This is a genomic window from Acidobacteriaceae bacterium (genome assembly GCA_035944135.1).
Classification (GTDB): domain Bacteria; phylum Acidobacteriota; class Terriglobia; order Terriglobales; family Acidobacteriaceae; genus Granulicella.
On record DASZBM010000002.1, the window covers coordinates 634,388 to 749,730 of the forward strand.

The 115,343-nt window shown below is 59.9% G+C and carries 88 protein-coding genes and 2 tRNA genes (2 of these 90 running past the window's edge); 41 read left to right on the forward strand and 49 right to left on the reverse strand.

Annotated elements, in window-relative coordinates; translation table 11 throughout:
* From carB to VGU25_05395, 3 genes are all read left to right on the forward strand, one after another.
* Positions 1-2,462 carry the 3' portion of a carbamoyl-phosphate synthase large subunit gene (gene carB, locus VGU25_05385; GenBank protein ID HEV2576624.1) on the forward strand. It extends 841 nt beyond the left edge of the window, so 2,462 of the gene's 3,303 nt are visible here — the last part of the coding sequence; its start codon lies off the left edge, out of view; the stop codon is at positions 2,460-2,462.
* Positions 2,463-2,644: 182 nt separating this feature from the next.
* On the forward strand, positions 2,645-3,043 hold the full coding sequence (locus tag VGU25_05390; GenBank protein HEV2576625.1) for a hypothetical protein: 399 nt from the start codon (positions 2,645-2,647) through the stop codon (positions 3,041-3,043).
* Between the two features lie 100 nt (positions 3,044-3,143).
* Positions 3,144-4,193 carry a dihydrodipicolinate synthase family protein gene (locus VGU25_05395; GenBank protein HEV2576626.1) on the forward strand — a complete coding sequence of 350 codons (1,050 nt, stop codon included), beginning with the start codon at positions 3,144-3,146 and terminating at the stop codon, positions 4,191-4,193.
* A 109-nt stretch (positions 4,194-4,302) separates the two neighbouring features.
* Here VGU25_05395 and VGU25_05400 read toward each other — a convergent pair whose 3' ends face one another.
* The 6 genes from VGU25_05400 to VGU25_05425 all read right to left on the reverse strand — a co-directional run bounded on the left by VGU25_05400 (position 4,303) and on the right by VGU25_05425 (position 9,749).
* On the reverse strand, positions 4,303-5,259 hold the full coding sequence (locus VGU25_05400; GenBank protein ID HEV2576627.1) for a tetratricopeptide repeat protein: 957 nt from the start codon (positions 5,257-5,259) through the stop codon (positions 4,303-4,305).
* Between the two features lie 123 nt (positions 5,260-5,382).
* Positions 5,383-6,153 carry an OmpA family protein gene (locus VGU25_05405; protein HEV2576628.1) on the reverse strand — a complete coding sequence of 257 codons (771 nt, stop codon included), beginning with the start codon at positions 6,151-6,153 and terminating at the stop codon, positions 5,383-5,385.
* A 148-nt stretch (positions 6,154-6,301) separates the two neighbouring features.
* Positions 6,302-7,696: a Tol-Pal system beta propeller repeat protein TolB gene (gene tolB, locus VGU25_05410; GenBank protein ID HEV2576629.1), complete on the reverse strand. Its 1,395-nt coding sequence runs from the start codon at positions 7,694-7,696 to the stop codon at positions 6,302-6,304.
* Positions 7,697-7,754: 58 nt separating this feature from the next.
* Positions 7,755-8,543 carry an energy transducer TonB gene (locus VGU25_05415; GenBank protein HEV2576630.1) on the reverse strand — a complete coding sequence of 263 codons (789 nt, stop codon included), beginning with the start codon at positions 8,541-8,543 and terminating at the stop codon, positions 7,755-7,757.
* Positions 8,544-8,550: 7 nt separating this feature from the next.
* Positions 8,551-8,970 carry a biopolymer transporter ExbD gene (locus tag VGU25_05420; GenBank protein ID HEV2576631.1) on the reverse strand — a complete coding sequence of 140 codons (420 nt, stop codon included), beginning with the start codon at positions 8,968-8,970 and terminating at the stop codon, positions 8,551-8,553.
* 2 nt (positions 8,971-8,972) lie between these two features.
* A complete protein-coding gene (locus VGU25_05425; GenBank protein HEV2576632.1) occupies positions 8,973-9,749 on the reverse strand; it encodes a MotA/TolQ/ExbB proton channel family protein in 777 nt (258 codons plus the stop codon).
* A gap of 302 nt (positions 9,750-10,051) precedes the next feature.
* On the opposite strand from VGU25_05425, the gene recN reads away from it, so the two are divergent.
* From recN to hpnA, 7 genes are all read left to right on the forward strand, one after another.
* Positions 10,052-11,740 carry a DNA repair protein RecN gene (gene recN, locus VGU25_05430; GenBank protein HEV2576633.1) on the forward strand — a complete coding sequence of 563 codons (1,689 nt, stop codon included), beginning with the start codon at positions 10,052-10,054 and terminating at the stop codon, positions 11,738-11,740.
* Positions 11,741-12,125: 385 nt separating this feature from the next.
* Positions 12,126-13,148: a 4-hydroxy-3-methylbut-2-enyl diphosphate reductase gene (locus tag VGU25_05435; protein HEV2576634.1), complete on the forward strand. Its 1,023-nt coding sequence runs from the start codon at positions 12,126-12,128 to the stop codon at positions 13,146-13,148.
* A gap of 93 nt (positions 13,149-13,241) precedes the next feature.
* Positions 13,242-15,269: a squalene--hopene cyclase gene (gene shc, locus VGU25_05440; GenBank protein HEV2576635.1), complete on the forward strand. Its 2,028-nt coding sequence runs from the start codon at positions 13,242-13,244 to the stop codon at positions 15,267-15,269.
* 35 nt (positions 15,270-15,304) lie between these two features.
* On the forward strand, positions 15,305-16,453 hold the full coding sequence (gene hpnH / locus VGU25_05445; protein ID HEV2576636.1) for an adenosyl-hopene transferase HpnH: 1,149 nt from the start codon (positions 15,305-15,307) through the stop codon (positions 16,451-16,453).
* A gap of 2 nt (positions 16,454-16,455) precedes the next feature.
* Positions 16,456-16,914, forward strand: coding sequence for a hypothetical protein (locus tag VGU25_05450; protein ID HEV2576637.1), 459 nt, complete (start codon positions 16,456-16,458; stop codon positions 16,912-16,914).
* A gap of 156 nt (positions 16,915-17,070) precedes the next feature.
* Entirely contained in the window at positions 17,071-17,976 is a 906-nt protein-coding gene (locus VGU25_05455) for an alpha/beta hydrolase (protein HEV2576638.1), read from the forward strand.
* A gap of 31 nt (positions 17,977-18,007) precedes the next feature.
* A complete protein-coding gene (hpnA, locus tag VGU25_05460; protein HEV2576639.1) occupies positions 18,008-19,018 on the forward strand; it encodes a hopanoid-associated sugar epimerase in 1,011 nt (336 codons plus the stop codon).
* Between the two features lie 125 nt (positions 19,019-19,143).
* On the opposite strand, the gene VGU25_05465 is transcribed toward hpnA, so the two are convergent.
* Positions 19,144-20,064, reverse strand: a complete 921-nt coding sequence (locus VGU25_05465) for a phosphatase PAP2 family protein (GenBank protein HEV2576640.1) — start codon at positions 20,062-20,064, stop codon at positions 19,144-19,146.
* Between the two features lie 180 nt (positions 20,065-20,244).
* Positions 20,245-23,838, reverse strand: coding sequence for a polysaccharide deacetylase family protein (locus tag VGU25_05470; protein HEV2576641.1), 3,594 nt, complete (start codon positions 23,836-23,838; stop codon positions 20,245-20,247).
* Between the two features lie 153 nt (positions 23,839-23,991).
* Here VGU25_05470 and VGU25_05475 point away from each other — a divergent pair, with 153 nt between their 5' ends.
* The gene (locus tag VGU25_05475) at positions 23,992-25,422 is read left to right on the forward strand and encodes a glycosyltransferase family 39 protein (protein HEV2576642.1); all 1,431 of its coding nucleotides are present in this window, start codon (positions 23,992-23,994) and stop codon (positions 25,420-25,422) included.
* A gap of 123 nt (positions 25,423-25,545) precedes the next feature.
* Here VGU25_05475 and VGU25_05480 read toward each other — a convergent pair whose 3' ends face one another.
* From VGU25_05480 to serS, 3 genes are all read right to left on the reverse strand, one after another.
* Positions 25,546-26,247 (reverse strand): outer membrane lipoprotein-sorting protein, encoded by a 702-nt coding sequence (locus VGU25_05480; GenBank protein ID HEV2576643.1) that lies wholly within the window; start codon positions 26,245-26,247, stop codon positions 25,546-25,548.
* A gap of 105 nt (positions 26,248-26,352) precedes the next feature.
* Positions 26,353-26,739, reverse strand: a complete 387-nt coding sequence (locus VGU25_05485; GenBank protein ID HEV2576644.1) for a hypothetical protein — start codon at positions 26,737-26,739, stop codon at positions 26,353-26,355.
* A complete protein-coding gene (serS, locus tag VGU25_05490; protein ID HEV2576645.1) occupies positions 26,736-28,079 on the reverse strand; it encodes a serine--tRNA ligase in 1,344 nt (447 codons plus the stop codon). Before serS ends, VGU25_05485 begins: the two co-directional genes overlap by 4 nt.
* A 190-nt stretch (positions 28,080-28,269) precedes the next feature.
* On the opposite strand from serS, the gene purH reads away from it, so the two are divergent.
* The 10 genes from purH to VGU25_05540 all read left to right on the forward strand — a co-directional run bounded on the left by purH (position 28,270) and on the right by VGU25_05540 (position 44,009).
* On the forward strand, positions 28,270-29,847 hold the full coding sequence (gene purH, locus VGU25_05495; protein ID HEV2576646.1) for a bifunctional phosphoribosylaminoimidazolecarboxamide formyltransferase/IMP cyclohydrolase: 1,578 nt from the start codon (positions 28,270-28,272) through the stop codon (positions 29,845-29,847).
* A gap of 102 nt (positions 29,848-29,949) precedes the next feature.
* Positions 29,950-32,013 (forward strand): tetratricopeptide repeat protein, encoded by a 2,064-nt coding sequence (locus tag VGU25_05500; GenBank protein HEV2576647.1) that lies wholly within the window; start codon positions 29,950-29,952, stop codon positions 32,011-32,013.
* Positions 32,014-32,055: 42 nt separating this feature from the next.
* Positions 32,056-33,222 carry a dNTP triphosphohydrolase gene (gene dgt / locus VGU25_05505; protein ID HEV2576648.1) on the forward strand — a complete coding sequence of 389 codons (1,167 nt, stop codon included), beginning with the start codon at positions 32,056-32,058 and terminating at the stop codon, positions 33,220-33,222.
* A gap of 54 nt (positions 33,223-33,276) precedes the next feature.
* A tRNA-Glu gene (locus VGU25_05510) sits at positions 33,277-33,352 on the forward strand.
* Positions 33,353-34,654: 1,302 nt separating this feature from the next.
* Positions 34,655-36,163, forward strand: a complete 1,509-nt coding sequence (locus VGU25_05515; protein ID HEV2576649.1) for a DNA polymerase Y family protein — start codon at positions 34,655-34,657, stop codon at positions 36,161-36,163.
* Positions 36,156-39,377: an error-prone DNA polymerase gene (locus VGU25_05520; protein ID HEV2576650.1), complete on the forward strand. Its 3,222-nt coding sequence runs from the start codon at positions 36,156-36,158 to the stop codon at positions 39,375-39,377. The genes VGU25_05515 and VGU25_05520 overlap by 8 nt, the downstream gene beginning before the upstream one ends.
* A 453-nt stretch (positions 39,378-39,830) precedes the next feature.
* Positions 39,831-40,886 (forward strand): hypothetical protein, encoded by a 1,056-nt coding sequence (locus VGU25_05525; protein ID HEV2576651.1) that lies wholly within the window; start codon positions 39,831-39,833, stop codon positions 40,884-40,886.
* A 42-nt stretch (positions 40,887-40,928) separates the two neighbouring features.
* Positions 40,929-41,876 carry a sugar phosphate isomerase/epimerase family protein gene (locus tag VGU25_05530; GenBank protein ID HEV2576652.1) on the forward strand — a complete coding sequence of 316 codons (948 nt, stop codon included), beginning with the start codon at positions 40,929-40,931 and terminating at the stop codon, positions 41,874-41,876.
* A 37-nt stretch (positions 41,877-41,913) separates the two neighbouring features.
* Positions 41,914-42,234, forward strand: coding sequence for an L-rhamnose mutarotase (locus tag VGU25_05535; GenBank protein ID HEV2576653.1), 321 nt, complete (start codon positions 41,914-41,916; stop codon positions 42,232-42,234).
* A gap of 56 nt (positions 42,235-42,290) precedes the next feature.
* Positions 42,291-44,009: a sodium:solute symporter family protein gene (locus VGU25_05540; protein HEV2576654.1), complete on the forward strand. Its 1,719-nt coding sequence runs from the start codon at positions 42,291-42,293 to the stop codon at positions 44,007-44,009.
* 303 nt (positions 44,010-44,312) lie between these two features.
* Here the strand turns inward: VGU25_05540 and VGU25_05545 are convergent, their stop codons facing one another.
* From VGU25_05545 to VGU25_05590, 10 genes are all read right to left on the reverse strand, one after another.
* Positions 44,313-45,296, reverse strand: coding sequence for a hydroxyacid dehydrogenase (locus VGU25_05545; protein HEV2576655.1), 984 nt, complete (start codon positions 45,294-45,296; stop codon positions 44,313-44,315).
* On the reverse strand, positions 45,289-46,356 hold the full coding sequence (locus VGU25_05550) for an Ldh family oxidoreductase (GenBank protein ID HEV2576656.1): 1,068 nt from the start codon (positions 46,354-46,356) through the stop codon (positions 45,289-45,291). Before VGU25_05550 ends, VGU25_05545 begins: the two co-directional genes overlap by 8 nt.
* Positions 46,357-46,377: 21 nt before the next feature.
* On the reverse strand, positions 46,378-47,541 hold the full coding sequence (locus tag VGU25_05555) for a UxaA family hydrolase (protein ID HEV2576657.1): 1,164 nt from the start codon (positions 47,539-47,541) through the stop codon (positions 46,378-46,380).
* Between the two features lie 2 nt (positions 47,542-47,543).
* Positions 47,544-47,825: a UxaA family hydrolase gene (locus tag VGU25_05560; GenBank protein ID HEV2576658.1), complete on the reverse strand. Its 282-nt coding sequence runs from the start codon at positions 47,823-47,825 to the stop codon at positions 47,544-47,546.
* A gap of 26 nt (positions 47,826-47,851) precedes the next feature.
* Positions 47,852-49,330: an NAD-dependent succinate-semialdehyde dehydrogenase gene (locus VGU25_05565; protein ID HEV2576659.1), complete on the reverse strand. Its 1,479-nt coding sequence runs from the start codon at positions 49,328-49,330 to the stop codon at positions 47,852-47,854.
* Entirely contained in the window at positions 49,331-49,996 is a 666-nt protein-coding gene (locus VGU25_05570; GenBank protein ID HEV2576660.1) for a GntR family transcriptional regulator, read from the reverse strand.
* A gap of 102 nt (positions 49,997-50,098) precedes the next feature.
* Positions 50,099-51,472 carry a hypothetical protein gene (locus VGU25_05575; protein HEV2576661.1) on the reverse strand — a complete coding sequence of 458 codons (1,374 nt, stop codon included), beginning with the start codon at positions 51,470-51,472 and terminating at the stop codon, positions 50,099-50,101.
* Between the two features lie 2 nt (positions 51,473-51,474).
* On the reverse strand, positions 51,475-52,671 hold the full coding sequence (locus tag VGU25_05580; protein ID HEV2576662.1) for a diphosphate--fructose-6-phosphate 1-phosphotransferase: 1,197 nt from the start codon (positions 52,669-52,671) through the stop codon (positions 51,475-51,477).
* Positions 52,672-52,729: 58 nt separating this feature from the next.
* A complete protein-coding gene (locus tag VGU25_05585; GenBank protein HEV2576663.1) occupies positions 52,730-54,079 on the reverse strand; it encodes an MFS transporter in 1,350 nt (449 codons plus the stop codon).
* On the reverse strand, positions 54,049-55,050 hold the full coding sequence (locus VGU25_05590) for a tagatose 1,6-diphosphate aldolase (protein HEV2576664.1): 1,002 nt from the start codon (positions 55,048-55,050) through the stop codon (positions 54,049-54,051). Before VGU25_05590 ends, VGU25_05585 begins: the two co-directional genes overlap by 31 nt.
* Positions 55,051-55,300: 250 nt before the next feature.
* On the opposite strand from VGU25_05590, the gene VGU25_05595 reads away from it, so the two are divergent.
* Positions 55,301-57,322 (forward strand): DUF5054 domain-containing protein, encoded by a 2,022-nt coding sequence (locus VGU25_05595; GenBank protein ID HEV2576665.1) that lies wholly within the window; start codon positions 55,301-55,303, stop codon positions 57,320-57,322.
* Positions 57,323-57,327: 5 nt separating this feature from the next.
* Here the strand turns inward: VGU25_05595 and VGU25_05600 are convergent, their stop codons facing one another.
* From VGU25_05600 to VGU25_05615, 4 genes are all read right to left on the reverse strand, one after another.
* Entirely contained in the window at positions 57,328-58,629 is a 1,302-nt protein-coding gene (locus VGU25_05600; GenBank protein ID HEV2576666.1) for a glucoamylase family protein, read from the reverse strand.
* 18 nt (positions 58,630-58,647) lie between these two features.
* Positions 58,648-60,246, reverse strand: a complete 1,599-nt coding sequence (locus tag VGU25_05605; GenBank protein ID HEV2576667.1) for a cellulase family glycosylhydrolase — start codon at positions 60,244-60,246, stop codon at positions 58,648-58,650.
* A complete protein-coding gene (locus VGU25_05610) occupies positions 60,239-61,825 on the reverse strand; it encodes a glycosyl hydrolase family 39 (protein HEV2576668.1) in 1,587 nt (528 codons plus the stop codon). The genes VGU25_05605 and VGU25_05610 overlap by 8 nt, the downstream gene beginning before the upstream one ends.
* Positions 61,826-62,040: 215 nt before the next feature.
* On the reverse strand, positions 62,041-65,616 hold the full coding sequence (locus tag VGU25_05615) for a TonB-dependent receptor (protein HEV2576669.1): 3,576 nt from the start codon (positions 65,614-65,616) through the stop codon (positions 62,041-62,043).
* Between the two features lie 171 nt (positions 65,617-65,787).
* Here VGU25_05615 and VGU25_05620 point away from each other — a divergent pair, with 171 nt between their 5' ends.
* The 3 genes from VGU25_05620 to VGU25_05630 are packed head-to-tail and all read left to right on the forward strand — an operon-like array spanning position 65,788 to position 68,662.
* Complete coding sequence (locus VGU25_05620) at positions 65,788-66,843, forward strand: LacI family DNA-binding transcriptional regulator (GenBank protein ID HEV2576670.1); 1,056 nt, start codon at positions 65,788-65,790, stop codon at positions 66,841-66,843.
* On the forward strand, positions 66,843-67,544 hold the full coding sequence (locus tag VGU25_05625) for a phosphorylase (GenBank protein ID HEV2576671.1): 702 nt from the start codon (positions 66,843-66,845) through the stop codon (positions 67,542-67,544). Before VGU25_05620 ends, VGU25_05625 begins: the two co-directional genes overlap by 1 nt.
* A 26-nt stretch (positions 67,545-67,570) precedes the next feature.
* On the forward strand, positions 67,571-68,662 hold the full coding sequence (locus VGU25_05630; GenBank protein ID HEV2576672.1) for an alcohol dehydrogenase catalytic domain-containing protein: 1,092 nt from the start codon (positions 67,571-67,573) through the stop codon (positions 68,660-68,662).
* 225 nt (positions 68,663-68,887) lie between these two features.
* Here the strand turns inward: VGU25_05630 and VGU25_05635 are convergent, their stop codons facing one another.
* The gene (locus tag VGU25_05635) at positions 68,888-71,428 is read right to left on the reverse strand and encodes a glycogen/starch/alpha-glucan phosphorylase (protein ID HEV2576673.1); all 2,541 of its coding nucleotides are present in this window, start codon (positions 71,426-71,428) and stop codon (positions 68,888-68,890) included.
* Positions 71,429-71,751: 323 nt separating this feature from the next.
* Between VGU25_05635 and VGU25_05640 the strand changes: the two genes are divergently transcribed.
* Positions 71,752-73,395: a cellulase family glycosylhydrolase gene (locus tag VGU25_05640; GenBank protein HEV2576674.1), complete on the forward strand. Its 1,644-nt coding sequence runs from the start codon at positions 71,752-71,754 to the stop codon at positions 73,393-73,395.
* 78 nt (positions 73,396-73,473) lie between these two features.
* On the opposite strand, the gene VGU25_05645 is transcribed toward VGU25_05640, so the two are convergent.
* Both VGU25_05645 and VGU25_05650 read right to left on the reverse strand, forming a co-directional pair.
* Positions 73,474-74,832 carry an Nramp family divalent metal transporter gene (locus tag VGU25_05645; GenBank protein HEV2576675.1) on the reverse strand — a complete coding sequence of 453 codons (1,359 nt, stop codon included), beginning with the start codon at positions 74,830-74,832 and terminating at the stop codon, positions 73,474-73,476.
* Positions 74,833-74,883: 51 nt separating this feature from the next.
* Positions 74,884-75,573, reverse strand: a complete 690-nt coding sequence (locus VGU25_05650; GenBank protein HEV2576676.1) for a metal-dependent transcriptional regulator — start codon at positions 75,571-75,573, stop codon at positions 74,884-74,886.
* A 296-nt stretch (positions 75,574-75,869) separates the two neighbouring features.
* On the opposite strand from VGU25_05650, the gene VGU25_05655 reads away from it, so the two are divergent.
* Complete coding sequence (locus VGU25_05655; GenBank protein HEV2576677.1) at positions 75,870-76,661, forward strand: Stp1/IreP family PP2C-type Ser/Thr phosphatase; 792 nt, start codon at positions 75,870-75,872, stop codon at positions 76,659-76,661.
* Positions 76,662-76,729: 68 nt separating this feature from the next.
* Here VGU25_05655 and VGU25_05660 read toward each other — a convergent pair whose 3' ends face one another.
* On the reverse strand, positions 76,730-76,969 hold the full coding sequence (locus VGU25_05660; protein ID HEV2576678.1) for a hypothetical protein: 240 nt from the start codon (positions 76,967-76,969) through the stop codon (positions 76,730-76,732).
* A 124-nt stretch (positions 76,970-77,093) separates the two neighbouring features.
* On the opposite strand from VGU25_05660, the gene VGU25_05665 reads away from it, so the two are divergent.
* Complete coding sequence (locus VGU25_05665; GenBank protein ID HEV2576679.1) at positions 77,094-77,828, forward strand: dienelactone hydrolase family protein; 735 nt, start codon at positions 77,094-77,096, stop codon at positions 77,826-77,828.
* A gap of 231 nt (positions 77,829-78,059) precedes the next feature.
* Here VGU25_05665 and VGU25_05670 read toward each other — a convergent pair whose 3' ends face one another.
* Positions 78,060-78,893, reverse strand: a complete 834-nt coding sequence (locus tag VGU25_05670; GenBank protein ID HEV2576680.1) for an ATP-binding cassette domain-containing protein — start codon at positions 78,891-78,893, stop codon at positions 78,060-78,062.
* Between the two features lie 5 nt (positions 78,894-78,898).
* Positions 78,899-79,678 (reverse strand): ABC transporter permease, encoded by a 780-nt coding sequence (locus tag VGU25_05675; GenBank protein HEV2576681.1) that lies wholly within the window; start codon positions 79,676-79,678, stop codon positions 78,899-78,901.
* 71 nt (positions 79,679-79,749) lie between these two features.
* Here VGU25_05675 and VGU25_05680 point away from each other — a divergent pair, with 71 nt between their 5' ends.
* From VGU25_05680 to hpnE, 4 genes are read left to right on the forward strand one after another with little or no spacing between them, the layout of a single operon-like run.
* Positions 79,750-80,868 (forward strand): alcohol dehydrogenase catalytic domain-containing protein, encoded by a 1,119-nt coding sequence (locus VGU25_05680; protein HEV2576682.1) that lies wholly within the window; start codon positions 79,750-79,752, stop codon positions 80,866-80,868.
* Positions 80,865-81,863: a squalene synthase HpnC gene (gene hpnC, locus VGU25_05685; GenBank protein HEV2576683.1), complete on the forward strand. Its 999-nt coding sequence runs from the start codon at positions 80,865-80,867 to the stop codon at positions 81,861-81,863. Before VGU25_05680 ends, hpnC begins: the two co-directional genes overlap by 4 nt.
* The gene (locus VGU25_05690; protein ID HEV2576684.1) at positions 81,860-82,852 is read left to right on the forward strand and encodes a phytoene/squalene synthase family protein; all 993 of its coding nucleotides are present in this window, start codon (positions 81,860-81,862) and stop codon (positions 82,850-82,852) included. Before hpnC ends, VGU25_05690 begins: the two co-directional genes overlap by 4 nt.
* The gene (gene hpnE, locus VGU25_05695) at positions 82,849-84,279 is read left to right on the forward strand and encodes a hydroxysqualene dehydroxylase HpnE (protein HEV2576685.1); all 1,431 of its coding nucleotides are present in this window, start codon (positions 82,849-82,851) and stop codon (positions 84,277-84,279) included. Before VGU25_05690 ends, hpnE begins: the two co-directional genes overlap by 4 nt.
* Positions 84,280-84,393: 114 nt before the next feature.
* Here hpnE and VGU25_05700 read toward each other — a convergent pair whose 3' ends face one another.
* Complete coding sequence (locus tag VGU25_05700; GenBank protein HEV2576686.1) at positions 84,394-84,795, reverse strand: EamA family transporter; 402 nt, start codon at positions 84,793-84,795, stop codon at positions 84,394-84,396.
* 114 nt (positions 84,796-84,909) lie between these two features.
* On the reverse strand, positions 84,910-85,338 hold the full coding sequence (locus VGU25_05705) for an EamA family transporter (protein ID HEV2576687.1): 429 nt from the start codon (positions 85,336-85,338) through the stop codon (positions 84,910-84,912).
* Positions 85,339-85,504: 166 nt separating this feature from the next.
* Here VGU25_05705 and VGU25_05710 point away from each other — a divergent pair, with 166 nt between their 5' ends.
* Positions 85,505-86,590, forward strand: coding sequence for a hypothetical protein (locus VGU25_05710; protein HEV2576688.1), 1,086 nt, complete (start codon positions 85,505-85,507; stop codon positions 86,588-86,590).
* Here the strand turns inward: VGU25_05710 and VGU25_05715 are convergent.
* Both VGU25_05715 and VGU25_05720 read right to left on the reverse strand, forming a co-directional pair.
* Complete coding sequence (locus tag VGU25_05715; protein HEV2576689.1) at positions 86,587-88,359, reverse strand: FecR domain-containing protein; 1,773 nt, start codon at positions 88,357-88,359, stop codon at positions 86,587-86,589. The genes VGU25_05710 and VGU25_05715 overlap by 4 nt on opposite strands.
* A 749-nt stretch (positions 88,360-89,108) precedes the next feature.
* Positions 89,109-90,146: a 6-phosphofructokinase gene (locus VGU25_05720; protein HEV2576690.1), complete on the reverse strand. Its 1,038-nt coding sequence runs from the start codon at positions 90,144-90,146 to the stop codon at positions 89,109-89,111.
* Positions 90,147-90,440: 294 nt separating this feature from the next.
* On the opposite strand from VGU25_05720, the gene VGU25_05725 reads away from it, so the two are divergent.
* Positions 90,441-91,025: a PEP-CTERM sorting domain-containing protein gene (locus tag VGU25_05725; GenBank protein ID HEV2576691.1), complete on the forward strand. Its 585-nt coding sequence runs from the start codon at positions 90,441-90,443 to the stop codon at positions 91,023-91,025.
* 49 nt (positions 91,026-91,074) lie between these two features.
* Here the strand turns inward: VGU25_05725 and VGU25_05730 are convergent, their stop codons facing one another.
* The 7 genes from VGU25_05730 to VGU25_05760 all read right to left on the reverse strand — a co-directional run bounded on the left by VGU25_05730 (position 91,075) and on the right by VGU25_05760 (position 100,913).
* Positions 91,075-93,024, reverse strand: coding sequence for a hypothetical protein (locus VGU25_05730; protein ID HEV2576692.1), 1,950 nt, complete (start codon positions 93,022-93,024; stop codon positions 91,075-91,077).
* Between the two features lie 176 nt (positions 93,025-93,200).
* Positions 93,201-94,685, reverse strand: coding sequence for a hopanoid biosynthesis associated radical SAM protein HpnJ (hpnJ, locus tag VGU25_05735; protein HEV2576693.1), 1,485 nt, complete (start codon positions 94,683-94,685; stop codon positions 93,201-93,203).
* Between the two features lie 115 nt (positions 94,686-94,800).
* A complete protein-coding gene (locus VGU25_05740; protein HEV2576694.1) occupies positions 94,801-96,183 on the reverse strand; it encodes a TolC family protein in 1,383 nt (460 codons plus the stop codon).
* A 32-nt stretch (positions 96,184-96,215) separates the two neighbouring features.
* A complete protein-coding gene (locus VGU25_05745; protein ID HEV2576695.1) occupies positions 96,216-97,232 on the reverse strand; it encodes a tetratricopeptide repeat protein in 1,017 nt (338 codons plus the stop codon).
* A 31-nt stretch (positions 97,233-97,263) separates the two neighbouring features.
* Positions 97,264-98,508, reverse strand: coding sequence for an efflux RND transporter periplasmic adaptor subunit (locus VGU25_05750; protein HEV2576696.1), 1,245 nt, complete (start codon positions 98,506-98,508; stop codon positions 97,264-97,266).
* Positions 98,509-98,620: 112 nt separating this feature from the next.
* Positions 98,621-100,468, reverse strand: a complete 1,848-nt coding sequence (gene recJ / locus VGU25_05755) for a single-stranded-DNA-specific exonuclease RecJ (GenBank protein ID HEV2576697.1) — start codon at positions 100,466-100,468, stop codon at positions 98,621-98,623.
* Complete coding sequence (locus VGU25_05760; GenBank protein HEV2576698.1) at positions 100,452-100,913, reverse strand: hypothetical protein; 462 nt, start codon at positions 100,911-100,913, stop codon at positions 100,452-100,454. The genes recJ and VGU25_05760 overlap by 17 nt, the downstream gene beginning before the upstream one ends.
* Positions 100,914-100,944: 31 nt before the next feature.
* Between VGU25_05760 and VGU25_05765 the strand changes: the two genes are divergently transcribed.
* From VGU25_05765 to VGU25_05780, 4 genes are all read left to right on the forward strand, one after another.
* The gene (locus tag VGU25_05765) at positions 100,945-101,331 is read left to right on the forward strand and encodes a ferredoxin (GenBank protein ID HEV2576699.1); all 387 of its coding nucleotides are present in this window, start codon (positions 100,945-100,947) and stop codon (positions 101,329-101,331) included.
* Between the two features lie 35 nt (positions 101,332-101,366).
* Positions 101,367-101,645 (forward strand): DUF507 family protein, encoded by a 279-nt coding sequence (locus VGU25_05770; GenBank protein HEV2576700.1) that lies wholly within the window; start codon positions 101,367-101,369, stop codon positions 101,643-101,645.
* Positions 101,642-101,917, forward strand: a complete 276-nt coding sequence (locus tag VGU25_05775; GenBank protein HEV2576701.1) for a DUF507 family protein — start codon at positions 101,642-101,644, stop codon at positions 101,915-101,917. Before VGU25_05770 ends, VGU25_05775 begins: the two co-directional genes overlap by 4 nt.
* Before the next feature lie 79 nt (positions 101,918-101,996).
* Positions 101,997-102,073 (forward strand) — tRNA-Glu (locus VGU25_05780).
* A 153-nt stretch (positions 102,074-102,226) separates the two neighbouring features.
* Here VGU25_05780 and VGU25_05785 read toward each other — a convergent pair.
* The 5 genes from VGU25_05785 to VGU25_05805 all read right to left on the reverse strand — a co-directional run bounded on the left by VGU25_05785 (position 102,227) and on the right by VGU25_05805 (position 110,252).
* Complete coding sequence (locus VGU25_05785) at positions 102,227-103,750, reverse strand: MFS transporter (protein ID HEV2576702.1); 1,524 nt, start codon at positions 103,748-103,750, stop codon at positions 102,227-102,229.
* Positions 103,751-103,914: 164 nt separating this feature from the next.
* On the reverse strand, positions 103,915-105,657 hold the full coding sequence (locus VGU25_05790) for an FAD-dependent oxidoreductase (GenBank protein HEV2576703.1): 1,743 nt from the start codon (positions 105,655-105,657) through the stop codon (positions 103,915-103,917).
* A gap of 263 nt (positions 105,658-105,920) precedes the next feature.
* Positions 105,921-108,701: a TonB-dependent receptor gene (locus tag VGU25_05795; GenBank protein ID HEV2576704.1), complete on the reverse strand. Its 2,781-nt coding sequence runs from the start codon at positions 108,699-108,701 to the stop codon at positions 105,921-105,923.
* A 194-nt stretch (positions 108,702-108,895) separates the two neighbouring features.
* Positions 108,896-109,486: a hypothetical protein gene (locus VGU25_05800; protein ID HEV2576705.1), complete on the reverse strand. Its 591-nt coding sequence runs from the start codon at positions 109,484-109,486 to the stop codon at positions 108,896-108,898.
* 154 nt (positions 109,487-109,640) lie between these two features.
* Complete coding sequence (locus VGU25_05805) at positions 109,641-110,252, reverse strand: PEP-CTERM sorting domain-containing protein (GenBank protein HEV2576706.1); 612 nt, start codon at positions 110,250-110,252, stop codon at positions 109,641-109,643.
* A 232-nt stretch (positions 110,253-110,484) separates the two neighbouring features.
* Between VGU25_05805 and miaB the strand changes: the two genes are divergently transcribed.
* Genes miaB through VGU25_05820 form a run of 3 tightly spaced genes read left to right on the forward strand, consistent with a single transcriptional unit; the run spans position 110,485 to position 113,633 of the window.
* Positions 110,485-111,858, forward strand: a complete 1,374-nt coding sequence (miaB, locus tag VGU25_05810) for a tRNA (N6-isopentenyl adenosine(37)-C2)-methylthiotransferase MiaB (GenBank protein ID HEV2576707.1) — start codon at positions 110,485-110,487, stop codon at positions 111,856-111,858.
* A gap of 22 nt (positions 111,859-111,880) precedes the next feature.
* Positions 111,881-112,417 carry a bifunctional nuclease family protein gene (locus VGU25_05815; protein HEV2576708.1) on the forward strand — a complete coding sequence of 179 codons (537 nt, stop codon included), beginning with the start codon at positions 111,881-111,883 and terminating at the stop codon, positions 112,415-112,417.
* Positions 112,418-112,469: 52 nt separating this feature from the next.
* Complete coding sequence (locus VGU25_05820) at positions 112,470-113,633, forward strand: glycosyltransferase family 9 protein (GenBank protein ID HEV2576709.1); 1,164 nt, start codon at positions 112,470-112,472, stop codon at positions 113,631-113,633.
* Here VGU25_05820 and aroA read toward each other — a convergent pair.
* Together aroA and VGU25_05830 are read right to left on the reverse strand one after the other, a co-directional pair.
* The gene (gene aroA / locus VGU25_05825; GenBank protein HEV2576710.1) at positions 113,630-114,937 is read right to left on the reverse strand and encodes a 3-phosphoshikimate 1-carboxyvinyltransferase; all 1,308 of its coding nucleotides are present in this window, start codon (positions 114,935-114,937) and stop codon (positions 113,630-113,632) included. The genes VGU25_05820 and aroA overlap by 4 nt on opposite strands.
* Before the next feature lie 35 nt (positions 114,938-114,972).
* On the reverse strand, positions 114,973-115,343 hold the 3' portion of the coding sequence (locus VGU25_05830) for a UdgX family uracil-DNA binding protein (protein ID HEV2576711.1). The gene runs 301 nt beyond the window's last position; only the last 371 of its 672 coding nucleotides appear in the window; its start codon lies beyond the right edge, outside the window; it ends in the stop codon at positions 114,973-114,975.

Below are 115,343 nucleotides of genomic sequence, written 5' to 3' on the forward strand. Positions count from 1 at the left end.
GCGAGATTGGTGTGGAGACGGGCGGAAGCAATGTGCAGTTCGCGGTGAATCCGCAGAACGGGCGCATGACAGTGATTGAGATGAATCCGCGCGTGTCGCGTAGCTCTGCGCTGGCGTCGAAGGCGACGGGGTTTCCGATTGCCAAGATTGCGGCGCGGCTGGCTGTCGGCTACACGCTGGATGAGTTGCAGAACGACATCACCAAGGCGACGCCGGCGTGCTTTGAGCCGACGATTGATTACGTGGTGGTGAAGATTCCGAAGTGGCAGTTTGAGAAGTTCCCCGGCGCAGACGAGACGCTGGGTCCGCAGATGAAGTCTGTGGGCGAGGTGATGGCGATTGGGCGCACGTTCAAAGAGGCGATGATGAAGGCCGTGCGCTCGCTGGAGACGGGGAAGAAGGCCGGCTCTGAGAACATTGATCCGCGCAGATTGCGGCAGCGTTTGGTGACGCCTTCGCCGGAGCGGCTGGCGTATCTGCGCTATGCGTTTGAGACGGGCATGAGCGTGCGCGAGGCGGCGCGGCTTACCGGAATGGATCCGTGGTTCCTTCACCAGATGAAGATGATCGCGGATGAGCTGCAGAAGGTGGAGTTTGCGGGCATCGATGGGCTCGAGGCGCACGATCTGCAGGCAGCGAAGCGCATGGGCCTATCGGACGAAAAGCTGGCTGCAGTGCTGGGGCGTGACGGACGCGACGGCGCAGCGCAGGTGCGTGCGTTGCGAGAGCGCCTCGGTGTGCGGCCAGTGTTCAAGCTCGTCGATACGTGCGCGGCGGAGTTTGAAAGCTTCACACCGTATCTGTACTCCTGCTACGACGAAGAGGATGAGGCGCAGCCGACAGATAGTAAGAAGATCATCATTCTTGGCTCCGGACCAAACCGGATTGGGCAGGGCATTGAGTTCGACTACTGCTGCTGTCATGCGGCGTTTGCGCTGCGTGAGGACGGCTACGAGACGATCATGGTGAACTGCAATCCGGAGACAGTGTCGACAGACTACGACACGAGCGACCGGTTGTACTTTGAGCCGCTGACGTTTGAGGATGTGATGGCGGTGTACGAGCACGAAGCTGGAATTCATAATGGCCGCGGCGCTGGCGGAGCTGAGATTGGAATGATTGTGCAGTTCGGCGGACAGACGCCGCTGAATCTCGCGCTGCCGCTGAAGGCTGCGGGCGTGCCGATCATCGGAACGTCGCCGGAGTCGATTGATCTTGCCGAAGATCGCAAGCGGTTTGGGAAGCTGATCGAAGAGTTGGGGATTCCGCAGCCGCCGGGAGCGATGGCAACCAGCGTCGATGAGGCGTTGGCGGGTGCGCGCAAGGTGGAGTATCCGGTGCTGGTGCGGCCGAGCTATGTGCTGGGCGGACGCGCGATGGTTATCGCGTACGACGATGCCGAGGTGGTGCGGTATATGACCACCGCAATCGAGTACTCGCAGGAGCGGCCGGTTCTGATCGATCACTTCCTGGAGGAAGCGCAGGAGGTTGATGTTGATGCGCTGTGCGATGGCAAGGATGTGGTGATTGCCGGGATCATGCAGCACATCGAAGAGGCAGGCGTACACTCGGGTGATTCTTCGTGTGTGTTGCCTGCGGTGGATTTATCTCCTGAGGTGATGGATACGCTGCGGGCGTATACGCGGAAGCTGGCGCTGGCGCTGAATGTGATCGGCCTGGTGAATCTGCAATTCGCCGTGCAGCGCGGTAAGGTGTTCGTGATTGAGGTGAACCCGAGGGCCTCGCGCACGGTCCCGTATGTGTCGAAGGCGACGGGCGTGCAGTTGGCGAAGGTGGCTTCGCGCTTGATGACGGGCAAGGCGCTGCGCGAGCTGCTGCCGGAGCAGGTAGCGAGTGGCGAAGATCTTGGAACGGGCGAGCACTTCTTTGTGAAGTCGCCCGTGTTTCCTTGGAACAAGTTCCAAGGTGTGGACCCAGTGCTCGGGCCGGAGATGCGATCGACCGGCGAGGTGATGGGTGTCGCGACGACGTTTGGCGAAGCGTTTGCCAAGGCACAGATGGCGGCAGGGCTGTATCTGCCGACCGTCGGCACGGTGTTCTTCAGCGTGAACGATCATGACAAACGCCAGGTGGGCGCGCTGGCGCGTCGGTTCGTCGATATGGGGTTCAAGCTGGTTGCGACGTACGGGACTGCGGCGGTGATTGAGGGCGCGGGCCTGCAGGTGGATCGCGTGTACGCCGTGAAGGAAGGACGGCCGAATGTGGTCGACCTGATCAAGGGCGAGGGGATTCAGCTCATCGTCAATACGCCGCAGGGACAGGATCGTGTGTTCGACGAGCAGGCGATTCGTCGCGCTGCTGTAGCGGCGCGTGTGCCAACGATTACCACGATGGCGGCTGCCAAGGCGGCGGCAGATGGGATCGAGGCGCTGCAGAGGGGTGAGTATCACGTAAGCTCGCTGCAGGAGTTGCATGCGGCGAGGGAAGCGGTGACAGCGTAATATTCGGCGGCTGAGGCGCTGTTTGTGCAGGCGCGCCTCGTTGCTGCCCATTTCACTCGTAATTGGATGGAAAGGCAATCTAGAGCGTAGGTGCTGTCCATGCGAATTAACTTATTTCCTATGCCCCCCTAACCGACTTTTTATCGATAAAAGATCGATATTAGAGGGTGAAGGATTGGGCCATGAACGCCACTAAATCAAAACTTATTTCAGGCACACTTGCTGTCGCGGCGATGTTGGTCATGCCTGGGTTGGCAGTACTGCCATTGAATGCTGCTGTGCGACCTGCCTCAGCGATTACTTCTTGCGACGACGGTAGTTTGAACAAACTTATACGCAATGCGCATACACCGGAGGAGTACCAGTTGCTCGCGTTTCACTTCAGGTGCGAAGAGGCGTTGTACCGAGATAAAGCGGCCGCAGTAGTTGTGGAGTGGAATCGCAACAACGCTGTCGCAGGCGGGCCTGGACGGAAGTTCCCGGTGCGGACTGATTCGGCGCGAGACCTCTACGATTACTACAGCCACAAGGCCGACGGGATGGCCATGCAAGCTGCCTCTTACGAGCAACGAGCACGATAGGTGTGCCGGCCTCGCAAAGCGTAGGAAGTCAGTCCGACCGAACTGCTTTCCCGGCGAGTAAGCAGGCACGCTCTAAAATGAAGAGATGCTTTTGGATGGAATGTTTATTCCGGTAACCACGCCGTTCTATGCGGACGGCGCGGGTTATTGGCGCAAGTTGGAGCATAATGTGGACCGCTATTCGCGGACGCCGGCGGCGGGGATACTCGTTTCGGGTCCGTGGAGCGAGGCGAGCGGATTGAGCGATGAGGAGCGGCGCGAGTCGCTGCGTGTGGCGAGCGAGGCGGCCGCGAAAGAGAAGGTGCTGCTCGCCGGCGTGGGTGCGGAGAGCGTTGCCGGCGCGGTGATGCAGGCTGAGTGGGCTGCAGAGTCGCGGTTCGATGCGGTGGTGCTGCGGGCGCCGCTGGAGTGGCGGCGGTTGCTGCGTGGCGAGTTGTCCTCGCAGGTGGAGTTGTTCTTCCGGGCTGTGGCCGACCGATCGCCGTTGCCGGTTGTGTTGTGGAGTGATGCGCGCGCGGGTGGGTTTGAGATCCCTGTGGAGATGGTCAGCGCGCTGGCGGCGCATCCGAATGTGATTGGGTTGATCGATGCGGGGCTGACGGTGAACAGGCTTGCGGCGGTGCGGGCGGCGACTCAGGACGTGACGCGCGAGGTGACGGTCACGACTGTATTCGCGGCGGTGACGGGGCGGATGCTCGAGGTTGCGCGTGAGGGCGAGGCGACGTTTGTGGCGGCAGCGGCGCTGAGTAGTGGCGGAGCGTCGGTTGCGGTGGCTCCAGCGAAGCCGGCGATCAAGACCAGGACAAAGACGGTTGGATTCCAGGTGATTGGTGCGGGCGCGGCGAGTGCAAGTGTCGATCTGCTGGAGGCAGGTGTGCAGGGTGTGATGCCGGAGTTGGCTGGCTGCGCTCCGCAGGGATGCCATGAGGTTTGGGCGGCATTCAAGGATGGTGATCCGAAGCTGGCGCGGTTGAAGGCGGAGAGACTGCGTGAGGCGGATGCGGTGGTTGAGGAGTTTGGTGTTGCAGGCGTGAAATATGCGTGCGATCTGAATGGGTATTACGGTGGCGCTCCGCGGCTGCCGAGGGTGGGGTTGACGGCGGAGGAGAAGCAGAAGGTCGAACGGGCGCTACGCGAGGTCAGGAACTAGACTGGACCTCCCCCCCCCCGCAAAATTGCGCAAAGTCTTCGGAACAAAGACTTTAGGCTTGGACTTGTGTCCAAACTGCAACATGGGTGTGGTGAATCGGCAACAGTCGTCAGCGTCGGGCGGCGAGGGAGATCTTCGCTTTGGCCTGAGCGGCTTCGGGAGAGTTGGGGAAGCGCTGGATGAGAGCGCGGTACTCGCGGATGCCGGCTTCGTTCTGGTGCATGGCGACGAGGGCGTCGCCCTTGTGCAGGTGGGCTGCAGGGATCTTGGAGTTATCGGGGTAGTGCTCGAGGACGTGGTCGTAGTCCTTGATGGCGGCGGAGTATTTGCCGGCGCGGAGATCCATTTCGCCGATGTAGTAATAGCCGTTGCCGGCGAGGTTGTCGTCGGGATAAGCCTTGATCAGGTCCTGGAACTCGGAGATGGAGAGCGAGTTCTTGCCGGACATGTAGTCGCTGTAGGCGGTGCGGTACATCTCGCCGGCGGGAGGGTTACCGGTGGCTGCGGGAGCGGTTGTGGGCACGGAGGTGGTTCCGTCGGCGATGGAGCTGAGGGGCGTGCCGGGCAGCGGTTTGCCGCTGCTGTCGGTAGGGTTTGCGGGGCCGGCCGGGACCGCAGCCGCGCCGCCTCCCGGAGGGACGTTGCCGGGCAGGTTGCCGAGGAGGGCGTTGGTGGACTGCTGTGAGGCCTGCACGTTGTTGACGACCTTCTCGATGCGATCGAGCCGGGCCTTCAGTTCGTCAAGAGAGTCGTTGAGAGACTGGACCTGGCCGGAGAGCTGATCGTTCTTCTGCCCGGCGGCATCCTGCACGTTCTGCATTTTGACCTGGAGGCCGTTGACGGCGACAGACATCTTGTTGACGGAGTCGGCGGTCTGCTGAACAAGGTCCTTGAGTACTCCCCAGCGCTCATCGCTCGACTGCTGGAGGCGTGCGACGGCGTCCTGAAGCTGCTGCACCTGCGTTTGGAGCTGGACCATGTCCTTGCTGACGGCGTGGGCTCGTGGGGCGGCGCCGATGAGGAGAAGTGCAGCGAGAGTGATGGGGACGAGGCGGGTGCGTGACATGGTCTTACTCCTGCGAGGCTTGCGTTGCAAGCAAGTCTACATTTCCAAGGCCGCGGCGCTAAGGTCAAAGGCCGCGTCGTCTGGTCCAAATGAGGACAAGACGGCGCGGCCTTTGAAGGGCGGTTAGCGGTCGACGTTGAACTGGGCGCGGCGGTTCTGCTGCCAGCAGGATTCGTTCTCTTCAGTGCAGAACTGGCGCTCTTTGCCGTAGCTGACGACGCGGATGCGGGCGGCGTTGACGCCGGCGGCAACGAGGGCCTGTTTGGCGGCGTTGGCGCGGTTTTCGCCGAGGGTGATGTTGTACTCAGCGGAGCCGCGGTCATCGCAGTAGCCCGCGATCAGAATCTTCAGATCAGGGTGTGCGTTGATGTAACTGGCTGCGGCGGTGACGGAGGCTTCGTCGGCCGACCGGATGTCGTAGCTGTCGTAGTCGAAGAAGAGATCTTTGACGTTCTGGTGGAAGACTGCGTCGGCGCCGGCGTCGTTCTCACTGATGTTGCCGGACTCGGGCACGGTGGGCACGCGGACGGTGACGCGGACGTTGGCCTCGGTGGTGCCGCCGTCACCCTTGGCGACGAGATGGAAGTTCGTCGAGCTGTCAGGCGTGACGGTCTGGGTGCCGTTGGTGGCGACGTTGCCGATGCCATCGATGGAGACGGACGTCGCGCCCGTGGTGCGCCAGTTGAGGACGACGGACTGGCCCTGATCGATCGCCATGGGGTCGGCGGAGATGGTGGCCGTGGGGGCGGAAACGCCGGCCTCCGGCGGAAGCGCGGATGGCGGGGGAAGAGTATTCGCCTTCTTATGGCAGCCGGTGGCGGCGAGGAGAGCGATCGATGCGCTGAAGAGAAGAGTTGTCAGCTTGCGGGAGGGGGAGGTTTGTCGAGAGATCATCTTGTCCTCTGTTTAGGGGGTCCTCGTTTGGGCTCGCGGCCCAGCCGGGCCAAATCGGGCAATTCAATGCAGTTCTACTTTGACGTTTTATCTTGCGTTAGTTTAGGGCCCGGACCGGAACTCGTGTGCGTTGAGGAACATTGGGAGATTACCGCCAGCTCCAGTTCGGCATATCGGCGCCGGAGCCGGTGAGTGATCGCTTCTGGGTGCCGTCGACGAGCATGGTCATGACGCGTGTATGGTCAGCACGGCCGTCAGGTGAGTTTGCGTAGACGAGATGCGTACCGTCAGGTGACCAGGAGGGGAAGTCGCAACGCCCTGAGTCGTGGGTGAGCTGAATCCAGCGCTTGGTGGCGATCTCCATGACGTAGATGTCCTGACCGCCCGGGGCGCCGGGACCATACTTGCGGTCCCAGGCAAAGGCGAGAAACTGGCCGTTGGGGGACCATGAGGGAGAGCTGGCGTAGCCGCCGTCGGTGAGGCGCTGCACGCCGGAGCCGTCGGCTTCCATGATGTAGATCTGGGGGAGACCGGTGCGGCCGGAGACCCAGGCGATCTGCGCGCCGGTCTTGGGGTTCCATGTGGGTGAGGCGTCGGGGCCGCGGAAGTCGGTGATGCGGTGCGCGGCGGTGCCTTGCGTGTCGGAGACCCAGATTTCGGGGTCGCCGGTGCGATCAGAGGAGAAGGCGAGCTGCTGGCCGTTGGGCGCCCAAGCGGGCGAGACGTTGGTGCCGCCGGCGTTGGCGAAGTTGACGGTGCGGTTCAGCAGCATGGAGTACATGCCGATCTGAAAGCCGCCGTGCCTGCTGATCTCGGCGAAGGCGATGCGGGAGTTGTCAGGCGAGATGCGCGGCGAGATAGCGTAACCGACGTGCGTGATCTGGTGTTGATTGGCTCCGTCGTAGTCCATCTCCCAAATCTCTTTGTTCTGGCCGCTCTGCTTGACGTAAAAGATCTTGGTTTCGGCAATGCCGGTGGTGCCGCCACCGAGGCGCGCAATGATTTCGTCGGCGAAGCGGTGGGCGATCTGGCGGGCACTGTTGTCGCTGGCGGTGTCGGAGTACTGGCGCGCGAAGATCTGCGGGTATTGGGGGTTCTTGGCGTCGTCGAGGAAGCCGTTGACGACGACGCGGCCGCCGGAGACAGAGAGATTGCCGAAGGCGACCATGGAGGCGCTGGCCGGTGCGGCGGACCACTGCGAGAGCTGAATCTCGGACTGGCCACCCGGGGTGGCCTGGGGCGCCATCTCTTTCGAGACGAGCACGAAGATGCCGGCGTTGGAGAGGTCGTTGTAGAGGGTCTGGTCGAAGACGGCCTTTTCAGGCTGCGTGCCGGGATCGGCGTTGGCGGCCTTGAAGCTGGCTACGGCGAGGCGGAGCTTATTGGCGCCGGTGGATCTTGTGATAACGATGGGGCCTTCCTGCGCGTGGAGGACGGGTAGAAAGAAGAGCGCAGCGAAGAGAAGGGTGAATGCAGCTGGAAGGGTGAGTGCGGCGCGGCGTTTGATGGCGAGGGGTCCACCACGGAGGGGGCCAATTTGCATCGTAATCAGACCTTCTTCTTGAAGTGTAGACGGAAAAGCAGCTGAAACGTTGTGGATATTATTGCTGTTTGTAATCAAAGTTGAATTCCACTGTTATGTGATCTCCGGCGGGCAGAGGGCCGAAGTTGTCGACGCGCTGGAGGGCATGGAGAGCAGAGGCGTCGAGGGAGGGTGACCCGCTCTTTGTTTCGATGCGGATGTTCTGGGGAACGCCGTCGCGGTTGATGTCAAAGAGAATGACGGCGCGTTTCCCTTGCGAAGAGGTGGGGTCGGCCTCCTGGGTGTACCAGTTCTGCCCGACGATGCGGCTGATGATCTGGATGTAGTAGGCGTAGCGGTTGCCGAAGGTGCGGTCCTGCACGGTGGCGATCGCGGTGCCGTTCTTGAGCTGGGTCATGGCCTGCGGGAGCTGCGTCGCTGCGTCGCCCGAGGCGGCCTTAGTGGTGGGCGGCGTGGGCTGTGGATGCCTGGGGGGCGTGGGCTGCTCGACGGGCGCGACCTTGGCCTTCTCGGGGGTCTTCTCCTTGATGAGGATGTCGGTGGGCTTGGGCGGCGGCTGGGTGGCTTCCTTGGGTGGAGGCTTGGGAGTGGCGGTGACGTTTTCGCTGGCCAGGACATTATGCTCGACGGGCGCGACCTTGGTGGGCAGGGGAAGCGCGGAGACCATGGAGGCCTGAATGGCGCCGACGGAAGAGGCGTCTCCGCCCCAGTGCTGGGTGTGGCCAGGGACGAAGAGGGCGAGCCCGACGAACAGGCCGGCGATAGCGATGTGCAGGCCGATGGCACCGGCGAAGCCGCTGCCGAGCCGGTCTGGGTTGTCGTAGTCGAGGCTGGCGAAGACGCTCATGGGGGCGCTAGGGGTTGGTGCCTTCGAGAGGCCGCGTAACGATGCTGATGTTGGTGATGCCGGCCTGCTTGACGGCATCCATGACGGAGGCAAAGGCGCCGAAGGGGACCTTCTGATCGGCGCGCACGTAGACGACGCGCTTGGCGCCGGCGGGTGTACCGGAGCCGAGGAGGCGCGGGAGATCGTGGATGTTGACGGGCTTGTCCTGGAGGAAGACGTTCTGGTCTTTATCGATGGTGACGACCATGTGCTCTTCGGCGACCTGATTGACGGTGCGGGTCTGCGGGACGGCAACTTCGATGCCGGACTGCAGCACGGGCGCGGTGACCATGAAGATCAGGAGCAGCACGAGGACGACGTCGACGAGCGGCGTGATGTTGATGTCGGAGAGCGCGGACTGTGTGCGGCCATTCGCGGAAAACGCCATAACTAGGGCCTCCGTCGAACTTCTTCGTAGGCTGGCGGCGTGTGGGGCTGCGAGGTGAGGTGGGCGGCGTTCTCGATGGCGTTGAGAAGCTCGCGACCGAAGTCGTCCATGCGCGCGGCGAATTCACGGAGGCGCTGGGTGAGCTGGTTATAGCCGATGACGGCGGGCACGGCGACGACGAGGCCGGCGGCGGTCGTGATGAGGGCTTCGGAGATGCCGGGAGCGACGGCGCGAAGGGTGGCGGCGCCGGCGGTGCCGAGGCCGTGGAAGGCGTCGATGATGCCCATGACGGTGCCGAAGAGGCCGACGAACGGAGCGCACTGGGCGGTGGTCGCGAGCCAGGTCATGCGGCGCTCCATGATGGTGAGGGACTCGGAGGCGGCGGTCTGCGCGGCGCGCTCGAGCGCCTGAGGATTGGGTGGTGTGCCGCGGCCGCCGGCCTGGCGCTGGTACTCGTCGTGGATTTCGTGGAAGACGGCAACGAGCGGCGAAGGCTTGAACTGGTCGGCGATAGCAGCGATCTCAGAGAGGCGGCCGGACTTGCGGAAGGCGCGGAGGAAGCGCTTGCTCTGGACGTTGGCCTCGTTGAAGGCGCGCCACTTGGCGATGATGATGGCCCAGGAGACGATGCTGGCGAGGAGCAGGATACCCAGGACGGTCAGCGCAGTGGGGCCGCTGTTATGGACCATGTCCACGATGGCATTGGAGTGTGGACCGGCGAGAGGACCAGAGGGTGTTGCCGTGTCTTGCAGGAAGAGAGCGAGGGGGAGGACAGTCATATGCTCTGTTTCAGTGTAAATGCGCGGGGTGTGCGGGCTGTATTGCCAAGAGATGGACGTTTTGGGAGGAGAAGTGGCGTGGGATCGGATTGAGTGAATAGTGAGTAGTGAGTAGTGAGTAGTGAATAGTGAATAAGACAAAGGCGCCGGCGGATCCCCTGCGGGATGACAAACAGAAAGGCAAAGCAAGCAGAAAGGAAAAGGCAAAGCGGGTGCGGTTCGAGTTGTGACTTTTCGAGCTGTGAGTTTTCGGGTGGTGAGTGGGCGGCGTGGGGCTGCTATGCTCTCGGTGAGACCCCGAGATGCTGCTGGAACTGCGCGCGGAAAACTATGCGGTGATTGATCATGCTGTGGCGGAGTTTGGCACTGGGCTGAACCTGCTGACGGGTGAGACGGGCGCGGGGAAATCGATCCTGATTGATGCGCTGGTGCTGCTGCTGGGTGGGAAGGCGTCGAGCGACGTGGTGCGGTTTGGCGCGGAGAAGGCGGTGGTGGCGTGCGTCTTCGAATCGACGCCCGGGGCAGAGCAGATTCTGGAGGATAACGGAATCGATCCTGAGGGCGACGAGATTCTGCTGCGGCGCGAGATTGGCGCGAGCGGCAAAGGCAGAGTGTTTGTGAACAATCAGCCGGCAACGGTGAACGTGCTGCGGCAGCTGGCTCCAGAGCTGGCGCTGGTGCATGCGCAAAGCGAGACGCTGGTGGCGTTCGACGCGGCGCAGCAACGGTTGTTGCTGGACCGGTTTGCGGATTTGAGTACGGATGAGGTGAGCGCTGGCTTCGCGAAGTGGCGCGAGGTGCGGGAGCGAATCGAGGAGTTGCGGGCGGCGGAGGCGGACCGACTGAGGCTGGTAGACCTGTGGAGCTTTCAGGCGCGGGAGATTGAGTCGGCCGGCATCGTGGATGCGGAGGAGGATGCGCGGCTGGAGACAGAGAAGCGCGTCCTCGCGAATGCGGAGCGGCTGTTTACGGGCGCGAATGCGGCGTTGGACTTGCTGTACGAGGCGGAGGTTTCGGCGGAGTCGCTGGTGGGCGGAGCGCTGAAGCATGTGGAGGACCTGGCTCGGTTCGATGAACGGTTTCGAGAGACTGCAGTGTCGCTGAATGCGGCCAAGGCGAGTGTGGAGGATGCGGCGGCGACGTTGCGGGATTTTGCGGGGCAGGTTACGGCGTCGCCCGAGAGACTGGGCGAGATTGAGGACCGGCTGGCTGCGCTGGAACGGCTGAAGCGCAAGTACGGGCCGGGATTGGCGCAGGTGGTTGCGTTTGGCGAAGAGGTGAAGGGCAAGCTGGATGAGCTGGAGAATCGCGAGGCTCGGCTGAAGGAGCTGGAAGTTGAGCTTGGCGCCGCGGCGAAGAGTTATCGCGAAGCCGCGCGGAGATTGAGCGAGCAGCGAGTTGCGGCGGGGAAGAAGCTCGCGAAGCTGGCGGAGAAGCAGATCAACGAGCTGGCGATGAACGTGCGGTTCACGTTTGACGTGACGCCGGAGGAGGCGGAGCAAAGCTGGAGCGCGAGTGGATGGGACCGCGTGGAAGCGAGGATTGCGACGAATCCGGGTGAGCCGATGAAGCCGCTGGATGAGATTGCATCGGGCGGTGAGATGAGCCGCGTGATGCTGGCGCTCAAGGTCGCGGTGGAGGATGGAGCTGCCGGCGGTAAGAAGCGGAAGACTGTTCTGCCGCGGACGCTGGTGTTTGATGAAATCGATATCGGGATCGGTGGGCGCGCGGCGGAGGCGGTGGGCCAGAAGCTGAAGGCGCTGGCGCGCGGGCAGCAGGTGTTGTGCATTACGCATTTGCCGCAGATTGCGGCCTTTGCGGACCAGCACTTTTTGATTGAGAAGACGGAGCATCGTGGAAGGACGCAGACGGGCGTGCGGCGGATGGAGCAAAGCGAGCGCGTGGAGGAGATTGCGCGGATGCTGTCGGGTGCGAGCCTGACGGAGACGTCGAGGCGGCACGCGGAGCAGATGCTGGCGCAGAGCCGGTAAGGCAACCCAACGGCGCAGGTCTCTGTCTGAAGACAGAAGTTGGAGGGACCAATGGCCGAGGCCAAGAAGTGTGCGCATGAGGTGTGCAGCTGTGTCTGCACGGATGGAAAGAAATACTGCTCGCAGATTTGTGAGGATTCGGCGGGGAAGACGACGCTGGCCTGCCACTGCCCGCATGACAACTGTTCGGGCCACGTGTAGGAGATGAGATCAGATGGCTGCTCCTGAGCCGGAGCAGATAGCTATTGCGTCCCCATCGGGAGAACTCGCTGGGGACCCCGCTCTGGACGCGGCGCTGGCTATCGCTGAAGGGCAGCGCTTTTGCACCGTCCGTGGTTCACATGGAGGGGTGCCTGAGCGCCCGAAGACGGGTATACTAGAGGACGTGCCTAGTCCTGTAGCTGCGCCCATCGATACAGACAATTTGACCTCCGCCTCCGCTGAAAAGCGCATCCTGCTTTTGAAGCCCCGGGGCTTCTGCGCCGGCGTGGTGCGGGCGATCGATATCGTGCGGATTGCGCTGGAGACCTTTGGCGCGCCAATTTATGTCCGCAAAGAGATTGTCCATAACAGCTATGTTGTGAACGACTTGGCGCAGAAGGGCGCTATCTTCGTCAACGAGCTGGACGAGGTTCCGGAGGGTCAGCGCGTGATTTACTCCGCGCATGGCGTGTCGCCGGCTGTCCGGGCACGGGCAAAGGAGCGCGGGCTGAAGGTCATCGACGCGACCTGCCCGTTGGTGACGAAGGTCCACGTGGAGGCGATCAAGTTCGCTAAGCAGGGGTACTCGCTGATTCTTGTGGGACATAGGGACCACGAAGAGGTTGAGGGAACGCAGGGCGAGGCTCCGGACGTGACCCAGGTCGTGTCAACGGCGGCCGAGGTGGAATCGCTGGTGGTTCCCGACCCGAATAAGGTGGCGTACCTGACCCAGACGACGCTCTCGCTTGACGAGGCCGGGACGATGATCCAGGCGCTCAAGAAGAAGTTCCCGAACATCATGGGGCCGCACGCGCAGGACATCTGCTATGCGACCGAGAACCGCCAGACGGCGGTGAAGAATGTGGCCCACGGCGCGGACGTGGTGCTGGTTGTGGGATCGAGGAACAGCTCGAACTCAAACCGCCTGGTTGAGGTTTCGCGGAACCTGGGGACGAGCTCCTATCTGATCGACAAAGCTGACGACATCAGGCCGGAGTGGCTGGAGGGCGCGGCGTCTGTGGCAATTACGGCCGGGGCTTCGGCGCCGGAGATCCTGGTGCAGGATGTGGTGCGTTTCCTGCAGGGCAAGGGTTATGGTTCGGTCGAAGAGGTTGAAGTAATGCCGGAGAACGTCCGGTTCGGACTTCCGCCGGAGATAGTGCAGGCGATCGCCGCCGCGCCAAAGCCGGCAGCGGCCGCAGTGTAAGCAAACGCGTAGAGGCGCACGTCGTTAAGTAACGGGCGCAGACCAGAAGCAGTCGCAGTCAGGCTGTTAGAGGTTCGAGCGAAAAGATTGCGAATGAACACATCTCCAAGAGAGACGAAGGGGGCGGCGCAGCCGAGATTCGGCCGCCTCGACCTCGCGATGGATCGTGTGCGCGATGGCATCAAGCGCTCGGTGGACTGGGTCCTGGGGCAGCAGCACGAGGACGGCTATTGGTGCGGCGAACTTGAGGCCGACTCGATGCTGGAGTCGGACTACATCTTCATGCATACGCTGCTGGGAACGGGAGATCCAGGCAAGTTGCAGCGCGCAACGAACGAGATTCTGCGCCACCAGAATGAGGATGGCGGATGGAGCTTGTATCCGGGCGGCCCGTCGAATGTGAACTACGGCGTGAAGTGCTATCTCGCGCTGAAGCTGATGGGCTACAGGGCCGATCATCCGGTGATGGTGAGGGCGCGCGAAAACGTGCTGGAGCAGGGTGGCGTGGTGAACTGCAATACGTTCACCAAGATTTACCTGTGCGCGCTCGGCCAGTATGACTATGACGCGGTGCCGGCGGTTCCGCCGGAGATCGTGCTGTTTCCGAAGTGGTTCTACTTCAATATTTACGAGATCAGCGCGTGGTCGCGCGCGATCCTCGTGCCGCTGTCGGTGATTTATGCGACGAAGCCGTTCAAGAAGCTGCCGGACGAGCAGGGGATTGATGAGCTCTTTGTTGGTGGGCGCGAGAATTCCAACCTGCATCTGCGCTGGGACCGCAAGCACTGGATTTCGTGGCGGAACTTCTTCCTTCTTACGGATCGAATGACGCATTGGTTTGAGCGGGTGCATGTGCGGCCGCTGCGCAAGGTGGCAATCAAGCGCGCAGAGAAGTGGATGCTCGACCACTTTGAGCGCTCGGATGGATTAGGAGCGATCTATCCTGCGATGCTGAACGCGATCGTGGCATTGCGGTGCCTGGGGTATGGGTTCGATGACCCGCAGATGATCCGCGCGATGGACGAGTTTGAGAAGCTGGGGATCGATTGTCCGAATGGCCAGCCCGGGTATCCGACGCCGACGTTCCGGATGGTTCCGTGCTTCTCGCCGGTTTGGGATACGGCGCAGGTGCTGTCGACGCTGGGTGAGTGCGGAATTTCGCGGACGGACGCGCGGCTGGTGAAGGCGGCGGACTGGCTGCTGTCGAAAGAGATTCGACACCAGGGCGACTGGTCGCACAATGCAAAGGTCGCGGACCCGAGTTGCTGGTGCTTTTTCTTCAACAATGACCATCAGCCAGATGTGGACGATACCGGCGAGGTGCTACTGGCGCTGAAGGCAGTGGACAATCCGCGCGAGCGCTATCAATACGAGGTGACACAGCGCGCGATTGAGTGGGTGTTTGCGATGCAGTGCAAGAACGGCGGATGGGCGTCGTTCGACAAGGACAACACGAAGAAGATTTTTGAGTCGATTCCGTTTGCCGACCACAACGCGATGATCGACCCGCCGACGGTGGACATCACGGGCCGGTTGCTGGAGATGCTGGCGAGCTATGGCTACACGCGGCGGGACAAGCGCGTAGAGAAGGCCGTGCAGTTCATTCTCCGCGAGCAGGAGCCGGATGGAAGCTGGTTCGGGCGCTGGGGTGTGAACTATCTGTACGGGACGTTCCTTGTGCTCCGCGGGCTGCAGGCGATGGAGTACAGCTACCTGGAGCCGGCGGTGCAGCAGGCAGCAGAGTGGATTCGGATGGTGCAGAATTCGGACGGCGGCTGGGGCGAGACGTGCGGAACGTACGACGATCCGTCACAGCGCGGTGTGGGACCGTCTACTCCGAGCCAGACGGCGTGGGCGCTGTTGGGGCTGCTGGCTGCCAATGACACGCGATCGGATTCGGTGGCGAAGGGCATTCGCTGGCTGATCGAGCGGCAGCATGAGGATGGGAGCTGGGATGAACTGATGCCCGGCCGTAACGGTGAAAGCTATTACACGGGTACAGGGTTTCCGCGGGTGTTTTACCTGGGATATCACCTGTACAAGCAGTACTTCCCGCTGCTGGCGCTGACGACATATGAGAAGGCGATGGCGAAGGAACAGGACGAGGAAGCGGCCGCGTAGCTTCAGATCGCTGGCTGAATTTTGGAGGGTTTGAGATGGCTGTACCGGTATCGCAGGCGTGGACAGTTGCGACGTACGTGCTGAAACAAAAAATCAAGGGCCGCAAGCGGTATCCGCTCGTCCTGATGCTGGAGCCGCTGTTCCGCTGCAACTTGGCATGCGCGGGGTGCGGAAAGATTCAGTATCCGCCGCACATCCTGAAGGCGCAGCTGACGCCGGAGCAGTGCTTCAAGGCCGTTGAGGAATGCGGTGCGCCGATGGTGTCGATTCCGGGCGGCGAGCCGCTGCTGCATCCGCAGATGCCGGAGATCGTGGCTGGCCTGGTCGCGCGCAAGAAGTATGTGTACATGTGCACCAATGCGCTGCTGCTGAAGGAGAAGCTGCATCTCTTTACGCCGTCGAAGTACCTGAGCTTTTCGGTGCATCTGGATGGCGAGAAGGAGCATCACGATTTTTCCGTGTGCCGCGAGGGTGGATGGGACATCGCGATGGAGGGCATTAAAGCCGCCGTGGCTGCAGGTTTCCGCGTGACGACGAACACGACGCTGTTTGATGGAGCGGATCCGAATTCGGTGCGTCGGCATTTCGATCAGATGATGGAAGCGGGCGTTGAGTCGATGATGGTGAGCCCGGGCTATACATATGACAAGGCTCCGGACCAGCAGCACTTCCTGGGCAAGGCGCGGTCACGCAAGCTGTTCCGGATGATTTTGTCGAACCGCAAGAAGAGCTGGGAGTTCAACACGCACCCGCTGTTCAGCGAATACCTGATGGGCAAGCGCGATTTCGAGTGCACGCCCTGGGGTATGCCGGCGTACTCGATCTTCGGGTGGCAGAAGCCGTGCTACCTGCTGCAGGATGGCTACGCGGATACGTACCAGGAGTTACTGGACGCGACAGAGTGGGCGAACTACGGAGCGAAGAGCGGCAATCCGCAATGCGCGAACTGCATGGTGCACTCCGGGCATGAGGCGAGCGCGGTGGATTACAACTTCGGGTCGATCAAGGGATTTTTGACGACGGCGAAGAAGTACATGTTCAAGTCGATGTATCCAGACGATGGCGCGATGAAGATGCTGAACGAGTGGAAACCTGCGGGCCATGGGCCGCTGGTGCAGATTGCTGCGCCGGTTGTGGTGACGACTTCGGTGAATGAGAACCTGACCAGCGTGGCGGGAGACTAGCGATGTCGACAGCACAGCAGGAGCACGCAAAGATCGAGCAGTTGCAGCACGCTTCGCAGGACGAGCTGGAGGTAATGGCGGGGCGCGAGCGCGAGAACCTGGAGGGGTGGGTTCCGGAGCTGGCGAGCGAGCAAGAGATTCGCGAGGCGCTGGAGAAGGCGTTTGACTATCGCGGCGATATCACGATCACGCGGCGCGATGGCTCGGTGGTTGAGGGATACTTGTACGACCGGCGCAACGGCCTGACGCTCGCGGATTCGGTGGTGCGGATTATTCCGACGCCGAAGGAGGGCGCGCCGACCGAGCGGATGATGATTCCGTACAGCGATGTGGCGGGGCTGAAGTTCAGCGGACGCGATACGGCGGCGGGCAAGAGTTTCGATGCCTGGGTGAAGAAGTATTGGGAGAAGAAGGCCGCGGGCGAGCAGAACATCGGGATCGAAGCGGAGAAGCTCGACTAGCTTCCGCCGCAGTCTAAGGACAGGAACAAGCAACGCGATTCTCTCGTACTGTGATGCATGCTTCCTCGTTTCATCTGCATCATGGTTCTCGCGCTTTGGTTTCGGCCGGCGCAATGCGCGTCTTTGTCACCTGTCGTTCGTGGAGAGCATAACGTTGTGGTCAACGGGGTGCGGCTCTGGTACAAGGTTGCCGGATCCGGTCAGCCCGGCGAAGCTCCACTGGTGTATCTTCACGGCGGCCCGGGTTATAACAGCTACAGCTTTGAGAAGACCATCGGGCAGAGGCTCGAGCGGCACGTTCAGATCATTTATCTGGACGAGCGCGGATCCGGGCGCAGCGAACGGCCGTGGGGCGGAGATTACACGCTGAGCTCGTTTGTCGAGGACCTTGAGGGGCTTCGCAGCAGCCTCGGCTTGTCGCAGATTTCGATTATGGGCCACAGCTTCGGGGGGACGATCGCGCTGGAGTATGCAGCGCGCTATCCCAGTCATGTGCAGAAGCTCATCATTGTTGATGGAGCGGCGGACCTTCCGGCAGCTTTCGGAGTCTGGCGACAGGAGATAGAGCAGCGTTATCCGCAGGAGTGGGCCGCAGCGTTGAAGAGCGCGGCCGGGGCGCAGATGCTCGCGGCCGAGAAGGGAAGCGACGCCTGCGCTGTCGCGAAGCCTGAGTTCAATGTGGAGATGAGTGTGCTCCAAAAAGTCGACTCAAACGAGTTTCATCATTGGCAGCAGTTCCACGATCAGCGGTTTGAGAAAGAGCAAGAGGCGCTTGACGCAAGCAGCGGACTGAAGAACACAGGCGAGATCGGGCGCATCTACTTTGATTCGACAAGCCAGTTTCCGTGCTATCGATTCGCGCAGGCGTCAAAGCTGACGATGCCAACACTGGTGATTGCAGGCAAGTACGATGGCGCCATCGGGGTCGAGCAGATGCGTGCACTGGCTGCCAGTGTTAATGGTTCACAGTTCGACGAGTTTGATCAGAGTGGTCATTTCCCATATGCGGAAGAGCCGAGCAAATTCGAGCACGATGTCTTGGCTTTTCTGGCGCAACGGTAAGGATCGAGTTCCACTCGTATGATGAAGAGCGATGAAGATTTTCATTACGGGAGCCACTGGATTTGTTGGGTCGCATGTGGCGAGGATGGCGGCGGAGCAGGGGGCTGAGATTCGGCTGCTGACGCGCAAGACTTCGCGAATAGAGAATCTGCCGAAGAATGCGGAGGTTGTGCACGGGGACCTGCGCGACCCGGTGAAGTTTGCGGCGGCGCTGCGCGGGTGCGATGCGCTGATTCATGTGGCGGCGGATTACAGGCTGTGGGTGCCTGATCCCGCGGAGATGTATAAGGCGAACGTTGACGGAACGCGGGAGCTGTTGAAGTTGGCGCGCGAAGCGGGCGTGCGGCGCGTAGTGTACACGTCGAGCGTGGCGACGATGGGGTTTCGCAAGGATGCGTCGGTCGTGGATGAAGAGACGCCGGTGAGCGAAGCGGACATGATCGGCCACTACAAGCGGTCGAAGTGGATGGCGGAGCAGGAGGCGATTGCGGCGGCGCGTGCGGGGCAGGAGGTTGTGATTCTGAATCCGACGACTCCGGTGGGCTCGATGGATGTGAAGCCGACGCCAACGGGGAGGATCATCGTCGATTTTCTGAATCGCAAGTTTCCGGCGTATGTCGAGACAGGGTTGAACCTGGTTGATGTTGAGGAGATTGCGCGGATGCATCTTGCGGCGCTTGAGCGCGGCCGATTTGGCGAGCGCTACATTCTTGGCGGAGAGAATCTCACGCTGAAGCAGATTCTCGACAGGCTGGCAGCGATGACGGGGTTGCCGTCGCCGACGATGAAGGTACCGCATGGGGTGGCGATGGCGTTTGCGTTCTTCGACGAGACGGTGACGGGGAAGCTGCGCGGCAAGGAGCCGAGGGCGACCGTTGAGGCCGTGCGGATGGGGAAGAAAATGATGTGGGCGAGCTCGGCGAAGGCGGAGCGGGAGCTGGGGTGGCGGGTGGTTCCGGTGGACGATGCGCTACGCCAGGCGGTGCGGTGGTTCGTCGAGAAGGGCTATGCGCCGAAGCCGCCGCAGATGGCTTCCGTTTGATAGGAGCTGCTGAACTCGTCGAAAGTCGGTAGCGTACCTCAGCGGCTAAAGCCGCGCCGATTCCGCGGCATCTACGGCACGGCTGAAGCCGTGCCCTTAACGAAACCGAGCTCTTCTGGGCGCTCTTATTGCGTTGGCTGGTTGCCGTGGTGGCGGTAGATGGGGTGGTGGTGGTGGGCGCGGACTACGTAGTGGCCGATCATCCAGCCGGCGGCGGAGCCGAGGAGGACGTCGGTGGGGAAGTGTTTTTCAGCGAGGACGCGGTTGAGGGAGGTTGCGGTCGCCGCGGTGTAGAAGGCGGCCTGCTTCCAGGGGCTCGGGTACTCGGCTGCCATGACGGCAGCGGCGGACCATACGTTGATGGAGTGGCCGGAGATGAAGGAGGAGTCGATGCCGGCGGAGGTCTGGTAGAACTTGCCGTCGTAGTTGGTCGCGGCGGTGGGCCGTTCGCGGAAGGTGGACAGCTTGATGACCTCGTCGAAGATGTAGGCGTCGACCATGGCCTGACCGGAAAGGAGGCCAGTCTCCTGGATGTGGTCGTTGTGGGTGAAGAGGCCGGTGCCGTACATGGTTACGGAGCCCGCGATGTAGCCGTAGAGGAGGTCGTAGGAGACGTTGTCGTTGGCGTTGTTGAAGCCGGGGTCGTGGCTGACAATGTTGCGAGCTACGTGGCTGTCCTGGGAAAGGGCGACGCCAGTGGCGGCGGCCATGGGGAGGATCCACTTGAGGTCGGCGGGGCGTATGTAGATGGGCGAGGTGAAGATGCGGTACGTGTCACCGGCGATGTTGAGCGGAACACGGACGAGCGTGACGCGTGGGTGCGGGATGTCTTCGAGGGGAACCTTGCCCTGGCCGTGCGGCTTGGCGGTGATGAGCGAGGACGGCGCGTTGGGCAGATTGGCCTGAGTGGCCGGGTTTGTCTGGGGCTGCGGGGTTTCCTGTTTCGGTGCGGCAGTTTGGGGCTGCGGCTGTTGAGTGTCCTGTGCGAGAAGAGCGGGGGCGAAGAGAAGAAAGGCCGTAAGCGTAATGCGGGCGAAACCGAACATATTGTTTGTGATGCGGGTGGATGGGGGGTTGCAGGGGATGATGAACGAAAGTTCATGCGCGGTAGGGATGGGGCGCAGCGAAGTGGATCGTCTGCGGGGACGACGGCAAAAAGCAACAGCAAAGGCGCGGATTCCCGACGGGAATGACAATCAGAAACGCAAGAGCAAGGCGGAACCGGGTTACTGCTGTGCGAACTGTTCGGCCGCTTTGGACATTTTGGCGGTGCGTTCGAGTTTGTCCCAGTTGAAGGGCTTGCCGTCGATGGCACGCTTCACGGTTTTCAGCAGCACCCAGGAGAAGAGCTGGCGGTAGGTGAAGCGCTGGATCCAGATGTGAAAGAGTAGCCAGCCGTCGCCCTTGCTGGCGGGATGTTTGCGCTCGAGCATGAAGGCAAGGCCGGAGGCGGCAAAGTCGATGACGAGGAAGGCGCCGAAGAAGACGAGCAGCTTGACGAGGTCGGCGGAGCTGGTGGTCTCGGGGTGGAAGTGTTTGTCGATGAAGTAGTGGATGACGCCGGCGACGAACATGAGATCAATGAGCGGCGAGACGAGGGGGAGCAGGATCTGGAAGATGAGAATGTTGGGAAGCGCGAAGAGTCCCATGGCGCGGCGGTTGCGGATGGCGCCGCGGTGCTTGTAGAGGGCTTGCAGAATTCCGAAAGACCAGCGGAAGCGCTGGCGCGCGAGGCCGTTGGCGTTGATAGGAGCTTCGGTAAAGGCAAGGGCCTGATCTTCGTAGATGACCCAGTACCCCTGCTCGAGGAGGCTCATGGTGAGGTCGGCGTCTTCGGCGACGGTGTCGGGGTGATAGCAGCCGCCTGCTTTGACGGCCGCGGTGCGCCAAGCGCCGATGGCTCCGGGGACGACGGTGACGACGTCGAAGAGATCGAGAGCGCGGCGCTCGAAGTTTTGCGAGGTGATGTATTCGAGCGCCTGCCAGCGGGTCCAGAGATTGACGCGATTGCCGACCTTGGCATTGCCGGCGACAGCGCCGATGCGCGGGTTGGCGAAGTGGCAGACGAGGCGCGAGATGGCGTCGTGCGCGATGACGCCGTCGGCATCGATGCCGATGTAGACCTCTTCTTCAGTTTGTTGAAGGGCGAAGTTGAGAGCTTCAGCTTTGCCGCCGTTGGGCTTGGTGAGCACGGTGACGCGGCCTTGTTCGATCTCGCGAGCGTAGGTTTCGGTGGCGACCTTGTAGGTGTTGTCGCGTGAGCCGTCGTCGATGACGATGACGCGGAGCTTTTTGTAGTTGGACATGAGCACCGAGCGGATGGTGCGTGCGATGACCTTCTCTTCGTTGTAGGCGGGGATGAGGACGGCGACGCGTGGAGCGTAGGCGCCGGTCGGGTCGTCGTGACGTTTGCGGAAGCGATCGATGAGCGCGCAGATTCCGATGACGATGAGGCGCAGGCTCATGAGGAAGTCGCCGACGAAAAAGACGTCGATGACGAAGTGATTGAAGAAGGAGATGAAGAAGAACGCGACGGAGTCGACGGCGGCCTGGTACTTCTGGTGGCGCGTGAGCGGAGGCATCACCTCAGCGCGGGTTTTGCCGACGAGCTGGGAGACCGGGACGATGGTGTAGCCGTGAGCGCGAAGGGCTTCGATGAGTTTGGGTAGAGCGTCGACGGTGGGCTGGCGATTGCCGCCGCCGTCGTGCATGAGGATGATGGAGCCGCGCATCCAGGTTTTGGTGTTGGCGAGATCGATCTGGTGGAAGACGGAGTCGATGATTTCCTGGGGGGACTTTCGCGGTTGCTCGCTCCAGTCGTCGGTGTCTATTTTGTCGCCGACGATGGTGTAGCCGAGCTGTTGGATGTGCTCGACTGGCGCGGCCTGGTCATTGGTGTCGGGCTCCTGATCGATGGAGTACGGCGGCCGGAAATATACGGGCTGCACGCCTAGTTTGGCCGCGAAGAGACGCTCGGTGAGGTTGAGCTGGAGGTCGACGGAGCGCTCGGAGATTTCGCTGATGTCCGGGTGTGTGAAGGTGTGATTGCCGATCTCGTGGCCTTCGCGGTAGACGCGCTTCATGATGCTGACGTTGTCTTCGGCCTCTTCGCCGATCATGAAGAAGGTGCCGACGACGTGGTAGCGCTTGAGGATGTCGAGGATCTTCGGCGTCCAGGTGGGATCAGGCCCGTCGTCGAAGGAGATGGCGACCTCTTTGGGGTGATAGCCGTATTGCGAGACGGTGTACGGGAGCGGGTAGGAGTCCATCGATTCGGAGACGGCTGAGAGGTACTGCGATGGGATGGTCTTGTCGTCGTCCATCGTGATGGTGCGATGACCATTTTGCGGCGGCTTGGTGACGCGGAGGATGTCGCCGTCGCCTTCTGTGTCGACGTCCCAACCGGGCGCGATGTCGGTGAGCGCCTTAGTGGGATCGACCTTGAGCGGGTTGTCCCAGATGTTCCAGATGGAGGCGTCTTCGGAGCCGAGGCGCCAGAGGGCGAACGTCTGCAGGCCGAGAGCGCGGGCGACGCGCATTTCGTTCAACGCGCTGACGGCGTCAAGCAGCCAAACCTGGTGGCGGACGTGCTCGTCTTCGTCGACGTAGGCGAAGTGTGGGTTGAGCGAGGGATCGTCGAGCTCGATTTTGGCGTCGGCGTCGGAGGCGGCCTGCCAGGCTTCCTGCGTGGACATGTAGACGGCGTCGACGTCGGTTTGCTCGGGCGGCGCCGATGGCGTTTTGACGCGGCGCGTCATGTGCTCGCGGGTGCGTCTGGTCTCGGGAGTTGGCGTCGGCGTTGCGGCGGTGGCGGGGAGAGGTGTGGACCAGTCGTAGGCGTAGTTTCCGATGGAGCAGATTATCTTTTCGCGCGGAACGGCGGAGAGTGCGGTGCGGAGGTTGTTCTCGAACCAGTCCTGACCGGCGATGGGGCCGGGCTGCGTGCCGGTCTGGTGCTGGTCGTAGTCCATGAGGACGACGCCGTCGGAGTTGCTGGCGATGAAGGAGAGCTGCGCGGGTGGAGTGCTGACGGGAACGTTGACGTAGAGGCGCAGATTGCGCGGGTGGAAGTCGGCGTAAAGCGCGGCGATGAGGGCGTTGTAGTTGGGCTGGTCGTTGGGCCCGAGCGCCTGGAAATCGAGCGTAAGACCGCGATAGAAGGTGTTGGCGGCGAGGAAGCGGTCGACCTGGCGGACGAAGTTGGCGCGGGCGTTGGGGTCGGCGAGGAACTGGCCGACGTTGTCCTCGAAGGCACCGTCCTTGGGGTTGTAGTTGTTGACCATGGGGAAGATCTCGGTGTCTTCCTTGGCGGAGGTGATGACGTGGGCGACCTTGTTTTCGCGATCGACGCCGTGGACGCCGGCGTTGTCGACGACGGGGAAGGGTGTGTTGTCGGCGCTGAAGGCGGTTAGATTGCCGTCGGGCGTGATGACGTGGAGCCACTCGGGGAAGAGGAGGTCGATCTCCTTGATGTGCTGCTTCAGGGAGGCGTAGCTGGCCGGGTCGACGTCGGTGTAGAAGGCGGCGCGGAGACCCTCTGTCGTGTTGAGGACGACGTCAGAGGGCTTGAGGTCGGTTTTGCGGTGGGCGGAGCGATTGAGCTTTTCGCGTGGGGTCAGCTCGGGCGCGGGCGGGTTGGACAGGGCGCGGTAGCGCTTGGCTGTGGACTGCAGATCGAGGCCGTGCATGGGCCGAATGCGCAGCAGGCCCACGATAAAGAGGATGCCGGTGATGGCGCCGAACAGGGCAAGAAGATCAAAGACCCTCCGTAATCGCTTCCAGCGCTTTCGTTGGGGGTCGTAAAAGACTTGTTTCGGCATCAGATGTTTCGATTCGTTCCTCGGCGATAAGGCCCATGCTATTGAGCAAGTTATCCGCAGTCAACGTGACATGAGATGCGGGGTGAAGGGCTACCAGAGTGCTGAAGGTATGATGCGGAAGACATGCGGAGGTTAGCATCCAGCGGAGTAGCGGTGCAGCCCCAACCAGCAGGCCGGTTGGGGACCCCGGTGGCAATGGCCGTGGCGGTGGGATTTGTGGTGCGCGCCCTGTTTTTATGGCGGCATCCGCTGTTCAGAGGCGATGCACTGGTGTATGGAGAGCTGGCGCGCCACATGATCAAAGAGCACGTTTATGGGCTGATTGATGCTGGCGTGTTGAAGCCGACGCTGATTCGACTGCCGGGGTATCCGCTGTTTCTGGCGGCGTGCTTTGAAGTGTTCGGGGATGCGAACTATCTGAGCGTGTTGTGGATGCAGGTGCTGATAGATCTGGCGAGCTGTGGGTTGATTGCGGGAACGGCGGCGAGGATTGCGGGAAAGCGCGCGGGCATGTGGGCGTTGTGGCTGGCGGTTTTGTGTCCGTTTACGGCGAACTATTCAGTGGTGGTGGTTCCGGAGTGCGTGAGTATTTTTTGTGTCGCGCTGGCGTTTTATGGGCTGGTTCGGTGGGTGGAGGGGTGGAGAAGCGGGTTTGCGGGGATGAAGTGGGCGGCGCTCGTGGGTGTGGCGCTCGCGGCCGCGGTGTTACTGAGGCCGGACCAGGGGCTGTTGGCGGTCGCGGTTGTGCCGGCGATGTTGTGGGTCGGGCTGCGGGGTCGGGGAGGTGACCGCCGGGTGAGAATAGCGCCGGCGGCGGTTGCGTCAGCAATGGTGGCGCTGCCGCTGTGTCTCTGGGCGGTTCGGAACTGGCGGGTGTTCCACGTTGTGCAGCCGATTGCGCCGAAGTATGCGAATGATCCGGGCGAGGAGGTGCCGTATGGATTCATGCGGTGGTACCGGACGTGGGCGGTTGGTTTCCCGTCGACGGTTAAGGTGTATTGGGAGTACGACGGCGAGACGATCTCGATGAACGATTTGCCTCGCAGGGCGGTTGATTCGGCAGAGCAGCGTGCGGAGACCGCGCGGATTATCGCGCAATATAACCAGGAGTCGGCTTCGACACCGCAGGTGGATGCCGAGTTTGCGCAGTTAGCGGAGCAGCGTGTGCGGGCGAATCCGTTGCGCTATTACGTGGAGTTGCCTGTAGGCAGATTGCTGGACATGTGGTTTCGTCCGCGGATTGAGTACATGAAGATTCCGCTGGATTGGTGGAGGTTGCGGCTGCATCCGTGGGGATCGTTGCGGGCGTATGGGATGGGCGCGCTGAACGTTTTTTATTTGGGGATGGCGTGTGTTGGGGTGTGGATGTGGCGGCGGCGCGGCGGCGTGGTTGTGTGGTCGATGGCTGCGTTTGTGGTGTTGCGATGTGCGCTGCTGTTGACGATTGATAACTCGGAGCCGCGATACACGATGGAGTGCTATTCGGTCGTGATTGTGTTGGCGGCGATGGCTGTTGGGGCAGAAAGGCATACCTCAGGGGCTAAAGCCCCTGAACTCTTGCAGGCAGATGAGACGCGAGCCTAAAGGCTCGGGGTACCTGTTCGTGGCTGGGAAGGAAAACAAAGGCAACGGCAGAAGCAGAAACAGAAGCAGATCCCCCGCGGGGATGACAGCAAGAAAGGCAAAGGCAATGGCCACCCGGAGCCGTTAGTGGGTGATGACCTGCGCTTTGGAGGAGATGCTGTAGGGCTTCTTGCTGATGCTGCTGTTGAGACGGATGTTGGAGTAGCTGGCGGTGCGGCTGTCGAGGTTGGGGGCGTAGAAGATTTGCTTCAAGGAGACGCCGCGCGTGGGATCGATCCAGATGGTGATGTGCGTGAACATGTTCTTCACGCTGGGGTCCTTGCTGACGAGATCGAGCTTTTCCGTCTTGACGCCGTCGATCGTTTCGGGGCCCTGGTCGGTGATGTCCCAGGAACGAGCGAGATCTTTGCCGCTGCCTCCGAACCCGAGTGTGAGGAAGCTGTCGTAGCGGGCCTGGTTGGCGCCGGCTTTGAAGAGGTCCACCTGGTTTGTGCCGAGGGTGAAGATGCGAAGTGTGCTGCCGTCGAAGTTGACGATGCGGGCAGGAGTGCTTGCGGGCTTGCCGGATGGATCGGTGTTGTAGAAGACGGCTCCCATCTGTTCTCCGGAGCCGGCGCGCTCGACGTAGATGGACCCGGTTTCGATGTCGTGATCGTTTACGACGCGGGTGAAGTTGTCGTAGCGGACATTTGCCTGCGCGTTCTTGAAGTGCGCGCTGGCGGCGTCCATCTGGTCGAGGACGGATTTGAGCTGCGGGGATTGCGCAGAGGCCGCGAGTGGTGCAATGACGAGAGCGGCGGCGAGCGAAAGATAGCGAAGGTTCATGAGAGATCCTCTGAGCCGGCGTTTTGTTTCCATAGTCTTAGATGGCGGCGGGTCTCAAAAAAAGCAGATTCCCTCCGGGAATGACAACAAAAAAACACAGCCAGATCACCTGTGCACGGTTACGTCGTAGGCGACGGTGTGGCCGGCGGTGTCCTCGACAGGGGTGATGCGGTCGATGGTGACGGGGCCGGAGTAGGGGACGATGATCTTCCTTGCGGCGTCCTCGAGCGCGGGACCGGTGGCGCCGTGCAGCTCGGCGGCGCGAACGGTGTAGATCAGGCGTTCGGCGCCGGCGTTGTAGCCGGCGTGGCGAACGAGGACCTGCGTGGGTTGCAGGTCTACGTCGGGGACGGGGCGGTCTTTGAAGTCGATGAAGCGAGGTGCGGCGAAGAGGAACAGAAGGATGAGCGTGACCATTACGTCGTAATGGAGGCTGCCGCGCTCGTAGGTCCAGAAGAAATAGTCGCGGAAGAGGCGGGCTGGATTACTCATGCGATGCCTCGAACGCTTTGGCGCGTGATGACGGTCTCGCCGTTCATGTAGGGCTGGAGGGCGGCGGGAATGCGCACGGAGCCGTCGGCCTGCTGGTAGTTCTCGAGGATGGCGAGATAGGTGCGGCCGACGGCGAGTGCGGAGCCGTTGAGGGTGTGGACGAAGTCAGCTTTGGCCTGCTTGCCGTCAATGGCACCGCCGGGTTTGTACTTAATGTTGGCGCGGCGGGCCTGGAAGGACTCGAAGTTGGAGCAGGAGCTGATCTCGCGGTAGGTTTGCTGGCCGGGCAGCCAGACCTCGAGGTCGTAGGTCTTCGCGGAACTGAAGCCCATGTCGCCGGTGCAGAGGAGCATGCGGCGGTAGGGGAGCTCGAGGATTTCGAGGATGCGCTCGGCGTCGCGGGTGAGGCGCTCGTGCTCCGCGTAGGAGTCTTCGGGGCGCGTGAACTTGACGAGCTCGACCTTCTGGAACTGGTGCTGGCGGATCATGCCGCGAGTGTCTTTGCCATGGGAGCCGGCCTCGGAGCGGAAGCAAGGCGTGTAGGCGGTAAAGCTAATGGCGCCGGCGTTGAGGTCGATCACTTCGTCGCGGAAGATGTTGGTGACGGGAACTTCGGCGGTGGGGATGAGCCAGTGGTCGGACTCCTGCAACTCGCCGGTGAAGGGGCCGCGGTCGTCGCAGTGGAAGAGGTCCTGCGCGAATTTTGGCAGCTGCCCGGTGCCGAAGAGTGACTTCGAGTTCACCATGTAGGGCGGAAGGACTTCGGTGTAACCGTGCTCGCGTGTGTGGAGGTCGAGCATGAAGTTGGCGAGTGCGCGCTCCAGGCGGGCTCCAGCGCCGTAATGAAGGACGAAGCGAGCTCCGGAGATCTTTGCGGCGCGGCCAAAGTCGAGAATGCCGAGCTGTTCGCCGAGCTCCCAGTGCGGCTTGGCGGGAAAGTCGAACTGAGTTGGCTCGCCCCAGGTCTTTTCGAGCTTGTTGGCGTGCTCATCGCGGCCGACGGGGACGGAGTCGTGCGGGAGATTGGGGATCTGCTCGAGGAGCGTGCGCATCTCGAGGTCGGCATCGTTGGCCTTGGTCTCGAGCGCAGCGATGCGGTCTTTGAGTGAGGTGGTCTCGAGGCTGATCACGGCGACGTCTTTGCCTTCGCGCTTGAGGCGGCCGAACTCCTGCGATAGCGCGTTGCGCTGTTGTTTGAGGGTTTCGACTTCGGTAATGGCGGAACGACGGGCAGTGTCGAGCGTGGCGAAGTTGGCCAACAGGGAAGTGTCGGCGCCGCGCTGCCGCAGTTTTTCTTCGACCAACGCGAGGTTGGCACGCACGAAGGCGAGATCAAGCATATCCCCGTTATTTTAGCTGGCGATTGCGAGGATTGCGGCGGAGATGGTCTTGTAACCCACTCATGCACGATAAAGCTGCGCATGAATGGGGCACCCGGCACGGCTAGCGGCGTTTGTGCCTCCAGTTTTCAGTTGCCAGTTTGCAGTTGTGAGTTAAGGCATTCGCGACGCGGATAGAATCAGATGTGGCATGAGTGATTTGAAGATTGTGCGGCGTGCTCTGTTGTCGGTTACGGACAAGACAGGGCTGGTGGAGTTTGCGAAGACTCTGAGTGGGCTGGGTGTGGAACTGGTCTCGACGGGCGGAACAGCCAAGGCGCTGCGGGATGCGGGTCTGGCGGTGAAAGACGTCAGTGAGTTGACGGGCTTTCCGGAGATGCTGGGCGGACGCGTCAAGACGCTGCACCCTATGGTTCACGGGGGGATTCTGCATCGGCGTGAAGATCCGGAACACGTCGCGGCGGTCGAGGAGCATGAGATTCCGGCGATCGACATGGTGGTGGTGAACCTGTATGCGTTTGAGAAGACGGCGGCGAAACAGGGCGTGAAGTTCGAGGAGATCATCGAGAACATTGATATTGGTGGACCCTCGATGTTGCGGTCGGCGGCGAAGAATTTTGAGGATGTCGCGGTTGTGTCGAGCGTGGAAGACTATCCGGCGATCGCAGACGAGATGCGCGCGAATGGCGGGGCGCTGAGCCATAAGACGAGATGGAGATTGGCTCGCGCGGCATTCGCGACGACGGCGGCGTACGATGCCGGCATTGCCTCGACTCTGGAGTTGCTGCCTGATGAGCCGGGGAGTGTGGAACGCAGTGCTGAGTTTCCGGAGAGGCTGCGCGTGTCGGCGGCGCGGAAGACGGTGCTGCGGTACGGAGAGAATCCTCATCAGAAAGCTGCGGTGTATGTTGACGGCTCAGGGTTAGGTATCGCGGGCGCGGAGCAATTGGGCGGCAAGGAGCTGAGCTACAACAACCTGGTTGATCTGGATGCATGCTGGGCACTGACGAGTGAGTTTGAAAATACGGCAGTCGCGATCATCAAGCACACGAATCCGTGCGGGGTTGGACAGGGAACGACGGTGCTGGAGGCGTATCAGCGAGCGCTTCAGGCCGATCCGGTGTCTGCATTTGGCGGGGTGATTGGGATCAATCGGACGGTCGATGCCGAGGCAGCGGCGGAGATTGCGAAGCTGTTTGTGGAGGCGATTGTGGCGCCGGAGTTCAGCCCGGAGGCGCTGAGTGTGCTATCCGCGAAGAAGAATTTGAGGCTGCTGCGGATCAAGCCGGCGAAGGTTGACCGGGTGTTGAAGCAGATCTCGGGAGGCTACCTTCTGCAGGAGGAGGATGCCGCCCCAACGACAGCCGAGACAGTGAAGGTCGCGACCGAGCGAAAGCCGACGAAGGAAGAGATGGAGGCTCTCCTGTTTGCCTGGAAGGTGTGCAAGCACGTGAAGTCGAACGCGATCGTCTATGCGAGGCTGGAGGGCGGGTTCGGCCAGACGGTTGGGGTTGGCGCGGGGCAGATGAGCCGGGTGGATGCGGCGCGGTTTGGGGCGATGAAGGCGGTGCTGCCGCTGGAGGGGACGGTGGCTGCCTCGGATGCGTTCTTCCCATTTCCGGATGGGGTGGAGGCTATTGCCAAAGCAGGGGCTACGGCGATCATCCAGCCTGGGGGATCGGTTCGTGACGCGGAGGTAGTAGAGGCGGCCAATCGCCTGGGTATCACTATGGTAATGACGGGGTTAAGGCACTTCCGCCACGGATGACCGGAAAACCCGTCCCAAAGGGCAATATCGCATCCAAATTTTGTAGACTACAGTCTAACGATGCAGCGGGTGAATTCGATTAAGACGGCCCAGGACGTGCCAATGACCAAGATAATCCTCAGCGCAACCCTGGTTATGGGTTGTGTTCTCATGCTGCCTTGTGCGGCCGCGAGGGCTCAGAGTGGTGCACCGGCGGCGACGCCCGCGCCCGCACAAGCGCAACCTGATCACGCGTCCTCTTACTACCACTATGGTTTGGCGAAGATCTACGAGAACCAGGCGGTGGCGAATGGCAGGCAGGACCTGGCAACTCAGGCGATTGAGCAGTACAAACTTGCGCTTGAGGCAGATCCGGATTCAGGAATGCTTGAGGACGGACTGGCCAACCTGTACTTCCGGTTGGGACGAATTCGCGAAGCTGTTTCGGCCGCGCAGGAGCAGATTCAGAAGCATCCGGATGATGTCGATGCCCACATGCTGCTGGGGCATGTGTATTTAAGGTCTCTTGGAGACGGGCAGAATCCGCAATCAGGCGAGATGCTGCAGGCGGCGATCAAGGAATACGAGACGATCGCGAAGCTGAAGCCAGACGATGTAGAAACGCATCTGCTGCTCGGGCAGTTGTACGGGCTTGCTCACGACTCGGCGAAGGCTGAGGTAGAGTTCAAGGCGGCACAGAAGATTGACCCGAACTCTGAGGAGGTCGTGCTGAGCATCGCGCGGTTGTACTCGGAGCAGGGAGACCTTACTCGCGCAGCGAAGGTGATCGAGGGCGTACCCGCCGACGATCGAAGCGCGCGCATGGATTTTGCACTCGCGGGAATTTACGACCAGCTCAAGCAGCCGAAGAATGCGGTGAAGGCTTACCGCGCGGCCGTGGAAGAGGATCCGGATAATGCGGATGCGAAGCGAGGATTGGCAGCGGCTCTGCAGTCCTCCGGGCAGATGGATGAGGCGGCAAAGGTCTATGCGCAAATCCTCGGAAGCGATCCTGAGGATGCGCAGGCCCTGATCCGTGAGGCTGATATTCAGCGGCAGCAAGGGCATTACGAGCAGGCGCTCGCGACGCTGAAAAAGGCGCAGGGCCTGGTCTCGGACAACACGGAACTAAGCTGGAACCTTGCGCTCACGTATGACTCGCTCGGGCGGTTTGATGATTCGATCAAGACGCTGAAGCAGTTGCTCACTGCGACTCTGCCACCAGATGGAAAGTACACGGACGCGGACCGGAGCAACCGGGCGCTCTTTCTTGATCGGTTGGCGATTGTGGCTCGTGAGGCAAACCGTACTGACGATGCGGTCGCCGCGTACAAGGAGATGGGGCAGCTGGGCGGCGATTACCAGGCGCGCGGAGCAGAGGGCGTTGTAGACGCGTATCGCGATGCGCACAACTGGAAGGCGGCTTTTGATGCCGCCGCTGCGGCTGCCAAGGCGATGCCGACCAACCATGATATTCAGTTGACCTACGCGCGCCAGCTTGCTGACTCAGGCAAGGTGGACGAGGGGTTGAAACTGGCGAACGCTCAATTGACTGGGACGCCGGACGATCGTGACGTGTTCTTTACGATCGCGGATATGGATGTACGCGATAAGCGCTGGAAGGATGCCTCCGAGATTCTGGACAAGGCCGATGCGCTGGCAACGAAGCCAGAGGAGAAGGCGTTTGTAGCCTACTACCGCGGGACCGTCGCAGAGCGGCAGAAACTTTTCGATCAGGCGGAGATTGAATTCCGCAAGGGATTACAGTTGGCGCCCGACTTTGCGCCCATCGAGAACTATCTCGGCTATATGCTGGCGGAACGTGGGCAGAAGCTGGATGAGGCCGTGACGATGCTCAAGAAGGCTGTCACGTTCGATCCGCAGAATGGCGCCTATCTGGATTCGCTGGCGTGGGCCTACTACAAGCAGGGTCAGTATGCGCTCGCCGAAGACTTTGAACGCAAGGCGGCGGTGCGGATGTCGAACGATCCCACGGTGTTGGATCATCTGGGAGAGATTGACGCGAAGACCGGCAAGTTGTCGCAGGCGATCGACGAGTGGCAGCACTCGTTGCAGCAGTATGCGACCTCGCTCGCTCCGGAGGCGGATCCTGCCGATGTTGCGAAAGTGCAGCACAAGCTGGAGAGTGCTCGGGTCAAGCTGGCCCACGTGAACACGCCGAAGTAACGGGTGAATGCGGCTCATCCAAAGGCGATTAGACTGAACTCGGTGAGATTCGATCTGCACGACTGCGGCGTTTTCGGCGCCGAAGAGCGTCGTCTTGCGGTGCGAGTATTTCCGGCACCGGCGGGTGATGGCCGCTCTCCATTTGAGCGGGATCGCGACCGCATCGTGCAGTCGCGCGCGTTTCGCCGACTGGCGGGGAAGACGCAGGTCTTTACCAGTCGAGCCTCAGATCATTTTCGCAGCCGGCTGACGCATACGATTGAGGTCGCGCAGGTCGCGCGGCAAGTGGCTGCGGCCCTGGGGCTCAATGCAGATCTCGCTGAGACGCTGGCCTTGGCGCACGATATCGGGCATCCGCCGTTTGGCCACGCGGGCGAACGTGCGTTGGATGCATGCCTGCAACGGTACGGATTGCGGTTCGACCACAACCTGCACGCGCTGCGGATTGTTGAACATTTTGAGCAGCGATACGCGGGTCACCGGGGACTCAATCTCACACTTGCAACGCGCGAAGGGATCATCAAGCACTCGCGCGACTACGAGGAGAGCTCGCATCCAGAGCTCGCGGAATACTTGCTCGACAAGCGGCCACCGCTCGAGGCGCAAATAATTGATCTCGCGGACGAGATTGCGTATTTGACGGCAGATCTCGACGATGGAGTTGAGTCAGGACTGCTGGAAATTGACCACATTATCGAGCATGTGGGAATCCTGCGGCGCACGTACGAAACGGTCCGACAGGCTCACCCGAACGCCGAAGAGAAATATGTTTTCCACGACGCTCTTCAGAGCATGCAGAAGGCATTGGTCCTGGATCTTGTGCGGCAGACGGGCGAAAACGTTCTGGCGAGCAAAGCGAAGAATCTGGAAGACATTCGCGCGCTGCCCGAGCGTGTAGCGCAACTTTCACCGGAGGCAGAAGCCGAGCGCGCGGAGGAGAAGCAATATCTGTACGACACGCTGTATACGTGTCCGCTGCTTGAACAGGAGCATGTGAAAGCCGCGGCTGTTGTTACGGAGCTCTTTGAGTTTTGGATTCGGCATCCAGAGCAACTGCCGGAGTCATACGCGCATGAGATCGAGGCTGACGGAGCGCCGCGGGTTGCGGCTGATTACATCGCCGGCATGACGGATCATTTCATCGTGGACCAGCACGCGGAGGCGCGGGCGTTTGTGGGGTCTGGAGCGGGCGCGGCCCGGTTGGGATGAACAATTGCGGTTAGCGACTGAACACCCAACGATAGCGTAGAATTAGAGAGTTGCGTCCCCGTCGTCCAGTGGCCTAGGACATCGCCCTTTCACGGCGGTAACACGGGTTCGAATCCCGTCGGGGACGCCAAAGTCTTACACTCCTCCGCAATTCCCCCTAATTCATTCGATCCATACGGTCAGTTGACCCGTCAGCATGCCGCGGCAAGCCCATTTGCCCCAAATGTGAGGCACGTTGCCCTTATATGGGCAAATAGGCGAAGATAAGGCGAATGAAAGGGCATGCATATCTCGTCAGCCAAGCAATTGAGCATTCCTTAGCGACGCGTGTTCCGGCTCCGTTTGCCGCCGTAGTTCGCACGGTGGAGCGCGCGGCGTTCGGGATTGCTTCTGTCGATGCTGTTGCGCAGGGGGGTGCACCTCTGGGCGCTATTACAGAGTTGGTCGGACCCTCGTGCTCGGGCCGGACCACGGCTGCACTTCGTCTGCTCAGCCGGTTCACCGCCGAGGGAAGCGTATGTGCATGGGTGGACGTTTCCGATGCCTTTAGTCCGTCGTCCGCGGCTGCGAACGGTATAGACCTGCAGCGGTTGCTTTGGGTGCGTTGCGGCGCTTCAGAGCGACCGCATGGCGCTCTAAACGAGATGTATCCAGAAGTATCCACTGCAGGTGTTGCGTGCTCTTCGCCACAAGCTGCGGGCGGCAATAGCCCGCATCCGCGCACGGAAGGCAGGAACATGCCTCAGGCTATTCAGGCGATGCTCGGTGCACATGGCGGACTGCTGGATCATCAAATGCGCCGCGAACGGAAGGCCGTAGGAACTCCTGGGGCCGCTAACCGTCCTCTAATGGCGCGCGCCGTTGATCGGCAAGAGCAGATTCCTACGGATCGTATGCCATCGCGACGGGACGTTCAGGTTGCCATTACAGCGCGTTGTGCAGAGCCGCAGCCGCGGCGAGTTATCGGGCAGCCTTTTTCCAGACAACAGCGCGCAGGGAAGCCTGAAACCCAAACAAGAGACCGAGCAGCGCGCCCGGGTGCACCCTGGAAGGCGCTGGATCAAGCACTGCGGGCGACGGACCTTCTGCTGGCAAACGGTGGCTTTGCATCCATTGTGTTCGATCTGGGAAGTACGACGCCAGAATATGCGTGGAGGATTCCGCTGGCCACGTGGTTTCGCTATCGTGCTGCATGTGAACGCAGCAGGTGCAGCCTGGTGTTACTCACACAGCATCCCTGCGCACGCTCTAGTGCAGGTCTTGTTGTGCGTTTGCAGCCAGCCATTATGGAAGCGGATGGGGCGGTTGTGACAGGTGTGCGCTTTCAGGCTGAGGCCGAACGGAACCGCTTTGTTGAACAGCAGGCGCGTGTGGTTCCTATTCGAAAAGCACCTCAATCTGAGTGCGCAGGATTCTGGAAAAGTGAGGTCGTATGGGCCTGACACCTGTCTATGTGTGCATCCACGTGTCGGAGTTTCCTGCACAGGCTTTGCTGCGTCTGCGCCCGGAGCTGAAGGGACGTGCGGTCGTTGTAATGGCAGGTGATCCGCCGTTGGAGGAAGTGTGTAGTGCGAACCCGCATGCCTTGCGGCTCGGAATTGCGCATGGCATGACCAAGACGGAGTTGGAAAGCTTTCGCGGTGTATGTGTGCTACGTCAATCTGCGACGGAGGAGCGCAGCGCACGGAACGTTGTGATGGAAGTCGCGTCTGGGTTTACACCTCGCATTGAAGTACCGCCTGCGCGTGGCTCGGCACTGGATGTGGTGCTCGATATGACAGGCACCGATCGTATCTTCGGTCAGGTGCAGGAGGTTGTGGCCAAGATATCAAGGGCGTTCGTAAAGCTTAGGTTTTCAATGCGTATAACTGCCAGCGCCAATTTTCATACGGCTTTGTGTCTTGCACCTATGGCGGCAAAGCCCATCGTTGTGCCGCCGGGACAGGAAAATGAATACCTGAGAAACCTTCCTCTCGCGGCGCTTCCGCTGACGGAGCAGCAGGTGGAGACGCTTGAGCTATGGGGATTGCGTTCTTTGGGAGAGCTTGCCTGCTTGCCCGAGAAAGAGCTGGTAATACGTCTGGGGCATGAGGGGGAAAAGCTTCGTCTGCTGGCGCGAGGTGAATGCCGGCATTTGATGGTCCCGGAAGAAGCTCCACTCACACTTGCGGAGTACATCGCGTTCGATTCGCCGGTTGAGCTTTTGGACTCTCTACTCTTCGTGCTTGGTCCGATGCTCGATCAGCTACTTGCCCGAGCACGGAATCGCGCACTTGCCTTAGCCAGCATTACGATTTCGCTTGGAATAGATGGAGGTGGGGAGCATATACGCCTGCTCAAGCCGGCACTTCCGGTCTCACAGCGTGATGTGTTGTTGAAACTCATCTATTTGGATTTGCAAGGGAATCCTCCGCCAGCGGGTGTGATGTCGGTTTCGCTCAAGGCTGAACCCGGCGACCGCAGTAAAGTGCAGCTCGGGTTATTTGCCCCGCAGACACCGGAACCAATGCACTTGGATGTAACTTTGGCGCGTGTTGCGGCGCTCGTTGGAGAGGAGCGCGTAGGACGCGCCCGATTACTCGATTCACACGCTCCCGAAGCTTTTGTAATGGAGCGTTTCACCGTTCCCGATTCTGCCACGGTAAAGACAAACGAAGAAAAGAGATCGATTACTGCGTTGCGGCGCTGCCGTCCACCAGTGCGCCTTACGGTGAGGTTCGATGAGTCACGACCTGCTGCATTCTCTTTTGCGGGTAAACGCTACATTGTGCAGAAAGCTTTCGGGCCCTGGCGCAGAAGCGGAGACTGGTGGTCGCCGAGTGTATGGTCGTTTGAGGACTGGGATGTGTGTGCTGCCGATGTAGGTGGAGACACATTGGTTTGCATTCTGGCGCACGATCTTCTTCGCCATCACTGGCAGATAGAAGCTCTGTATGACTAAGCCAGCCGAATACATCGAACTTCATGCCAGTAGTGCATTCAGCTTTTTGGAAGCCGCCTCGCAACCTGAGAGCCTGGTACGCGCTGCTGTAGAAACTGATATGCCTGCCATGGCATTGCTGGACCGCAATGGTGTTTATGGTGCGGCACGCTTTCATAGTTCAGCGAAGCTCAACGGCGTCCAGGCGCATATTGGTGCAGAGGTAGCGGTTCGCGACATGGGCGCACGTGTGCAGCCCCCGCTCTGGTTGCCACATCAACACAAGTCAGAGCCTTCCCGTTTGCCGCTGCTCTGCATGACTCAGACTGGCTACCAGAACCTTTGCCAGCTCATTACACGTTTCAAGATGCGCGAGGAGACAAAATGCGAAGGGGCTGCTGCACTGAATGATCTGAGCGAGTTTTGTGACGGCCTGCTTTGTCTCACCGGTGGCGAGGAAGGGCCACTTGCTGCGGCGCTTGCGGATGGCGGCGAAATGGCAGGCCGTGAGTGTGTCGAGCAATTGATCCGAATCTTTGGGCGTCACAACGTCTATATCGAACTGCAACGCCACGGCAACCGAGCAGAAGAGCAACGTAACCAGGCGGCTTTGCGTATCGCAAACAGCTTGAGACTGCCGATCGTAGCGACAAACGGTGTTCGATACGCCACTCAGTACGAGCGCGAAATTCTGGATGTGCTGACGGCGATCCGCCATCGCGTGCCGCTCGATAAAGCCGGCAGGCTGTTGCAAACAAATTCGCAGCGTTATGTCCGCAAGACGAGCACGATGGGGCGAGTCTTTAAGGATTTGCCCGAGGCTATCGAAAACACTCTCATGATCTCGCAGCGATTGCAGTTTGAGCTTCACGATCTCGGCTATGAGTTTCCTCGCTATGACACGCCTACGGGCGAGCCGATGAATGTTTTTCTTCGCAAACGTGTGGCTGAAGGCATTGAAAGCCGGTATAGGCCCAAGCGCGATCCAGCTTTGCACGCTCGTGCCAGACAACAGGCCGATCACGAGCTGGCGCTGATCGAAAAACTTGGTTTTGCTGGTTACTTTCTCATTGTGTGGGACATTGTTCGTTTCTGCAAAAGGAACGACATCTTGATTCAAGGGCGAGGAAGCGCAGCGAACTCCGTGGTCTGCTATGCACTGGAGATTACCGCGATTGATCCGGTAGGGATGGAACTGCTCTTTGAGCGTTTCCTCAACGAGAACCGGAACGAATGGCCGGACGTTGACCTTGATCTTCCTTCAGGCGACAAGCGAGAACAAGCGATTCAATACGTGTACCAGCGTTATGGCGAACTTGGTGCGGCGATGACGGCCAACGTCATCACGTATCGAGGAAAGTCCGCTGCACGTGAGGTAGGCAAGACTCTGGGGTTCGATGAAGAGACGCTAGGGCGTCTCTCTGGACTCATCGGACATTGGGAGTGGCGCAAGAAGGACGAGACGATAGGTGACAACTTCCACCATGCGGGCTTTGACATAGGTCATTGGCGCATCGCCAAGTATGTTGAGCTGTGCGAGCGGATGCAGGACATTCCACGGCATCTCGGCCAACATTCCGGCGGCATGGTGATTTGCCAGGGGCGCCTCAATAAGGTGGTGCCCCTGGAACGTGCGTCCATGCTAGGACGCAGCGTGGTGCAGTGGGACAAGGAAGATTGCGCTGACCTGGGTCTGGTTAAGATTGACTTGCTTGGCTTAGGGATGATGGCGGTTCTGAAAGATTGTCTTTCGCTAATCCCCGCGCACTACGGTCAGCCTGTCGATCTGGCTCAACTACCGCAGGACGACAAGGAGGTATATGACACTCTTTGTGAAGCGGATACGGTTGGGATGTTCCAGGTGGAAAGCCGTGCACAGATGGCCTCGATCCCTCGCAATGAACCTCGGAGGTTTTATGACCTGGTTGTGCAGGTGGCCATCATTCGTCCCGGACCCATCGTTGGCAAGATGATGCACCCATATATGCGACGGCGACAGAAAAAAGAGCCTGTCACATATCCGCTACCAGAGTTGGAACCGGTATTGAGACGCACGTTGGGTGTCCCGCTGTTTCAAGAGCAGCTTTTGCGAATGGCGATGGTGGTCGGCAACTTCTCGGGTGCGGAAGCGGAAGAACTGCGCAAAGCTGTCGGGATGCGTCGGTCCTGGAAGCGCATGGAAGAGCTGATGGTAAAGCTCCGCGCAGGCATGATGCAGAACAGGATTGCGCCAGCGACACAGGATGAGATTGTGCAGAGCATTCAGTCGTTCGCACTGTATGGGTTCCCTGAATCCCATGCGGCCAGCTTTGCGTTGATTGCCTACGCTTCAGCGTATTTCAAGGTGAAATACCTCGCTGCATTCACATGCGCCATGCTGAACAATCAGCCGATGGGCTTCTATACGCCTGCTGTGCTGGTGAAAGATGCTCAACGGCACGGCCTGCGGGTCAAGCCGGTGGATGTGCAGAGATCAGGCACGTGCTGCACGGTTGAGCACGAGCCAGAAGGCTTACTTTCTCTGCGACTCGGTTTGAATTACGTTCGAGGGTTGAAATCGGAAACTGCGGCTGCTCTTGTCCAGACGCGCTTAGAGAGTGGAGCGTTTCTTGGTGTTGAGGATCTCACATGTCGTGTCCCTGCCCTCAGCCGTAGCGACCTTGCGCAACTCGCGCGTATCGGTGCTTTGAACTGGCTGGATGGCGTCGAGCATCGGCGTGATGCTATCTGGCAGATCGAAGAGGTCAGCAAGCCAATTGGGCCTCTACTCAAACGGGGGGCAGGAACAGAACCGACAGGTGCGTCCCCATTGAGGCGTATGCACACAGAAGAACGATTGGTGGCCGATTACTCAGGGACAGGGCTAACCGCCGGCCATCATCCGATGGCGTTCAGACGGGCAGAGCTACGGCAGACAGGTGTTCTTTCTGCGCGTGAGTTAAGGGAACGTCCGGATGGTACATACGTTCGTGCGGCAGGAGCCGTCATCGCGCGACAAAGGCCGGGTACTGCAAAAGGCTTCATCTTCCTGTCCATGGAAGATGAGACAGGTATAGCAAACGTCATCATTCACCCTCAGCTGTATGAGCAGGATCGCAGGATCGTTACGAGCGGGAAATTCCTGAAGGTGTGCGGCAAGCTCCAGAATCAGGACGGCGTTGTGCATGTAAAGGCTGAGCGCCTGGAGCACCTGCACATTCCATCCATTGCGCTTCAATCTCATGATTTTCACTAGCGGTGACGATTCGACAAATCCAGGTGTAGCAAGACCTTCGGTCAAGACGGCGGAGACCGGGTTCTCCCGTTTGATATAACTGATTAGTGTCAGAGCGGTGATCAGCTGTCGACGCACCGGCGTATGCCAACGAATCTCAAACATTTGATTGACATCCAACAGACGCCCCATGTAGGTTGATGTACCTATGAGAGACCGTTCTCCCAAACGGTTTCCGGTGGGGTTGTGGGAGTTCAGGGGATCAGGAAGGAAGACTGAATGAAGACCGCGACGATGGTTAGCAAGATTCACGATGCAATTGAGGCCGGTGAGGGGCTCCTGCGGCTTGCGCCAACCTGGGTCCCGAGATCCTATCTTGTTCCCGGAAGAAGATTGAAGCTGGATTCACGCGATATCTATGCCTACGGTGCTGAGCGCGGAGGAATTGACGAGCGCTGGATCGCGTCGACGACGATGGCGATGAATGAGAACCGCACGCCGGACGAAGGCCTGAGCTTTGTAGAGTTCGAAGGGGAGCGGTTCAGCCTGAAGGAGGCTGTCGAGGCCGAGGGCGAGCGGCTGGTCGGCAAAGACATTTGGAATCGCTATCATCGCTGGCCGGTGTACAGCAAGTTCTTCGACAATCTCGGCCCGATTCCGCATCACCTTCATCAAAGCGACGAGCAGGCACGGTTGGTTGGAAGAGAAGGGAAGCCGGAAGGCTACTACTTTCCGCCCCAACTGAACGCTACCTCTGGGAATTTTCCGCATACGTACTTCGGATTGGAGCCTGGCACGACAAGGGAAGATATTCGCAATTGCCTGGCAAATTGGAACAGCGGCGACAATGGCATTCTCGATCATGCGAAGGCATATCGCCTGCAGCCTGGAACCGGATGGTTAGTGCCACCGAGAGTTCTGCACGCGCCGGGATCGCTGTTGACGTATGAACCGCAGTGGGGAAGTGACGTGCTTTCGATGTTCCAATCCCTCGTGGACGGCCGATACGTGAAGCGCGAGTTGCTGGTCCAGGATGTTCCGGAATCCGAATATGAGAACCTCGACTATCTGGTCGACATGGTTGATTGGGAACGTAATACCGACGCAAACTTCAAGAGCAAGCACTACATCGAGCCGATTGTCGCGGAGGAATCAGCGAGCGAGGGATACGTCGATCGATGGGTGGTCTATGGCACCATCGGCGGCAAACAGTGCTTTAGCGCAAAGGAGTTGACGGTACAGCCCGGGGCGAAATGTGTCCTGCGAGATCCTGGTGCGTCGGGTCTGATCGTGACGCAAGGGCACGGTCGTCTCGGCAAACTGAACATCGACTGCCCGGCGCTGATCCGCTTCGGTCAAATGACCCAGGACGAAGTGTTCATCTCTGCAGAAGCAGCGGCTGAAGGCGTGGTGATCGAGAATCATTCGGCAACGGATCCACTCGTCACACTTCGTTACTTCGGGCCGGATGTTCATTCAGGGATGCCCGAGGTCGGCGATCACAAAGGCAATGAATTTGGTGCCCGGTGAGCATCGGGCCTTTTCTTTTGCGAGGAGTGCTTGGGGGAGTGAATGCGGCTGCAAAACTTTGAGGAAAAAAACAAGGCAATCAAGGATCGGTTTCTGGATCTGAAGAAGAGGTCGCCGGAGAAGTTCCAATCGCGTTTGAACCTCTCCTGGAGCAATTGGGGATTTGGCCGCGAGAACCTTGCGGATTCTGCCCGCAGGTTAAGTGATTCTGGAGTTAAGTTCATCGAGCTGCATGGAAATCACTACGGTCCGGATCTGGGATATAAGGTTGAAGAAACTCTCCAAACGCTAAACGAGCACGGACTCCGCGTTTCAGGTGTGTGTGGGATGTTCTCAGCGGACAACGATTTAGCCAGTAACCGTGCGGTGTGTCGCCAGAGTGCGATCGACTACATCGGACGGGAAGTGCCCTTCACCAAGGCCGTTGGAGGGTCCTATTTGCTTGTCGTTCCCGGGGCCGTAGGCCGAGCGAAGGCCTACGACGATGTTGAGGAGGAGCGGTCCGCTGAGACGTTGCGGCTTTGTGCAGACCTCTTTACGCAATACGGAATTCGAGCGGCGATAGAGCCGATCAGAGCAGCTGAGACGAGCTTCGTTCATTCCGTGCAAGATGCAAAGCGATATATCCGGCTAGTCGATCACGCGGGTGTTGCGTCGATCAACGGCGATGTTTATCACATGCAGTCTGAAGAGAAGCATATTGGAGACGCGATTCTCGATGCGGGCGAGATGCTGGTCAACCTGCATTTCGCGGATAGCAATCGCTCCGCCGCGGGCGAGGGTTCGATGGATATCGCCACAATTATTCGCGCTCTGTACTTGATAGAGCACAATCGTGAGGGACGGTTCGTTACGTTCGAGCCTCTTGGTCCCGGCGGAGATCCGTATCCGGCTATGCATGGCCGCCCGGACAAGGCCCGCCTGGATGCTCTGGTTAAACAAAGCATCGATTATTTCCGAGAGTGTGAAGAGATGGTGCTGTCGGAGTAGAGGCCAAAGGGAATAGGCAAAAGTGAAGACATATTACTTGGCACTGGATCTTAAGGATGACCCAAAGCTCATTGGGGAATACAAAAGTTATCATCAATCGGACCGCATTTGGCCAGAGGTGCTGCAAGCCATTAAGGACGATGGTGTATTGAGCGAAGAGATCTACCTGGCTGGAACGCGGATGGTTATGGTGCTTACCACCACTGATGAGTTTTCGTTCGAGGAGAAGGCCGAAAAACTTCGTGCGAACCCAGCCATGCGCGAATGGGAGAAGCTCATGTGGAACTACCAGCAGACCATACCGGGAGCGAAACCCGGCGAGAAGTGGGTAGTGATGGAGAAGATATTCCAGGCCTGACGGCTGGGGCGTGACGGAAGCTGCTTCGCCAATATTGATTAAAAGGAAAGATGTGCATGAACTTTGCCTTGGGTGCTGCCGCGTTATATGTTGCGAATCCGGGTAGGATCATCTCCCTTTCGACGCCTGATGTTCTGATTATTGCGATCTACTTTCTCACGGTCCTTGGGATTGGTTTTTACCTGCAGAAGTTTGCCGGAAGCAGCAGTGAAGACTTCTTCATGGCTGGGCGCGATATGTCTGCGTGGGTGGCGGGGCTCAGCTTCCTTTCCGCAAATCTTGGCGCGCTCGAATTGATGGGGTGGGCCGCAGCGGCGTATCAGTACGGAATTCTGGCAACGCACTTCTATTGGATCGCGGCATTCCCGGCGATGGTGTTTCTCGGCCTGGTGATGATGCCGTTCTATTACATCTCCAACACGCATTCTGTGCCGGGCTATCTGCAATTACGGTACGGAGAGGCGACTCGTGCTCTAAGCGGTGTATCGTTCGCCTTCATGACCGTACTGATGTCAGGCATCAACATGTATGCCATGGCGTTGGTCATGAAGGTTGTGCTTGGGTGGAACATCCACTTCAGCATCTGGGTGTCTTCAATCACGGTGGCGGTCTATGTAACGCTCGGCGGTCTATATTCGGCGATTTTCAACGAGGTGCTCCAGTTCTTCCTTATCTGGCTTGGAGCTCTCACGATTCCGGTTGCCGGAATGATCGAGGCAGGCGGCTGGGCTGGTCTTGTCGCGCGTATCAATGAACGTGTGCAAGGAAATTATGTGCACCTCTGGTCTACGCTCGGGCACTTCAAAGACAATCCCATGGGAGTCCATTGGACGGGCATCGTCTTTGGATTAGGTGGCGTAATCGCTTTCGGGTATTGGACTACAGATTTTCTGGTTGTTCAGCGCGCGATGGCCGCAAAGGATCTCCGCTCTGCGAAGATGGCGCCGATCATTGCGTCCTACTTCAAGATGATTGTTCCGGCGATCGTTATCCTTCCCGGACTACTTGCACTGGGCTTGTTGTCATTCAAGCTTGTGCCTGAAAGCGCTGTGCGGCCTGGGTTGCACAGTTACAACGAAGTCTTGCCATTGATGCTGGCGCGGTACTGCGGACCTGGCCTGCTTGGACTCGGCGTGACTGCATTGATCGCGGGATTTATGTCTGGGATGGCCGGCAACGTGAGCGCCTTTGCTACCGTGTGGACGTATGACATTTACCGTCCGTACATTCATAAGCGCGGTACAGACAGACATTTCCTCCTGGTAGGGCGCTGGTCCACGATTGTCGGCGTGATCGTGAGTATTGGGACCGCGTATCTGGTCACCCACTTTAAAAGCATCATGGATTATATGCAGGCTCTGGTGAGCTTCTTCATAGCTCCCTTGTTCGGTACCGTCATTCTGGGAATGCTGTGGAAGCGAGCCACGCCGAAGGGCGGGTTCTGGGGATTGCTTGCGGGAACCGTTTCGTCGGTGGGCATGTACACAGCGGTGGTTATACATCCGGAATGGCTGCGTTACGTAGCGCTCTCTCCTGATGCGAAACCAATGGCGGAGAATTTGTACCGGGCTTTGTGGTCATGGATTATCTGCGTGCTGGTAACGGTTGTTGTAAGCATGTTCACCACTGGAAAACCCGCTTCCGAGCTACAAGGACTCGTTTACGCCTACACTGATATACCCAGCGACGGCGATGTTCCTCTGTATAAACGGCCAATTTTCTGGGGAGTCGGCGTTGCGGTTCTGTTCGCTGTACTTCAGTTCTTGTTCTGGTAATCAGTGCAATAGCGAGGATCAACACGATGAAACATCACCATCACCAGATGCTCTCCGTATGGTTGTTCATTGGAGCGCTGCTGCTCGTGTACGGCCTAATTATCCTAGTCGTCAGCATCGCGAATTATTCCCATCCAGCTCCTGTTGTTCTGGCGAATGAACATCTGAACCTCTGGGCTGGAGTTCTGCTAACGCTGATTGGCGCCTTTTACACTATCCGTTTTTGGCCTCGTAGGGGAAGGCGCGACTAGGCAGGCGTGTTATTAGCGCAGCCTCAGGCTTTCCGGAAAGGCCTGAAGGTTCTCAGTTCCTGTGAGAGCCGTCCCTTGCGAGCCTCGGATTCACAACAGCATTCAGCGGTTGTTGACCGTCAAGAACACGACCTACATCGTCACAGATAGCTCGAGTGACGCGCGCCTGCGCTTCATGTGTCAGGGCCGCGACGTGCGGGGTCAAGAGCACGTTGGGCAGGCCCTCGAGTTGTCCGGCGATCGGCGGTTCGTTTTCCCGCACATCCAGGGCCGCGCCGGCGATTCTGTTTGACTTCAGACTGTCGAACAGCGCAGCTTCATCGACGACCTCTCCTCGTGACGTGTTGATGAAGAAGGCGGAAGATTTCATTTGCGCGAACGCGGCGGCGTTGAGAAGTCGATTAGTCTTCGGTGTAGAAGGCAGATGGCAGGAGACGACATCTGCACGTGTGAGCAGTTCTTGAAGTGTGACGAGCTCGGCACTGAGCTCAGCGAGGGATACATTGTCGCGGCTCAATAATGGATCGTGCGCCAGGATCTTCATTCCGAAGGCGTGGGCTCTGCGGGCGCTTGCGAGCCCAATTTTGCCGGCTCCGATAATCCCAAAAGTCTTTCCATGCAGCTCAATTCCCATAAAACGCTGACGATTCCAGCGTCCCTGCTTTGTGTCGGTATCTGCAGCAGGAATGTGTCTTGCCAGCGAAATCATCATGCCGATGGCGAGCTCCGCAACGCTGATAGTGCTCTGCTCCGGCGTCGAAGTCACGATGACGCCAGCTTCCTCACAAGCCCTGACATCAACGTTATCGAGACCAACACCGGCGCGGCCGAGGACAACCAAGTCCTTCGCGTGGCCCAGGAGATCTGCAGTGATTTGCGTTTGATTGCGAATGATCAATGCGCGTACATTCGCGATCTCCTTCGCGAGTCCCGCGGGATCACGCCATAGCTGCGGCATGGTCACGACATCGAAGCGCTTTGTGAGAGAATCTACGGCGCTGCCACGGATATCTTCAGAAATCAGGATGTCAGGCATCTTTCGTTTCCATTCCGTCGGACTCGAAGGAGATGCCGAAGCGTTCGCACCACCTTTCGAGCTCAGCGACAGTTTCCTTGCTTAGCGCTATACCGTCACGTGCACTCTGTGTGGCCGCACGTGCCGACCGCTCTCCTGGAACCAGGATTTCTTCGAAACCTGGCTGCTTTTTATTAGCCTTCAGGCGTTCGACCATCCAGTCCATTCGATCGTCGAATTTATCTCTATCTATAAAAGCGTCAATATCCAGGAGGCAGAAGAAATGACCTACATCTTGCTTACGATCAAGATCTTTGTACATCGATCCGACATTTGACCCGATCGCGGCCCCGGATAAGACGCCGCTCAAAACTTCCACCATGAGGGCTAATGCATACCCCTTGTGCCCCGCCATTGTCTGAACGGTACCGAGCAGAGCCTCGGCTGCGTCGGTGGTTGGCTGTCCTGTTCTGCTGAGAGCCCATCCTTCAGGAATCGGCTGCTTTTTCTTGTTCGCGGCGATGATATTTCCTCTGGCAACTATCGAAGTGGCCAAGTCCACCTTGACAGGGGGGCCACTCTTCCGCGGGAAGGATGCAGCGATCGGATTCGTGCCGAAGAATGGTTCGTAGCCGCCGGTCGGAGACATCGCGGGCTCGCAATTCGTCATTGCGAGCAGAATCATCCCGCGCTCGGCGGCATAGTTGCAGTAGTAGGAGACAGCACCAAAGTGTTGCGAATTCCGGATGGTCGCTGCAGCAACGCCGTTCGTCTTTGCTAAGGGAATCAGAAGTTCAAGAGACTTGACCGCTTGCACCTGCCCGAGTCCGTTGCCAGCGTCGAGTGCAAGAACACTGCCACGCTCGCGATCGACTGAAAGCGTTGCGTGTGGGTTTATAAGGCCCTTGTTGATTCGCTCCAGATAGATGTTCAGCCTTGAAATACCGTGTGTCGACGTACCATGCATATCGGCGTCGATGAGGACGCGAGCAAAGATACTCGCGTCCTCGGCTGAGACGCCGACGCGTTCGGCAAGTCGGGCTGTAATTTGCCGCAGGTAGGACGGCTGATATCGTTTCATCGACTGATTGCTCTGGGCTGTCTATGCACTGCGATAAAGCTTGGTCATCGAGAATTCACGATGGCCGAGCGCTTCGGCAGCGGTGAGGCGACCGTTCGCTGTCCGGACGATCATGTCAAGCAGGGCATCGCCGGCCTGATCGAGTGTCATCTCGCCCTGGAGGATCTTAGAGACATCAAGGTCGATGTGCTCAGACATTGTCGCGACCGTCTTCGGATTGCCACTCAGCTTGATAACAGGCTCAATGGGGTTACCAATCACGTTGCCTTGTCCCGTCGGGAAGAGGTGGACCACGGCGCCAGACGCAGCCCAGAGCGTCACGGCTTCGGCCGCCGCGCTGGAGGTGTCCATGAACCACAACCCTGGTTTGTCAGGTTCGGCAGCTGGTTTCAGGCAGCCGACGAACTTCGTCTTCTTGCCCAGCTTCTCAACATTGCCGAGAGCCTTCTCTTCGATCGTCGTCAGGCCGCCTGCGATATTTCCTTTTGTCGGCTGCGATTCTGAGAGATCATTCGTCTTCTGGTCAAAGACAAGCTTCGTATAATCCTCGAACGCAGCGACGAACTCTTTGCGAACCTCTTCATTGGCAGCCTTAGCTGCGACGATGTGCTCCGCTCCAGTGAGTTCGCTTGTTTCGCCGAACGACGCCGTACCACCCAGCGCGCAGTGCTTGTCGATGACGTTGCCTACCGTCGGGCAGCTTGAAAGACCGGTAGTTGTGTCAGACTCTCCGCACTTCACGCTGATGTACAGCTCTTCCAGGCCACACTCGGTACGATGCAGCTCAGACGCCCACTGCACGTATTCCTTGGCTTGGCGCGATGCATCTGCGATGGTCTGGATGTCGCCCTTGCTTTCGATCCAGAACCCTTTCACAGGCTTTCCGGTTTTAGCGATGCCGTCCACGATCCGATTGGTCCAACCGGCTTCAATGCCGATCACCACCACAGCGGCTACGTTTGGATTGCTGCCTGTTCCGATCATTGTGCGGAAGTGCAGCTCCAGGTCTTCGCCAAACTGAAGACGCCCATAGGCATGGGGAAGGGCCATCGTTCCCTTAATGTTGTTGGCGACTGCTTCGCACGCGGCATTCGAAATATCGTCCACAGGAAGAATGATGACGTGATTGCGTACGCCAACGCGACCGTTCTCTCGTCTGTAACCCAGCACTGTTCTGTTCTTCATAACTATGCCCACCTCTTCGTCTTCAGATTGTGTGTGTGAACATGCTGGCCGGCCTTGATCGGTGCAACAATTTTGCCAATTTCACAGCCATATTTGATTGCGGTATCGCCGACCGCAAAGTCCTTGAGCGCAAGTTTGTGCCCCAGCGGAATTGCTTGTTCCGCGTGAGCCTTCAACGTTGAGTTATCCGTAAGGTTTCTACCGACGCAATCGGTGCCTGGTTCAAGATCAACGACTGCGACGCCAACGTTGTCTGCGGCGTCATGGACGAGAAAGTGAATCATCAACAGCTCCTTCTAAAGTCAATCCATCAGATTTGGTTGCCGATGGAAATGTGTTTTGTTTCGAGGAAGGCATCCAGCCCTTCAATTCCAAGCTCGCGCCCCCATCCGCTTTGCTTCACGCCACCGAATGGAGCACTACTGACGGTGGGTGCACCATCGTTGATGCCAATCGTTCCCGCCTCGAGCCGCTCGCTGAGACGCAACATCCGATTGAGGTCGGAAGTCATGGCATAGGCGCTCAGGCCGTAGGGAGAACTATTTGCACGCTCCAGCACCTCCTCTTCTGTTTCGAAGGTGGAGATTGGCGCGACGGGAGCAAAGGTCTCCTCACACATGCAGGTGGCCGAGGCTGGAACATCATCCAGAACCGTCGGCTCGATAAAGAACCCTGTCAGGTTCCCGATGCGTTTGCCGCCTGTGAGGAGGCGGGCACCCTTGCTCACCGCGTCTTGTACCTGCTGCAGAGCTGCGTCCACGGCAGACTGATTGATAAGTGGGCCGACGTCGATTCCTGGTTCGAGGCCGGGTCCGGTGCGAAGCTTCGACACGGCCGCGCAGAATCGGTCGGTGAACTCCTTGTGGATCTTCTTCTGGACGTAAATACGATTGGCTGCAATGCAGGACTGACCTGTATTGCGGAACTTTGCAATCACTGTCTCGCGCACAGCAACGTCGAGGTCACAGTCATCGAAGACCAGCACCGGAGCAAGCCCGCCAAGCTCGAGGCAGAGGGGCTTGATTGTCTCGGCTGCATTTCGAATCAGAAGGCGGCCAACTTGCGTAGATCCGGTGAAACTAACCTTTCGACAAACCGGGCTCGAGAGCAGGTTCTCCGAGATCATTGCCGCATTGCCGATAACTAACTGAAAGACGCCACGCGGTATACCTGCAGTCTCCATACATTCCGCAAGATGTACGCCAGACAGAGGCGTTTGGCGGGCAGGCTTCAGGATGACAGGGCAGCCTGCGGCCAAAGCTGGCGCCACTTTGCGAACGGAAAGAACGAGAGGGAAGTTCCACGGCGCAATCGCCCCTACGACTCCAATCGGCGTTTTCACGATCAGATGCCGCTTGCCCTTCACTTGGTTCGGAATGCTGCGTCCGTAGACGCGGCGCGCCTCCTCGGCGAACCAATAAAGGTGATCTGCAGACATCGCAACCTCACCCTCACTCTGTGCAAGAGGTTTTCCGTTCTCCAGAGTTATCGTCCGCGCGATTTCGGTTCGCCTGCGTATCAACTCATCCGCAACGCGGCGCAGGATATTTCCGCGCTCCAGAGCGGAGAGTTGTCTCCACTCGCGAAACGCCTTGTCTGCTGCTTCAAGTGCGGCCGTGACATGTTCCTGTTGGATCGAGCAGACTTTTGCGAATGGTTTAGCAGTGGAAGGATCGACGACCTCCATCTGTTCCGGTGTATTAATCCACTTACCGGCGATATACGAGCCATACGGATGCTGCTTGTCCTGCGAAAGGTCCGTCTTTTCTCCAATTACAGTCGTCGACATCTATTTCACCCACTGCGGTATAAATTTTCCTTGCCGTGCGAGCGTTTCGATCATCTCTCGCGCACCAACAACATGATTGCGTGCCTGACGCTCAGCCTCTTCTGCAAAGTTGTGCTCAATGGCTTCGACAATCCGATGGTGCTCGGCATGAATCACCGCCGGCTCGCGATATGCTCGGACTGTCATGCCGAGCGCGCGATATGTCTGCGAGAGTCGCATGAGTGTGTTGTTTCGTGCCAGCTCCACGATGCGCAGGTGAAATTGGCGATCGACTGACGCTGTCTCCGCGTCATCCTCCTGAGCCATCTTGTAAATTTGGTCAGCCATAGACCGAAGAGCTGCGATGTCGGCGCGCCCCGCGTTATTGCAGGCAAGCCGAGCTGCGAGGCCTTCAAGAACTTCGCGGAGCTGGTATGCCTCGCAGATGCGGCCCACATCCAGTTTGTCGACGAAAACACCCAGACGGTCGATGGATTCAACAAGGCCCAGCCACTGCAATTCCAACAAGGACTCTCGCACCGTGCCCTGAGCAACACCCAACTCCCGGGCTAAACTCTGCTGACTCAGTCGCTCTCCTGGCTTGCTTTCGCCGGAGAGTATTCTTCGTTCGATCTCTTCACGGATCTCATGTCTTGCCACTCGAGTTTTTGTAGCGTTCCGGGGCATCAGCTTTTCCTTCAGCCGAACTCAATCGGCACAATCTCTAGCGGCAATAGATTGTAAACTGTCAAACGTTCATACCCGGCCCGAAGTTTTTCCCATTCCTAATCACTCCTGCCAATCCACGCGCAGCGCCCTCGCCAGCTTCCGGAAGCTCTCTGCGTGGCGCCCGAAGTGCAGCGTCACATGGTGGGGCAGTCCGGCATGAATCAGCCGGTCGAAGCGTTCAGGAACCTGTCCTCCATCCACCTCAACCAGCAGGCTATTGCCTGTGACTTTTCGGCGCGGCGGGAGAGAGCGGCCCTCGAATGCGGTCCAGTGATATCGCCCGTCGCACCGCCATATCCGCGAGACGGTGACATCGCCGGCGATCTGTAATGCGCCATCAACGACGAAAGGTCGCGCCCCGTTGAAGTGGCCGCCCAGCGTCGGCTCCTCGTCGCATCCCGTGGCGTTGCACATATCCAGCGGAGCCATGCCGGGATGCCAGAAGAAGATCGTATTTGCGTCGTGCTCCAGCCAGTCGGAAAGGAAACCTGGCCCGATACCCAGGAATCGGCCTATGAGAGCTCCGATTGCGCCGTCCACATCGCCTTCGATCGATACCGCGTTGCCTTCCGATCCAAGCCTGGAGACCGCAAAGTACGGCCACTGCCCGAGCACATTTGGCAACTCCGGCCAGCACTGCAGCGCCAGTGCGTCCAGATTCGTCTCTTGCATGAGGCTCTGAATCGAAAGATAAAAACGCGAATTGACCGAGAGCAGCTCGTCCGCAGGCCCAGAGCCGCCGCCAGTCTCACGCAGGCCAAGTGAATGAACCCGCTCAAGGTCGGCCGTGACCTGATCCGACGAAATCCCCTGTACGCGTTCAATGAACTGCGGAAGGCTCAGCGGATGAAGCTGCAATCCGAAGGTCTTACGAATGAGAAACGGGTCGGCAGCCAGATCCAGGAACCCAGGTGCATGCGTGCCGACAACGCCAAGTTTCGCGGAACCTAACCGCTGAACTGTGTCGGCGAGTGCAATAGCATTGCGCAATTCCGCTTGAACGTCTTCCGGCGCTCCATACACGAACTCAAACGGGCGGTCTGCCTGGCGCAAGATCGACGCCCAGAGATGCTGACCGACCAGCGAGCACGAGCTCACTTTTCCGTCGCCGGGTCGTTCGGGCGTCGCCCACAATATGACCGGACCGCGCCAGCGTTGGCTGACCGTGAGCGCATACTGGCCATCCGCGAGGGAAGGCTGAATCACGATAAGTGCACGGCAACGTCCCTCAACGATTTTGTCGAGCGTCCCATTCACGCTTTCATCATCGAGGACGATCGTGTCGACCCCAATCGCGCTCGTACCGAGTTGCGCAAGAGCTTTGCGGCAGCGGTCGCGCATCTCCGCATTCCAGTCCTGGTCAAAGCCCGGGCGCTTGCGGCCGAAGATCAGAACTCCGACCGGAGCATTCAAGGTTGCTTGCTGCGTCTCCATCGTTACTTTGCTCCTATCTCGCAAACAGCTCTGCCGAGTTCAGTGATGTGCTGCTCAAGTGGCCCAACCAGCGGACGCACGTAGTCAATAAATCCTTTGCTAACCGGAATCGGGCCGCTCTGCAACCACTTGTCCGGAATCGTGCGTTCGTGGCCGGCAGCCTGCGCCAAGGGAACGATTCGAGTGGCGTGTTCCGACCCGAGAGGCTCAAGCGCGATCATTACGTCTCTCTGTCCCGATACCAACGCTTGCACGCCTGCCCGTCCTACCTGCTGCGCATCTTCAACATCACGCGCTGAAGTACAGGCCACGGATGCTCGTCCCAGTAGACCTGGCTTTTCACTGCGACACCGAATGCCGAGACGTTGGCTGACAATCGTTGCGAGATGTTGCGCGACGCCGCCCGTCATCGGCCGCTTAAGGGGGTCGCTCTGGGAGGAATCACTGCTCTCATACACGAGCGTTCCATCCGCATGCCTGATTCCCTCCGCCACCACGACAACGGCCCAACCAATCCGCTTAACAATGCGGCTCAAATCGGAAAGAAAGGCTTCAGTTTCGAACGGCACTTCGGGAACATAAATGAGGTGCGGGGCGCTGTCGTCATTCGTCCGTGCGAGTACCGTCGCGGCCGCAATCCATCCGACCGAACGCCCCATCGTCTCCAGAATCGTGACCGGCTGGGGAAGGGAACGCAGGTCTGCAGCAAGCTCCTGTGCAGCCGTTGCGATATAACGTGCTGCACTCGCATACCCGGGGCAACGATCCGTTGCGGCAATGTCATTGTCGATCGTCTTCGGAACGCCGAGAACTCGAATATCAAGCCCCTGCGAGGTGCAGTGTTTGCTGATGATCTCGGCGCCACGCATCGTTCCATTGCCGCCGAGAAATAACAGGAGATCGATCTTCAACCGGTCGAGAGTCTCGAGCGATTTTTTCAACTCCGATTCGGTCGGACTATGACGTGACGAGCCCAATGCCGCGCCGGGCGTCCTGCGTAAAAGCTCGAGATCAGCGATAGACGCATCCGTAAGATCGACAATCCTGTCATCGAACAGGCCCCCGATTCCATAACGCGAGCCAAAGATCGATCGGATCGAAGGCTGCCGTTGAGCTTCCGCAATGATCTCCGCAAGACTGGCGTTGAAGACAGCCGTCGGGCCGCCGCCTTGCACGATCATCAGGTTTGATTCAGGCATCGTTGAGTTCTTTGGTTGGGTCCCACGATATTATCGATTGCGATTGATTGTCAATGCATTACGAAGCAGAATATGCCAGGCTCGTGGTCCGGTACTTTCGGCCCAGGATAAAGAGCGCGAAGGTCCCGATCAGAGGCATGATTGCGATCAGGACGAAAACAGGCCGGTAGGAGAAGCGATCGACCAGAATGCCTGTGAGAAGAGGGAACAGCAGTCCGCTGAGACCGCCAGCCACTCCGGTCAGCCCGGTGGCACGGCCGACCTTCGCATCCGGAAACAGGTCGGTGATCGCTCCATACATATTTGCTGACAGGAAGTTGTGCGCGCACACTGCAACGCCGATCAGCGCAAGTGCCAAACCGCTGCCGCGGGCCAACGGCACAAGCATGCTCGCGAAACAGAAGGCGCTGCTTCCGTACATTAGCCAGCGCCTCGTGCTGGCGACCGGAACGCCACGGCGCAGCAGGACTCCGGCAGCCCATCCGCCAAAAATGTTTCCACCGTCTCCCATCAGAAACGGAATCCAACTCACGAAGCCGACCTGCATCAACGTCATGTGGCGGACGCTGTAGAGGTAACTCGGAATCCAGTACCAGTAGAACTGAATTACAGGCCCAACGAAGAACCTGCACATCATCACGGCCCAGGCGGACGAATCGCTCAGCAGCTCGCGAAGTGAAATCTTTTTTTGCCCCTGCCGAACCTCTCTCGGTGGCACGACTTCACGCTGATAGACGAACCACCAGGCGATCACCCAGATGATTCCGAGCGCTGACGGCACCAGAAACGCTGCGCGAAATCCGAAGCGGTGCAGAAGATACACGATCAGCGGAGGCGCGATCGTCGCTCCAACCATGCTGCCGCTGTTGAAGATGCCAATAGCCAGTGTTCGTTCCGATGGCGCAAAGAGTCTCGTCGCGGTCTTCACGCCACCTGAGAAGTTCCCGCACTCACCCGTTCCCATCCAATAACGGATCAATCCAAACTGAGTGCCAGACTTCGCAAACACCTGGGCGGCCGTTGCGGAAGACCACCACGCCACCGCCAGGGAGATTCCCAGCCGCGTTCCCCAACGATCCATCAGGTAGCCCATTGGGAACTCGCCGGACATCATGCCGAACTGCAGCGCCGCGACGATGCGCCCATACTCCACGTTTGTCAGGTGGAAGATGGAACGAATAACCGGCGCCAGCACAGACAGCGTCTGACGATCGATGAAGTTGATTACCGTGATGGAAAACAGCAGCCCGAGGATGAGCCAGCGCCGCCGGTAGACCGCATCTTCCACACCCGAGCCGGCTGTTTCTCTCTGCCGTTCCGCTATCTCCGGCACGCGTACCCCACTCTCACCCATCGACATTTTACGGAGCTCGGAACCTAACCGCGCATCGCTCGTGCTTCGGTCCATGGCTTCGCCAGCCGCAGTGCACGATTGATATTCTCAATATTCTGCGCGCCCTGCGTGTCCATCCATCTCTCCAGTGCCTCCGGTCCCTCTTTCACGTACACGGGAACGCCATCCTGCCATGTTGCACGACCGGCCAGCACACCGTGGAACTCCACACCCGCATCTGCAGCCAGTTCCAGTGTCTCGATGAACACGGGGCTGCTCACCCCTGCAGAGAGATACACGATTGGCAGATCTGTCTTGTCCGCGGCTTCCCGGATCAGTCTCTTCGCCTCGTCACGCGTATACGCTGCATCGCCCTTGAACGCCTTTGTTCCCTCGACGTACGCCATCTGAACGGGAACGTCGACCTTCAGCACGTCCGCGCCATAGCGTTCCTTCGCAAACTCTTCCATCGAAGCGAGAATGATCTCCGGCTTCCGGCGTGCGAACTCGGGTCCTTTTTCATCCTCGCCATGCACGCTGTAGGTGAGGAACTCGAGAAAGAACGGTATATCGGCTCCGCGACACTCGGCTCCCACACGTTCCACCCAGGCGTGTTTCTGTTCGTTTACCCACTCCTTTTCGAAGGGCGTGTAATACACAAGAATCTTTACTGCATCCGCACCGGCTTCCTTCAGGCGCAGCGCCGACCAGCCATCAGACAAGGACGGCAGCCGCTCCGGTTTATCCGGGCTGTAGCCGGCGTGCTCATAGGCCAGGAGCAATCCCTTCCCATTGATGTTGTGCGTAGCTTTTAAGCCGTACTGGACATCCAGCAGAATCGACGACGCATGCTTAGTGAGCGAACGCGCTACGATCTCCTTAAACTCGGACATCATGTCGTTCGTCGGCTCTTTGCCTCCGAGCTCCCGGACCAGCATCTGCTTCAACAGTCCTCTCTGATCCATGGCAGCCGCAGCGATAACTCCGCGATGATCGGCAACCGCTTTGAGTCCTGCGGCTTTTCCCGGTGTAAGCTTCTTGCGCATCGTCAATCTGTCTCCTGATAATTTGTAAGCGGTGGGCGCGAGGAAATGAGTGGGCGAGGCCCACTATATTGAACGCCACAGACAATAGTCAATCGATTACAAATGATTGTACTATCGATGCGATGCAGCGACTTCGCAGCGATCGAAAGGTTGTGCCGTGAGCACGCAAATTCAAAGACGTGACTTTCTCCTTGCAATGCTGGCCACTGGCGGTGCTTTCGCTTCCGGTTCCTTAGAGCGCGCCTGGGGGATGCAATCTCCATCATCGCAGGATGCCGAACATGTTCGCCGCGTGTTGGTGATGTTCAAGTGTCACTTCGATGCCGGTTTTATTGATACCCAGCAACACGTTGTACAGAAATACTTCCAGCAGTATTTCCCGGCAGCGATTCGAGTCGCGCGCGAGTCGCGTCAGCAGGGAAAGCCCCGCTACGTTTGGACCACCGGGTCCTGGCTGCTCTACCGATATCTCGAACAAGCTTCCGGCACTGTGCGAAAAGACGCAGAGCAGGCAATCGCCGACGGCGATCTTGCTTGGCACGCGCTGCCGTTCAACTGGCAGACGGAGCTGATGGATGAATCCCAGATCTCTGGCAGCCTGGCGATCTCTCGCTCGCTCGATACGAGGTTCGGTAAGAAAACTACGGGCGCGAAGATGACTGACGTGCCGGGACATACGCGCGGCCTCGTTACGCCGCTTGCTCAAGGTGGCGTCACCTTCCTCGACATTGGCGTGAACGGCGGAAGTCGTCCCGCAACTCTCCCGCCGCTCTTCCTGTGGAAAGACACGCGTGGTGCCTCACTGACAGTCATGTATCACCACAACTACGGCGGGATCACAGTCGTACCCAACTCCGATCTCGCAATTGACATAGAAGTCCGCGGAGACAACAGCGGCCCGCACACTCCTGCAGAGATTGAAGCCATCTATGCGAATCTGAAGAAGCGTTTTCCGAACGCTGAAATCACAGCGACCGGCCTCGGCCAGATTGCCGAAGCCGTAGAGCCTCATCGCGCTGACCTTCCCGTCGTGACTCAGGAGATCGGCGATACCTGGATCTACGGTGTTCCCAGCGATCCCATCAAGGTGGCACGCTACAGGGAAGTGTCCCGTCTGCGTAATGCATGGATTGCCCGTGGCGAATTTCAGTGCGGCGACAAGACGGATCTAGCTCTCCTCTCCGATCTTCTCCTTGAAGCCGAACACACCTGGGGCACCGACACGAAGACGTGGCTGGACTTCGACAACTACAAGCCAGATCAGTTGGCCCGCATGCTGCCGACGAAGAATTACCAGGTAGTCACTTATAGCTGGCAGGAGAAGCGGCAGGACCTGTTCTCAGCGTTAGCGACATTGCCCGTCGCGCTGCAGAAGGAGAGTCAGGAGGCGATTGCGACGCTCGATGCTCACGAGCCATCACCCTCGAAGGGACATCACCTGCACGCCGGCGGAGAGATCGAATCCGAACACTTCCGCGTGCAGATCAATCCGAAGACTGGAGCGCTCCACCGTCTGTTGAGCAAGAGCTCGGGCCAGGAATGGGCCTCGTCAGACAAGCCCCTCGCCGTGCTCGCCTATCAGACGCTTTCGACCGAGGATTACGACCGTTTCTTCAAGAACTACATCATTGCGAAAGCAGACTGGATCACCAAAGACTTCGGCAAACCAAACATCGATCGCATCGGTGCAGTTAGCAAGACGTGGTACCCAACCGTGGACTCAATCCACACGAAGAAGGACGACGACGGCCACACGATCATCATCGCCTCGAGCATCAAGGATCGCAAAGCTTTCGAATCTGGTATGGCGTCATTCCCGCAGCGGTTCTATGTGGAGATCTCACTTCCGGATGCCGAACCCACAATCTCAATGACCGTCTCGTGGTTCGGTAAACCGTCCACGCGTCTTCCGGAATCCCTCTGGCTTTCGTTCAATCCACAAACATCCGACGATGCTCAGTGGACATTCGAAAAGTGTTCCGAGGCCATCTCACCGGACGATGTTGTCGTCGCCGGCGCCCGTCACATGCACAGCCTCTCTTCCGGCTTCAGCTGCCGCTCCGGTAAGAGCACTTTGTTTGTCGATACGATCGACGCTCCTGTTGTCGCACTCGGAGAGAGATCTCCGCTCAACTTCTCTCAGGACCAGCCAGACCTCAGCCAAGGCGTCCACTGCAATCTGTTCAACAACGCGTGGGGGACAAATTACATTCAGTGGTTTGGCGAAGATTGTCGACTGCGTTTCAAGCTCCGCGAATCACAGCAGGCATAATCGCGTCAGCCTGGGTGGAATCCGGCTCGCTGGAACGCAACAGCAACCTCCGGATTGAGCGCGAACGTGTTCCACACAAAACCGGTCCGCAGATTCTCCGCCATCACGACCGTGATGCCCAGATCGATTCCAAGGCAATCCGCGTCATACCAATCCGCCTGCGGATGAAACGCATCGCAGAATCCATATCGTCCCCACGCCTTGTCGCTATAGTTTTGCTTCAGCGCACGCAGCACTCGCAGGCAGTCCTCCGGCACAAATGCAAGCGACCCTCCGGCGGCACACGGCACAACGGATCCATCAATGCCGCCATGCGCCGGCGGCCCACCCCACGCTCGATACCCATGTTGCGTGTCTGACGCCGAGATGCCCCAGTAGTCGGCCGAATACGGCTGCCCCAGCGAGAGGCAAAACGCCTCATGCGCACGTGTCGCCGTGATCGAATTCTCGAAATAGTTCGCGAACTTATCCCGCTTCTTACGAAAATCGAACCACGCGTGGCTGTACTGATGAACGAAAAGCGGATCAGCGGCCGAGATATACGTGAAGTCCTCGAAGTGCATTACTGGCCGTTCCCACGCGTTCCAGCATGCCGCGTCAATCGGATGCGTCGGTGATCCGAGCGCCAGCAGATACATCATCATGAGTTCGCAGTAGTGATTCCATCGACCGCTCAGAAAATTTCCATTCCGCCACCCCATCGCGAACATATCTCCGCCGTTCAGCATCCACTGCCAGTCGACGCGATGGTAAAGATCGGTTGCCAGTTGATAGATCTCACGATCGCGCCGGAAATACTGCCGCGCCGTCAGCACACCACAAAGAAGCAGCGACGTATCAATCGGCGAGACCTCACTCCCTTGATACGGATATCCGCTTTCGATGTCATTGAAGTGCGTGAAGAATCCATGATTGTCTTCCATCTTGTCGTGATGGAATCGCAGCGTATTCCGCACACGTGCGAGCACGGTCGCATGCGGAATGTACCCACGCCGATCCGCAATGCATAGCGCTGTGAGCCCAAACCCGGTCGCAGCAATGGACGCCATGCGTCGTTTGTCGCGCACGCCTGGCGGGTCAAACGCCTTTGCGCGGTCCAGGACCTGGCCCGTCGTCGGACTACCCTGCTCCAGAAAGAACCTGCACGCGCGCCGCTGAAGATCGTCCAGAAAAGTGCTGTCTGCGGTCGTAGGTCGGTAGGGCGGGGCGGTCACCGAAGTCTGCGCAGCCTGGCCGCGCACCTTGGGCGCCAGCCCAGGCAGCGCAGCGGTTGCAGCCAGAAGCTTCAAAACGTGTCGGCGGTCCATCGCTTCTAGTGTGACGGATCAGCGTTCCACAAGGACGACAGCAAGTCCATGAGCCGGCACCGTAAGCTGCAGCTTGCCATTCCGGAGATGCGTATGTTCCGCCGGAGCCATTGCGCCGGCGACCCGAAGCTCTTCAATCTGTCGCTGCGTCAAATCGCCCACCGGACGGCCCATCGCATTGAACGCCTTGATCACATTGCCATGGTCATCGTCCACCCGCCAGATCTCCACCCCGGCATTTGCGGAAACGTGCTGCAGCGTGACCGTGAACGCCTTCGAAGGCCCGGCAGGCCCGTTCGGCATCGTGTAACGCGGCCCCGTCCCATCCGGCGGAGCATAGTCCCACAGCGCCACGGCCACGCGCCCGTTCGGTCCCGTCGTGGCCAGCACCGAGTCCGACTCAACATGAATCCTTTTCGTACCCAACTTGTGAAGCGCTCGGAATACGTTCAGCGACGGCTTGGGGATGTTGTCCGCGGCAATCAGGCCAAACCCGCCGTAGAACGGTGACCGTACCACGCCCTGCTCCTCAAACACATCGGAGAAGGACCAATACGCCATGTTGCTCACCAGGCCATCGCACTGCCGAATCGTATTCGCGAGCCACGGCCCCATGTAGTCCGTGTCCGTCACATCCGGCTCATTCGCATAACTGGCGTTGTACTCGGAAAAGATGAGCGGCAGGTTAGGGAAGGGCGAGCTCGCAATCTGATCGTGCACCTTTTTCACCGACCGATACACCATCTCGTCACGCGAAATCTGTTCATCCGTGCCAAACACATCCTTCGCCGTATCGTTCGCGTAAACGTGAGTTGAGACGAAATCGATCGGAACGTTCGCCTCTTTCACATGCTGAAGAAAGGGCGTCACCCACGCCGCCTGCGCGGTCGAAGGCCCTCCTACCTGAAGCCGCGGCGACACCGATTTGATCGCGCGCGCAGTGTGGTCATAGAGCTCGAAATACGTGGGCTGTTTCGGCTCGCCACCCCAGAAGTCGAGGTTCGGCTCGTTCCACACCTCGAACTTCCAGTTCGCCACTTCATCCAGGCCATAGCGATCCACCAGGTGCTGCGCAAATGCGTGGATCATCGCATCCCACTCAGCGTAGTCCTTCGGCGGCGAAACCACCGGATGGTACCAGAACGGATGCAGCTTATTCGGATCGGCGGCCATCTTCTTCGGCATGAAGCTCATTTCGACATACGGCCGCACGTGCCGCGCCAGCAATCCGTCGTAGATCTGGTCAACGTAAGAGAAGTTGTATGCAGAGGTGCCCTGCGAAGCCGTACCCGTCTTGCCCGCCGTCTGCGCGAATTCGATCGTCTTTCGATCCGGATCGTACAGGCCAACCTCATCGTGGAAGATCGCGTGAAATCGGACCGACTCGAAGTCCGTAGCTTCCTTCACCGTCATCAAATCTGTGCGGTAGCTCTCGCGCAGAGAGAGAATCGCCCGCCCCGATCCAAATGTCTTTTCCCAGAAGTGCGGAAACGGAGTTGTTGCTGCTGCGGCGTCAATCGTGACGTCGACTGGAACCGGCGCCGCGCTTTGCGCGATAGCAAGTGGAACCAACATCATCGTTGCGACAAAGGCCGCCAGCGCCCGCAGCTTACTCATGAGCGTCACTCCTATGGCTGGAACTGTGGCTGCTGCGCGTTGAGGCGTCTCCTCCAACGTGCAGCAGAACGAGCTCGTTAGGCTTGAGGTCGAGGTTGAGATTGCCATCGTGTAGCGTGAGGTGTTCCGCCCCGGGCAGAGCCGATGCCATATTCATCTGCTGCACCTGCGCTCGCGTCGGATAACGTGGTCTCCCCATTGCCAGGTATGTCTTCATTGGATTGCCGTGATCTTCATCGACTTGCTGAAGGGAAGTGGAAGCATTCGCCGCAACCCCACTGATATGCAGTGTCACGTGATGCGTCACGATGGACTCCCGCGGCTGATCCACCGACGCCAGATTCCACACTGCAATAGCCAGCGATCCGTCCGGCAGCCGCGTCACCAGTGCATCATGCGAAGGATTCGCAATTCGCTCGGTCCCAAGCTGATGCAGCAGCGCGAAATCATAGAAGCTCGGCTTATTGATCCCGCCGGTGGCCCTCAACCCGAACTGCCCTTCAAACGGACGCTGCGCCGGCCCACCTTCCTCAAACACATCCGAGAACGTCCAGAACGACAGCATATCCACGTGGCCATCGCACGTGCGAATCGCCTCGGCCAGCGCGGGCCCGACATACGGCGTGTCGCGCAGCGTGTCCTTGCCCGGTACATTCCACTCCGTCCACAGCAGCGGAAGATGCGGCATCGGTGACGCATCAATCTGTCGCCTGACCTTGGCCACTGCTGCGCACGTGCGGTCCTCTTCGATGATGTCCTTGTCGCGCAGCGGCTGATCCTTGCCCAGCAGCCTTTCTACCGGTTCATCGTCATAGCCATGCGAGCTCACGAAATCCACCGGCACGTGATTCTCCGCCGCATAGCTAAGGAACCCTGGCACCCATGCCGCCGCGGCGGTCGCCGGCCCGCCGACACGCAGCCTCGGCGAAACCGACTTCAGCGCACGCGCGGTATGCGCATACAGATCGAAGTAAGAATCCTGCCGCGGAATCCCGCCCCAGAAGTCAATGTTCGGTTCGTTCCAGACCTCGAAGTACCACGTCGCAACCTCATCGATCCCAAAATGATCGACAAGATCCTGCGCGAAGGCACGCATCAGATCGTCCCACCGCTCCATGCTCTTCGGTGGCGAAACATTCTGCTTGTACCAGAACGGATGCAGATCATCGGGATTGAACGCCAGCTTCTTAGGCATGAAGCTGATCTCCACGACTGGCTTCACACCCTGCGCCAGCAGGCTCTCGTAGATCTCGTTCACATACGTGAAGTTGTAAACCGGATTGCCGTGCTCATCCTCGTTGTAAACCCCAAGCTCATCGTGAAGAATCGCGTGAAAGCGTAGATACTTCACATCCGTAGCTTGCTTCACTGCTGTCAGATCGTTCTGATAGGCCGTGCGCATCACCAGCGCGGCACGCCCTGACCCAAACATCTCCTCCCAGAAATGCGGAAACGGAGTCGTCGTTGCGCGCGCATCGATGGTGATCTCTTCATCCTGCTGCGCGCACGCAAATCTTGTCCCGAGTAGCACAAACAGCGCTGCAGCGGCGTACACAATCGGCCTGCGAAGCGTCTGCATAACCGGTGAGACCCCCCTCCCCGCTGAAATTTGTGCAAAATCTTGATTCCAGGGGGCTTACCTTTGGACCTAATTTCGCAAAATATTGATTCTAAAGAGACTTGATCGCTTCAGGATGGGCGTTGGTTTTCTGGTGTTTCGAGTCCGTCATTGAAGGCAAGAAAACGAGGAGGGTGCACCTGCCGGGGCACCCTCCACCAGTACATTCATCCACGCTAGAAGCTGAACCGCGCCTGGAGGGTAATCGTGCGGCCTCCGAGTGCCGTGTGATCGGTGCCGAACGGGGAACCTCCGGTTACAGCGCTCCCGGTAGACGTCACATTGTTGGTTACGCTGCCCGGATCGAGGTTCAGGATATTGAACAGGTTGAACGCATCAGCTCGAATCTCAAGCTTCGCGTTTTCACCCAGAAGCCTCGTGTTCGGAAGTCCGAAGCCTTTACTCAGCGAGGCATCGATATCCCGATAGCTCGGGCCGACGAACGCGTTGCGCAGGAGACCTGGCGTCGGGGGTAGCGCAACTGTCGGACTGAGCGTCGAGCCATTGCCGCTTACCGCCTGCATTGCGTTCGCAAAGTTCGGCGTGTTGAAGTAGGTGGTCGACTGCTGAACAATGGTTGACGAGCCGTTGACCGTCCCGTTTACACCCGGGTTGACAACATTGTTGGGAAAGTTGGTGCCGTTGATGAACGCATTGTTACTGTGATCGCCCTTATTACCGCCGCCAAGATAATACGGACGAATGTTGGTATAGCCGCAGCTCGTGCAGTAAAGCGACTGCGCAATACCGTAATTCGGAGAGTACGGATAGCCGGTGTGGACCTGGAAGATACCACTGAGCGACCAGTCGCCCAGAATCTTCTCCGCCCATCCCGCGCTGCCGTGGAAGATGACCGGCTGCCAGAGTCCGAAAAGCTTAAACGACTTTCCAACGTTGAAGTCCGAGGGTCCATACGAGTAGCCCTCGTTCTCCGGGAAGTATGGATCTTCGTAGTACGGTCCTGATCCATCTGTGTCCATGCTCTTCGCCCACTGGAACTGCGCGTCGGCGGAGAAGTGGTGCACGAACGGATGCTTCAACTCAACCAGCATCGCGTTGTTGTTGGACATTCCCTCGTTGATCCACCAATCGCCACCGCCATTCGGAATCAGTGGATTGAGTGCGTAGCCGGCCACCACAGCACCCGCGTTCGGTGTCATGTGATTAATCAGGTGACGGCCTACACTGCCTTGGTAGCCCAGCGATGCGACGATCTCCTTGTTGACCTCGTAATCACTCTCGAGTGAGAAGTGCTGGACATAAATTGTGGGGACATGTCCATAGCCGTTGCCCAAAATGACGACGTTTGCGTTGCCCGCCGTGGGCAAGCCGTTCGCGTTATACCCCGTAATTGCATGGGGATTGGCAGGATAGCCGCTCAGCGAGTGAATGTTACCTGACGTTCCATAGATGATGTCCGCACCGTTTGTTCCCTGGTTCGTCGGGCTTGCCCACACATAGTTCACATAATTCTGCGTGGGAGGATTGTTGCCGATGTTGGCAGTGATCGCGATCTCCTCTTGATTGAAGTTGAGACCGTATCCGCCGCGTACCACCAGCTTGTTGTTGAAGCTGCCCGGCGCCCAGTTGAAGCCGAACTGCGGTCCAAGGTTGGTCTTCGGAGACTCCCAAAGGTTATGTCCGCTGGCCACGGTCAACCCCGTGAATGCTGCGGTTCCCGCCCCGAACATCACGCGCGGGATGTTGTCCTGCTTGGCATAAAGAGCACCGAAGAAGGAGTAACGCAGGCCAACGTTCAAGGTGAAATTGGGCTTCACCTTCCATGCATCCTGGATGAAGGCGCCAAACATATTCTCGCGCTCATCGTTGCGCGCCGCTCCCGGAGTTCCGCTAACGCTGTTGAACCCGCCGTTTTCCTGGTACGGGGCATCGTTGAGAAAATCCCAAATGTTATAGAAGTGGAAGTTCGGGGCTCCTGTGGGCGCGTTAAGGTATTCCAGTTTCGTGTACTCGCCGCCGAACTTGATGGTGTGGGCGCCGATCACTTTTGTCGCTATATCGCGATAGCCGTAAGTCCATTGGTTCAGGTGGCTGCCAATGTTGGGTCCAAACTGGGTGATCGTGGCTCCGGAGGCTGGACCAAAGAAGCTGATGTTATCCGCAGGCAGGCCAATCGGCGACTGCGGATTGGAGGTGAGCTCGTTCCAGCGCCAGCCCGCCGCGTTTGCGCGGGCCTCGTTCAGCCACGTCGGACCGAAGGTGTGATTCCAGATCAAAGAGAACGCATCATTGACCTGGCTGTGATTGAACAGGTTATATGCGCGCGCGCCACCGTTGTAGAACGTGCTGCTGATCGGCACCCAGTAGATCGCAAACGAGAGATGGTCCTTCTGGCCGGCTTGATAATCCAGGCGGCCGTTGTACTGCTGGTAGTTCGAAGTAGTAGGAGTGCTGACCGTGTAGTAGGCCACGTCCGCGACGCCGTCGAGACCGCCACCGACGCCCGGCGTCGTAGCGGTTCCGGTCGCGGTTGTGTCCTGGGTCCCCAGAGATCCTTTGATGGGAGAACCGATGTCGAGGCCCTGACCCGCGATCGTTTTGCAATTCACGCCTTCTTGCAGGCCTGCAGCGGCGCAGGTATCCCCCGACGCTGCGATGGTGCCGCTCGGCGCGCTGCCGGCAAAGCTCAGATATTGCGCGGCGATGCTGCCAGATGGAGCGGCGGAACGGAAGGCGGATGTCTCATACCATCCGTTGCTGGTGGAGGTCGAGCTGTTCGGACTCGTCTCGTACGCGAAGAAGGCAAACAAACGGTCCTTGAGGATCGGTCCGCCGAGGCTGCCGCCCCACTGGTTATAGCGTTGCGTGTCCTTGACTGGACTGTTCACGCGAGTGCCGTTTGAGGTGCGGATCGCTGGCTGATATGCATTCAAGCCCGGCCGGTGGATGGCGATATACAGGCTGCCGTGGAGCTGATTCGTTCCGCTCTTGGACGTAACCATCGTCTGCGCGCCCGAGAAGCGGCCGTCCTCAGCGTCGTAGTCGTTGGTCACAATGCGAACGTTGTCAATCGAGTCCTCGTTTGGCGTGATCACCGTCGTTCCGCCCCAAACCGCGCTCACCGTGCTGATGCCGTCGATCGAGATGCCATTGCTCTCATACTGACCGCCGTTGGCATTCATTTGCGGACCGTTCTCGGTGGGGAAGCTACCGCCGTTGCCTGAGCCGCCGGGTCCCTGCGTCCCGGGTGTTGCATGCACGCCACCGCTCGCGCCCTGCGATCCGTCACTCACTGTTCCCGGCGCGAGTTGGCTCAGAGTGAAAACGTCGCGGTTAAACGACGGCGTGTGCTGAATGTCGTTCGAGCTGATGGTGGCGCCGATGTTCGACGTCTCCGTATCGATCGCCGATATCGTGTCCGCCGAGACGTTCACCGTCGTAGACGTGTCGCCGAGATCGAGCGCAATGTTGATCGAGTTTGCTTGCTCCGGGATGATCGTGACGTTCTGCAGTACCTTCTGCTTGAACCCCGACGCGGAGGCCGTAATCGTAAAGTGATCCGGCGGCAACTGGCCGAAGTTGTAAATCCCTTCGCCATTGGTTGTTGCGGTCTGCGTTGCATTCGTCGCGGTGTCGCGAAGGGTGACCGTTGCGTTAGGGATCACAGCGCCCGTCGAGTCAGCGACCGTGCCCTGAATCGACGCTCTGAATTGTGCACGGGCCGTTACACCAGCCAGAGAGACCATGCCGGCGAGCAGGAAACCGCAGGCAGTCCGTACAGAAATTCGCATATTGCCTCCAAAGGGGTACAGCATCGTCCGGCAATGGGAGCCCGGATCGTTCAGTTTCTTTAGGCAAACCTTTGCCTAAGACGACAGTGTTGTACGCGCTGCGGTGCTTGGATGTCAAGCCATTCGTTAGGGATGTCAGCTTTGCATTCCTTTTGTGGCAAACTTCGAACTGTGCCTCTGCCCAGTAAAGGCCGTGATGCAAACCGGCCTGCAAGCCTCAAAATCATTGCCGAACACCTCGGCCTCTCCGTGGCCGCAATCTCTCGCGTGCTCAACGGAGCTCCGGCGGCTAAATCCATTCCTAAGGCGACACAGGATCGCATCTTTGCGGCCGCCGAAGAGCTGAACTACCGCCCTAACGTGCTCGCGCGTAGCCTCCGCCGCGGTCGCTCCATGATCATCGGCGTCCTCGTCCCGGAGGTTTCCGAAGGCTATGCGACCGCCGTCCTCGCGGGCATCGAGCAGGCACTCCTGCAGGCCGAATACTTCTATTTCCTAATTAGTCACCATCACCGCTCCGAACTCATCGAGCGGTCCCAAATCATGATGGTTGACCGCGCCGTCGACGGCATCATCGCTATCGACAGCCCGCTGACAAAACACCCGCATTTGCCGATGATTACCGTCTCCTGTCCGGACGAACACGAGGGCATCACCAACATTGTGCTCAACCACCGCCGTGCAGCAGAACTCGCCATCGACCATCTTGTCGGATTGGGACATCGTGACATTGCGTTCATCAAGGGCCAGAGCTTCAGCTCGGACACCGAGCCCCGCTGGCAGGCCATCCGCCACGCCGCCGGACGCGCCAAGCTCAACGTCGATACCAACCTTGTCGCCCAACTGGAAGGCGATCAGCCTGGACATGAACCCGGGTATTTCGCGACGCAACGTCTGCTCGCCTCAAATGCGCGTTTCACCGCACTGTTCACCTTCAATGACGTCTCCGCCATTGGCGCAATCCGCGCACTACGCGAAGCGGGACTCCGCGTGCCGCAGGACGTCTCGGTCGTAGGCTTCGATGACGTGCAGTCCGCAGCCTTCCAAAATCCTGGCCTTACGACCGTACGGCAGCCACTTCGCACGATGGGGATACTCGCCGCGGAAGCCGTCGTACGCCGTATCGCCGCACCTGAAGAACACCCTGCGGCTAAACAGATCGTGGTCGACCCCGAACTGGTCGTTCGTGATTCGACCTGTACTCCGCCAAAACGGACGAGGCCCTAGTGTCACCGAAGATAGTGGCACCGAGGGTCGCCATCATCGCGGCACTTCCGCGCGAGATCTCAGGGCTAGTTCAGGGAATACCGCCTGAGTCTGAGCTGCGACGACGCGGCATCCATTTGCACCGCGCCCCCGGTGCAGTCATCGTCGCGGCGGGGATGGGATCTGCTCGCGTCACGGTGGCAGTCGAAGCCGCGCTTCAGGAGCAGTCCGGCGTGGAACTCCTGGTCTCGACTGGACTCGCCGGCGCGTGCTCACCCGAGATCGCTGCGGGCGAAGTGGTGGAGGCAAGTACCGTCATCGACGCGAAGACCGGCGAGCGGTTCGACTGTGACACGTCAGACTTGCGACGCGTGCTCGTCACAACCGAAGCGATTGCAGGCGTGCGTGAAAAGTCGCGTCTGCTCGCGACCTATAACGCGGCGCTGGTGGATATGGAGGCCGCGACCGTAGCGCGGCTCGCTGCCGCCAAAGGGTTGCGCTTTCGTGCCCTCAAGGGCATCTCCGACGCACACGACTTCGAGATGGAATCGCTGAGCCGCTTTGCTGACGCTCGCGGTCACTTCCGCACCGGAGCCTTCGCTCTGCACACGGCACTTCGTCCGGGCAGTTGGCAATCAGCGATGAGCCTGGGTCGTGAGAGCAACCGCGCACTTGCGAGGCTCTGGAGCAATTTGCGTTCTCTGATTGCTGAAACGGAGTAAGCGCAGCTTCCGATATCCTTGAATCAATGAGTGAATCTCTACCAAAGACCATGCGGGCTGCGGTATATCGCGCACCCGACGATGTACGAACAGAGACGATACCAGTACCCGAGATAGGCCGAGGCGAGGTGCTGGTCAAGATCGATACCTGCGGAATCTGCGGGACAGATCTCAAGAAAATTCATACCGGCTCCCATTCCGCGCCGCGCGTCTTCGGGCACGAGATGGCCGGCACGATCGCTTCTGTGGGAGAAGGCGTGCGTGGCTTCGCCGTCGGCGATCGCGTCATGGCCTTCCACCACATTCCATGCGGGCAATGCTTCTACTGCCGTAAGCAAACCTTCGCACAGTGCGAGCGCTACAAAAAAGTGGGCACAACGGCTGGCCTTGGGGAAGCTGCAGGCGGCGGCTTCGCTGAGTACATCCGCGTGATGGACTGGATTGTTGGGGACGGCAGCACGACCGCCGGCCTGGTGAAGATCCCCGATGACATTCCGTTCGAGCAGGCCGCATGGATTGAACCCGTAAACACCTGCTTCAAAGCCATCAAGCTGCTTAACCTCGAGCCGGATGAGACGGTTCTTGTCATCGGGCAGGGAAGCATCGGCATCCTGCTCGCGGCCCTTGCCGCGCAGACCGGGGCGACCGTGCTGACAAGCGACCTCTATCCGGAGCGCCATGCGATCGCGGCCCAATACGGCCTCAACCATCCTCTCGATGCTCGCGGCGATGTCGTCGCTGCTTGCAAAACAGCGACGGGTGGCCGGGGGGCGGATGTGGCGCTGGTGGCGGTGGGGGCGGATGCGCTGATTGGGGTGGCGATGCAGGCGATCCGGCCGGGGGGGCGGGTGATGCTGTTCGCCTCCACGCAGCATGGGACGGCGCCGTTCGATCCGGCGGCGGTGTGCATGGACGAGAAGACGCTGATGGGGTCTTATTCGGCCTCGGTGGCGATCCAGCAGGAGGGGATTGACCTGGTGTTCGAGGGATATCGCTCGGGGAAGCTGGACCTGACGAAGCTCATCTCACACCGGTTCGGGCTGGAAGATGCGGCAGAAGCGGTTAGGCTAGCCTCGAATCCACAGCCGGATTCGATGAAGATTGTGTTGAAGCCCTAGGGGTACCCCCCTCCCCCCTGTACTTTTTTGTGCAAAGTCTTCAATCGATTTCACTTAGCGCTGGACTTAAGGTGTCAGCTTCCTCTAAAGTATTGATTATAAAGGGATAGTCTTGCAAAGTCTTCATAAGAGATGACTTAGAATCACAAAAAAGATGGAATCCAACGATGCTGGGATTCTCCCTGGCCCCGTGGGGAAGGCGTTTGTCAAGCAGGCGGAGGCTGGTTAGCGCTGATCGGGGTGCGCCTCCGCGGTGGGCGCGACAGGCAATTTCCAGATGTCGGAGCAGTACTGGCGGATCGTGCGGTCGGAGGAGAACTTGCCGGAGCGTGCAGTGTTGAGAAGCGACATGCGACTCCAGCGAGTGATGTCACCGAAGGCTGCGCCGGCTTCGGCCTGGGCGGCAGAGTAGGCGTCGAAGTCGGCGAGCACGAAGTAGCGATCGTTGTTCAACAGGTCATTGACCAGCGGCGCCAGGGTGTCTCGGTCTCCGTTGCTGAAGCGGCCGTCCAGGAGGCCGTCGAGAACTTCGCGGAGCAGAGGGCTGCGCTCGTAGAAGCTGCGGGGGTGATAACCGCCGTGGACGAGATCGGCGATCTGCGAGGCGGTGAGGCCGAAGAGGAAGAAGTTTTCTTCACCAGCCTCCTGGCGGATTTCGATGTTTGCGCCATCGAGTGTGCCGAGGGTGACCGAGCCGTTAATCATGAACTTCATGCAGCCGGTGCCGCTGGCCTCCAGGCCGGCCGTGGAGATCTGCTCGGAGAGATCAGCGGTTGGGTAGATGCGCTGGCCGAGCGTGACGGAGTAGTTGGGCAGGAAGACGACTTTGAGGAGGCCGTTGACCTGGGGATCGTGATTGATGAGGTCGGCGGCGGTGCAGACCAGTTTGATCATGAGCTTGGCCATGGTGTAACTGGGCGCGGCTTTGCCACCGAAGAGGAACGTTCGCGGCGTGAGGTTCTTCGCGGTGCCGTTCTTGATCTGGCAATAGAGCGAGAGGATGTGAAGCGCGTTGAGGTGCTGGCGCTTGTACTCGTGGATGCGTTTGACCTGGACGTCGAACATCGAGCAAGGGTCGATGGAGATGTCCATCGTTTCTTTGATGAAGGCGGCGAGGCGTCCTTTGGCGTCCTCCTGGGTGGAGCGCCAGCGGTGGAGGAAGTTCGTGTCGTTCGCGTAGGGCTCGAGGGCGCGCAGCTGGAAGAGATCCTTGTGCCAGGCTGTGCCGATGGTGTCGTTGATGAGGCCTGTGAGCTCGGGGTTGGAGAGCATGAGCCAGCGCCGTGGGGTGACGCCATTGGTCTTGTTGCTGAAGCGCGCGGGCCAGGCCTCGTAGAAGTCGCGGAGGGTGACGGTCTCGAGGAGGTGGGTGTGGAGCTCGGCGACACCGTTGACGGCCTTGGAGCCGACGACGGCGAGGTGTGCCATCTGGACGTTGCGCTCGCCGTCTTCACCGATGATGCTCATGCGGCGCATGCGGGCGTCGTCGTTGGGGAAGCGCTGACGCATTTCGTCGAGGAAGCGCTGATTAATCTCGTAGATGATTTCGAGATGTCGCGGCAGGAGATTGCCGAAGAGGTCGAGCGGCCAGCGCTCCAAGGCCTCCGGAAGGAGCGTGTGGTTGGTATAGCCGAAGGTGGCCTGCGTGACCTTCCAGGCATCGTCCCATCCCATGGCGTGATCGTCCATGAGCAGGCGCATGAGCTCGGCGATACCGATGGAGGGATGGGTATCGTTCAACTGCACGGTCCACTTAGTGGAGAACTCCGTGAGCGGCTTGCCGAGCGAGAGATGAATGCCGACCATGTTCTGCAGCGAGCATGAAGTGAAGAAGAACTGCTGCATGAGGCGGAGGCGCTTGCCTTCGACGTTTTCGTCGGGCGGATAGAGAACCTTGCTGAGGGTTTCCCATTCGATTTTGTCGTGCACAGCACCGGCGTAGTCGCCGGCGTCGAAGACGCTGAGGTCGAAGTCGTCGACGGCCTGGGACTTCCAGAGGCGCAGGCGGCTGACCGTTCGCGTTCGGTAGCCTGGGATCGGCGTGTCGTAGGCGATGCCTTCGACTCTCTGTCCGGGAACCCAGCGGTGCCTGAGCAAGCCTTGATCGTCGGTGTAGGTCTCGGTGCGGCCGAAGAAACCGACTTCGACTGGCTGGGTTGAGGCAATCTCCCAGGGATTGCCGAACTGCAGCCATTTGTCGGATTTTTCGACCTGCCAGCCGTTTTCGATCTCCTGACGAAAGAGGCCGAACTCGTAGCGCAGACCGTAGCCGATGACGGGAACGTCGAGTGTCGAGAGCGAGTCGAGAAAGCAGGCTGCGAGTCGGCCGAGACCGCCGTTGCCGAGGCCGGGCTCCGGTTCCTCGTTGGCGATTGCTTTGAGGTCGAGGTTGAGAGAGTGGAGCGCCTGCTCGGTATTGGAGGTGAGGCCGAGATTCAGGAGATCGTTTTCCAGGTGCGGACCGAGAAGGTATTCGGCGCTGAGGAAGGCGAGGACGCGAGCGTCCTTCGCACGATAGCCTTCGATGGTTTCGAGCCATCGATCCATGAGGCGATTGCGCACGACGGCAGCGAGGCCGAGATACTTCTCGAGCGTGGTGGAATGCTCGAGTGGACGGCCGACGGTGTGGATCATGTGATTTCTGAGCGAGACCGCAATCTCCTCGGGCGAGGTGCCGGCGTGGTTCTCATTGCGCAATGTGTCCATTTGTTGCGGTTCGAGGTCCGAGGAGTGGGGCGGAGCTGGGTGCTGATGCTGCAGCGGCACGGTTGCCTCCAGAGGGTGAGTGAGCCTTCACCCCGATGCGTCCAAGGCGAATGATTACAGGGCGCAGAGTATCTTGCCACTGTTCTTTCGTGACTGGCGAATGGATGGAAGCATGGTTAGGTGAGGCCTGACTGGGGGGCACGTTACCAAGGGCGCCGGGACCTAGCCGAAAGAATGTTGACAGGATGCGGGTTTGACCTCTAGGATTTTCGACGGTTTGGGGGACCGGTCTCTAACCGGCTGCTAAAAAGCGCAGGGCTCTGTGCCACTTGTCTGTACTTGCTGTTGAAGTGGGAACTCATCACAAGGAGACAGGTGAACGCATGGTGCATCCAGAAGGAATGCTGAAGGGTCAGATTTTTAATAGACGGGTTGCCGGCCGCACTGCATTGTGGGCTGTGATGGTTTTGAGCGCGGTGGTTTCGATGCTGCTTGTCTCGGTCATTGCAAAGGCGCAGCCGGCGGTACCTCTGCATACGGCGGGCCCGTACATAGTCGACAGCAATGGTTTCCGCGTACGGCTGAATGCGGTGAACTGGTATGGCGCGGAGGGCTCGGACTACGTGGTGATGGGGCTCGAGTCACAGACGATCTCGGAGATTGTGAGCGAGATTAAAAGCCGCGGGTTCAATGCGGTGAGGCTGCCGTGGTCGAACGAGATGTATGAGAGCAACCCGGTGGTGGGGAGCTATTCGCTGACGGCGAACCCGAGTCTCGAAGGCGACAATGCGTTGACGATTTTTGATGCCGTGGTGAATGCGCTGACGAGCGCGGGGATCATGGTGATCCTGGACAATCACACGAGCACGGCGATGTGGTGCTGCGGCAATGATGTGAATCAGCTCTGGTACAACAGCAGCTATCCGCAGACGAGCTGGATCAGCGACTGGGAAGGGATGGCGACGCGGTACGCGAGCAATCCGATGGTGATTGGAGCGGACCTGCGCAACGAGCCGCGGATTTCCGCTGTGTGGGGCGGCGGCGGCGCGGATGACTGGCATGCCGCGGCACAGACGGGCGGCAATGCTGTGCTGGGTGTGAATTCGAACCTGCTGATTTTTGTGGAAGGCATCAGTTATGCCGGCGATTTGTCGGGTGTGGCGAGTACGCCGGTGACGCTGAATACGGCGAACAGGCTGGTGTATGAGGCGCACGATTATGGCTACTGGTACTCGGGGCTGACGGGATACAGCGACTGGTACAACACGATCAATCCGAAGTGGGGCTACCTGGTGACGGGAAAGAGTCCGGTACCGCTGTGGATTGGTGAGTTCGGCACGTGCGACACGGCGAGCACGTGTGTGAGCAGCACAAATAATGCAGACCTGGGATATTGGTTCGGGTTCATTCACCAGTTCCTGTGGGAGTACAGCGTGGACTGGTCGTACTGGGCATTCAATGGGACGACGGAGACCGGTCACGGGAGCGGGTTTGGAACGGCGGAGACGTACGGGATCATGAACACGTCGTGGAGCGGCGATGCGCTGCCCGCGCTGACCTCGAACCTGCAGAGCCTGATTACGAGCGGAGGAGGCCCGGCGACGGGAACGTATGAGCTGAGCAATGTGAACAGCGCCCTGGCGATGGAGGTGAATGGGTGGTCGACCGCGAATGGCGGCATTGTGGATCAGTACACGTGGGGCGGCAGCCAGGCGAATCAGGAATGGGTGCTGTCATACCTGAACAACGGGCTGTATCAGCTGACGAATGTGAATAGCAGCAAGGTGCTGGATGCGGTGAATCACGGGACGACGAATGGAACGAAGCTACAGCAGTGGTCGAACCTGAGCGGAAGTAACCAGGAGTACATCGTGACGCACACGGCAGATGGGAATTACCGGCTGGTGAATTCGAACAGTGGGTTGTGCGTGGAGGTGCCGGGGTTCTCGAAGAGCAATGGCACGCAACTGGACACCTGGGGATGCAATGCAGGGACGAACCAGGAGTGGGTGCTGACGTCGCGATAGTTGGATCGGATGCGTAGGATTTTGCGGTGCTCTGTTTGTCCTCCCCCAGAGCACCGCTTTTTCTTGTGCGGGTGATGTTCAGGAGTGGTGGAAGGTTTCGACGAGGAGCCAGGCGTTGAGTGCGGCGATGATGACGGCGACGGCGTAGCCCGTGAATTTGAGTAGGCGGCCGTTGGTGAACTCGCCCATCCTGGCGCGGTCGCTGGTGAACTGTACGAGCGGGAAGACGGCGAAGCTCAACTGCATGCTGAGGATGACCTGGCTGAGGATGAGCAGGTCGGCCGTGCCGCGCTCGCCGTAGAAGAGGACGACGAAGATAGTGGGGATGATCGCGATGCTGCGCGTGATGAGGCGGCGTAGCCAGGGCTTGAGGCGGAGGTTGAGGAAGCCTTCCATGACGATCTGGCCAGCGAGGGTGCCGGTGATGGTGGAGTTCTGGCCGGAGGCAAGAAGGGCGAGGGCGAACATGGTGCTGGCTCCGGTGAAGCCGAGCATGGGTGTGAGGAGCTTGTAGGCGTCGTTGATCTCGGCGACTTCGAAGTGGCCGTTGCGGTGGAAGACGGCGGCGGCGAGGACGAGGATGGCGGCGTTCACGAAGAGCGCGAGCATGAGCGCGGTGGCGGAATCGATGTTGGAGAAGCGGATGGCTTCGCGCTTGCCGGCGGAAGTGCGCGGGTAGTCGCGCGTCTGCACGATAGAGGAGTGCAGGTAGAGATTGTGGGGCATGACGGTCGCGCCGAGGATGCCGATGGCGATGTAGAGCATGTCGGGGTTGGTGATGATGGCGCGTGATGGGATGAAGAGGTTGTGGAGGATGGGCAGAGCGTCGGGGTGGGAACGGAGGACTTCGATGGCGAAGAGGACGCTAATGGTGCCGATGAGGGTGATGACGAGGGCTTCGAGGTAGCGGAAGCCGCGGTTTTGCAGGAGCAGGATGAGGAGGACGTCGGCGCCCGTGATGAGGACGCCGAAGATGAGCGGGATGCCGAAGAGGAGCTGCAAGGCGATGGCCGAGCCGATGACTTCGGCGAGGTCGCAGGCGGCGATGGCGATTTCGGCGAAGAGCCAGAGAGCGATGGAGGTGCGGCGGGAGTAAGTGTCGCGGCAGGCCTGCGCGAGGTCGCGCTCGGAGGCGATGCCGAGTTTGAGCGACAGGCTTTGGAGGAGGATCGCCATCAGGTTAGAAAGCATGATGACGAAGAGCAGGGTGTAGCCGTAACGAGAGCCGCCGGCGAGGTCAGTGGCCCAGTTGCCGGGGTCCATGTAGCCGACGGCGATGAGGAAGCCGGGGCCGGCGAATCCGAGTATGCGGCGCCAGAAGGTTCCGGTGTGGGTGAGATGTACGGAGCGGAAGGCGCCGGGAAGCGACGGAGCGGCCTGGTGGTGACGCGGCTCCGCCGTCCGATCGATCTCTTCAACAGGAATCATTGTGGACATCCGCACCTTACTTCTTAGATGCAGTATGCCACAAAGACTTAACCGTGGTTATTAAGAGCTGCTCTGCCGGGGTTTTGACGAGGGAGGGCGGACCCAGATGCGGTCGGCGGCGAAAAAGCCGAGAGTGAGTTCGCGCGAGCCGATGCGGACGCGGAGGGTGTCGTCATAGTTGCGGGAGACGGGAGTGAGAGTGACGCCGGGGCCGATGCCGAGGGTATGGAGGAATTCGAGCAGGCGGGCGTCGCGCTCATAGAGGCTGGAGACGATGACGGGCGAGCCGGCGGCGGCGTCAGAGAGGCGCTGCAGGCCGCGGCGCTTGAGCTGTGCGGGGGTTTCAGGGAGGACTCGATTGCCGTGCGGGCAGTCGCCGGCTTCGCCGAGGCGCTCGATGAGTTTGGCTTCGAAGGCTGGGGAGATGACGTGCTCGAGGCGCTCGGCTTCGGCGTGGATCTGGTGCCACTCCATGCCGAAGATCTCGGAGAGCATGCGCTCGACGAGATGGTGGCGGAGGGCGGTGCGGTGAGCGGCTTCGCGGCCTTTGGTGGTGAGCTTGAGCGGGCCGTCTGTGGCGCTGACGTAGCCGTCTTCGCGGAGGCGGCGTAGCGCCTTGGTCACGGCGGGCGCGGAGACGCCGAGCCATTGCGCGAGGAAGGCAGGGATGACGGTGTGGCCTTCGCTCTCGGCCTCGATGATGGCCTTGAGGTAGTCCTCTTTCGAGACGGTGATCTCGGCAATGGGCATCGTTGATGAGTTAACCATGGTTTTGTGGGAATTGGAAGCGGGGGTGGAGCGATTGTGCGATTAGCTACGAGCTATGAGCTATGAGCTACGAGCTGCGCGTCGAAGCGAAGCATGTGCGCTCTTCGCGGCCGGAAGATTCTTTCTCGCGCGCCTTAACGCGCGATACTCCCCCTTTCGCAAGCGAAAGGGTAGGCCACCCGGTTCGTGCCGTGACGAAACGGGTCGGTGGGTTGACGGGGTGACTATACTTGGTGGGGCTTTAAAGGCAGAGGTGGAAGCTGTTGGGAGATACGGCTTTGCGATCGGGTGTGGAGGAGCGGAAGATTTCGCTGGAGTTCGAGGTCGCCGGAAGAACCGATATCGGGATGGTTCGGCGGACGAACCAGGACACCTTTGGAGTGGTGGAGTCGCTGGGGCTGGCGGCGATCTGCGACGGCATGGGTGGGATGGCCGGCGGCGAGGTTGCGAGCCGCGTGGCGCTCGAGTGTTTTGTGGAAGTGGCGCGGCAGGAGATTGAGGCGAACAAGAGCGGCGACGGTGAGCGAACAAAGCGGGCGTTATGCAGGGCGGCGGCGGCGGCGAATCGTGCGGTGAGGGCGCGAGCGAGTTATGACATCCGGTTTCGGGGGATGGGGACGACGCTGGTAGCGGCGCGGCTGGATGGAAATCAGCTGTTTGTGGCGAACGTTGGTGACAGCAGAGCGTACATGGTGCGGGGTGGAGTGGCCCGGCAGGTGACGCGGGATCACTCTTATGTGGCGGAGCAGATGAGCCGAGGTTTGATGACGCAGCGGGAGGCGGAGCGGTCGCCGTACCAGGCGGCGATTACGCGGGCGGTGGGGATTGACGAGGATGTGCAGGCGGACTTCTACACCGAGGCGGTCGAGGCGGGGGATGCGCTGCTGCTGTGCTCGGATGGATTGATGCGGCACATGCGCGATGAGGAGCTAGGAAGGATTGTGGCGGACGCGACGGTCACTCCGGCGGAGGCTTGCGAGCGGCTGATTGCGACGGCGAATGCGCGTGGTGGATCGGACAATGTGACGTGCGTGGTGATGCGGTTTGGGACGGCGCCGGGACAGGGGTGAGTTTCGATGCTGCCAGCCCACTCATGCGCGATAAGACTGCGCATGAATGGGGCACCCAGATTTCGTGGCTAGATGCGGGAAATGTCTTCGGCGGTGACTTCGATGTCGAAGCCGGTGAAGAGGTCGGCTATGCGTTGGTCGGAGAAGCCGCGCTCGCGGAGGAGGCGGACCTCGTCGGCGAGCATGTTGACGACCTGAGCGGCGGTGAAGTGTTCCTGCGAGGCGCCGGCGGCTTCGCGGAGCTCGCGGGCGGCGCGGGCGACCTGGTCGGCGGTGTAGGTGGGGTAGTCGGCGGCGTTGTCGGGCATGGGCGCTCCTGACCTTTTGTCCTGTCCTTCGTCGATAAGAAGCATAGAAGCGCGATGAGGTTGCGAGTGGATGAGAAACAGCCATGTGCATGCTGAGGCAGACTAGAAAGCTGGAGTTGTTGCGATGGTAATTGTGCAGGAGTTTGTGGATCTGGAGACGCCGAGTGGCGCGATGCGCACGCATATCTTGCGGCCGGCGGCAGAGGGAAGGTATCCGGGTGTGTTGTTTTACTCGGAGATCTTCCAGGTGACGGAGCCGATTCGGCGACAGGCGGCGCAGCTCGCGGGGCATGGATACGTAGTCGCGGTGCCGGAGATTTATCACGAGTATGAGCCGCTGGGCACGGTGTTGAAGTATGACCAGGAGGGATCAGATCGTGGGAACACGCTGAAGACGACGAAGCCAGTGCACGGATTTGACGATGACGCGCGGGTTGTTTTGGGTCATCTCGCGAATCGCGGGGATTGCACAGGCAAGTTGGGCGTGATGGGAATCTGCATCGGCGGGCACCTGGCGTTTCGTGCGGCGATGAATCCTGAGGTGCGCGGCGCGGTTTGCTTCTACGCGACGGACATTCACAAGGGAAGCCTGGGGCAAGGGCGGCAGGATGATTCGCTGGCGAGGGCGGGCGAGATCAAGGGTGAACTGTTGATGGTGTGGGGACGGCAGGATCCGCATATTCCGACGGAGGGGCGGATGTTGATTCTCGACAGGCTGAACAATGCTGGTCTGAAGCTGAACTGGCATGAGGTGAACGGAGCGCATGCGTTTCTGCGCGACGAGGGCGTCAGGTATGACCCGGAGCATGCGAGGGCGATGTTCGGGCTGGCGTTGGATTTGTTTCATCGGACGCTGTGAACCCACTCATGCGCTCTACCACCCCAGCGAGCAAGCTCGCCGGGGACCCCGGTCGCCACGCATGAATGGGGCACCCGGCGGGCTCGGTGGTTGGGTCTTCTGCGATCAGTTTTCAGTTGCCAGTTTGTTCGTGGCTGAAAAGGGTTAAGCGGTTTGGGGAAGGCGAAGACGGTCGGGGTTCTTCGACTTCGTCGCTCCGCGACTCCGCTCAGAATGACAGCTGTTTTTGCGTCACGAGATGAAGGCTTCGAGCCAGGGGTCGGTGGTGCGGGTGAGCTCCTGGGTGGTGCCGTCGAAGACGATGTTGCCATCGTTGAGGACGAGGAATTTTGTGCCGGGGTCGATGCCGCCGTTGGGGATGAGCTGCATCTTGTTTTCCGCGGGGTTGAAGCGGTTCGTTGCGAGCGTGAAGGCGTCCTGGATGCGGTGGGTGATGAGGAGCGATGTGGTCTGGGAGACATCGCGCTGCTTGACGATGAGCTCGATGATGGTGGTCGAGGTGATGGGATCGAGGCCGCCGGTGGGGCTGTCGTAGAGGATGAGGTCGGGTTTGGAGATGATGGCGCGGGCGATGGAGACGCGCCGGCGCATGCCGCCGGAGAGCTCGGATGGAAATTTGTTGATAGCCTGCTCGAGCTCGACGAAGCGAAGGGCTTCGACGACGCGATCGTGGGCTTCGGCCTCGGGGACGTGCTCTTCGATGAGTCGATAGGCGACGTTGTCTTCGACGTTGAGGGAGTCGAAGAGTGCGCTCTCCTGAAAGACCATGCCGATGTGGGCGCGGATCTCGTACATCTCGCGCGGGGTGAGGGAGGAAAGCAGGCGGCCGAAGACGCGTATCTCGCCGGAGTCCGGGGTGAGGAGTCCGTTGGCGAGCTTCATGATGACGCTCTTGCCGACGCCGGCCGGGCCGAGGAGGATGCGCATCTCGCCGTGCCGGACGGTGAAGGAGACTTCGCGGAGGACGGGGCCGCGATCGAAGGCGATGGAGACGCGCGAGAACTCGAGGACTGGCGTGTTGGGATCGAGGACTGGAGCTGCGGGCGCGGTCGCGGGGCTGGCCATCTGGATTATCTTCCGAAGATGCCGATCATCATCTTGGTGACGAGGAAGTCGCAGAGGATGATGAGCACGGAGCTGATGACGACGGCCTGGGTAGTGGAGCGGCCGACGCCCTGTGTGCCGCCGGTGGTGCGCAGACCGCAGAAGCAGCCGATGGTGGCAATGATGAAGCCGGAGAAGAGCGGCTTGGCGAGGCCTTCGATAACGTCGCCGAAAACGAGCGAGCGGAAGGCGGTGTGAAAGAAGGCGCTGCCTTTTAGTCCGAGGAGGCCGACCGCCACGAGCGCGCCGCCGGAGATGCCGCAGGCGTCGGAGATGACGGTGAGAAAGAAGAGCATGATGATAGTCGCGACGAGTCGCGGCGAGACGAGCTTGCGGACGGGGTCGGTGCCGAGGGCGCGCATGGCGTCGATCTGCTCGGTGACCTTCATGGAGCCGAGCTCGGATGCCATGCCGGAGGCGTTGCGGCCGGAGACCATGAGACCGGTGAGCACGGGGCCGAGTTCCTTGACCATGGAGAGCGCGACGAGGCGGCCGGTCATGTTGACCGCGCCGAACTGCTGGAGCGAGGTGGCAGATTGCAGGGTGAGGACGCACCCGGTGAAAAAGCCGGTGAGGATGACGATGGGCAGCGAGCCGAAGCCGATGGAGTCCATCTGGGTGAACGTGTCGGCGATGTAACGGGGTGGAGAAAAGATGGCAGCGATGGCGTGCCATGTGAGGAGGGAATACTCCTGCACTGAGGCGACGATGCCCTTGGCGTAGGCCTCTGGGGAGGGAAATCTCATTCGGTCCGCTGTGGCTAAGAGTAACAGAGCGCGTGAGGGCTTCGGTGCACGGAAAGTGCGAGAATAGAGGCATGTACGCCACGATGAAGGCCGCCGTTCTGCGTGGGAAAGAGGACCTGCGGGTGGAGCAGGTGCCGCTGCCGCAAGCCGGTGCCGGGGAGCTGGTGGTGCGGGTCGATGCGGCGCTGACCTGCGGTACGGACCTGAAGGTGTTTCGGCGGGGATATCACGCGAAGATGCTGACGAAGGATCGGCTCTTCGGGCACGAGGTTGCCGGCACCGTCGCTGAGGTGGGTGAGGGTGTTGCGGAGTTCAAGGTGGGCGAGCGCGTGCTTCCGATGAACTCTGCACCGTGTGATGCCTGCTTCTATTGCGAGCAGGGGCAACAGAATCTGTGCGACGATTTGCTGTTCAACAACGGAGCTTATGCGGAGTACATACGCGTTCCGGAACGGATTGTGCGGAAGAATACGTTGCGGATTCCGGACGGAATGCGCGCGGAGCATGCGGCGCTGACGGAGCCGCTGGCGTGTGTGGTGCGCGGGCTTGAGGAGTCAAATGCAAAGGCGGGCCAGACGGCGATTGTGCTGGGCGCGGGACCGATCGGATTGCTGTTTATTCATGCGGCGGCGATTGAAGGGCTCCACGTGATTGCAGTGGTGAAGCGCACGGACCAGGTGCAGACGGCGAAGCTCTTCGGCGCGGAGCATGTGGTGCGCATTTCGGATGTGGAGGATCCTGTCGCAGCCGCGAAGGCATTGACGCCCGATGGCCGTGGAGCGGACCTGGTGTTTGAGGCCGTGGCGACTCCGGAGGCGTGGGAATGGGCCGTGCAGATGGTTCGCAAAGGCGGGGTGGTGAACTGGTTTGGCGGGCCGCCGGCGGGCACGGAGGTGAAGCTGGACACGAACCTGATTCACTACAGCGACCTGACGCTGAAGGCGAGCTTTCATCACACGCCTGGCACGGTGCGGCGCGCGTTCGAGATGATTGCGTCGGGCCAGTTCAATGCGGATGCGTTCCTGACGGGAACAGCGTCGCTGGAGGATGTGCCGCAGGTGTTTGAACGGATGCTGACGCGGCCGGCCGAGGGAACGGCGCCGGAGATTAAGACGGTGATCTATCCACATCGGCGTGGGACAGAGATGACGAGTGCGAACGCGACGGAGCTTGTGGGAGAGCGGCGATGAGTGCGCAGTCGCAGAGCGTGGTGCATGCGTTCGGAGAGCTGGACGGTGCGCCGGAGATTTATCTGACGCCGGTGGAGCGGCCGAGCGATGAGCAGGCACTGCTGTGGTGCAAGCAACTGGCGACGACGCACTACGAAAATTTTCATGTGACGACAGTGTTTCTGCCAAAGAAATTGCGGCCGCACTTTTACAGCGTGTATGCGTTCTGCAGGACGTCGGATGATCTGGGGGACGAAGTTGGCGACACAAAGACGGCGACGCGATTGCTGGCGGAGTGGCGCGCGATGCTGCATGAGTGCTTCGAACAGCCGGAGCGTTCAAGGCATCCGGTGTATGTGGCGCTGCAACCGACGATCAAGTGCTGCGCACTGCCAATGCAGCCGTTTGACGATTTGATTACGGCGTTTGAGCAGGACCAGGTTTATACGAAGCACGCGTCGCTGAAAACGCTTGAGGAATATTCGAGATATTCGGCGAATCCGGTGGGGAGGCTGGTGTTGTTGATCAGCGGGTATCGCGATGAAAAGCTGATGCGGCTGTCGGATGAAATCTGCACCGGACTGCAACTGGCGAACTTTTATCAGGATGTCGTGACGGACTGGGTGGACCGCGACCGACGGTATCTGCCGGCGGATGCAATGCGGCGATTTGGCGTGACGGATGAGCAGATTGCGGCGCGGCGGTTTGATGCGAACTTTCGCGCATTGATGGAGTTCCTTGTGGCGGATGCGCGAGCGCGGCTGCTGCGCGGCGCGAAGATCGCGACGATGGTTGAGCGCGATCTGGCGGCGACGCTGTCACTTTTCGTTAAGGGCGGGTTGTCGATTCTGGATGCAATTGCGGCGCAGGATTATGACACGCTGAAGTCGCGCCCGGTGGTGACGAAGGTGGCGAAGATGAGGCTGCTGGGTGGAGCGCTTGTGGGGCGAGTGGGTGCGGCGGTTCTGCCGCGAAGGGGATCGGGGCCGGCTTCGGGTCAGGGACAGGCTGCATGAAGACTGAAGGGAAGGGGCTTCCGCCATCGGAGCTGGAGCTGGCGTATGCGACGTGCCGCGAGATTGCCAGGCGCGAAGCAAAGAATTTTTATTGGGCTTTTCGGGTGCTGCCGCAGCATAAGTCCGACGCGATGTGCGCGGTCTATGCGTTCATGCGCAAGGCGGACGACCTTGCGGATGATGAGCGGATGACGATTGATGAGCGCCGCGAGGCGATGGAGGAGTGGACGGAGGCATGGCGGGCCTCGCGTGCGAAGCCGCATGGCATTGCGGCGGAAGATCCGGTATTTCGCGCGCTGAACGATACGCAGCGCAGGTTTGGGATCAGCGATGAGCTGCTGGAAAAGCTGGTGCAGGGGACGACGCTCGATCTGCAGGAGACGCAGCCGGGGGTGGAAGTGGTGCGGTCGATTCGGATCACCGAAGGCGGACACTCGGCGAACAGCTTTCAGGTGTACACGACGTTTGAGGATCTGTACCGCTACTGCTACCTGGTGGCGTCGGTGGTGGGGCTGGTTTGCATTCGGATTTTTGGGTATACGGATGAGCGCGCGGAACATTATGCGGAACATGTGGGGATTGCGTTTCAGCTGACGAATATTTTGCGCGACATAAAAGAGGATGCGGAGCGCGGGCGCGTGTATCTGCCGATGGCGGAGTTGAAGCACGAAGGCGTGCATCTGGAAGATCTGTTGCTGGCGACGCGCGGTGTGGTGATCACGCAGGAGATGGTGGATCTGGTGAAGCGCGAGGTAAAGCGCGCGGGCGTGTTTTATCGGGATGCAAATGAGCTGATTCCGCTGCTTGATGCGGATTCGCAGCCGGCCATGCGAGTGCTGGTGTCGATTTATGAGGGGCTGCTGGATAAGATTTCGGCGAAGCCGGAGGCAGTGTTTCGGAAGCGTGTGTCGGTTCCGACAGTGACGAAACTGGCGATCCTGGGACGCGGATTGTTAGAGGCGTGGCGGCTGCGGAGAAGGCAGGCGTGAGCGGCAATTTGGCCGCAGGCGCCGCGGCAGATGTAATCGTGGTGGGTGCGGGTGTTGCTGGACTTGCGGCGGCCGTGGCGCTGAGCGGAGTGGGTGCTCGGGTGGTGCTGCTGGAGCGCAAGCCTTATGTGGGTGGACGAGCGTATTCGTATCTGCATCCGGCGTTGAATGAGGTGATCGATTCGCAGCATGTGCTGCTGGGTTGCTGCACGAATTTGATTGATCTGTGCAGGCTGGCGGGTGTGGAGCGGAAGATCCGGTGGTATGACGCGATTCCGTTTCTCGAGCCGGCGCGCAATGGTGGCGAGGCGCGGAGAAGCGAGATTGTTCCGGGAGGGTTGCCGGCGCCGGCGCATTCCGCGATGAGCTTTCTGGGCGCGCCGATGTTGAGTGCGCGGGACAAGGCGGGGATTGCGCGCGGGTTGATGGAGTTCATGCGCGGGATTCCTGGCGCGGATGATGAGGCGTTCTCGGAGTGGGTGAAGAGGACGGGGCAGACCCAAGGTGCGGTGAAGCACTTCTGGGAGCCGATCATTGTCAGCACACTCAACGATACGTTCGAGAGGACGTCGACGCGGTATGCGGCGAAGGTGATCTACGTGTCGCTGCTGAAGTCGGCGGAGGGCGGAAGGTTGGGTGTGCCGGCGGAGCCGCTGTCGGAGTTCTATGCGGCGATGGCGGAGTTGGCGGCGCGGCAAGGAGCTGAGGTGCGGCTGCGGGCGAGTGTGGAGCGGATTGAGCGTGTGGGTGATGTTTGGCGCGCGACGATGAGTGATGGTGCGGTTGTTTCGGCGAAGGCGATCGTGCTGGCGTTGCCGTTCGAACAGGTGCAGAGGCTGTTGGCGACAATTGCGGAGCCGAGTGCGGAGCAGCGGACGATGATGGAGGGCTTTGCGCATTTTGTGCACTCGCCGATTACGACGATTCATCTGTGGCTGGACCGCGAGGTGACGGAGATTGAACAGGCGGCGTTGCTGGATACGCGGATTCAGTGGATGTTCAATAAGTCTCGAATTCGGCGGAGTGGCGCGGGCGAGCACTATTACGAACTGGTGATCAGTGCGTCGCATGCGGAGTTGAAGAAGACGCGCGAGGAGATTCTGACGTCTGGCATTGAGGAGTTCCGGAGATTCTTTCCGGCGATGCGTGCAGCGAAAGTTTTGCGTGCGGGTGTGTTGAAGGAAGCAAGAGCTACTTTCTCGGTGACGCCGGGGCTGGAGCGGTTTCGTCCTGAGGCGGATGCGTGCGGGGATGGGCTTTATCTTGCCGGCGATTGGACGAAGACGGATTGGCCCTCGACGATGGAGAGCGCGGCGCGGAGTGGGAGGATGGCGGCGGAGAGAGTGGCGAGAGCAGCAGGTGGAAAGCAGCAGTTCCTGACGCCGGAGCTGCCGGTGCGTGGGTTGATGCGGATGTTGGCTCGTTGAGGCAATGACGCTGCGTCGGCTCTTGTTGCGCGCAGTTGTGAGATGAACATTCCCGGGGTCCTTCGACTTCGCGTCCGCTATGACGCTCCGCTCAGGACGACGGTAATGCTCGTGTTATCGCGAGACCAAGACAACGCCGACGGCGAGGAAGCTGGTGGCGAGCCAGCGGCGGCGGTCGACGTTTTCATGCAGAAAGAGCTTGGCGGCGATGGCGTTGCCGACGTAGGTGAGTGAGCCGATGGCAGGAGCGGCTAGCGAGAGGTCGATCAGCGAGAGGGTGAAGAGCATGGCGAAGAAGTTGAGCGCCATGCAGAGCGCACCGATGAGGAAGACAGGCGAGGAGAGCACGGCGCGGATGGGGCCGAGGTAGCTGCGCAGCCCGGTGCCGGTGCGGAGCGCGTCGAGGTCGCCGAGGCGGCGCATGGCGGCGGCGATGAGGCATTCGCCGGAGATGGCGAGCGCCGCGACGAAGACGATGCAGGACCAGGAACGGACGATTGCGGAGCTGTGCGTCATGGGCGCGGGTCCCGGCGTCGGTTGGCTGGGTGGAGAGAAGTGCGGTTTGTGCTTTCAGCTTTCAGTTCTCAGTTTCCAGTTCTCAGTTTCCAGATGTCAGTTTGGAGAGGCGACTTAGAGGGCGACGCCGGAGTCCATGCGGTTGAGGTCAGGGTGTTCGGTGCGTGAGGGGGAGTTGGCGACGAAGCCGACGGCGGAGGTGATGAGCAGAATGCCGATCCAGCGGTAGATGGAGAGGTGTTCGTGCAGCCAGAAGCGCGAGAGGAGCGCGACGACGACGTAGCCGAAGGCCGTCGCGGGCATGACGAAGGTGAGGTCGGCCCAGGAGAGCGCGGTCATGTAGCTGGCGAAGAAGCCGATGAGGAGGACGATGCCGATATCGACGAAGGGATTGAAGAGGGCGTGCCAGAGGAGGCCGAGGTGGTGGAGGTCGACCGGACCGACCTGGGCCATGCCGCGCGAGAGGAGCGTGTCGCCGACGGAGGCGGTGAGCATGATGCAGATCAGGATGGCGTACTGAGAGGCTTTGAGGCGATGAGTCATGCGGGGTGCAGGTTCAAGGATAACAACAGTGGTTAGTCGTTAAGTGGTTAGTAGGCGTGGGTGGAGGGCGGGCATGAAATTTCAAGTTGCGATGTGCACGGAGCGCGATAGAATTCGTCCGAATCAATAAGCAGCGCCAAGGGCAAATGAGGGAGGTCGCGTTCTGATGCGGACGGAGCGGGGCGGACTATCTGTTTTCCGAGGTATTTTGCGGCGAGTGTGGGTGGTGGGGTTCTGGGCGGCGGTGGCGCTGGTGATCGCGTTGAGTGTGGCGAGTGCGCGGGCGCAGGATAGTCCTTCCACGGATGCTCCGCCTGAACCGGATAAGAATGTGCCGGTGGTGCAACAGCCGGCACCGGTAGAAAGGCCGCAGATGCAGGCGCCGGTGGTGGATCAGGGAGCGCCGCAGGGAAGCGGGCTGGATGTGTTCGAAAGCAGGATCCCGGCTGATCAGATGGCGTTTCTGAATGGGCTGGCAGGGCGGACTTCGAACGAGGTGATCCAGGATAAGCAGTTCAAGAAATTGATGAAGTTTTTTGTGCCAAGTTGCGAGTTTCATTACGGCAGAGATATGGGGCTGGATGCGGCGCTCCACATGGTGATTGAAGGGTCGGGGGTGCCGGCGCAGATTCGCGACGGGCGGTACTTCACGATCGCAGGATCGAATGGGCCATACCTGATCGGGCGCGCAATGATCTGGATCGATATGAAAGAGGGGATCGGCCTGGGCGCGTTTTACTTCCATCCGACGAATGGCGAGCCGACGCCATCGGTGGCAGTGTTTTCGCGGCAGGTGAAGGACAAGGCGCTTGGGATGAGCGATCTTCCGCCCGCGTTTGCGGAGGATCTCGCGGCGTGGGCGGGTGGATCAAGGGTGCCACCGCTGACTACGAGGTACTTTCTGACCGGAAGCAATATGCGCGTGCTGCTGGAGCATGACGAGGATTATTGCTCAGGCACGAATCTGAATCTGGTGCCGGAGGGCGAGCAGTGCGAGCAGATGGACGCTGATGCGGCGGACCTGGATGAGGTCGCGGCGTACTACCTGGACCAGGTGCACTACCGGACGAACGCGACAGCGTGGATGATTGGACCGGACCAACAGGACTGGTTGCTGGTCCGGGAGCGAACGTGCGGTGGGGTGGCGGACCCGTTGGGATGCAGGATTCGGGTGACGCGAGAGCACACGCACATCATTACGGGACGGCCGATGCGACCGAGGCCGGGACCGCGCCCCGGAGCGCACGCTTAGCGGTGACTGCCGCCGCCGGATGATTTTCCCGAGGACGAGCCGCCGCTGGAACCTCCGCCACTATGTCCGCCACCACCGCCGCTGGATCCGCCTCCGGAATGGCTGCCGCCGCCGCTGAATCCGCCGCCGGAGTGACCGCCGCCGGAAGCGCCACCGCGGAATCCACTGGCGGCTGCGCCGTGATTGCCCCCTCCGGATGGAGATGGAATGTGACCGCCGCGATCGGTCATGGATTCTGTGTAGGTGTGGGTGTGGCCGCCGTCGGTGACGCGGGTGGCGAGCATGAAGCGGTCGGAGCGGGTGTTGAACTGGAGCGTTGAGGCGATCACGCGCGTGGAAGCAGAGCCGATGGCTGGCGTGGGCTCATGCATCATGTGCACGGCAAGTTGTGGGGAGTCGACGCGTGCGAGCAGCGGGGCCGCCGGACTGCGGAATTCCTTCGGTGTGGAATCGAGCAGTTTGGGCTGTGATCTGCCGCTAAGAGCGACGCGTTCGATCGGCTGGTTCGGCTTGTCGGTCAGTCTGTAGACGCCGTGGCGGAGGTTCACCGGCGGCTGGCCGCGTTGATCGCGCGGATGGACGGGGACGTAGCCGAGCTTGCCTTGGTATTTGACCCAATGGACGGGGCAGTGGTGGTGCTTATGCGTGCCGACGACCCAGTGATAGCGGTGGTTGGCGTAGATCCAGTAGCCGGCGTGACAGACGGCCCAGTCGTAGGGATACAGGTCGTCGATGTTGTAGAGGCCGTAGAGGCGCTGATACCAGTAGAGCTGCGGGTTGCAGGGAAAGTTATCGAGGTCGCTATAGAGAAGCGCAGGTGCGAGCCGTGGTTTGGGTGCGGTTTGCGCGGTTGCCGCGAGGCCGCCGGTAGAGGATTGCGCTTCGGGTAAGGGCTCGACAGATGTGGTGGCGGCGGAGGTTTGGCGGGTCCAGCCGTCGTTCGGTTCCCAGCATGTGCCATAAGGGGCGCAAGAGGTGAAGGTGCCTTTGCCGGCGAGGTCGGCGAGACCGGGAACGGGTGTGCTGAGGCCGGCCTGCTTCATCACGGCGTCCATGGCGGCGGTCCGAGTGGTGATGCGGTCGGCTACCCAGGAGTCCCACGCCGTGGTGGCCGGTGTGGATGGAATGACGGTGGGGACGAGGTGCAGGCCGACAAGGTTGTAGCTCTCGCCTTTCGCTCCCGCGATGCTGAGGTGACCATTGACGAGCTTCTGGTTGGTCATCGGCGTGACCTGCATGCCATCAAGGAAGCCGGTGATTCGCATGTAGCTCTGATCGCCATAATTCACGTCGAGGCTGTGAGTGGCGGTCTCGATGAGGTATTGCTCGCCGGGAACGTTGGGGTCGAGATGGGTGGTGATCGTGCCGGAGAGCAGCGCGAGCGTCGTGTGCGGGACGCCGTCGCGAGTGGTGAGGTCAGAAAAGGTGAGAGCTGAATTTGGCGCGAGGTAGAGGGTTGAAGTGTCCTCGAACTCGATCTCGGCGCGCCCGTCGGCCCCGGTGGCCAGCGAGAAGCCGGACTGGAGCGGGATACCCGCGACGGCGTGCTCCCATGTGTTGCCGGTAAGTTTTGCGTCGTGCTTGCCGCGGGAGATGCGAACGTCGCCTTCGGCGAAGCTGAGGCGGACGATCTCGGGAAGCCTGACGTGCGAGGCGGGAGGAGCTTCGTCCGTTTGCTGCGGAGGCGACTGGGCGGCCAATTGGGCTGTAAGGGTGAGAGCTGAGGCGATGAGGAGTGCAATGAGACGAGAGCAACGAGTGGAACTCATGACGGCCCTCCATGCAGGCCCGCTGCCTGGGTGAGGTTACGCCTGGAAGACGGGCGCCGCTGTAAGCGGCTGAAGGCGAAGCCGTAAACAGTGGCATTTAGTAGACGACGCGATCGTTCGCGAGGACGCCGATTTTTCGGACGGTTACCGGAGTGCTACAGCCATGAAAGATATGGTGCTCCAAAGAATGCCTTCCGGGTTACCAATGCCCGACGAGGAGTACCGTTGCGCTCTGATAGGTTCTGAGATGGAAGCGAGCGACAGTTCCTATTCGAAGCGGGTGCTTAAACCGCAAGGCGAATGCGAGAGCGCGATCGTCTACGCAACTGCATCCGGGCTGGCGGGGAGGTCGCCGGGATGCACAAGAGGTTTCCTCCGCGGCTGAGTAATCAGCCGTGCCTGGTGAGCGGGACTCCACACGGGGTCCCGTTTTTTTGTCACGCTAAAAGCAATGATGGATATCGCTCCGCGAGATGAAAATAGCGGCTTTTTTGGCTCATAAGGTTACTAAAAGGATGGAGCGTCACGTATGGAGCTTCTGTTAGGGTGATCGGTACCAGAAGCTCCAGTTCATGTTTACCGGCTGCGTTTTACCGACACGGTTGCGCGGACGATACTCCCCGCTGTTGCTTGCTGCAGGGGTTTCTCTCCTCGAGACTCCGAACAGATGAGCGATCATCTGTAACCTCCAGCGAAACGGGACCTCCCCAGGGGTCCCGTTCGCATTTGCAGCAGAGGTTTGCGGAGGGCTAGAGCTTCGGTTCGAGGGACTCCTGAACGGCGAAGAGGTCCTCGCCGACGGTGCGCGTTTTGGCGATAGCGTCCTTGAGGGGAATGTCGGAGATCTGCGTGCCTTTGAGGACAACGAGACGGCCGAACTTGCCGGCGTGGACGAGGTCGATGGCGGCGACACCGTAGCGCGTGGCGAGCATGCGGTCATAGGCAGAGGGTGTGCCACCGCGCTGCGTATGGCCAAGGTTGACGGAGCGTGTCTCGTAGCCGGTGCGCTTCTCGATCTCTTCGGCGAGCGCCTGACCGATGCCGGAGAGACGGACGTGGCCGAAGGAATCGACCTTGCTGCCGGCGGAGATCTGTCCTTCGACGTGCGGGAGCTGTGCACCTTCGGCGACGACGACGATAGCGAATCGCTTGCCGGACTCCCAGCGCTTCTTGAGCAGTGCGACGACGCGGTCCATGTCGATGGGTCGCTCCGGAGTGAGGATGACGTCGGCGCCGCCGGCGATGCCGACGGTGATGGCGATCCAGCCGGCGTCGCGGCCCATTACCTCGACGACCTGGCAGCGTGAGTGGGCTTCGGTGGTGGAGTGCAGGCGGTCGACGGCCTCGGTAGCGATGGTGACGGCGGTGTCGAAGCCGAAGCAGACGTCGGTGCCGGAGAGATCGTTGTCGATGGTCTTGGGGACGCCGACGCAGGGCACACCGCGCTCGATGAGCTCGACGGAGATGGATTGCGTGTCGTCGCCGCCGAGGGCGATCAGCGCGTCGAGATTGTGCTTCTTGATGTTGGCGAGGCACTTCTCAAAGCCGCCTTCAACCTTTTTCACGTTGGTGCGCGAGGAGCGAAGGATGGTGCCGCCGCGGTGCAGAATGCCGCTGGTGGTCTGGAGATCGAGCGGCATGGTTTTGTCGTCGATGACGCCGCGCCAGCCTTCAAGGAAGCCTACGAACTCGTCTCCGTAGTGGTTGATACCTTTGCGCACGGCGGCGCGAATAACGGCGTTGAGGCCGGGGCAATCGCCGCCTCCGGTAAGCATTCCAATCCGCATTGCAGATGTCCCTTTCGTTGTTTCAGTGAAGCGATGAGCGTGAATGATCCGTGACTAACAACGATAACAAATAACGAAGAGAGCGTTCTTAATGTAGCGTCCGGGGACACCACCGCAGCGAATTCAAAGTGAGATACCGGTTCGGGTGATTGAGATTGTGACTAAGGATGGTAGAAAATCTGCCGATATCGGTAAGCGTTCGAAAGATTAACGATTCAATCAGAGCTCCTGTAAGCGGCTGAGCCGCGCGCGGAGATTTCTGTGTGCTGTGGAGACCACTGCAAGAGGAGAAATATGCGTCGATCCGTATTGATGCAGGTTGCGGTTGCGCTGGCGAGCGTGGGAATCGCAGCCGCGGCCGCGCATGCGAGCACGATTCCTGCGGGTAACTATGACCTGACCGGCGTGACGGTGGATGGATTTCAGCTTACGGGTTCGGTGACGCTGAATGGGAGCGGGATCGTGGATGCGGCGAACATCACGCTGAACGATTCGGCGCTGAGGAATCCGGTGTTCACGGAGGTGAACTCCGCGGGTGGGCCAACGGGCTACAGCCCGACGGCAGACTATGCGTACATCAGCGACCCGGGCATGGGGCAGTTGGCGCTGTATTACCTGCCGACGCTGGACGGCTCCGGAGATGTGGATCTCTGCATTCTCAGCGCGAACGATTGCAACAGCTACCAGGCGTCGTACATGCAGATTTATCGCGGGTCGACGTTCGGGTACAACCCAGTAGGTCTGGGCAGCGGAGCTTTAGATAGTGCTCCGGTGGCGAGTTCCGTAACGCCGGAGCCGATGTCGCTGGCACTGCTCGGAACCGCCTTGATCTGGTTTGTATCCGTTAATCGGCCTAGATCACGACGGCGAAGGCTATAGGGGCGCGGAGCGGGGATAACCCGCGGGCCGCAAGCGAGCCTTCTGAATGTCAATGTGAAAGCAGGCCGAACACGGCAACGCCGTTCTGGGTGCCGATGTAGACCTTGCCGTTCACGACCAGCGGGACGATGAATTTGTTGCCATTGCCGAAGCTGTCTCGCCCGGAGGCTGCCTGGTTGCTGTTGTAGAACTCGTGGGCCAGGTTGGTAGGGTCGTAGGCGTGGAGCACACCGGGTGAATTGAGATTGGACTCCAGTGCCCAGACGATGCCGTTCTGCGTGCCGTTGGCGGAGATGGTGGGTGTCGGACCGGGATGAGGAAATTTGACGGCCGTCACGCTGGACGCGGAGATAGCCATGCGCGCGTTCGTGAACGGGAATGCTTTGAGTGAGTCGCCGTCGGCGGCGTAGTAGAGCACGCCATTGAAATAGGCGGGGCTGGAGTAAACCATGCCGGTCATCACGCCGGAAAGCTGCTGATAGATGTTGGTCGTTGAAGATGGATTGTATTTGCCGAGGTTGTCGCGGTCGGCAAGGTAGATGGTTTGATCTTTGCCGGCGCCTACGATCAGGTGATGCACGGTGCCGTTGGAGTCGGTCTGATCGGGCAGGAGCAGAGGGCCGCCGGAGCCAAGATCGAGATCGGCGTTCGAATCGGAAATGCCGTTGGCGGATTCGAAATAGTCGGCGACGGTGAGCTTGCCGCCGGAGGTGGAGAGCTTGAGCATGGCGTTGCCGAAGTTCGCCTTGGAGGGGAAACCGTTCGAGTCGAGTGTGGTGTCAAAGGTGCCATTGGCGTCGAGCAGATAGACGTAGCCGTTGGAGTCCGCGGCCATGCCGGCGCCGGCCATCCACACGGAGCCCTCGTGTCCGTTGGGTGTGATGTTCAGGACCGCGGTCTGCTGGAGCGACGATTCGCTGTAGGCCATGACCCATCCCGTGTAGAGGCCGATGTCGCAGTGCGAGGTCCATGTGAGATAGATCGTGCCGTTGAGCAGCAGGAGCGCGGCGCGCTCAGCGTACTGCGACGGGTTGAACACGACGTTACCGCTCTGTGAGTTGTCGCCAGTGCCGGGATACGTCGCGGTGATCTCGGTGGGGCTGCCCGCGAGCTCAGCTCCGGTGGTGAGGTCGAGCGCGTGCAGGCGCTGATGGTAGCTGCCGGAGGAGTCCTTGCTCATGGCGACGGTGAAGAGCGTGCCGTTGGGCCCGCTCTTGCGATCGATGACCGGGGTCGAGGTGATGCCGATCTCCGGGGTGATCTGGCCGCAGCCGTGATCGTCGCTGGTGGTTTCGCCGGAGCCGAGGACAGAGACATGCCAGAGCTGTGCTCCGGTGTCGGCGTCGAAGGCGTAGACGCTGGCGTGTTCGGTGGCGACGTAAAGGATGTTGTGCAGAGTGTTGCCGATGACGACGTTCGCGAGGAAGAGCGGCTGCGCATCGACCTTGCTGTCGACAGAGAAAAAGCCGATCTTGCCGAACTGAGTGGAGTTCACGTTGGCGGGAGTGAGGATGGTCTCCTGCGAGTTGAGGCCGTCGCGCGCGAGGTCGTAGTGCCAGGTGGCGACGTCGGGTGCGTTGGTCATAGCCGCGCCTTGAACCGTGAGCGCGAGCGTGGCGGTGTGGGTGAGGGAGCCGGAGGTGCCGGTAAAGGTGATCGTGGGGGCGGCTGAGGGCGTGGTGATCGGCGCGGTCAGGGCGGTAGTCGCGGACGGTTGTGCAGGTGTGAGGGTGACGGTGGAAGGGTTCGCAGAAACGCTGGAGGGAAGGCCGGAGATCGCAACGGAGATGGAGCCGGTGAATCCGTTGAGCGCGGAGGCTGTAACGGTGATCGTACTGCTGGTCGTTCCGGCGTTGAGCGAGAGGGAACTGGGGGAGACTGCGAGGGAGAAGTCTGGAGTCGGCTTAGGGGCTGAGCTGCCACCGCAGGAGAGGAGAAGGGCAGAGAGAGTGAGGCCGGTAGCGAATCGGACGACTGACCCAGCAGGACAAGTGCGCATTCCGAAGACTCCCGTTGAAACGCTATCACCTATGGACGAGTTCGGATGTCATGTGGATGTCATCGCGACCTCATCACCGCGAGTTTCGCGCACCGTCCACGAGAGCGGTGTGGTGCGGAGCAAATGAAAGAGCGGCCGGGGTTCCGGCCGCTCTGCTATTTTCACGTGAACGAACTTTATGCGTTCATGCTGACGGATTCCTGTGCCTTGATCGCCTTTTCTTCGGCCTTGGCGCGGGCAGCCTTGTTGCGCTGCGAGCGTAGCTTCATGAAGGACTTGGCTTCGGTGTAGAGACGGGGGACGTCACGGTTGACAATGGCCTTCCAGACTACGCGCGCTGCAGCCTTGGGGCGGAAGTAGTACTCGTCGTAGAAGCGGTGGACCTGCTCCATGACGTACTCGGTGGGAAGGCCGGGGTACTCGATGTGGGCCATCTGGTGCCCGCCGCCGTCCTGCATGTTTTCGTTGGTGATGAAGTCGTTGCGCTTGGCGAAGTCGTAGAACTCGGTGCCGGGGTAGGCGTGCGCGACGGAGACCTGGATGGTCTCGCAGTCGAGCGACTTGGCAAAGTTAATGGTGTTGCGGATCGACTCTTTGGTCTCGCCGGGAAGGCCAAGGATGAAGTCGGCGTGAATGACCAGGCCGAGGTCGTGGCAGTCCTTGACGAAGTCTCGCGCGCGCTCGACGGTGGCGCCCTTCTTGATGTTCTTGAGGATCTGCGGGTCGCCGGACTCGAAGCCGACGATGAGCAGCCGGCAGCCGGCTTCCTTCATGGCTTTCAGAGTGTCGCGGTCAGTGGTGACTCGCGAGGTGCAGGACCAGGTGATGCCGAGCGGCTTCAGCTTCTCGCAGAGCTCGATGGTGCGGGCCTTCTGGATGTTGAAGGTGTCGTCGTCAAAGAAGAATTCTTTGACGTGGGGGAAGTTTTCCTTGGCCCACTTCATCTCGGCGGCAACGTCGTCGGTGCTGCGCTTGCGCCAGGCGTGGCCGGAGAGTGTCTGGGGCCAGAGGCAGAAGGTGCACTGCGCCGGGCAGCCGCGCGTAGAGTAGAGCGCGATGTACGGGTGCAGAAGGAACGGCACGTTGTACTTCGTGACGTCGAGATCGCGCTTGTAGATTTCGGTGGCCCAGGGCATCTCGTCGAGCTGCTCGGGGGTGACCTGCGGACGGTCGGGGTTGTGCTGAATCTTTCCGCTGGCGTCGCGGTAGGAAATCCCGAGGATCTCGTTCAGCGGCTTGCCGTTGGCGTACTCCACGACGGAGAAGTCGAACTCGCGGCGGCAGACGAAGTCGATGACTTCGCACTCGTTGAGAGCGCGGTCGGGGTCGGTGGTGACCGGCGGCCCGACGAAGGTGATTTTGATGGACGGATTCGCGGCCTTGATTGCGCGCGCAAGTCCGTGGTCGCCGGCCCAGCCGACGGTCGAGGTGAAGAGCACCAGGAACTCGTAGTCCTTCGAGATCTCAATGACCTCGTCTGCGGAGATGTGGTGGGGCGGTGCGTCAAGCAGCCGCGAACCCTCCAGCATGCCCGCCGGATAGGTGAGCCAGACGGGGTACCAGTAGGACTCGATCTCACGGGTTGCAGGCCACCGGGAGCTGGCGCCCCCATCAAAATTCTCAAAGGAGGGCGGGTTCAGGAGCAGGGTTTTGAGCGGCATACGATAAGTCTCATTTTACCATTTCGTTACTGCGCATGCCCGCGCGTTTCGACGCAGAGGTGGAGAGCAAGGTTCCCTCTGAAAACGGCAGCAGAAGTGCGGCAGTGACAGCGGTTTACGGGTTGGGCGCGGGAGCTGTCGGCGGGCTGCCCGCCGAGTTGCGAAGCCATGTGTCCAGATTGCCCTGCGCCCGCATGAGCTGCACCTGGGCTTGTTCAAGATCGAAACGCGAGTTGAGCATCGTGATGTATTTTCCTCGCTCATCGATTTCCGCGTTGGCCTGGTCCTTGGGGGTGCGTTGGGGCGCGTTGGGATTAGCCGCGCTGGCCTGAAGCTGTGTACGAATGGCGGCGAGCTGCTGGGAAGAGAGCTGCTGCTCCAGGTCTGCGACCTCGGCCTTGGCCGACAGGGTCTGCGTGCTGCGTGCGAGCTGCGCATGGCCCTCTTGATCTTTGATACGGGCGTTTTGGTATTCGGCGAAGGCGTGGACGGCGTCCGCGGCGGACTCTTTCGCTTTGTCCTTGAGCGCGCGATCGAAGATGGGCCAGCTCACCTGGATGCCGATGCCGGCATTGTTGTACTGGAAGACGGATTTACCGGTTTGTGGATTTGTCGGGAAGTAGACCTGGTAGTTGTTGAACTTCGCAAAGAGGCTGTACTGGCTCGCGAGGAATATCTGCGGCCTGTAGAGCTTTTTCTGGTCGCCCCAGGCGATCTGCTGTTTCGCTTCAGCGCTTTCGAGCGCCGCTCGCACCGAGGGGCTTTCCGGCAACGCAATTTTGGCATGGTCCGCGGCCGGCGCGCCGAGCTGCGGAATGCTGTCGTGTGTAGTTGTGAGATTTTGGGACGGGAGCCCGATGAGGTCTGCGAGGCGTTGCTGATCGAGCGCGCGTTCGTCCTGCGCGTTGAGGTAATTGAGGCGGATTTGCGCGGCTGTGAGCTTGGCTTGGGTTAGATCGATGCCTGTGTCAACGCCGGCGTTAAGGCGATCGCCGACGATGGTGACGAGCTGCTCCGCGCGTGCAAGCTGCTCATCCAGCGCCTGCTCGCGAGCGAGGTCCCGGTCGAGCGCCAGATAGGTGACAACCGTGTCCTCTTCAACGGCAGCGCGAGCATCGGTGGCGTTGAGCAATGCAGCTTGCAGACCGAGGCGCGAGGCGCGAATGTAATCCCGCTGCGACCAGCTGAGCACCACCCCCTGCAATGTGGCGTTGACGACCGACGGTTGCCCGAGCGGATAACCGTAGGACCAGCCGAGACCGGAGCCGACGGTTATGGCCGGAATGTAGACGTCTTTGCTCTCTTTGAGGACGGCGGTCGACTTGTCCACGTCTGCCTGCGCGAGGCGAACACGGGGATTGTTCTTGAGTGCGAGGTCAACGGCGGAGACCAGCGAAATCTGGGCGTGGGCAGATCTGGACGCAGGCGCAAACGTGACAACGAAGAGGATCAGCAACGTCGCTGCGTTAATCCGAACGACTGGGGAGTGCCTGTGCATCGTCGTCTTTCGTCCGCCTCCGTTTGCGGCGTTCAGCGTGCTGCGATGGTCGTCTGATGCTCGAGCGCGGCGAGTTCCTTGCGCGCCGGAGCGTAGTCTGCAGCCAGATCGATTGCGCGTCCGAGTTCGATCTTAGCCTCCGCTGTGTTGCCCTGGTTCCGGAGAAGTTTAGCGAGCGTCACGTGCACGCGAAAGGCCGGAGCTGCGTCGGACTTCGAGCGAGACGCGAGATAGTCGCGCAGGCCACGTTCGGCGAGCCGGGGCTCGCGATTCATTTCGGTGAGCGTTGTTGCAGCGTCGACGAGTGTGGCGTCATGCGTGCGATCGAGAGCTATGGCGCGGCGCAGAGCCTCGACAGCCTGATCGTTCTGGGCACGCCGCGAGTAAAAGGCGCCAAGGTCGGCCCATGCGTTCGGCTTGTTGGCTACCGCAGTCGCTGCGCGGAACTCACGTTCGGCCGTCGCGTAGTCCTTCTGCTTTTCAGCAGACATGGCCCGGGTGCGGTGTGCGTTCTGCGGAAGCTCGGCAGCAGAGCGGTCGGCGAGAAGTGCGGCCTTGTCGAACCCGCCGCCGACGATCGAAGGGGCGTCAATGTAGTACTCGCTGAGATCGTTCACTGCATCGCCATTCAGGGGATTGAGCCGGACGGCTGCTTCGAATGCGTTGCGGACCTTAAAGGCGAGACGTAGACCGGCAATGGGTCCGGCAGTATCGGCCTGCATTCCATATGCGCGACCGGCCCAGTCCTGCGCGGCGCTGTCGTTGCCAAGCGTGCGGAGCGCGATGGTGCACTCGGAAGCCGCGGCGGACGCGAGGGACTGCGCATAGTACGCGCGGCAGAGCAGCAGGTGCGCCTGACCATTGGAAGGGTCCGCGGAGAGGACCTGCTTTAGTTGCGCGACGGCAGCGTTCGAGCTGCCGTTCAAGAGCGCATCCGTGGCGGATGCGAGATCGGCCGCCCGCGAGTTGCAGGGCACTGCGAGTAAAGTGGCAGCGCTCACTGCGAAAACAGCGCGGCGAAGCTTGAGGATGTTTGCGGAGAGATTCAATCGAAGAGCTTTCAAAGGAGGCATGGATCGGTTATTCAACGACCTTCACGTGGAGTCCGTTGGAGAGATCGACCTCGCTGGTGGCGCCGAGTGCGATGACGTCACCCTCGTTCAGACCGCTGGTAATCTCGGCCCGCGTAAGATTCACGACCGCATTCGGCGCAATCTCCACGGGCGTGCGCACCAGCTTGTTATCGACGATCTTGTAGACGAAATTGACGGATCCCTCAGTGTGCAACGCTTCGCGCGGAACGCTCAGCACGTTGTTGCGCTGGGCGGTCGTGACCCTCACCGTGACGTTGGTATTAGGCAGCAGGTCACCGCGTGCATCGTCGACTGTGATGAGGCATTCGCCGACATTGCGGGTGCCGTAGGTGATCACGGTGGTGGGCGCCTGCTCGACGTGACCGTGCCAGACGAGGTTGGGCTTGGCCTCCCAGGTGATGGTGACCGGCTGACCGGCGGCGAGCTTGCCGATCTCGGGCTCGTCGAAATAAGCGCGGATCTGCAGCTTAGTGAGATCGGCCACGTTGATGAGCGCCTGCCCAGGCTGCACGAAGTCATATTGCGCGACAGGCAGAGAGTAGACCGTGCCAGAGAATGGAGCGTGTACGTCCACATCGGCAAACCCGCTCTGTGCGGCGGAGAGATTCGCCCGGGCCTGTGCCACCTGCGCTCGCTGCGCGGACATATCCACGGATCCGTAGCGGTCATTGAGTCGCTTTTGAATCTGCACGACGCGATTCTGCGCCGTGGTGAGCTGCTGCTGCGCGAGCGCGACCTCGTTGGGTGAAGCAGCGCCTTGCGCGAGAAGCTTCTGATCCGTGTTCAGGGTGGCCTGTGCCTGCTGCACCTGATTCTGCGCGTTCGTCAGGTCTGCCTGCTCTGAAAGCCGCTCGTCCTGCGTTCCACCGTGCTGCATGTTCATCAGGGCCGCTTCGGCGCTGTCGACGCTCGCCTGAGCGCCAGCGACACGGTTTGCCGCATCGGCAGCGTCCATCCGGAGCAGCTCCTGGCCTTTGTGGACCTGCTCACCAAGACGCACGTAAAGCCTGGCGATGACTCCGGGATTGGGAGCGTGCGCCTGGAAGTCGACGATGGGCTCAACTTTGCCGTTGGTGGGAATAGTGCTGGTGAGGTCTTGCCGGCTCACTTGCGCGGCGCGCACCTGCACCACAGGCTTGCGGTGCATGAGGAAAAAAACCACGGCCACGACGATAACGGCGAGCAGAATCCAGAGCCACGCACGTGATTGGGTTTTTCCTTCTTGAGCCATACGCAAAGGGTCAGTATATAGGACGACGCCAGATGGCTCTGAGGTCCAAAACTTTTATGACGAATGAATTACAAGACTTTTCGCGACGTTACAAACTTGAGTCCAGTGCTCCTCAACAGCATCTCTCGAGCGCAAGAATCTCGAGCTCCCACCCACCGAAATCTGGGTGCCAGTTGCGGCGCAGGTGATAGGCGACATCGAAGAACTCACCGGGCAACCAGTTCTGCTGTCGAAACCGCTCGGCCCAGGGCGTCCGGCGTCCCCAGGCGACCCCGCTGAACCGGCCGCCGCCATCCTCGTCTTCGAGCGAGACGCGAAGGTGGCGCTCGGCCAGGATGCGTGGCGGGTTCACAAGGCGGGTGCGGCGAGTGGCGAAGATCGGATCTGGGTTGCCAAGACCAAAGGGTTCGAGCCGTTCGAGTGTGCCGAGAAGTTCAGGGGTGATCTCCGCGAACCGGAGTTCCAGATCAAATCGCAGCTCTTCTGCGGCAGGCGTGAGCCCGAGCTGAGCGGCCGCAATGCGGTCCAGCGCTGCGCGCAACTGCGGCACGTTCGTGGAGGGCAGGGCGAAGCCGACCGCATGGGCATGGCCGCCGAACCGCGAGAAGAGACGGCTATCTCCTTGTTCATGGGCCGCGGTGATCGCGTCGAGCAGGTGAAAGCCTCGAACGGAACGGCCCGAGCCATGCGCCAGCGGAATTTCAGATGGATCTGCGGTCTTTTCATGCGCGAGAACCAGCGCGGGTCTCCCGGTGCGCTCGACGACGCGTGAAGCAAGAATGCCGACGACGCCGCGGTGCCAACCGGCTGTCTGAGTTCCGTGGTCGTCAAGAACAAGGCATGCGGGAAGACCGTCGGGCGAAGTGAGCAGAGCCTCAATCTGTTGCTCAATCTCTCGCAGCGCATTGGCTTCGGTGGCTCGGCGGTCATCGTTCAACCGATGCAGCTTTTCGGCGAGCAGGCGGGCAGCGACGGGATCCCGGGAGAGGAACAGCTCGACAACGTCGCTCGCCACCTCCATGCGGCCGGCGGCGTTCAGGCGCGGCGCAAGCCGGAAGCCAACGTCGGTCGCAGAGATCGGGCGCGAGATATCGATTCCGGCGAGTTCCATCAACGCCCGAAGGCCGGTCTGCGCCGGGCTGCGCAGTTCACGGAGACCAATGGAGGCAATGGTGCGGTTCTCGTCAGTCAGGGGAACGGAGTCCGCGATGGTGGCAACCGCGAGCAGCTTGAGAAAGGACGGCAGCGTTTTGGTGCGAAGGCGCTCACGCTCATCGTCATCGCGGGCTGCGCCTTCGAGCAGCGCCTGAGCAAGTTTGAAGGCGACCGCCGCTCCGCAAAGGTCCTTGCAGGGATATTGGCAGTCCGTTTGATTTGGGTTCAGAACGGCGAGTGCTCGCGGCGTCCCGTTCAGCTCATCGGGCAGATGATGGTCCGTCACGATCAGGTCCAGTCCGAGCCGGTCGGCCTCTTCCGCCGCGGCATGGGCGCGGATGCCGGTATCCACCGACACAACCACCCGCACGCCTTCTGCGGCGGCGTCGGCGATGCGCGACTCGCGCATGCCGTAGCCCTCGCGGATTCGATGAGGAATGTGATACCGGATGTCCGGGATGGCTCCGAGCGCGGCCGCCGCGCGCTCGCACGCCGTCTTCAGCAGCACCGTTGCGACGGTGCCGTCCACGTCGTAGTCACCGTAGATGAGGATCGGCTCATGTGCCAGCAGAGCCCGGCGGATGCGGTCGACGGCCTCACGCATACCGCGCATCGCGTAAGGGTCGTGCAGATGTGAAAGGGAAGGGCTGAGGAACTTTGTCGCGGAGTTCGCGTCCGCATAGCCGCGAGCGACCAACAGCCGGGCAATGGGTTCCGGCAGGCCCAGATCACGGGCGAGCTGTTCGGAGGCAGAGGACGGTGCAGCGGCTGCGGTCCAGCGGGCGGGATCAGTCGTCGTCGGCATCGTCGACGATGATATGACCCAGCTCTGTGAGTGTCTCCATCAGGTTCTGGAAGGTGTCGTACCACTCGGTTGCGGTCTCGAAGAGGTACATGATGCCGCCGTAGGAGAACCCGAGTTGCAGGTAGCCGGTCTTGCCGACGTGCTCCGTCAGCTCCTGTGCCTCGTGGAGCTCGGGCGCGTCATGGTCCGGATAATTGTGGCTGCGGACCTGCTCCATCAGCGTGGCCACGTCCTCGGGCTCGAGCACAACCTCGCTCATGGTGATGAAGGGGGCGTTGGCCGCCTTGGCATGTTCGACGAAGTCCTTCCAGCCGTCGTCGCTATCGGCCTCAAAGATGACCGTGGGGACGTCCTCCGAGACGTACCCGCTCATGCGTCGCATGCCGTGGCCGGCGATGAACGCGATCATGTCATCTTTCACACTTGTCAGATCATCCAGAACCATAAGGATCCATTTTCGCAGATTGCGGGTTGTGGTGCCTGAGGGACGCGCCGCACATCCAATCCGCATGTCGAACTACGAGCATCATGTATTTGTCTGCCTCAACGAGCGGGACGAGACCGCGGCAAGACCGAGCTGCGGCCACCGGCACGCGAACAAGATTCGCGATCTGATGAAGGATGCCGTGAAGGCATCGGGCCTGAAGGGTAAAGTGCGCGTCAACCAGGCTGGATGCCTGGATCAATGCGAGCACGGCCCGGTAATGGTCGTCTATCCGGAGGCCGTCTGGTACGGCTTTGTACATCCGAAAGACGTCGAGGAGATCGTTGACGAGCACTTGAAACACGGCCGGCCGGTGGAGCGCTTGCGGCTAACGCAAGGCTGCATCAACACAAAAGAGTGTCCACACCGCAAGGGCTGAGGCTCCGGAGATGACGTGCTAACCTATGGCTGCCCATGATTTTCTCGAAGGACTACATTGGCTATCTTGCGCGGCAGACGACCAAGCATCTGGTCGCGGCCAAGATGATCAAAACTGACAAACCAGATCTGGCAAACGAGCGCGTTACCGCTGCGCTCATCGACGAGCTCGGCCTCGAAGACCGGATTAACGAAGAGGTTCGCGTGATCCTGGAGGCCTTCCAGGACGACATGCTAAAGAGCGGCGCCAGCTACCCTGAGATGTTCAAAAAGGTGAAGATGGAGCTCGCGCGCAAGTACAAGGCGGTGCTATGAGGATCAGCCGAGACAAGCTGAACAAGCTGGCCCACACCATCGCCGACACGTTGGCCGAGATCGACGAAGTCGAGTTCATGGAGGACCGCAATACGATCCGCCAGGAGGCTCGCAAGGCGTTGGAGACGCTGCTGACCCAGGAAACGAAGATCGACGCAGCGGCACGGCAGAAGATCGCCTCGCAGCGGCGCATCATCCCCGAGGGCTCGCAGGAGTGGGACATTCTCTATCGCAAGTACTACAACGACGAGGTCAAGAAGCTCGGGTTGTAGCGCCCCGGAGCAATTGGCCGGCCGGACCGCTAATAGTGCTATAATGACTTCATCGCAACAGAGCGATTCTCTCTGTCGTGGCGATATGGTGTAACTGGTTAACACGTCGCCCTCTCAAGGCGAAGAGTTCGGGTTCGAGCCCCGATATCGCTACCAAAAACCTTCAAAATAGAGACGAACTCAGAACCATGGATGAGGCTCCATTTAGTGAGCTTCGTTTGGTGGCCGTTTGGTGGCTCTTGAACTTCGGCAAAGCCTGCGGCCAAGTTTGTGAAGCTCGCCCGGGATGAGGCCTTCAACTGGGTACGCTCACGGACGTTCATCGCGAACCGTAGCAATGGCGGTGAAACCTGCGGCTGCGGCTGAACCCGCTGCGAGCAAAACGATCAGACGAAATGCGCCAACGAACGCTTCATCAATCGCATATTTCGCGTGAACATCTGTGGTCTGAATAGCTCCCAGGCGACGTCGCTGTCCTTCCACCTGTGAAACGGTCTGCGATGGGAGGTGCAACACAACCAGATCATTTTTCAGCACAGCGCCAAATCTTGCGAAGAATAGTGGTGCGGTCAACGCAAGCGCAAGCAAAGCGGCCGTTTGGCTTACAGCATTATTAATTCCTGAAGCAGTGCCAGACAGGTTCTCGTCAACGGAGCTCATGACGACGGTCGTCAGAGGCGCCACACTGATCGTCATTCCGAGTCCTAGAACAATAGCCGCGGGGAAGTAGGTTGCCCAGTAGGTACCTCCGACTCCCGGGAACGCGAGGAGAACATAGCCAAACACGGCGATAAAGGGTCCGACGACTAGTGGGAGGCGAGTTCCCCATTGTGCAACCAGTCCACCAGCCCAGCGAGAGAGAAGAAACATCACCAGAATCAGAGGCAACATCGCTGCTCCCGCCTCTGTGGGTGTGTATGACTGCGCCTGAATGAGATTCAAAGGCAGGTAGAACAGGGCCGCAGAAAGCGCTCCATAAAGGAAGAAAGTCAGAAGATTTGCACCCGCAAAGGTCCTGCTCAAGAAAAGTTTCGGATTTATCAAGGGCGATCGAGCATAACGCTCGTTGACAAGAAACAGTGCGGAAAGGACCAAACCGACTGCGCCAGCGAGGCGTGAAACAACGTGCCCGTTCGACCATTCCAGCAAGCTATATGTAATGCAACCGAGTCCCGTTGTTACCAGGAATGCGCCTCTGACGTCGAGTGGATTGCTGCTGCGCTGTTCACGCTTGGGAATTTTCACCTTCGTTGTCCAGACCGCTGCAATCGCGATCGGGATATTCACGAAGAAGGCCCAGCGCCACGACGCGTGCTGCACTACCCATCCTCCGATCACAGGACCGAGCGCGGTCATGATGGCCGCGAAGCCCGACCATGTTCCGATTGCCCGGCCGCGCTCTGCACCCACAAACTCGCTGCTCAGCAACGCGAGACTATTTGGCACCAGGAGAGCTCCGCCCACACCTTGCAGGCAGCGCGCGAAAAGAAGCTGCCCGATTCCATGAGCCAAACCGCATCCCAACGAAGCAATCGCGAACAGAACAATCCCGCACAGAAATATCTTTCGTAATCCGAACTGGTCGCCTAATGATCCTCCTATCAGCAGCAGGGAGGCGAGGAACAGTGCGTACCCTTCGACGACCCATTGCACCTCTGTTCCCGTCGCACCGAATGAGTTCTGCATGCTGGGAAGTGCTACATTCACCACCGTCCCATCGATGTAGTCCATGCTCGAGCCGAGAACCGTTGCTGCAAGGAGCCAACGGGCGTTCGCAGGTGCGACCGCCGCAGGCACTTTCGTTTCAACACACGGCATGGGGCCACAGTTCATAGTGTTCAGCCGAGCATGAGTAAACGGTAGAAGCGCCTTGTATGTAAAGAGCGCGGCAAGAGCGGCTAGATCGCAACCAGGAATTTGTCCGGTGAAGAGGTTTGCTTCTCCTGGGTAAAGTCCTGCGTCTGGCAGAAATTCCTTGTCGGAATATTCCGAATCGCTTATTGATGAACCGGCTGGAGTGACGCTGCAGCGCTCGCCGATCGCAGTGCGGCCAGCGCGGAATGGGGCTCGACGGCGAAGCTATTACGATGGTCCGCGAGATAGCGGTGAACGTCCGAGATGACCACCGAACCTTCGCCGACCGCTGACGCGACACGCTTCACCGAGTTGGATCGCACATCGCCGACCGCAAATATGCCAGGCACACTGGTTGCATAGGGAGTCATCTCGAAACCGTCCGTGCCTCCAGTAAGGATGAATCCTTTTTTGTCGAGCTTTACTGTGCCAAAGAGCCACCCGGAGTTCGGCTCGGCGCCGATCATCACGAAAACGCTTCCAATGGGCTTTACCGTCAAATCATCCGATTTGCGATTGATCCAAGTGACGTCTTCGAGCGAAGACCCGCCTTCGAGCTTCACGATCTCAGAGTCTGTATGGAGCGTAATGCGAGATGAGCTTTCGATGCGAGAGATGAGGTATTGCGACATCGTGCTTGCGAGAGATTTACCGCGAACAATGTGATGCACATGACTCGCGATGCCGGATAAAAACACCGCAGCCTGCCCTGCGGAGTTTCCACCTCCCACTACGATCACTTCGCTGTCGCGGCAGAGCAGCGACTCCATCGCTGTCGCGGCATAGTAGATCCCATGGTTCTCAAAATGGCTGTAGTTCTCCACCGATAGCTTGCGATACTGTGCTCCGGAGGCGATGACCACAGACCGTGAGCATACCGACATGCCGCCTGCAAGGGTCAGTTTGTGGATGCCACCAATCTGTTCCGCCGTCACCACCTCTCTGGAGATGGCGAACCTCACGCCGAACTTCAACGCCTGCAGCTGAGCGCGGCTCGCCAGCCGATTGCCGGAGATGCCGGTAGGGAAGCCGAGGTAGTTTTCGATCTTCGAACTCGTACCGGCCTGACCACCGGGAGCAGTGCCTTCGATCACAAGCGTGCAGAGTCCCTCCGATGCAGCATAAACAGCGGCCGCCAGGCCCGCAGGTCCAGCCCCGACGACAACCACGTCGTAGATCAACTCTGGGTCAGGAAGCTCCGTGATGCCCAGTTCGTCGGCAAGCTCCGCGATCGTTGGGCGATACAGGGTGCGGCCATCAGAAAGCACAACGGCCGGGATGGAAGGTTCAACGTCGGCCAGGCCATTGTCCGGCACAGGAGCCTGTTGCACCGGTACTTCAACTATCCTGTGCGGATAGTTGTTGCGGATGAGGAAACGCTGGAGTTGAGTCATCTCCGCATCACCAGCTTGACCCATCAGCACAACGCCACCCGCCTCTTCGCCGAGCAGGCCAATACGGCGCCAGATCGTAGCTTGCGTAATGAGGTTTGCGATATCACCTTCTGCACGCATCAGCCGCCGCAACTCGTTGCGGGGTATGCGGAGAATCCGGCTTTCAGTGACGGTTTGCGCTTCGACCAGCGACCCCTGTGAGTTCAGAAGATTCAACTCGCCGGAGAACTCAAATCGGCGATGATGAGCGATAACTTTCGTTTCGCCATTATCAGCGGGCAGGTAAATACTGACTTCGCCGTCGAGCACGACGAACATATCCACCTGGCGCTCGCCGCGAGTAAATAAATGTTGGTTCGCCGGGATGATTTCCTCTCGACCATAAGGACGAATGCGTTCAACCATCTCCTCCGTAAGTTGAGGAAAGGCGAGTTCCGGCCGAAAATCCGGAACGTTCCATGCGCTGGTGTGGCTGTTTCCTTCTTCGGGCATGAGTGGTCGGGTCCTCGCTGGATGCGGATCCATCATCTGCCACAGCGAGCACAACCGTCCAGATTGCAGGCCGAGTGAGATATTGAGTCGGCAGGCCAGATGTTGGCGAGGATTAGGAGGGTTTAGTTAAATGCAGAAGCACGAGCCGTTTCTGCGCACTTAGTGTCCCACTCTGGATAGGGGTTTGCACTGCCATGCCTGATAGAAAAACGCCCTCTCCGAGATATACGGAGAGGGCTGCCGAACGATTCGCGAATCGGTTGCTAGCGCTTGGAGCTAGTCCCGAACGTGACGGTGAGCATGATGCTGCGGGTCGCAAGGATGCTGATGTTGTCCTGGCCGCTGATCGCCGTCGAGCCGTTGAATGGGTCGGCGTAGGTGGTCCCGTTGGCGGTAATGTTATTCGCCACGGAACCGTTGCTGTAGCTGATGCCAGTGATCGAGTGCTCGTTGAAGAGGTTGTTGGCGCTGAGGCGCAGCTTCGTGCCGTTGAAGCGACTGCCGCTGCGGATGGTGTAGTTGACGAAGACGTTTGTCATGCTGAATGGATCAATGGTGCCCTGGTTGTGGTACGCGCCGTTGTCCTGGTACTCGAGGCCGACGCGTTTTTCGAAGAGCGCCGCGTCCCAGGCACCGTGCTGGTAGGTGACGCCGATAGTTTCAACATCGGAGGGTGTTTGGGCGATCCACATGCCGCTCGGCGCATTGACCGCGAGGGTCGGTGTGGATGAGCTGCATCCGGTTGCGCCGGAGGTGCAGCTTACGCTCTCCGAACCGACGTAGACAGCGTGGTTATAGCTGGCGTTCAGGTAAGCGCCGAGGCCGTGGGTGAACTGGATGTTGCTCTGGCCTTCGATGCCTTGCGTGACCGATGGCGGCTGCGCGTAGAAGACGGGTTCGCCGGTGGTCGGGTCCGCGGTGGACGAGTAGCTGTTGTCGAAGTGGATATGGAAATAGTCCGCGTCGAAAGTGGCGTGCTTGAAGACGAGCACGGTACCGGTCTGGTACGTGGTGTTCATCTGCTGCTTGGGCAGCGCGCCGACGCCGAGGAACGTTCCGTTGGTGTTCTGCTTGTAGTCGAAGACGCCGGATGGCGGAACGATTGAGCCCTGCGCGAACTGTCCGTAGACGCTCATGTTCGGGCGCAGGCGGAAGTTGGCGCTGGCGGAGGGAAGTGAAGCGAAGTAGCTGCCGCCGTTCGCAATGAACGCGTTCGGGTTGACCGACGAGTTGGTGGCCGGGTTGCAGGTGCCGGGGACGAAGCAGCCGATGGTCTTGCCGTCGTCGGCCCACTGCTGCGTGCCGATGGTGTAATACGCAAACTTCACGCCGGGCGTGAGATCGAGCCGGCTAGTCACGTGCCATTGATATTCGGCGAAGGGCTGGTATGAGTTAGTGACGAACTTCTCGGCGAAGTTGGGGAGCGCTTGATCTGCCCAGCTGTTCAAGGGGTCGGATGGATACTGATGGCGGTTCGTGTTGGCCCACTCGTACCACATGCCAGTGCGAAACACTCCATGCTTCGAGACGTTCGAAAGCTCTGATATCTCGCCATACTTGCGATAGCTGTTGTACTTGTCGACGCCGCAGGGCAAAGCACTGACGCCCTTCTTGCTAGTGACGATGACGTTGCAGGGGGCGATGGACATGCCGAGATACGTCTTCGAGCCGTTGATGGTCGTGGACTCGGTGATCGGTGTGGCGTTCGAGTACTTCTCCGAGTTGTCGTAGTCGTAGGTGTAGGGCTTGATGTCGAGCAGCCAGTTTTTGGCGAAATCGTGGTGTACGCCGACGTACTCGAAGTCGGTGGGCACGTGGTAGTAGTTGTACCGAGTATCGAGGTAAAGGTTGGGATCGGAATTATTGGTCAGCAGGAAGTTGATGCCGGCATTCGTGTACGGCATCAGTGTCGTTGTGCCCGAGATGTAGCAGTTGTATGCCGATGACGTGACGCCGTACATCTGGCAGCGTGTGGCTGCGAAATTGGGCGTGTTGGCATCTACCCAGATCACTTCAGAGAAGCCAGTGAGCGTCGTCTTGTCGGTGAGGCGGTACTCGAGCTTCAGGTCGCCGGAGTTGTACTGCTGGTTGTTCAGGCTCTGATAGCCGTGCGATTGCAGGTGGTGAATGTCGATATCGGTGTTGAACTTTTTACCGGGACCGAACGGACCGGAGTCGTAGGCGGCATCGTAGAGATACGTGTTGAACGATCCACCGGAGAAGGTGAAGCGAAGCGAGTCAACCGGCGAGAGATCGCGCGAGAGCAGATGGATCGAGCCGCCGAAGGGTGTGGGCCCAATCGTCGACGCGGTGCCGGGGCTGCGGTCCATGTTGATGCCGCCGACGGCCTGCGCCGGGAAGAACGCCCAGGAGTGATGCGTGGGCGTGTTCGTGTCGTAGAAGGGGATGCCGTCGAAATCAATGTCGTAGTCGCCGTCCGGAAAGCCGCGGAAGTATGTCTTGGACTGACCGAGACCGACGCCGTCGCTCGAGAGCGTGAAGGTGGACGGCGCCATCTGCACGAGCTCGCCATAGTCGGAGACCGGCGATGTGAAGTTGTTGATGAAAGACGTGGTGATCAGCGTCTGCGCGGAGGTCTCATCGAGTTTCGCATTCAGCGGTGCGAGCGCAGAGGCGACCGAGTGCATAGGATCGGCGGCGACCGTGACGTTCTCGCTCGTCGAGCCGATGGTGAGTGCGAAAGTGAGATCCGAAGTATCGGCCGAGACCTGCACGGCGGACTTCGTCTGCGCGGTGAAGCCGGGAGCGGTAACGCGGACGGTATACAAGCCGGCAGCGAGACCTGAGAACGTGAAGTGTCCCTGATCGTCTGTGGTCGCCGTTACCGTCCTCCCACTTGCGGTGTCCCGCGCGCTGACGGTGGCCTTCTGGAGCAAGCCGCCAGTCGCATCGGTGACGGTGCCGTGAAGTGTGTTGGTCGATTGCGCTAACGACGTTCCGCAGAGAAGGAAGAGAACTGTCAAGAGTGTGATGGCTGCGGCGTGGCGATGCTTGATGGTGCGGGTGAACACGAATGCGTTCATGGCTTCCTTAGTTGCTAAAGAGTTTTTGCACTGATTGGACACACGAAGACAGTCCAGTAGACATGCGGTAATTCGCATGTCTGACCGACAGACGGCGCACGCTGTTTCGGTTCTTTAAAAGATGAGGCGTGCCGGCGCGCGAAGAGTAAACTCGTCGTGAAATAGCGGTAACAACGTTGTAAAAACGCGCTGGATTACGTCAGCGGCAGCGTCTCTTTTATGAGACGTTGTGAGTGGAGATGACCACTTGCGTCGAAGTTCAGGACGATGACCCAGTCATAAACATCATTGGGCCATTTGCCGCCCGGGATGAGATTGGGCGAAGCGCCGAATGCAGTGAGCAGGGCGGGGATGGAGCCGTGGCGCCAGGCAACGAGCGGGTGGTTGCCGTGGGGCTGGGTACGCAGGAGTGTGACCAGCGCAGTCGGAGCCTTGGTGCTGATGGAGCTATCGACTGCGAGGCCGGTGGCGCGGCTGAGAGGCACGAGAGTGAGGCGAGGGCGAATGCTGTCGACGGAATCCGCGCCGGCGTAAAGCGCGTTGACGCGCAGCTTGAGGCCGCCTTCGTGAAATGGCTCGAAGTAGTGCACATATGCTTTGGCACGAGCCTCACCAGTTGCTGTGAGTTCGCGACCAAGGAGAGGCTTTTCGGCGTGCCGCACGATCAGGACGGTGTTTCCAGCCAGATGGTCGCGAACAGGGATCGGGGCGTGAGGAGGAGCAGAAAACGCAACCGCTGCGACGAAGGTCAACCGAAAGAAATGCCCAATGCGTACGAGGCTCATCCGATCATCGTGAAGGAGAGAACATCATGTGTGTATGAAATTCCTGTGAACTCGACGCTACAATGGACGGCTCAGATACAGCCGAGTTTTTTTTTGCGCATGAAAGAGCCGCCTCGTGCGGGAGGCGGCTCTTGTGACGCTGGTTCAAGTGTTCTTATGCCCGGAAACGCCGGCGAAGAACGCCAGCAGCACCCAGGATCGACGTGCCAAGCAGAGCGAGGCTGCTCGGCTCCGGAGTCGCCGCCGGAGCAGGATCAATATCATTGATGTCAATCCCAATCGAATCCGCCGTGCCGGACACGCAGCCATGCCTCAAGCTGCAGGATGAATAATCGTAAGATCCTACCGCCGAATCGTAGAACAACGACAGCTCAGTGTAGGTGTCGGTCAGGCCCGTAGCCGTAGTGCTGAGGTCGAAGTCCAACCCGTTCAGATGGAGAACCCCGGCGATATCATCGGCAAGCTCATTTGAGCCACCAAGCCCATTATCCAGGTTCCCAATCGCGTAGCTCACTCCCCCAATGTCCAGGCTTCCTGTAACACCGGTGATCTGGTACTCATTCGGCAGAAAAGTGGTGGACGCCGTCGGGCTGACGTTAGTCGTGAAGAAGACGTCGGTAACCCCAGGGCTGCTGGTTCCGTTTGAAAACGCCGGACCAAAGGGAAGAAATGCACCGTGGAAGCTAAGGGAGAATGTATCGGCTTTTGCGACCTGGGAGCCCAGCAGAGCGGTGCCCAGCGCACATAGAAGGAGCGCTCGTTTCATTATTGACCTCATTAAGTTGAGTTGGAACTCGCATTAGCAAGAAGCAACTCCTGTGCCATTCTTCGCATCACGATTTGCACAGCGGAACCAGCAAAACCCCAACAAAACACGGGTAACTACCTAAAGTGATGTGCAATTTCTTGCGGGGAAACTAGCGACGTTTGTTCACCTTCGTGATTACTAAAGCAGCATGCACGCCCGTTATACTTGCTTCAGCACCACCGTGAATCAAATGAGCAAGACCTTTTATTTAGAAACCTTTGGCTGCCAGATGAACGCGCACGACTCCGAAAAGGTCGTCGGCACACTGCAGCAGGAGGGCTACACCCAGGTCACCGATGAGACCGACGCGGACCTGATTCTTTACAACACCTGTTCCATCCGCGATAAAGCGGAACAGAAAGTCTTTCACCGGCTCAACGAGTACAAGCGTATGCAGGGTGAGGGCAAGCGCTTCGGCGTGCTCGGCTGTGTCGCCCAGCAGGAAGGCCAGCGCATCTTCGAGCGAGCACCCTATGTCTCCCTCGTTGCCGGCTCGGCCAGTTACCGCAATCTTCCCGAGATGCTTCGCCGTCTTGAATCTGGCGAGACCCGCGTTACCGGGCTCGACGACCGCCAGACCGATGAGACCTTCGACACCGAGTTCACGGCCCGCTCCAACCCGCACCGCGGCTACATCACCATCATCGAGGGCTGCGATAAGTTTTGCGCTTACTGCGTCGTTCCATACACCCGCGGCAAGGAGCGCTCGCGTTCCTCAGCTTCGGTGCTCGCTGAAGCTCAGCGCATCGCCGGGCTTGGTTACACCGAAATCCAGCTCCTCGGCCAGAACGTGAACAGTTACCGCGATCCCAGCGGCCGCCGCACCTTCGCCGAGTTGCTCATCGCGGTAAGCGAGATCACCGGCATCCAGCGCGTGCGCTTCACCACCTCGCACCCGCGCGACTTCACGAAGGACATCGTCGACGCGATCGAACAACACCCGAAGCTCTGCAACCACATCCACCTGCCCGTGCAGTCCGGCTCGACGGACGTCCTCCACGCCATGCAGCGCGAGTACACGCGCGAGTGGTATCTCGAGCGAATCCAGTGGACCAAGGACGCCAAGCGGGATATCTCGCTGACCACTGACATCATCGTTGGCTTCCCGGGCGAAACCGACCGCGACTTCGAGCAGACGATCACGCTGCTTGACACTGTCGGCTACGACGGCGTCTTCGGCTTTAAGTACTCGCCGCGGCCCAACACGCCCGCCATCCATATGCACGATTCCATTGCAGACGAGGTGAAGGCACAGCGGCTCGCCATCCTGAACGAGCGTCAGCGTGAGATCCAGCGTACAAACTACCAGCGACATCTCGATCAGGTGCTCGAAGTTATGGTGGAAGGCCACAACACGGCACGCGGCCAGATCGTCGGCCGCTCCTCGCAGAACAAGACGGTCAACTTCGCCTGCGATCACATCCCGGCAATCGGCAGCTATGTCGACGTTCGCGTGACCAGGATCTTCCCGAATTCGCTTGTTGGCGAAGCCGTCTCGATGCCGATCGCTCCTTCGGCGACTCTGCTGGCTCACCAGGCGTTGAACGCGCGCGTTCCAGCCTAGCGAGTTGTACACTAAGAGCGCCATGAATCTCCCTGGATTCAAGCCGGAGCCCGAGGCGCAGCAAACCTCCGACGCTGAGATCGAGGTGAGGATTCGCGGGTTGATGATGGACCCCTCCACCCATCAGCCAATCGTCGTGCTGAACGACCTCGCCGGCGAGATCGTGCTGCCCATCTGGGTCGGCCTCTTTGAGGCGAACGCGATCGCGCTCGAAATCGAGAAGGCCACCATGCCGCGGCCAATGACGCATGACCTCCTACGGAATGCCATCCACGGCCTGAACGCCCGCATTACTCGCGTCGTGGTTGGCTCGCTGCGCGAGGAGACCTTTCACGCGACGATCTGGATGGATCAGGCGGGCGAGGTTATCGCACTCGATGCCCGTCCTTCAGATGCCATCGCGCTGGCTCTTCGCGCAGACTGCCCCATCTTCGTCAGCCGTCAGGTTCTCGAGCAGGCAAAGCTCGCCGCGAGTGGCGCCCTGAATCCCACCGCGGAGGATCTCCGCCGCTGGCTCGAAGGCCTCAACGATGACGAAATGGGCCGCTACAAGATGTAGCAGCCGGGCGGCCCGCATGTACGTTAGGTCCGCAGTGTAGTCTTTCCACTGAATGCGTTCTCTGTTCCTTCGTCTGCTCTACCTCGTGCTTCGTTCGTCGCGCCCGCGCCGACCTGCAAAATCATCGAATCCCACGATCCTTCTTCTGCAGTACCAGACGCCGCTCGGTTGCTGTGTTCATTGCACCCCCATCTTCACCGCGATCAAACGCGCATTCCCGCAGGCAACGCTGATTGTGGCGGCTCGCGGCCTCGCCCTCGAAACATTTCGGCACGACCCCAACATCGATCACCTCATCCGGACGCCCGCTCCCTCTGGCCTGAAGGCGCTCTTGGGAGTTGCCCGTCTGTTGCGGCGTGATCTGCTGGCACGCAGGCTCCATCCGGACTTCGTCCTGCAGGACGCTTCGAATCGCGCAGGCTCTTTTGCCCTGCTCGCCGCGTCGCTTCGCCTGGCTCCTACAGTCGGCTTCGCAAATGCCCCGGAACTTTACGACCTGCATCTCGGCTACGATCCAAACCTCAGTCTCATCGATAACAACCTGCGTCTCGTGGATGCACTGAGAGGATCACTCAAGGAATCTGCAGGCGCGCCGTCCGCCCACGTTGAGCCATCCGTTTACTTTTCCGCAAGTGAGATGAGCAAAGCAGAGGCGCTCCTGCGGCAAGCCAATCCCAGTGACAGGACAGTCGTCGCCATCGTCGTGCAGGGAAGTGGCGGCCAGCGCACCACCTGGCACGAAGAACGCTTCGCGCAAGTCATCCAGCACATCGAGGAGAGCGGCCACGCCACGATCTTTCTCGGAACCGCGGCCGACGCAGGCACAATCGAGCGCACCATGACACGCGCCTCATCGCGCGGCCTGTCGCTCGCGGGCCAGACGTCAGTCCCCGAGCTCGCAGCCGTCCTCACTCAATGCGATCTAATGGTCACCGTTGACACCGGCACGATGCACGTCGGTCGTGCCGCCGGCCTTCCCATGGTGGTCCTTGGACCCTCGTGGCAGCGGCCCATCGAGTGGCTGCCGTTGACCCTGCCCAACGTGAGGGTTCTCCGCGGGTCCGACCGTAACGACGTCCCGCACGACTATCAGCTCGATGAGATCCAAACACCTGCCGTCCTTGCCGCAATCGATGAGCTGCAAGCGCTCTTCCCGCCGTCCAACGAAGCTCGTGAACATCGCGCGGCAAGGTTGCTCTCGAGCACGCGGACCTAGCGAATCGCCAACTCGTCCAGCCAGTCGAAAAACTCCGGGAAGCTGATGCTCGCCGCCTCAGCCCCATGAATCATCGTGTCACCACTGGCGCGCAGAGCCGCGATCGAGAACGCCATCGCAATCCGGTGATCCGACCCCGAATCAATTTCCCCACCATGCAGCTGCTGGTTTCCCGGTACATCGAGCCCATCCTCATGCTCCGTGACCTCGGCGCCCATTGCCCGAAGGTTCTTCACCACCAGCGCAATCCGGTCCGACTCCTTCACACGCAGCTCGCGCGCATCACGAATCCGCACGCCCTCTGTTGTGTACGGCCCAATCGCCGCAATCACCGGCAGCTCGTCAATCAACTGCGCCGACATCGCCCCCGAAATCGTAATCCCCTTCAGCTCACGATTGCGATTCACCTGGATCGTGCCGATCATCTCGCCGTGCTGTTCCTGTACATCCAGCACCTTGATATGGCCGCCCATCGTCGTGATCGCGTCCAGCAGGGAAGCACGCGTCGGGTTCAACCCCAGCGAATCCAGCACCAGGTTCGAGTCCTCAAACAGCAGCGCCGCACACAGGAAAAACGCCGCCGACGAGATATCGCCCGGCACCGTCGCTTCGATCCCATGCAGCTCCTGCCCGCCGGCGATGTACACGCGATCGTCTCGACGTACAAGCTCCGCCCCGAACGCCTTCAGCGCGTGCTCCGTGTGGTCGCGCGTGCGAATGCTTTCCGCGAACGACGTCGTGCCGTTCGCCTGCAGCCCCGCGAACAGCACGGCCGTCTTCACCTGCGCGCTCGCAATCGGCGCCTCGAAATCAATCGCCTTCAACTCGCCGCCATGAATCGTCATCGGCGCATGGCCATCCGTCAGCGACACGCGCGCGCCCATCTGCTCCAGCGGCTTCCGAATCCGTTCCATCGGCCGCTTCGTCAGCGACTCATCTCCAACAAACCGGAACGTCCCTTGCTGCGCCGCAACCAAACCCGCGAGCATCCGCATCGTCGACCCGGAGTTCCCGCAATCCAAATCGCCCTTGGGCTGCTGAAACTTGCCGCCGGTTCCTGTCACCTCAATCGTCCGCCCCACGCGCGCTGTCTGAGCGCCGAGGTCCTGCATACAGGCCAGCGAGCTGTGCGGGTCCGCGCCCGTTGAAAAGTTCGTCAGCCGCGAGGTCCCCTTCGCAAATCCCGCCAGCACCGCATAGCGGTGCGAGATCGACTTGTCGCCCGGCAGCGTCAGCGAGCCGCGCAGACCGCGTGCGGGAGAGATAACCCGCGTCGTTGAGTTCGTATGTATCTCAGAAGGCATTGCCATTATTGTAGCGGCGACGGCTGACGAAATCCTTACTTGGCCATCGCCGGGGTCCCCGACGAGCTTGCCTCGTTGGGGTGGATCGCGGTCGAGTACGCCAGCGCCAGATCATCCACCAGCCAGTGATACAGCCGCTCATGGTCCTGCTCATCACGATTGCGCAGAATCGCGGATGGGTGCACCGTCGCCATCACGCGCTCCGAGTACGGCGTCGACAAAATCTGCCCATGCTGCTTCATCACCGAAAATGTCCCGCCCAGCAGAGACTTCGCCGCACTCGCCCCGAGACACAAAATCACCCGCGGCTTCACCGCATCAATCTCCGCCTGCAGCCATGGCCGGCACGCATTGATCTCGCTCATCCGCGGATTCTGGTGCAGCCGCAGCTTGCCCCGCTGCACAA

Excerpts from the sequence above, each read along its gene's own strand:
- VGU25_05615 (HEV2576669.1), bottom strand. The coding sequence starts at position 65,616 with ATGCGAATTTCTGTACGGACTGCCTGCGGTTTCCTGCTCGCCGGCATG.
- VGU25_05400 (HEV2576627.1), bottom strand. The coding sequence starts at position 5,259 with ATGTCACGCACCCGCCTCGTCCCCATCACTCTCGCTGCACTTCTCCTC.
- VGU25_05720 (HEV2576690.1), bottom strand. The coding sequence starts at position 90,146 with ATGCGGATTGGAATGCTTACCGGAGGCGGCGATTGCCCCGGCCTCAAC.
- VGU25_05665 (HEV2576679.1), top strand. The coding sequence starts at position 77,094 with ATGGTAATTGTGCAGGAGTTTGTGGATCTGGAGACGCCGAGTGGCGCG.
- VGU25_05805 (HEV2576706.1), bottom strand. The coding sequence starts at position 110,252 with ATGAAACGAGCGCTCCTTCTATGTGCGCTGGGCACCGCTCTGCTGGGC.
- VGU25_05705 (HEV2576687.1), bottom strand. The coding sequence starts at position 85,338 with ATGACTCATCGCCTCAAAGCCTCTCAGTACGCCATCCTGATCTGCATC.
- VGU25_05680 (HEV2576682.1), top strand. The coding sequence starts at position 79,750 with ATGTACGCCACGATGAAGGCCGCCGTTCTGCGTGGGAAAGAGGACCTG.
- VGU25_05585 (HEV2576663.1), bottom strand. The coding sequence starts at position 54,079 with ATGGACCGAAGCACGAGCGATGCGCGGTTAGGTTCCGAGCTCCGTAAA.
- VGU25_05750 (HEV2576696.1), bottom strand. The coding sequence starts at position 98,508 with ATGGCTCAAGAAGGAAAAACCCAATCACGTGCGTGGCTCTGGATTCTG.
- VGU25_05785 (HEV2576702.1), bottom strand. The coding sequence starts at position 103,750 with ATGAACTGTGGCCCCATGCCGTGTGTTGAAACGAAAGTGCCTGCGGCG.
- VGU25_05650 (HEV2576676.1), bottom strand. The coding sequence starts at position 75,573 with ATGCCCATTGCCGAGATCACCGTCTCGAAAGAGGACTACCTCAAGGCC.
- VGU25_05800 (HEV2576705.1), bottom strand. The coding sequence starts at position 109,486 with ATGAGCCTCGTACGCATTGGGCATTTCTTTCGGTTGACCTTCGTCGCA.
- VGU25_05590 (HEV2576664.1), bottom strand. The coding sequence starts at position 55,050 with ATGCGCAAGAAGCTTACACCGGGAAAAGCCGCAGGACTCAAAGCGGTT.
- VGU25_05525 (HEV2576651.1), top strand. The coding sequence starts at position 39,831 with ATGGCGATGAATGAGAACCGCACGCCGGACGAAGGCCTGAGCTTTGTA.
- VGU25_05395 (HEV2576626.1), top strand. The coding sequence starts at position 3,144 with ATGTTTATTCCGGTAACCACGCCGTTCTATGCGGACGGCGCGGGTTAT.
- VGU25_05485 (HEV2576644.1), bottom strand. The coding sequence starts at position 26,739 with ATGAGTAATCCAGCCCGCCTCTTCCGCGACTATTTCTTCTGGACCTAC.
- VGU25_05450 (HEV2576637.1), top strand. The coding sequence starts at position 16,456 with ATGTCGACAGCACAGCAGGAGCACGCAAAGATCGAGCAGTTGCAGCAC.
- VGU25_05540 (HEV2576654.1), top strand. The coding sequence starts at position 42,291 with ATGAACTTTGCCTTGGGTGCTGCCGCGTTATATGTTGCGAATCCGGGT.
- VGU25_05710 (HEV2576688.1), top strand. The coding sequence starts at position 85,505 with ATGCGGACGGAGCGGGGCGGACTATCTGTTTTCCGAGGTATTTTGCGG.
- miaB (HEV2576707.1), top strand. The coding sequence starts at position 110,485 with ATGAGCAAGACCTTTTATTTAGAAACCTTTGGCTGCCAGATGAACGCG.
- VGU25_05390 (HEV2576625.1), top strand. The coding sequence starts at position 2,645 with ATGAACGCCACTAAATCAAAACTTATTTCAGGCACACTTGCTGTCGCG.
- VGU25_05640 (HEV2576674.1), top strand. The coding sequence starts at position 71,752 with ATGGTGCATCCAGAAGGAATGCTGAAGGGTCAGATTTTTAATAGACGG.
- VGU25_05500 (HEV2576647.1), top strand. The coding sequence starts at position 29,950 with ATGACCAAGATAATCCTCAGCGCAACCCTGGTTATGGGTTGTGTTCTC.
- VGU25_05425 (HEV2576632.1), bottom strand. The coding sequence starts at position 9,749 with ATGACTGTCCTCCCCCTCGCTCTCTTCCTGCAAGACACGGCAACACCC.
- VGU25_05675 (HEV2576681.1), bottom strand. The coding sequence starts at position 79,678 with ATGAGATTTCCCTCCCCAGAGGCCTACGCCAAGGGCATCGTCGCCTCA.
- VGU25_05740 (HEV2576694.1), bottom strand. The coding sequence starts at position 96,183 with ATGCACAGGCACTCCCCAGTCGTTCGGATTAACGCAGCGACGTTGCTG.
- VGU25_05605 (HEV2576667.1), bottom strand. The coding sequence starts at position 60,246 with ATGAGTAAGCTGCGGGCGCTGGCGGCCTTTGTCGCAACGATGATGTTG.
- VGU25_05660 (HEV2576678.1), bottom strand. The coding sequence starts at position 76,969 with ATGCCCGACAACGCCGCCGACTACCCCACCTACACCGCCGACCAGGTC.
- VGU25_05530 (HEV2576652.1), top strand. The coding sequence starts at position 40,929 with ATGCGGCTGCAAAACTTTGAGGAAAAAAACAAGGCAATCAAGGATCGG.
- VGU25_05580 (HEV2576662.1), bottom strand. The coding sequence starts at position 52,671 with ATGCCTGAATCAAACCTGATGATCGTGCAAGGCGGCGGCCCGACGGCT.
- VGU25_05630 (HEV2576672.1), top strand. The coding sequence starts at position 67,571 with ATGAGTGAATCTCTACCAAAGACCATGCGGGCTGCGGTATATCGCGCA.
- VGU25_05550 (HEV2576656.1), bottom strand. The coding sequence starts at position 46,356 with ATGAAACGATATCAGCCGTCCTACCTGCGGCAAATTACAGCCCGACTT.
- aroA (HEV2576710.1), bottom strand. The coding sequence starts at position 114,937 with ATGCCTTCTGAGATACATACGAACTCAACGACGCGGGTTATCTCTCCC.
- serS (HEV2576645.1), bottom strand. The coding sequence starts at position 28,079 with ATGCTTGATCTCGCCTTCGTGCGTGCCAACCTCGCGTTGGTCGAAGAA.
- shc (HEV2576635.1), top strand. The coding sequence starts at position 13,242 with ATGAACACATCTCCAAGAGAGACGAAGGGGGCGGCGCAGCCGAGATTC.
- VGU25_05515 (HEV2576649.1), top strand. The coding sequence starts at position 34,655 with ATGGGCCTGACACCTGTCTATGTGTGCATCCACGTGTCGGAGTTTCCT.
- VGU25_05715 (HEV2576689.1), bottom strand. The coding sequence starts at position 88,359 with ATGAGTTCCACTCGTTGCTCTCGTCTCATTGCACTCCTCATCGCCTCA.
- VGU25_05595 (HEV2576665.1), top strand. The coding sequence starts at position 55,301 with ATGCAATCTCCATCATCGCAGGATGCCGAACATGTTCGCCGCGTGTTG.
- VGU25_05820 (HEV2576709.1), top strand. The coding sequence starts at position 112,470 with ATGCGTTCTCTGTTCCTTCGTCTGCTCTACCTCGTGCTTCGTTCGTCG.
- recJ (HEV2576697.1), bottom strand. The coding sequence starts at position 100,468 with ATGCCGACGACGACTGATCCCGCCCGCTGGACCGCAGCCGCTGCACCG.
- VGU25_05545 (HEV2576655.1), bottom strand. The coding sequence starts at position 45,296 with ATGCCTGACATCCTGATTTCTGAAGATATCCGTGGCAGCGCCGTAGAT.
- VGU25_05645 (HEV2576675.1), bottom strand. The coding sequence starts at position 74,832 with ATGTCCACAATGATTCCTGTTGAAGAGATCGATCGGACGGCGGAGCCG.
- VGU25_05570 (HEV2576660.1), bottom strand. The coding sequence starts at position 49,996 with ATGCCCCGGAACGCTACAAAAACTCGAGTGGCAAGACATGAGATCCGT.
- VGU25_05600 (HEV2576666.1), bottom strand. The coding sequence starts at position 58,629 with ATGGACCGCCGACACGTTTTGAAGCTTCTGGCTGCAACCGCTGCGCTG.
- VGU25_05555 (HEV2576657.1), bottom strand. The coding sequence starts at position 47,541 with ATGAAGAACAGAACAGTGCTGGGTTACAGACGAGAGAACGGTCGCGTT.
- recN (HEV2576633.1), top strand. The coding sequence starts at position 10,052 with ATGCTGCTGGAACTGCGCGCGGAAAACTATGCGGTGATTGATCATGCT.
- VGU25_05520 (HEV2576650.1), top strand. The coding sequence starts at position 36,156 with ATGACTAAGCCAGCCGAATACATCGAACTTCATGCCAGTAGTGCATTC.
- VGU25_05730 (HEV2576692.1), bottom strand. The coding sequence starts at position 93,024 with ATGCGCACTTGTCCTGCTGGGTCAGTCGTCCGATTCGCTACCGGCCTC.
- hpnA (HEV2576639.1), top strand. The coding sequence starts at position 18,008 with ATGAAGATTTTCATTACGGGAGCCACTGGATTTGTTGGGTCGCATGTG.
- VGU25_05770 (HEV2576700.1), top strand. The coding sequence starts at position 101,367 with ATGATTTTCTCGAAGGACTACATTGGCTATCTTGCGCGGCAGACGACC.
- hpnH (HEV2576636.1), top strand. The coding sequence starts at position 15,305 with ATGGCTGTACCGGTATCGCAGGCGTGGACAGTTGCGACGTACGTGCTG.
- VGU25_05775 (HEV2576701.1), top strand. The coding sequence starts at position 101,642 with ATGAGGATCAGCCGAGACAAGCTGAACAAGCTGGCCCACACCATCGCC.
- VGU25_05795 (HEV2576704.1), bottom strand. The coding sequence starts at position 108,701 with ATGAACGCATTCGTGTTCACCCGCACCATCAAGCATCGCCACGCCGCA.
- VGU25_05470 (HEV2576641.1), bottom strand. The coding sequence starts at position 23,838 with ATGCCGAAACAAGTCTTTTACGACCCCCAACGAAAGCGCTGGAAGCGA.
- hpnC (HEV2576683.1), top strand. The coding sequence starts at position 80,865 with ATGAGTGCGCAGTCGCAGAGCGTGGTGCATGCGTTCGGAGAGCTGGAC.
- VGU25_05610 (HEV2576668.1), bottom strand. The coding sequence starts at position 61,825 with ATGCAGACGCTTCGCAGGCCGATTGTGTACGCCGCTGCAGCGCTGTTT.
- VGU25_05690 (HEV2576684.1), top strand. The coding sequence starts at position 81,860 with ATGAAGACTGAAGGGAAGGGGCTTCCGCCATCGGAGCTGGAGCTGGCG.
- VGU25_05415 (HEV2576630.1), bottom strand. The coding sequence starts at position 8,543 with ATGAGCGTCTTCGCCAGCCTCGACTACGACAACCCAGACCGGCTCGGC.
- purH (HEV2576646.1), top strand. The coding sequence starts at position 28,270 with ATGAGTGATTTGAAGATTGTGCGGCGTGCTCTGTTGTCGGTTACGGAC.
- VGU25_05575 (HEV2576661.1), bottom strand. The coding sequence starts at position 51,472 with ATGGAGACGCAGCAAGCAACCTTGAATGCTCCGGTCGGAGTTCTGATC.
- VGU25_05760 (HEV2576698.1), bottom strand. The coding sequence starts at position 100,913 with ATGGTTCTGGATGATCTGACAAGTGTGAAAGATGACATGATCGCGTTC.
- VGU25_05790 (HEV2576703.1), bottom strand. The coding sequence starts at position 105,657 with ATGCCCGAAGAAGGAAACAGCCACACCAGCGCATGGAACGTTCCGGAT.
- hpnJ (HEV2576693.1), bottom strand. The coding sequence starts at position 94,685 with ATGCCGCTCAAAACCCTGCTCCTGAACCCGCCCTCCTTTGAGAATTTT.
- VGU25_05405 (HEV2576628.1), bottom strand. The coding sequence starts at position 6,153 with ATGATCTCTCGACAAACCTCCCCCTCCCGCAAGCTGACAACTCTTCTC.
- VGU25_05815 (HEV2576708.1), top strand. The coding sequence starts at position 111,881 with ATGAATCTCCCTGGATTCAAGCCGGAGCCCGAGGCGCAGCAAACCTCC.
- VGU25_05480 (HEV2576643.1), bottom strand. The coding sequence starts at position 26,247 with ATGAACCTTCGCTATCTTTCGCTCGCCGCCGCTCTCGTCATTGCACCA.
- VGU25_05670 (HEV2576680.1), bottom strand. The coding sequence starts at position 78,893 with ATGGCCAGCCCCGCGACCGCGCCCGCAGCTCCAGTCCTCGATCCCAAC.
- VGU25_05560 (HEV2576658.1), bottom strand. The coding sequence starts at position 47,825 with ATGATTCACTTTCTCGTCCATGACGCCGCAGACAACGTTGGCGTCGCA.
- tolB (HEV2576629.1), bottom strand. The coding sequence starts at position 7,696 with ATGCAAATTGGCCCCCTCCGTGGTGGACCCCTCGCCATCAAACGCCGC.
- VGU25_05565 (HEV2576659.1), bottom strand. The coding sequence starts at position 49,330 with ATGTCGACGACTGTAATTGGAGAAAAGACGGACCTTTCGCAGGACAAG.
- VGU25_05700 (HEV2576686.1), bottom strand. The coding sequence starts at position 84,795 with ATGACGCACAGCTCCGCAATCGTCCGTTCCTGGTCCTGCATCGTCTTC.
- VGU25_05725 (HEV2576691.1), top strand. The coding sequence starts at position 90,441 with ATGCGTCGATCCGTATTGATGCAGGTTGCGGTTGCGCTGGCGAGCGTG.
- VGU25_05465 (HEV2576640.1), bottom strand. The coding sequence starts at position 20,064 with ATGTTCGGTTTCGCCCGCATTACGCTTACGGCCTTTCTTCTCTTCGCC.
- VGU25_05420 (HEV2576631.1), bottom strand. The coding sequence starts at position 8,970 with ATGGCGTTTTCCGCGAATGGCCGCACACAGTCCGCGCTCTCCGACATC.